Raw genomic sequence first — 101450 nt, forward strand, 5'->3', positions numbered from 1 at the left:
TAAATAATCCCCGTACATTGTCATGGCTCTAGATAAGTGAGCGTCCTTTTGTTCTTTTAACATTTTGCTCGCCCCCACAAAAGCATTTACAGTTAAGTCAGAAGGAAGCGATAAAGCTCCATGAGCAAACTGATTTCGAATCTTAGAAACAATATAAATCCCTTTTCCTTTGAAAGTAATATGATCATAATTAATATTTTTGGAGATTAAAGTTTTAAAAAGAGTTTGTAATTTATTTAGAGATTCTGTGTAGCCAGAAAGTAAAGGAACTTGCTTTTTTCTAAGTATGTAAGAGGTAGCTCTTATTTTTCCATGTGATTCTATATTACAGCCTTCAATTAAAGGCTCTAAGGTTTCCAAAGTAGATTCAAAAGCGCCCCAAACAAAATTAAAAAAGGATAGTTCTTTTGCAAGGGTAGATAACATAGCGCTCCTTTCATTTTCAAAGAAAAGTGCACTAGAACAATAGTTAATGCTTGAATCGAATTTTTCAGTTATTAGGTTAACTTCGTCTAATCCTGATGCCATTTGTAACCAACTAGAAATATGTTCCCATGAATCTTCTCGGCTATCAAAATTTAGAGTTCGAATAATACAATCTATTTTCCAAGCGTGTTCATCGGTGGGTAGTAATTTAACCATAGAATATCTCCCCTAAATTATAATATTTACTTTGAATTATATAACATTTTTTGTGTATTAAGGTTAAACATTCTTTAAAAAACATAACGTCAAAGTTACTGAACACTTTGAGAAAAATAACTACAAAAGGGTCACCATGCTGGGGAGGCAACCCTTAAATCGGAAATGTTAATATTCTCTATGCATGAAAGTAGCGCCGATAATAATTAGAAGTATAAATAGAACTACAATTAAGGCAAATGTTGAACCATTACGATTTCCACCGTAATAGCATCCATTGTTAATGCCACCAACATTTCCACCATAGTATCCCATAAAACACACCTCCTTTCTACAATATATAATATGTTAGCTATAGAGAAGGAGTGGGGTGTTAAACCATTCAGCTATAGGCAAAAAATATATTTTTGTGAGATGAGACAATAAAAAAAGGGTCACCTGGGATAGGAGTGACCCTTAGATACAAGATTCGGAGGTGTAAGGCTAAATTAGCTTTACCTTACTATTATTATGTTGTGATAGCTATGTTTGTATAGTGAATTGCCTGTGAAATAAATTTAAAAATAAAAAAGCCGTAGCATCGTATATAATTCCAACACCTCATCATCTGACAGGTTGGATATTTTATTAATTAAATGAAATTTTGAGGAACACATTCACGAACACCAGAATTTCTCAAGGAGTTAAATAAAGCTGCACTGATTCTTAATAAAACATTGTTATCTGTTCCATTTTCTAAATCATAAATTACGTAGTATGCATTATCAACTGTAAAAATACATTTTCGTTCTAATTTAAATCCAGGTGGTACAGTTGGAAGTTTAATAACTGGTCGAATTACAGGTGTATCTCCTTCATCTCTGATAAAATTGAAAGTTTGTTGGTCAATCTCATAGATATTAACTGGATCAATCTCCACACCTTGAGCTGGAATAGTAATTTCATCTTCAACTAATAGGAAAAAGCGTTCGTTTCGAAAATTGAAAAGACTTCTCGCTCCAATTTCAAATGATGCCATTTTATATTCACCTCCTCTTCTATTCAATATTTTATTCATATCGAATACAGTTGTTTGGACAAAAAGGAAGGTGGAGTAAAGAATAGTTTCTGGACTGAAGTCATTAAATGCTAATAGTAAGTGTGAGATTGGACTACGAATATCAGATATACATGTAACTTTAATGAACAATATGAGTAAATTAGCTTGCATAAAAGAACGTTTGTTCTTATAATTAGGACGAACTAAGGTTCTTTTAGGAGGGCTAATATTGAGAGAATTACTAGACGAAATTGATAAATTTATACGTTTTATTGCTTATGATAAGGATGCTTGTTTCGATGGAGAATTGATAACAGATGAATTAAGAGAATATCTAGTTGAGACATTTGAAATGACTAAAAAAAGCTTGTACTTAATATTGCACAAAAAACGTTACGAAACAAAAAAATATTGCATCAATCAAAATGACATGTTTTATAAGATTAATCAAATTCTCTACTATTTAGATACTTATAATAACCTTTATTTAGATGAAGATTGCTTGAATGATATAGCGCGAAAAAGTTTGAAAAGTAATTTAGAAAAAATATTACAAGCTGTAAAAGTTGATAAAACACTAACAATAGATAGAGATATTTTAGCAACAATACAATAATAGCCTTTACGGAAAATACCGGAGGCACTAACAAACAGGTGAATGGCCTGTTTTGTTGGTGCCTCTTTTTATTTTATTAAAGGAGTGGAGGACATGAGGACGTTACAAACAGAGTTGGTACAAAAGGGATTAAGTAAAGAAGTTGAAGGGCAAGCGTCAAAAAGACGTCAACCTAAAAAGAAGATGAGTCAAAGAGAAATTGAAGAGTTAATGGGAATTAGACGCAGCACTTATAAACGAGTAAATGGATCATTTAGACAGAAAGGGTGATTGTTAATGAAAGTTGTTCAACCAATACGTGATCCAGAAAAGGTAAATGCAATGCTTCAATATTTAAAAAGCATGAATGAGAGAGACTATATGCTGTTCTACATTGGGATAAGCGCTGGACTTCGAATATCAGACATGTTACAGCTTCGCAAAGAGGACGTTCAATACGCTCATATAGACATCGTAGAGAAAAAGACAAATAAATCTAAACGATTTACGTTTCCTCCATATATAAGGAAAGATGTTCAACGATATATACAGGGTTTGAGTGAAGGTGAGTATCTTTTTAGAAGTAGACAAGGGGACAATCGTCCAATTGATAGATCGACAGCATATAGAATCTTACGTAAAGCAGCAGAGGAATGTGGAATTAGAGAAATAGGGACTCATACATTACGAAAAACATTTGGTTACCATTTCTATTTAAAGTCTAAAGACATAGTGGCACTACAAGCTGTATTCAATCACTCTTCACCAGAAACAACATTGAGATATGTAGGAATCAACCAAGATGTATTGGATAAAGCAATGGATAACTTTAAGCCTGATTGGGTGAAATGATAAATTAATTTCTTTCTTATTTATACAGTACAACATAAAAAAAGAGTGGCGTGCACTCATATTAAGAAGTGGGTTAAAGCATTGATAATAAAGGGTTTGTGCTAAATGGTGAGTGCACCAGTCTATTTATTGAAGTGCGGTAGAGGGGGCAAAGACAAAAATGACCATAGATGAAGCAAGAGAGAAGATAAAAAGGTTAGAGGATTATATCGAATTGGTAGAAAGATCTGTTCCAGAAACGTTTGAGCAGCATGCCATAAAGCTATATGTTTTGCATGAGCATGTAGCGAGAGTGGCTAAAATGTTGAACGAGATGGGCTTTCGTATTGGTAAACGAAAAGTAATCGGAACAGATGTATCAGATATATTACGGTCTAAGCCAACAGATGAACTACATGAACTGGCAGTAAAGTTATTTAAACAAAACAAGAAGATGGTTAAGGGGAGAGTGTAAATGGAGATCATGAAGAACTATGCAGATTTATTACGCATTATAGATATTGTAAAGGCTGAAATCGAAATGCTAGAGGTAGATAAAGAATATTGGATTGGTAAGAATGAGCATTTGCCATTCTCCTCAATAGGTGCAGACAAGTATGGTCTTGATGTCGCATCGCAACGTACGGATCGTTTGAATGTGCGTATTGCTTCACTTGAAGAAAAGCTAGAACACTATCAAGCAATTGAAAAAGAGATTCGTGAAAACGTTGAGAAGCTAGAAGGCTTAAAATATAAAATTGCTAAATTGCGTTTTATTGATGGCATGACATATCAAGAAATTGCGGATAAATTGGACTATTCATATGGCTATATTCGTAAGGTGGTATCACATGGTAACAAAGAGGTAACAACTGCGCTTGTCAAAGCGTGATATATTAACAGATGAAGAAACAGGGAATACCAACTAAATAGACGTTTGCTAGAACGTTAACACTCCGAAGTCACATCTAACTAGGTGTGGCTTTTTATTTTGAAATTGGTTACAACTACGGTGAGATAATCGTTGGCAGAAAAATTTATTGGCATTAATGTTATGATCATAGTCCAAATGGATTTATTCCAGTTGAATCGATTATGGAGATTTTGACGGTTTTACTTATACGAGATTAAAGCCCGTGCTTCACATATTATGACTAATATAATGAGATTGACAGTTGATTAAAAAGTATTTGATTTCATTTGCATATTAAATCATAAAGGAGAATGATGAAGTGAATTTTGGTTATTACCCAAATTGGACTGCATATACTCAAAATGCTCTTGCTCAAGTACCTTGTGGAGGTGATTCCCTATGATGCCAAGTAGAATGCCAGGAGGAATGCCAGGAGGATTCCCAGGAGGAATGCCAGGAGGATTCCCAGGAGGAATGCCAGGAAGATTCCCAGGAGGAATGCCAGGAGGATTCCCAGGAGGAATGCCAGGAGGATTCCCAGGAGGAATGCCAGGAAGATTCCCAGGAGGAATGCCAGGAGGAATGCCAGGAAGATTCCCAGGAGGAATGCCAGGAAGATTCCCAGGAGGAATGCCAGGAGGATTCCCAGGAGGAATGCCAGGAAGATTCCCAGGAGGAATGCCAGGAGGATTCCCGGGAGGAATGCCAGGAAGATTCCCATGAAGAATACCGATAGTAATACCAGTACCAGTACCAGGAGGAGGAGGAGTCTATCCAGTACCAACATCACCACCTCCTCAATATACGCCTCAAAAGCCTCAAGGATTTAATTACCTAATAGATTCGGGCGTTATGTCAAATTGCCTTTATAAATATACGTATGTTTGGATGACCGATGGAAGTGAATTTTGGTATTTTCCAACTAATTTAGGAGCTAACACTGTAGGGGGTTATTATTATGATGTATATCAGTGGGTTTATTTTGTCATAGATACACAGTATATTGATGCAGCTGTTTGTAGTTAGAAAATTAAACATGAGTTGTTTAATAATAACCAAAGTAAATGAATGTAGTATGAAGTTTTAATAAAAATTATTATTTTTATTATGCCTTGAGAGGTTGAGTATGAAATTGAAAGAGGAAAATTTAAAAGGATCACCCGGAGGATAGCGACCCTTAGTAAAGTTTTGGAGGTGTAAGGTTAAATTAGTATTCCCTTACAACAGTTATGAGCATTATGGTGGTAATCGGTATTAATAACCTTTCATCATGAAAGTAGCGCCGACAATAATTAGAAGAATGAATAGAACAACAATTAGCGCAAATGCTGAACCAGTTCCACTTCCGTAATATTGAGACATAATATTGCCTCCTTTCTATAATTTATTATATGTACAGCTGTCAAAATGAATTGCGATATTTGTCTTAGTAATACTTAGTAAAAGATTTAATGAAAAATAACATTAGATTTTCAAGCATCTCAAATGAGGTGCTTTTTATTATGCCTTGAAGACTGTATATCCTATCGACCATCAAATAATCGTAGGCGTTAATCGTGGGGTTATGAGTAGGGTGTACAGTCTTGAAGATATAAAGTCGAAAGCTAAACAGACTATAAAAGCTAATGAGCAAATCATTATTAATTGTGGAGGGCTGAACAATGAAATGATAAAGACTGAACGTAAACAAGAACTAATCAAGCACATTAATAATAATGAGTTGATGAAGTTTTATAAGAGCCGTGAGTGGATGTCTTTACGCAAAGAAGCATTAAAGCGTGACAACTATGAATGCCAGTTATGTAAAGCAGCTGGTCGCTATCACAAAGCTGAAAATGTTCATCATATGAAAGAAGTTAAGACGCATCCACATTTGTCATTGACTCTAAGCAACTTACAATGCTTATGCATTAAATGTCACAACGATGTACATGATCGACTAGAGGTAACGAGAGCAACCAAGTATATGAATGATGAGAGGTGGTAACATGCAACTTACTGATGGCACATGGACATATGATACAGATGTTATCAATGCTGCAGTTACAAATGAGTATCGTGATTGGTATGAGCGAGACATGTTGAACGCCTTTACTCGTTACGCTTACTATCGATACAAACAGATAAGAGATTGTGTCAATGCTCGTAAGTGTAAGCATATGACGATTGATAAGGTGCGAGAACAATTGAAAAACAATAACAAACTTGATTTCACATGTAATTTGTTATCGATTTCGGCCGAAGAAATTTTGTACATCATTGACTTCGCTGATTGGCATTTAAAATACGTAAAATAAATACCCCCCGGTCAAAAAATTTCCGATTTATTAAGGGGTTCGTTCAACGAGTAGGGTTCAGGAATGAATATATTTTTTGGATTTCCGCGCGACAACATGCACACTAAATTGTTGGTGTATAAATATGCAATAGGAAAGGTGGGCGGTAAGGGTGCAAAGTCATGAATTAGCATTTGAAGATTGGCTTGAAAGTATGAAGTATAAGGACATCGCGGCGAAATACAACGTCAAGGAAAATACGGTAAAATCCTGGTACAAGCGATACAATTGGAAAGAAAAGAAGGAGCAGTGCACACAAGAAAGTGGGCAAGAAGCGGTAACAATTGCACCCGAAATCGTTGAGTTAGTACCAGGTAATAAAAAGTTGCGTAGAAGAATTGAAAAGGATCTTCGAGAGCAGCTTTTTGAAATGGGAGCAACCCAGGCACACTTTATGGATCTCGTTGATGATTACCTTGCTATGTGGGATGTGAAAAACATGCTCATTGAGGATATTCAAGAGCGAGGTGTTACAGTTCCAGGTGCTCGCGGTGAAAAGAAAAATGATAGCATTGGCGAGCTCAATAAAACGAATGCACAAATGCTTAAAATATTAAGCGAACTAGGACTTAAAACAAGTGAGATTAAAATTGAAGGTGAGGATGATGACTACTAGAAAAAGTAATGTTCATATTGACAACTACATCGATGTGGTATGCAGCGGTGAAATTTTAGTCAGTAAAGATGTAGCTGCATTAATCGAACTAGTAGAGCAGAAATTAACACAAGAAAAATGTGTGGATTGATGAAGATGCTATTAACCAAGCGATTGATTCCATAGAAAAATACTTTCCTTTCAAACTTTTGAAATGGCAAAAGTTCGTGGTTGCGTGTATGTTCGGACTTTTTTACGATGATGATTCACTTGTTTTAATGAATTTCTATTATACATGGGCCGTGGAGCAGGGAAGAATGCATTTTTGCAGCACTTGCATTTCATATGAGTGGTAAACAAGGAATAAGAGGTTACAACATTGATATTGTAGCTACATCCGAAAAACAAGCTAAAACATCGTTTAACGATTTATTTGATGTATTAGAAGATCACTGGAAGACATTCAAAAAACATTTCAAAAAAACAAGGCAAGTGATTCGTCACATCAAAACGAAATCTGAAGTTAGCTATTATACAAATAATGCTAAAACAAAAGATGGATTCCGACCAGGTATTGTTGTTTTCGATGAAATCTATGCCTATGAAACGTTTTTTGTGACTTGACCTTAAAAACAGAAAACTGTAATTAATACCTAATAAATTATTAACTGCTAAATTGTTAGTACGGATAAAAATCAATTTTTGGGTGTGTAACGAGCATCAATCAAACGAACCTCCGTTACACAAAAAAGTCACATTTCCCCCGAAAACCCATGAAATCAGGCAAAAGGCAAGTCTTTGTACATTCGTGAGAAACCTTGCTATAATAACCATTGCGAATACATATGAAAGAGGGTAAAAGCATGAACGCTTACGATGAATATATGAAACAGGTAGTGAAACCGATGCGTGAGGAGTTAGTTGGGGCTGGATTTACGGAGCTTACGACGGCTGATGCGGTGAATGAGTTTATGGCGGAGACGAAGGGGACTTCGTTGGTTGTGATTAACTCGGTTTGTGGTTGTGCGGCTGGGTTGGCGCGTCCGGCTGCTCGTGAGGCAGTGGAGGCGGTTAAGCCTGATAATCTTGTGACTGTTTTTGCGGGTCAGGATCCTGAAGCGACTGCTGCAATGCGTAGCTTTTTTGAGGATGTACCACCAAGTTCACCATCAATGGCAATTTTAAAGGATGGGCAATTGGCATACTTTATTCCACGTGAACAAATTGAAGGATTCCCTGTGGAGCAAATTGTTTCACATTTAACAGGTGTTTTAGAGCAAACATGCGAGAAGTAAAAACCATTGTTACGACAGCGGGCAGACCAGACGATTTATCGTTGGGGCTCGCTGCTTTTGCGTGTAAACAATTAGATGCATCATTTGAGCCAAGAAAAAAGCGTTCTGTTCGGAAGATCTCTCAGGAATTGCATGCGCATGTGATCGTTGCTGGGAAAAATCGTTTTGAGTATTATGCTTTTGGTGCCAATGAGCCGTTTTTCTTCCATCCGAATTCAGCAGCGTTTCGCTTAAAGCGTGTAGCTCGTGGAGAAGTGGAGCCGTTTTTAGAAGCGGCACAGCTTGAAAAAGGAAATTCGGTGCTTGATTGTACATTGGGACTTGCTGCGGATGCCATGTTGGCGGCTTATACAGTTGGGGAAGCGGGGAGAGTCGTTGGGCTAGAAGCGAATCCTAATGTGGCCTTTATTGTTGAGCAAGGAATGCAATCTTACGATACGACTGAGTTGCCATTAACTGTATGTATGCGCCAAATTGAAGTGGTGCAGGCTGAAGCAGTTAACTATTTGAAAACTTTACCGGACAATACTTTTGATGTCGTATATATGGATCCGATGTTTGAAGAGATTATTGAAGAAGCCAATAATTTTGAAGCATTACGCTTAGCTGGTGAACATGTGACATTAACGGATGAATGGGTAAGTGAGGCGAAACGAGTGGCGAGAAAACGGGTAGTGTTAAAGGCTCATTTTCGCTCAGAATGGTTTACCAAATATCAATTTAGACAATTCACAAGAACAACAGCGAAGTTTCATTATGGTGTTCTGGATGTTGAATGAAGTAAATATTGTGTTTTCAAGAGGTTTGTTCATTGTGAACGGGCCTCTATTTTTTTATCTAAAATTCAAAATATGGTAATATGAAGCAGTATTGGATAATTAATTAATTAATTAATTTGAGTGATATCTATTCCTTTTTAAAGAGAAGAATAGAATTGATTCCAAGACAAATGAATTTTCTATAAAAAGGAGAACAACAATGAATCGAAAAGAAATTGCCCAGGAAACATTACGAATTCAGGAGCAAGGCTATTATAAATATGGCAATGAGCAAATAGATTTTGCGGAAGCACAAAAATTTTCTGAGAAGAATAGTGAGTTGATTGACCCGAAACAGGGGAAAGACATTGTCAAAGAATATCTTAATCTTCCTAAACTGCAACAACAACTTGTATATTCCTTGGGAAATGAAGCAACGGTAAAAGCAATTATTGACTTTGCTGCAACAGGAAAAGAGAAAATTAGGGTGTTAAACTTTGCGAGTGCAAAAAATCCTGGTGGTGGATTTTTAAAGGGGGCTATGGCTCAGGAGGAAAGTTTGGCAGCTTCCAGTGGGTTATATAAAACGCAGCTTTGTAACGAGGGCTATTATAAGGCAAATCGTTCGAATCGATCGATGATGTATACGAATTATGCAATTTACTCTCCAGATGTTGTCTTTTTCCGTGATGAGCGCTTTGCTCTGATGAAACAGCCCGTGACAGCCTCGGTGCTAACTTTACCTGCTGTGAACTACGGACAGGCTTTGGCGAAGGGAGAAGATAGTCAGGAAGCAGAACGTGTAATGAAAGATCGAATGCGATTAGCATTAGCGCTATTCGCATATAAAGGAGACAAGCATTTAATTTTAGGAGCATATGGCTGTGGTGTCTTTCGAAATGATCCACAAAAAATTGCTGCATGGTGGCGTGAGCTTATAGAGGATGAAGGCTTTGGACAATTATTCACAGAGATTAGGTTTGCCGTATTAGACACCTCTAAAAATCACAACTGCATTAGTGCGTTTACTAATATAGTAGAATAATTTAATAAGCAAAAGAAAGATGTGGCGATCTGAAAAAGAAATAAGAACATTATTTGAACTTGATTTATTAAAAAAGGCACAGTCAATGGAACTTACGAAACCCTCTAGTCCGTGGGGGCATGAAACAGTAATCCCTGCATCTGGTGTAATTGCGTGTGGATGGGATCAAGATTAAAACGTTGTTCTGATTAGCGGTTCAGGATACAGCATGGCAGAGCCAACTACTGGTTCTCGCATACATAGAGCTTATGATGCTAATACGGCTTATGACAGTATAAGTGAAGATAATTTATTTTATTTTATTTTGCACCTCTATTACATGACTCGGTTATGTTTGAAATGGATATAGAAGAAATTTCTGATTTTTTGGAAAAAAGAAAGCAGAATGTTAATTTAGGAAAGGAGATTTTGCACATGACGGCAGACAAAATTCCTCGTTAAGCTCGTGGTCCTCCGCGGCCAATTATAATCTCATTTAAATAATTAACAAGGAGAGACAAATATGATTGGTCCGAAAAAAGTAACGAGAGAAGAAAGAATGGAAATTGCTTATTCAATTGCTAACCAAGTTTTAGAAAGATATGGTTCACAGGTTCAAGCTATAGGAATTTACGGTTCGTTAGCTCGAAAAAGTGATGGACTATTTTCAGATATAGAAATTAAATGTATTTTAAACTCTTTAGATGAGAGTTTTAACTATGAATGGACAGCTGGTGATTGGAAGGCAGAAGTGAACTTTGAAAGTGCAGAAGATATTATGGAAGAGGCAATTACAGTTGAAGAAGATTGGCCATTGACACATGGGCAATTTTTCGACATTCTACCTGTGTATGACCCGGAAGATTTTTTTCATGAACTAAAAACAAAAGCCAACTCAGTAGCTAGTTCAATATTTAAAGAAGCTATCTGTCGAACGTTAATAGAAGAAATGTACGAGTATATCGGTAAATTGAGAAATATTGAAATGAATGGTCCTCATACATTTTTACCGATTTTGGCGATGAAAATTGCTACTGCTGGTGCAATGATTTTGGGATTACACAATAAACAAGTTTTCACAACTTCTGCACAAGTATTACCTGAAGCATTGTCGTTAACAGATAAGCCTGAAGGGTTTGACGTTCTATGCGAATTGGTGATGTCTGGGAATCTCTCAAACCCACAACATATTATTGCGATCTGCGAGAACTATTGGGATTCATTACTAAAATGGTCTTCTCAACATGGGTATCAAATTGAATGTTCAACTGTTATACCTTTGTAACTTAAAATGAACTGTTTACTTTTTAAAAACTCTATGATATAATATAAATCGTGCTATTTTAGGTGGCATATTTACGTAATCTGGAATTCTGCTTTTTGTTTTTGTAGATACTTATTCACACTGGCGCATGCTATAGGGCTGCAAGGACGCAAAAGAAGGTTGGGTTTGCGTTGCTTAAGTTAGAAAGCACACAGTGGAATTTTACCGCGGTGATGAAACATTTACGTTTCAAGATAATATTCCCCAGATGATTGGGTTGAGACTTTACAATTTACGAAAAATGTTACCTATTAAATACTAAAGGGGTGGTTTCGCAAAAGCGAGGCTGCCCCTTGTCTAATTTGCGGATAGAAAAGCTGAAGCGACGAAAAGAACCATCGAAAAGACATATAGAAGAGCTATCTGATAGTAGACCGAACTTTGTCTACTCTTTTTTATATAATGAATTCCCAACGGTTACATTCTATATAGTTCTTTTTGATTATTTTTTCAGATAAATATTTCAATATATATGAACTTATGTAACAATGTTTATTAATATTTTAACTTAAAAATACCTATATAAAATTTGTGAGTTATTTACAATATTACTATAGTGCAAATGTTGAAAACGAAATCGCTACCGACTGTCGTATTCGTTGGTAACAAGTTAATACCATGTTCAAAAGCGAAGCCGTCTGGATATGGGATGTTATGGGAAGTAGTAAAGTGACATATTGAATTAGAAGATATCAATTGATCAAAGTGCAAAATAGCCCTACTGAACCCTTAGTTTTCTGAATATTTCTACTTTTATTATAGAAATGATACTAGCTAAAAGCTGTCGTGACAAAATTATAGAGGAAAATTGTGGAGGTATAGATATGGCGGTAAAGCAGACATTATTGATTTTAGATGTATTAGATCATCGAAAAGTGGGGGTGACTATGAATGAATAAAGTCGGTTTTTTGACTATCGGACAATCACCTCGTTTAGACATTACACCAACATTTAAAGAAATATTTCATAAAGATATAGAAATTGTTGAAAGAGGAGCATTAGATTCCTTAAATGAAGCACAATTACTATCAGTTATTGTGAGAAACGAAAAGAATATATGTGCTTCGCGATTGCGTGATGGTAGATCGATAATCTTGAGCAGAAGAAAACTGCTACCATTATTACAAAATGAATTATTGAAGTTGGAACAAGCGGTTGATATGGTCGTCGTATTAAGCACAGATGATTTGCCGACTTTAACATGTGGAAAGCCCGTTTTTTATCCAAATCGAATCGTAACCCAAGCTGTTAGTGCAATGGCCGAAAAACCGAAAATAGGTTTAATTATCCCATTAGATGAACAGAGGAGAAGTAAGCTTAAAAAGTGGCAAGAGGTTTCGGATGATATCACAGTTGCTGTTGCCTCACCATATGATTATGGAAACTTTAAAGAAGCAGCTCGTTATCTTAAAGATTACCGGGTGGATTTAATTATTTTAGATTGTATGGGATACAATGATGAGCATAGGCAGTTTGTTAGAACAGAGAGTGGTATTTTTACAATTTTGCCACGTACTTTAGTAGCAAGAATGGTACTTGAATACTTATAACAAGACTAAAAAGAACGTTCCAGACTGTAGATGTTATAGATAAATTTAGTCTACAGTCTTTTTTATTTTGTCGAAACTTAATGATCAGAGAGGAGGTCTGGGGGAAGATTCGCAAGTAGCTCAAAAAGTTCAGGACTGTGAGCGGAAGAATTGGCTATAAAAGTAGAAAAGTCCGCAAGCTCGCGGACTTTCTTTGTAAAAAGGAATTGTATTAGTTCGTGAAGCATAAAGATGATAAGTAACCTAACATTATTAAAAGACCAATACCCATTGCGATTTCCATGTTCTGTACCTCCTTTAAAAAAAACGACACATTTAACCAGCATACTGTTAATAAATGCCCGATTAGTTTGGGGCAACAAGATGATGGTCATACAAACGTTTTCACAGGATGTGAAGTTTTTACTTTATACATAAATATTGTACAATGAATTATAGAAATATGAAACCTTTTATAGGCTTATGCGTATATATAAGTAATAGAATTACCAATTTGTACATAAAGAGAAGGTGTTAATTAATGAAGAAATGGGTTCAAAAAAGTATCGTCATTATGGTTGCGTTTTTAACTTTTGGATTAATTACGCCAACACATGAGATATGGGAAGCATTTGATCAAAATCCATCAAATCGTGCTTCTATCGGACCATCACCTGGGACAAGCACTGCAGAAGCGGCTGCTCTTCCGATAGAAACAGAAATACAAGAAGAACCAGTCGACTATGGCTCATTGCTCGTTGACGCTGCGAAAGAGCAATCCTATAAAAAATTCGGCACAAAAATCGGCCCAAAAATTAGCAATGAATTTGACTCCATTATCTTCCCGAAAATGGAGGAAGCTATTGCGATGACAGTAGCAAGCTTAGACGATTCATCATTAGCATCGTTAACAATTTCTGAAAAGCCAAGTGGCAACTACGGAGAAAAAATTTTCAATATTAGTAGCAATGAAACAGGCATGGATTTAATTCGCTTCCATGTCCGCACAGAAAAAAGACCACAGGAAGGCTATTACTACAACTTCCACTACCACAGTGCCGAGGACGACTTTATGGCACATAATAATTTAGGAGATATCTATTGGGAGAAAAACACACCTCCGAAATGGTTATCCTAAAAAATCACGAAACACTCGTTTAAAATACGAGTGTTTTTTTGTTTGAAAACATTGATATATCAACATTTATACCGATTTGTTGAGTTATTATATTTACAGATTATCTAGGTAGGGGAGGGAGAAGAAAAGCAAGTGCTCCAAATTCCAAGGGCATATCATCATATATGCATGAAGATGATCAATCAGGGAAAATTTCATCCCATGATTTGAGGTTCACATTTGTTGTGAAAATCGTGCTACGTTTCTCATAACGGGCATCAATGAGTTAAAAAATCAGTTTTGATGGGACAATCTTTGTCACTACTGACGAAAATACTTATTCAATATATAATTCACATTTTTTTAATTTTTCCCCGAACGCTAGTACTTTTCCTTAAAGTCAAGGTCTCCCCATTGAGGTCTAAAGCATCACATTTTCGCATTCCAGTATAAGAAAGCAAAAGTAGAAAGGAATAGTACGTCTCATCCTCATATTCTTCCGCATAATGTAACATTGTGCTTTGTTGGATCGAATGAGTACTAATAACTCAGCTTATTTGTTCAAAGAGAAGGTAAGCTTACACCTCTTAATTTTTTTCGATGAAGTATTTCTTCTTCAATAACTGCATTAATGGTGATAAAAAAATAGCGCGTGTGTTAATAAATTCATATTGATAAATAGCTAAGTTTATAGAAACTTAATAACGGTTTAAACAGATAATAATTTCTCGTTGAGTTATGTTTTTAAGGTTCGGTGGGGAATTTCTATACAAAATACACTGTTTAACATGATTGCAACCGTAAGTTGACGAAGTGCAACTGCAACATTGTAGAGGTAAGAGCAATGTTTTTCTAAGATTTAGATAGTATTTAAGAAAGGAGATTCATGTTTAATCGAAATTAAAAAACAGTGCATTATTGAAAGTAATTAGAGAGGAGAAACAATGAAACAAGTATCTATTATCGGGATTGTTTTTACCATCGGTGTATTAATTTGCTTAAAGATTTTTCAGGACTCAATCTCAAGAATTGATGAGCCAATAACAAATATATTCGTATTTGTAGGCTTTGTCTTTGTTGCTATTATATATGGCATGTCTCGATTTAGAAAAAAATAGTGAACACACCTTGGGAAAGTAAAAAGGAATGTTCTTTAAAGAAGGAGAGTATTACATGTTTCGTCAAATGGTACAAGAGTTTGTTGGTCAATTATCTGAATTAGATTTATTTTTACAGTATTTGGGCGTTTTTGTTATATCGTTCATTCCGTTCGTAGAATCTCCTGGTGGGGCTGTAGTCGGTTCTCTCATCGGGATCCCGATTATTTTTGCAGTAATTATTAGTATGATAGGAAACTGGATTTCAATCTTGTTCGTTATTTTACCTTTTAATGCTTTGTTTACAAAAATTCGTAATCGTAATTCAATAAAAAAAGGATTTATTCATAATCGCGCAACGAAAGCGAGAGAAAGGTACGATAAATATGGAGTTCCAGGACTTGCACTTATTGCTCCATTAGTCGCTTCCGCCCATATTGCTGCCTTCACCTCATTAGCTGCAGGAACAAATAAAAGAAGAGTTATCTTTTGGCATTCCGTTAGTATAGGTTTTTGGGGAATTCTTGGTGGAGTATTAGGAGGTTATTTAAACTATGATTTAATGAAATAATATTTTGAGTGTGTTTACTACAATTGAAATAAATCAATGTTATTAAGAGAGGATAATAACAAGATGACTTTAATAAAAAAATGGATAATTAATCTTGGAGGCTTCTTAATTCTTAACCTCATCTTTTCAACTTTGGATGGTACATTTGTAGTCACTAATGTTAATTTTGGTGATTTTGGAAATAGGATATTACAGACTGAATTTTTTACCGAGAGGTTAAGTTTTTATGAAAATCCCTTTTTCAATATAGTTGCAATCTTCGCTGCACTCCAAATAATAATTGCTGCTTTATATGATATATCTAAAGTGGTAACTGGTAAATGATATCTTTCGAAATTCTAATCGAATGAATTGAAACAAAGAGATACCCGTGTTATCGTGATGTATAGGAATAAAATGGAATGTGAAAGTTCGTGAATTGGATAAATATTCATTAGTCACTGCTTTGTTCGCTGTGTAACATTCGTTGAAGTATTTTTACTAACTAAACATATAGCTGTATGAAGGTAGCGGCATTTTTACTTATAAGTAATAACTATTAAAATAAGAGAATATAACAAATGGAAGGAGTTCAAAGCAAGTGACATTTGGTGAAAAACTTTTTAAATTGAGAAAGGAAAATGGGCTTTCTCAAGAAGCTTTAGCTGAAAAATTAAACACGACGAGACAAGCCGTTAGCAAGTGGGAGAATGGTCAAGGGTATCCTGAAACTGAAAGACTTCTTATGATTGGAAATATATTCGGTGTTTCTATGGATTATCTGTTAAAGGACTCTGCCGAACCAAGCAATGATAAAGAGTCAGGATATTATGTTAGCAAAGAAATGGCAGAAGGTTTTTTACTCTCTGTTCGTAAATCAGCTAAATATTTCTCAATGGGTTTATTTTTTATTGCTTTATCCTTTATCCCTTATTTTATTTTTAAACAAGACCCATCAACTTATTTAGTACCAACGATTATTCTTGCAACCATAGGAATAGGCTTACTTGCGTCAACATCTTTTTTTGAAGAAGATAAATATAAAGTGCTTAAACAAGAACCTTTATTGTTTGATGAAAAATATCTCCAAGAGCTAAACATTAGATATAAAAGTATGAAGAGAAAATACTCAATTATTATGATAGTTGGATTCGGTTTATTTGTAGTGGGGTTCTTACCGATTGGATTAGAAAGGAAAAAATTTATTTCCGCTGGTTTTCTGACACCGTATTATCCGATTTGTATTGTGCTGATTGCAGTCGGTATCTACATTTATACTCATATGTCCAATATCCTAGATGCATATAAACTTCTTGCCAGGAATGAAGTATATACTAATCGATTTGGCTTTATGTTTCGAAAGAAAGTGAGAAAAAAGTTTGATAATTTTTAAACTAATACAGATGAAATTGATCAAAACATTTTTCAGCCCATGTTTAAAGTTGTTTTATGCTTTGCATAGTTTGAAATTATGATAGTTATATTTGTGCATTGAATTATCAATGTCTATAGGCAAGATTAGATAGAGTATCTATCACAGCAAATTTATTTGGGAGAAAATACACCATCGAAATGGTTATCCTAGTCGAAACACTCGTTTAAAATACGAGTGTTTTTTTGTTGGAAAACATTGATAAATCACCGTTTGTAGCAGATTGTTCTAAAGGGAACGAAGAAAAAACATGTACCCCAAAATACACCCAACATTAAAATTTCATTATTTTTCGATTTCATCTATTAAAAAGATGCGTGTACTCCATCTTTTTAATAGTTTTGTTTAAATGAATTGAATTGTTTCAATAGGTAAATTTGAGAAGCTAGCTCCCAGCCACTACATTTACAATCAAAAATAAAGTGGAATTCTTTCTACAACCGTCTATACAATTGTTTTTAGATTTTAATAAGATATACAGAAAGTAATATCTTTTTATTAGGAGGTGAATCTTTGTCAAATCAAACATCAACATGTCAAAATAGAAAGTATACAATTACTACAGGACCATTTCTTGTTCCATTGGATGCTGCAGTTGGACAGCCTAATAATCGACTTGTGATTCTTATTAAAAACCCTACAAGCAAACCACTAGAGGCTGATGTTGTGATTGAATATTGCCCTTCTTTACAGCTTTCAATGGAAGGAATATCACTTCCTTTTATAACGAATGAGAATGAAAAACCTTTTCTAGAAGGTCTTCCGTCAACTGTTATACCTCCAAGGAGTTGTACTCGATTGGAGTTTGATATTAGTTCTCTTGTAAATGGAATCCTTCATGTTAAATCTACAGGCGATTATTTAGTAGGAGAACGCCCATTACGTGGAAGACTTGAAATCGAAGTGGTTGGTGGATCAGGCCTTTCTAGTCCTACAAATCCTGGTCTTGCTGTTGCAGATCCTTCCATGGTATTCCATTACGGTGATATGAAGGTTATGCTTCTCGGAAATTAAATTATAAAAACCTTAAAACGAGTACAGGAAGCACAAAAGCGCCGTACTCGTTTTCGTTTTGGATATTGATAGCTATAGAATTTTTTCGTGCACTCGGCATGCGTATCCCGAACAACGAAGACAGATAATACTTACTAGGCTTTAAATGTTTAAATTTACTAACAAAAATAGTAAGTAGATATGCAAAAAAATCCATTGGTATGATATACTATTCTTGTTTTACATAATTGGAAATTAATATAAAGTATGGGGGAGAAAGTGTTTTGGGGTGTGAAAGGACATGAAACAATTTTTTAGAAAATTAAATAAAATCGATACGTTTTCGCCGTATTTCTTTTTACCATTTATTTTACTGCTATATTTCTTTACGAGCATGTTTGATTGGCATAGGTTTGAAATGTTCAATATACATGTTTCCATTTGGCCAGCAGTTATTTTAGCAGTTATTTGTTATTACATAGGTGTTTACGTTATAGACAAGATGAAATGGACAATTCCTTCATTTGGTCTGTCGTTTTTAGGCAAATATGTGATTCATTTTATCGTGTTTCTTACGTTACTTGGTTTATGTTCGTACATATGGATGGTTTTTGGAGGCGGACTTGGTATTTCGGATGAGTCAAATCGCCGAAACCTAAATCCAAAGCTGAACTTCTTTAGTCAATTACTATGGTTTGGAGTTTTATTGCTGCTATCCTATAAAATGATTTTAGAAAAGCATATGACGTGGAAGAAAGGGTTTATCTACGGTTCTATCTATGTATTTATCATTTTTTTATTTGTGTTAGTTGCCTATCGAACGCCATTAATTATTATCCTATTTACAGGGATCATCATTGTCCACTACGTAGTAAAACGAGTGAAATTAACGTGGTTTTTAACAACGCTGTTAGTTATTGGTGTAGCTTTCTCTATGTTTAGTTTTATTCGTGTGTTAACGGAGGATCGGTCATTAGAATTTAATAACCGAGACCAGCCTGATGTGGAGCTAACAGAAGAGGCAAGAGACCAACTGTTAACGGCTGAACAAAAGGTAAATCAAACGCCGTTATGGGTGCGTGCATTAAATGAAGAAAGTGTAACAGGGCATATTGTGTTAAGTACAATTATTGAGTATACGCAGGAAAACGGTTATTTAAACGGTGAAGTCCATAAAGGTATCTTTAGTACGATATTACCTGGTAAGCAAATTTCACCTCGTATGGTGGTAACTGAAGTTGTCAATTCCATAAGTGTGGAGAAGGGTAAGGTTATTACCCGTGGAAATCGTACAACTACACCAACCTTTATTGGTCAATTATTTTTAGATGGAGGCTATTTATTAGTAGCAATTGGCTTCTTTTTATATGGTGCTTTAATTTCGCTTCTTTATAATAAAGTGAAACAGGAGGGCATTCGTAGTTTCCATTCTGTCGCCTATGCATTTACTATTACGGTATTTACGGTGTCTATGCATACAGGTTTACTCGATTTAATCTTTGTTTTAATGCTTGGCTTTGTCATCATTGCTTCGTCGATTATAAAAGTGGATCAAAATCAGCTTCGTTATTAATTAATAAAAACTATTTATAGAGCCTTCCCCGCAATGGAGAAGGCTTCTTTTTATTCCTCTATAACTGTACATAAAGTGCGGTTGGTGAAAAATAAAAATCAGTGGGTAGATGAAAACCCCACTGATTGATGTGTTATTTTATTGAGTGATGCGCTCGAAAAATTCCCTTGTTTTTTCGATATCCGTTACATGTCGATTGCATGTTTGGCTGTCAGCGCAAATGTAATTACTATAATTCGTGAACGTTCCAACGATTTGCCCTTTTACAGATGTAGTAAATAGGCCCACATCGGAATGGCGGTTACATATTGCACATATTCCACGAATAGTATCATTGGAGAATGTGCCTTTAATCGATTTGAACTTTTCATCTTGTTCCAGCAAGACATATTTTCGATGTGTTCCAGGATCATCCCACGCTAAATAACAAATCTCCTGAAAATCCATTTCTTCAAGCTTCGGTAGTTTTAGCTTTTTTTCCTTTTTAAAAAGGCTTTTCAGTGTACTGGCAGTGACTGCTTTGAAAGGGATGACGTATGGTTTTAATCGTTCAATATACTCATCACCCTGTGCACGATTTGTCACTTCGAAAAGCTGTTCAATTAGCTCAGCTTCCTCAGCGGACAACGCTAATTTTGCTGTGATCTCGTTTTCAATGATACCGTGTACGGCAAGGATGACGTCCTTATCTTTCGTCGTTGCAAGTGTTCGTATGATTTTATTCATTTGCTGTTCAAGTAAATGATAGTTTGCCACCGTTAAAAACGGCTGAATTGTTGGTTTTTCCATTTGAATTCACTCCTGTATTGTAGGCTTTTCATAAAATTTATGGCCTAAAGAGATCATTCAATTATGTTATTTGCGTTAACTTTTCTAGACCTCTTTGACCTGTAAAGTGTTTGGTCTAGAGCAAGCATTACAAAAGAATGCGTCCATTTCGATTCCTCCTTGAAAAGAAAACTATCTTTATTATAACATTTTTTAGGGAATAAATAAAGTTACAATATTCAGATTTTTATATTAAAATAAATGGTATAATTGTATTTATTGGGATATTCACCCTAGCGCGGAGGTGAATTCCATTCCAGTTGGGCTCTTTCCTGGGAGCGTCCGATAAGCCTATTTGCCCACAAGAATGTTGGCCACGAAGACATTATCACAGGAAAAGGGGCGGAAACCTTTTTAAAGAGTACTGTTACCACAGAAAATTTTTAAGAAAAGAGGAACGTCTATGATTCAGTTTGAAAAGATGAACACAAAGCATTTTTTGCAAAATTTAACGGTAAGTGATTTTGCGATTAGTCCTGATGAAAAGCAGATGGTACTAAGTACGAATTTTAATGGATATTTTAATCTATGGGGAATGGATTTAGAGAAAAAATTTCCTTATCAAATGACTTTTAATAATCAAACTTCGGATTTTATTAAATATTCGAAAACAGGTGAATTCCTTTTAGCAGGATTTGATAAAGATGGCGATGAAAATAGTCAAATTTATGCAATCTCACCTGAGGGAGGAAGCCTAGTACCAATTCGTTATAAAGAGGGAGAGCGTCATTTCTACTCACATTTGACTGAGGATGGTAGACATCTTTATTACTCAACTACAGCTGGAAATTCGACGTATTTAAATAGTTTAGTTTATGACATTGAGAGTGAAGAGGAAAAGTTACTTGTTGAGGGTAGTGATGCACCTACATTTATTGCTACGGTTAGCCCAGAGGAAAAATCATTTGTTTATATTAAACAGTATGGTAATACGCATTCCTTAGCATATGTACAAATTGATGGTGAGGAAATATTGCTCACGCCATTAACGGCTAAGCAACATACAGTTTCCGATGTTGTGTATACTTCTGAATTGGAAATTTATTTTTTAACAGACTACGATGAAGATTTTAGCTACTTAGCAAAATTTGATATTCAGTCGAAACAATTTACAAAGTTGCTTCAATTAGAAAAAGAAATCTTTACAAGTATTCATTATTCGAAAGAAGAGCATGCACTATATTTAGTTGGTTCCTATGGTGTCGAGGATCGACTTTATCGTTATACAGTTGCTGATGGAAAAAGCGAAAAACTCGAAGCACCTGTTGATATTATTGAGAAAATGGTTATTATGCCAAGCGGACATTTATATTTGCTTGGAAAATCGGCTACGAAGCCAAATAATATTTTTGTTTCAAAGGAAATGGGAAGCTCGTGGTTGGAGTTAACTCACTATAGAGTACCGGGTGTTCGAGACGAGGATTTGGTGGAACCCGAAGTGCTACGTTATCCATCGTTTGATGGTTTGGAAATTGAGGCACTCTTGTTCAAGGCGAAGGAAGAAAATTCGAATGGATATGTTATTTTATGGCCACATGGTGGTCCGCAAGCAATTGAACGCAAATCATTTCGACCGATGTTCCAATTCTTTGTTAACCAGGGATACTCTATTTTTGCACCTAACTTTAGAGGCTCATCGAACTACGGTCTAGATTTTAAGAAAATGGTTGAGGGAGATTGGGGTCATGGCCCGCGTCTTGATAATATTACTGGGGTGGATTGGCTAATTGAGAAGGGCTATGCGGATCGTGATAAAATGCTGCTTTTAGGTGGTAGCTATGGAGGCTATATGGCACTGCTATTACATGGGCGCCATGCAAATTACTTTAAAGCGGTTGTCGATATTTTTGGTCCAAGTAATTTATTTTCATTTATTGAGTCTGTTCCGGATTTTTGGGCGCCATATATGAAGCAATGGATAGGAGATCCAGAGAAGGATAAAGAAAGATTAATAGCCGATTCACCAATTACGTATTTGGATGGTATGACGAAACCTATGTTAGTCATTCAAGGGGCGAATGATCCACGTGTTGTGCAAAAGGAATCTGACCAAATCGTTGCTGCTTTGAAGGAAAAGGGGCGAGAAGTTGGATATGTTGTGCTAGAGGATGAGGGACATGGATTCACGAAAAAGGCGAATGAAATATTCGTTTATGAGAAAATAATCGAATTCTTTAATACACATATCAGTCAAACAAAAACTTCCGAACTCGTAATCGATTAAAAAAATTGGAGGACTTTTATGCTACTAAATCAACAAGGATTTAATTTATGGGCTGATGGCTATGATAAAACGGTTCAGCTTAGTGAAGAAAGCAATCAATATCCATTTGCGGGATATAAAGCAGTTTTAAATACGATATTTAACGAGGTCATGTCCATTCCAAAATCAACTGTATTAGACATTGGATTTGGCACAGGGGTGTTAACGGCAAAGCTTTATGACAATGGCCATTTTATCAATGGGCTCGATTTTTCCTCGAAAATGATCGAAATCGCCAAAGAAAAAATGCCTGATGCAAACTTAATAGAGTGGGATTTATCAAAGGGGCTGCCAGCAGAGCTCCTTCATCAAAAATATGAGGCCATTATTAGTACCTATGCGCTGCATCATTTTACCGATGAAATGAAGGTGCAATACATTACAGCATTATTGCAGCAACTTACGCCTGCAGGCAAAATTTTTATCGGCGATATTGCGTTTGAAACTAGAGCGCAACTTGAAAAATGTCGACAAGACAGTATTGATTATTGGGATGATGATGAATTTTACTTTGTCCATGAGGAAATTAGTGCCTTATTAAAAGGCGTATGCCAATTAGAATTTTATCCAATCTCGCATTGTGGTGGGGTTTTTGTACTTTCGAATTTTGCATAGGAAGATGCCTACATGATTATTTTTCAATAGGGTGTGTTTGTGAAAATTCTTTAAGTCTCTGGGGATTTTTCGACAAAATTAGGAAGGGGCTGTCTACTGACAGGCCCTTCGCTTTATGTAAACATCGACATAATATATTTACCTGATAACATAAAAACTGCATAAACTGCGAGAGAGCTAATTACGGAAATGCTAGGTTTAAACCAGATTGTTAATAAAAATGCGAGAACTGTAAAAAGTAACATACCTACAGCCTCAAACACTGTATTTTGTAACACGCTATGGAAAGTATCTTCCTTCATATTTTTCATTTGCATGCCCATATTAATGAGCGTCAGAATAGGTAATGCCGTAATGATGCCGGATAAAAACAGATATTTTGATTGGCTTAACAGTAATGCTAATACCATAATGGTGCCACCGACTATAAAATATATAATATATGTAACCCTGGATTTTTAATTCGGAATAGTGTGATAATACTTTACGGAATAATTCCTTACAAGCCCCTGATTTGAATATTTAGCAAGAAGCTGAGAAAGATAGATTTTTATCAAAAATAACTAGAATATTTCTGCCTAGTTGAAAGAGTTGATGACTGTGTTTTTTATTTCTTTTATTCTTTTTTATGTAGTCGGTATACCACTTTCAGTACTTATTCATGAAATTGGGCATGCCTTAGGTGTTATTTTATTTTCTAAAGAAAAAGCCTATGTTTATTTAGGAACTAGTGATCCTTCGAATAAAGAAAACTTTCGCATTGGAAGAATGCATTTTCATATTCGGTGGGGATATTATGGCTATTGTTATCCGGAAAAGGAGAGCTCTTTAACACGAGTTCAGACAATATTTTTTTACGTCGGGGGTCCCGTTATATCTCTTTGTCTAGCTGTCCTATCTTATATTGCTATGAATACGTTCACTAACGAAGCACTTCGAAATTTTCTTAATGGATTTTTTTATATGAATGGATCCCTTTTTCTTTTTACAGCTATTCCGATCATCTATCCAAAATGGTTAAAGCCTTATGCTGGATTACCTTCGGATGGTTACCAAATTTTTTATACATTGAAAAAACTGAAAATATAAAATTTTAGACATCTCTTTAAATGTATCGTAAACTACGATATAATCGATTTTGACGATATAATTAAAGGAGCAAAATTATGATTAAAGAATTAAATAACTATTTTACAACAATTTATTACCATCTACATACAACGCATGAAGAGTCAATTTCGCATCAAAGCGTGCGAATTTTACAGATGATTCAAAAGGAAGATGAAGTAACTGTACGTGATATTGCAGAGTTACTGAATATTTCTCAAAATACAGCGTCAGAACATATAAAAAAGTTGGAGCGAAATGGCTGGGTGACAAAGGAGCGATCTATCGAAGATCAACGCAAAGTACATCTACATCTTACAGCAGAAGGGTTTCACGTCTTAAAGAAAAACACTGAATTAGATGATGAAAAACTGCAACATGCGCTAAGCCAGCTTTCAGAAGAACAACAACAAACAATTTTACAGGCATTTCGTCTATTAAGCGAGGTGTCTAAATAATGTACACATTAGTAAAAATCCTTTGCTCGGCGGCCGTTATCGGTATTGTTACAGAGGTTGCTAGAAGATTTCCTTCCTATGGCGGCATTATTGCAGCTCTACCACTTGTCAGTATTTTAAGTATCATCTGGCTTACTGTGCAAAGTGAGCCGAGTGAACATATTCAGCGCTTTACGGTTGGTGTAATTGTTGGATTACCAGCTACAATGTTTATGCTGTTTGTTATTTATATGGCGATGAAATCATCGATCCATATCGTGTTTGCCATTGGACTAGGAATTGCTTCATGGGCAGTTTTTCTAGGTGTTCAAAAAGCCATTGCTAGTGTATTTAATTTTTCAATTTAGGAGAATAGTAGATGACAGTAATTCCAATTCAGCAATTACATCAAAATGATGTGTTACAGTTTTTTAAAGAGCATTGGGGAAGTACAGAAATGGTCATTTCCAGTGGGATATATGACTGTAGTCAATTAGATGGCTTCGCCTATGTAGATAAACAAAACATGATGTTAGGTCTCGTGACGTATATCATTCGTGATAAAGAATGTGAAATTATTTCCCTTGATAGTATTTCGGAGGGAAAGGGGATTGGTTCATTGCTTGTACAAGTTGTTGAACAACATGCATCCGAACAAGGCTGTACAATGATTACCCTCATTACGACAAATGATAATTTACATGCGTTAAAATTTTATCAAAAGCGAGGTTATTGCTTAATCGAAATCTTACAAAACGCAGTAGATCTGGCAAGAGCATATAAACCTGAAATTCCTTTAATCGGCAATGATGGGATTCCGATACGTGATGAAATAAGATTAGCAAAGCAATCTGACTTATAATGAGTCAGGTTGTTTTTATTTGTATTAAAGGGTAGCGTAGCGCAAAGAAGATAATTGACGTAAAAAGCCCTCACTAGAACTTGAAGCAACGGATAGAACGTCCAAAATCGTGGATAGAGTCTTCGGGATGATGGATAGAACGTCCAAAGTCGTGGATAGAGTCTCCGGAATGATGGATAGAACATGCAAAATCGTGGATAGACCCTCCGTAATGATGAATAGAACATCCAAAGTCGTGGATAGACCCTTCGGAATGATGGATAGAACGTCCAAAATCGTGGATAGACCCTCAGGAATGATGGATAGAACATGCAAAATCGTGGATAGACCCTTCGGAATGATGGATAGAACATGCAAAATCGTGGATAGACCCTTAGGAGCGACGGAAAGAATCACTGTTTATTTTCGAGGTTTCATCACCTGCGATTTCTCGCTATACTTATGGGTAGTAAGAAAGTGAGGAATGAAATGAAAAAATTACTATTTGTTTTATTATTTAGTGTTCTAGTGGTGGGAGGAGCCTTCATCATTTATTTAAAAAGCAATCCACCACTTGTCATGAACAGCTATACGAATTCTACAGAAGATTCAACTATAAAAATCGTAGAAATAGAGAATAAAGGACTACGTGACATCAAGCTTCAACAAATACTCATCAATGATAAAGTGCCTGAAAATGTTGAGCTTGTCGTGAGTAAGTCGGAACCGTTTGAAGCAGAAACGAAGCTAGTAGGTAATCCGAATATTACATATCATAAATTAAGACAAGTAAATATTTTTCCAAGTCAATACATAGATCGTAAGGCCATCGGAAAGCAGCCACAGCATTATGCAGTGAAAGTTGAGGCACCTAATATTAAAAAAATAACAATTAAGTACGATTATTTAAATATGCCATTTACTTTAACAGCTGAGTTACAAGCTACTAAATAAAGGGAAGCTATTATCAATGGGGGTTTTCTTTTTCAAAGTTGGTTAGGCTGCATGCATCTTAAATCAGAAAAGCGCGAGAAATCAACGTTTCAAAAATTGATTTCTCGCGCTTTTTAAGGCTTAGACCAGTTTTGTCTCAACCTTATCATTTTCTTTTTTTTATTTGTAAATTGCCCTTATTAAACATAACAAGTCCATTAAATCGCTCATAAAAACCATATAACGGATATAACAGTCCAAGGAATACGATAAAGGAAGGAATTTTTTCGATAACAGGGATTATACCTAATAGTAAAGATCTTAATGTTTCTGTTAAGAAAATAAATAAAGGAATGATTGCAATTGTACCAATTAATAGAAATGGGGTTACTTTTGTCTCTTCTAATTTGACGTGGCAGTGTGGACATTTCATGGTAAATGGTGATGAAAAATCCTCAAAGTCTTCAAGCGTTATTGCTTCTTGACAATCTGGACATGGTATAGATGTTTTCATAAATAAAGCTCCTTAAAACGAATTCTCTTTAGTATAGTTGAGAATTATTCCCAAAGTAAGCGGGAAATATTGGGGTTAAGAAATTGGAAATCAGAAGAAAAAGCGTAAATAAGAAAAGGGTCGGGCTGTTATGTGCAGTTTACCTCCCAACTAACGTCATTACATCCATAAACTTTGATGGGGTAGTCCATTGCCCGTTAAACCTTAGCTATAGACTCGTTTTATGTCTTATCATTTATGCCCGTGTCATTTCATAAGATTGTTTGATGAAAAAATACTATCTCTCCTAAAACATGGTAATCTAATAGTAACATTCGTTGAAATGTTAGGAGGGACTAAATGGGGTTTGTCGTCATCGGCATAGTACTTGTTATCTGTATTTTCACTGTGACTTTAGTGGTTATTCGGAAGCATTCAGAGGGGGATATTAAGCTGGAAGTAACAGCTGTATGTGAAGGGAAAAATGAATTAAATCAAGCTATTATGAAGATATATTTTACATTTTCAATTGGCAAACTGGCACAACGTAAAAAAGAAATAATGGGCAGTATTGATTGGTCAAAAGGATGGATGCCTGTTTGCTATAATTTAAAGGAATATGGAGTCTATCAGGACGAAAGAATACTCCCTGCTACAAATGAGAAAACGTATACAACCTTCGAAATCAACGCTACAAATGCTACAGATCCTCTGGGACGGGGTGAGGGGTATGTTGTACTAGTATTAGAGGATCCTATTTCTATAGATAAATCCAGAGCAGGTGTGATTCTTGCAGTAACCGCCAATATGGTGACCTATCAGCTATCTGATTCAACTAGCTGGAATAATGACTTTTAATCTTAATGAAAATCAACAAGATAATCCACATACAACACGTTAATAACTTCCATCGCCGTTTGAAAGGATGGATGGAACGATTTCAAGGCGTAGGTACGTATTATTCGGATAGTTACCTCTACTGATATCGTTGGCTTGAGTTACATAAAAACTTGGCATTTGAAAATCGGGTAGAGCAAATGCTTATTTCCGCTAGTCAAAAAATCTATATATTTCACAGTTGAAGCATTAAGAAAAGATAAAGCGCACCATTTATCAGATGCTTTTTAAAGGACCCAATGGTTTACTGTTATTCAAATAATGGAGCAAATTAGTTGAACTAGAAAGTTTCAGAACAACACAAAACTGCTAGAGAAGAATTACATTCTCTAGCGTTTCTTGTTTCTATGTTAATTCATTTTAACAAATCATTCCACAAATTACCATTCTGTTTTTCACCTTATTTTCTAGGTAATATAGAGTGATGAAAGGGAATGAAAGGATAATGAAGAAATCATCCTTTAAAGAATTAAACTTTGATGAGGAGGAAATATGATGGATTACCTATATCATATGGTGCCAAAAAAAATGACGGGGGAGGTTCTTATTTCTCTTAACGAGATAAAATTGATACATCCTGAACTTTATAAGGCCTACTCAAAAAAGTATTTTAACCATCCAGAAAGGCCGAGCTTATTATTGAAAAGCATCCCCAAATTAAATTGCTTATGGAATGATGTGATTTTTTTACTACCTCTTCATCCTTACTATGTTTACGAAGCTTTACATTCTCTTGGAGTAAGTATTAAAAAAGATTTGATGTTTTATGAAATACCAACAGAAAGATTGGTCAAAAATAAAAATGCTGTGTATTTCTATAATAAAGAGAATTATATGGGCCCAGCTTCGGATATACCTTGTGAAGAAATACAAATCATTGATATCATTTCATATCCAGAATGTTCGGCTTTACCATCAGACACATTTGCCTACTTCACAGAAGAACATAAAAAAGGTGTTAACTTTGGGATGTTCGCACATATTCCACATATTTTGAGTTTAGGATACATTAATATTAAAGGTGTAAATATGATTAATTGGAGTGTTGCTCCAGTTCAAACAAAATTGATTTAATATCGGCGGTTAGATAAATTAGCGACCTTGTTGAACTCCCATGAAAGAACTTAAGTATCTTTCATTTTCTGTGGTGAAGTGCTGATTTTTGCACTTCATGGATGGCTAACGGGTTCTAAGTTACATTTTGAATCACGAAATATAAAAACCAAAAAGACAGAATTTATTCTACACGTTTTGTAGATTAAATCGAACTTTTTGCTTTAAAAAAGCTATTCGTTAGGAGGAAAGTACCTAATGAATAGCTTTTTTGTTTGCTAGGGAAATAATGGAACCTATTCAATTGGATTTCGTAGAATATTAAAAGGAAGGAGTGTCTTTGTTGTATTCGTTACTATACTATAAGGAAAAACCTTGGGAGATAGACGATGAAGAGGAATTATACAAATATGCTGCTGTGGTTCAAAAGCACATCGCCATCTTAACCTATGGCAATCAGTTAGATGAACAAGCCTTAGATGAACTTATTGCAACATATCTAACAGAGGAAAGCTGCGATGACTCAAATAAATTTAATATAAGGTATGATACATATGATGCAGATGTGAAAAGTCCCCATAGGAATCATTGGATTTTTGGAATTCAGATGGATGATGAGCAGCTTTTAGAGTTTGAAGCGACTATCCAACGCTTAGATGGTACGCATGTCCGAATTCAACATAGGAGTCGAGGACATTATGAAGTTAAAATTGATGGTAAACTATATTCCACAAAGGTATATCGAACTAGAGAGTCCTTGAAGGTTTACAGAGAGCCTGTTGAAGGGGAATATTTACTTTTTATCGACGAGGAGTCAGAAGATAATGTCCTACTAAGAAGTAAAATGCATATGATGCCAGAAAAATTGCAATCGCTCTCTCTATCAGCGACAATTCCTCGTGAAGAATGGGAAGTATATGTACGAGATTGGATCAAACGATTACTAAAAATCATACAAGAGTGACGACCAATCATCAACGGAAAAGAAGGTAATAGATTTTGGATATTTTGACAGATAAATTAATAATGATTGGTTTGTTTATTCTCATCATTCATTCGATAGAGACACTTGCGTATGCAGTTCGATTATCGGGTGCACGTGTAAAATTATTAGCTTCTGCACTATCACTGTTTAATGTCATGGTCATGTTTTCAAGGCTAGCAAATATGATGCAGCAGCCTTTTACAGGAAGTCTAACTGACACAGCACCAAAGGAAAACACATTGCCATTTGTGGAACAGCAATTCCGCATACTTATTGGCGCCGCTTCACTAGGTACATTGGTAGGCATTCTACTATTGCCGACTTTTGTAGCGATATTTTCAAGGGCTATTATTCATTTGTCTGAGGAAAGAGGCTCGATCCCAGCATTATTCAAAAAAGGTTTTAGTATTGAGTATATCAAAAGGGGAATAAAACATATTCATTTGCCAAGCTTTTCATACTTAAAGGGGATTAGCTTGCGTGATATTCCTCTTAAATTATTTATCGTAAATGTCGTTATAACGGCCATCTATACCATTGGTGTACTGTCTGCACTTTACGCCTCTTTATTAGTTCCTGAAAGATCGAATACTGCTGTGATGTCATCAGGGCTTATTAATGGTGTAGCGACGATGTTACTAATTATATTTGTTGACCCTAAAATTTCCATTCTAGCAGATGATGTTATCAATCAAAGAGGCAGCTACTTAAGCCTTAAACGAGCTTCTGTGATGATGATGGGATCAAGACTGCTAGGCACATTTTTGGCACAACTATTATTTATACCAGGAGCAAAATATATTGCATGGTTTACACAATTCATGTAAGGGGGATATACATTGATGATAACTATTCCAGCCAAATAACAGGTTTCTTTAGGAATTAAGAAGGATAGATTGAAGTTGATATTAATATGATAACTTTCAAAGAAAGGAAAATCGATTTCTAATGAAAAAAATATGCTTCCTAATTTTAATGATGTTTGTGTTAGTTGCTTGTAGTACGAATCAACAAGAGGAGGTCCATTACATAGCGAAAAGTGAGCACTGGAAGGCCGTATATCATAGTAATATGGAGGAGGGCTTGCGGCTTTTCTATCTTGGTGAAGGTAAAGACTTGGGTGATTTACAAATAACGATTGAAGGGTCTAAAGAATCACTAACTATTGATGACGCCCGAGTGAATATAGATAAACAATTTGCCTTAAAGAAAAAAGAAAGTGCGAAAATTTTTAAAAAGGATGCTGCCCCAATCATTCAAATTCAATGGCAGTCTCACAATGAGACTTTAGAAGTGCGAAATAGCTGAAATAGATGAAGACATGAGCATAGGAGTGCCCAGACACCTTCGCTCAAAAAATTCAGTGATCGACATCGCTACTTTCCTGCTATGCATTTGCAATAAAAACACCTTAAATTGTTTCATAAAAACGAATTTTCGGACATTGACAAGTATTGGAGCATTCGTTATAGTAGATAACAATTTCACAAAGTAATGAAATTGGCGATGACAAGGACACGAGTTTAAATAAGCGATCCACAGAGAGGGGGGCCATGGCTGAAAGCTTCCTAATGCAGCTATTAAAACTTACTACCTTTGAGCAGTGCTTGGAAACTTGCACCGTACTTGCAACGTTACTGCATTTCAATGAGCCACTAGTGCATCTAGTGGGAATTTGGGTGGAACCACGGGTAATCAACACATGCTCGTCCCTTTATGGGGCGAATATGTGTTTTTTTTATTTTAAAATAAAGGAGTAGAGAACATGTCAAATCAATTAATTAACATTCAATTTCCAGATGGGAAACAACAAGCATTTTCAAAAGGTGTTACACTAACCGACATTGCACAAGCGATTAGTCCCGCTTTACGTAAAAAAGCAATCGTAGGGAGTGTCAACGGAACCATCATTGATTTGACGCGCCCGATTTTGGAGGATACACAAATTTCCCTTTATGATGCTAGCTCAAAAGAAGGAATTCAAGTAATTCGTCATTCAACAGCTCATTTACTAGCTCAAGCAATTAAGCGTTTATACCCTGATGCTCGATTTGGGATTGGCCCAGTAATAGAGAATGGTTTTTATTATGATATCGACATTGAGCATTCCTTTGCGCCAAGTGATTTGCAACAAATTGAAAAAATGATGAAGCAAATTGTGCAAGAAAATATACAAATACAGCGTAAAGAAGTAACAAGAGCAGAGGCACAACAGCTATTTGCTCATGATGCGCTAAAGCTAGAGTTATTAGAAGATATTCCAGAACATGAAGTTGTGACGGTTTATGAACAAGGAGATTTTTATGATCTATGTCGTGGACCTCATGTACCTTCTACAGGTAAATTACAACATTTTAAATTAATGAATGTGTCTGGAGCTTACTGGCGTGGTGATAGCAATAATCAAATGCTTCAGCGTATATACGGTGTAGCGTTTGCCTCAAAAAAAGAGCTTGAGGAACACTTTGTTTTCTTAGAAGAAGCGGAAAAGCGCAATCATCGAAAGCTAGGAAAAGAACTAGATTTATTTATGTTTTCAGAGGAAGCACCAGGGATGCCATTTTATTTAGCAAATGGTCAAATTATTCGTAACGAATTGGAATCTTATTTACGTCATGTACAAGCAAAATTTGATTATCAAGAAGTACGGACACCATTGATGATGAACCAGCGACTATGGGAGCAGTCAGGACATTGGGATCACTATAAAGACAATATGTATTTTACACAAGTAGACGACCAAAGCTTCGCATTAAAGCCGATGAATTGCCCTGGACATATACTAATTTTTAAAAATGATTTACATTCATACAGAGATTTACCGATTCGTATGGCTGAATTTGGTCAAGTTCATCGACATGAATTTAGTGGTGCATTAAATGGACTTTTACGAGTTCGGACTTTTTGTCAGGATGATGCACATATTTTTGTTACGCCACAGCAAATTGAAGATGAAATTGCACTTGCCCTGAAAATAATTGATGAGGTATACAAGGTTTTTGACTTCCAATACGATATTGAATTATCAACACGTCCAGCTAATTATATGGGCGATATTGATCTTTGGAATGAAGCGGAAGCTGCATTAGAAAACGTACTAACTAGTCTAGGCTTTCCATTTACAATTAATGAAGGTGACGGAGCGTTTTATGGACCAAAAATTGATATTCATATTAAAGATGCCATTCACCGCAGTCATCAATGTGCAACGGTCCAGCTTGATTTCCAACTACCTGAGAAATTCGATTTAACATATATCAATGAACAGAATGAAAAAGTAAGACCTGTCGTTATTCATCGAGCGGTATTCGGTTCAATTGATCGCTTCTTAGGCATATTAATTGAGCATTTCGGAGGGGCGTTCCCAACGTGGCTTGCACCTCAACAAGTAAAAGTAATCGGGGTAGCAGATACACATCAAGATTATGTACAACAAGTAGTGGATGCTTTACAAAAGGAACAAATCCGTGTAAGTATTGACGATCGACAAGAAAAGCTTGGTAAAAAAATTCGTGAAGCTCAAATGAAAAAAATACCGTATATTTTAGTGCTTGGTGATAAAGAAATGGATCATCAACATGTCACTGTTCGTAAATATGGTCAGCAAGCATTAATTGAAAAACCATTGCAACAGTTTATAGAGGAACTAAAGCAAGAAATACAGCAAAAAGCCTTATCTTAAAAGGGGATTAAACCATTCCTTATATTAATATAGCTCGACTCCAGAGGTAAGTCACTACTCCCTCGAGTCGAGCTAATAACAGCCATGAAATGTATGTTGTAATATATGTTTTTCTAAATTTACTGGAAAATATTGATTTTTTCATCGATTTTGCTACTATTATCAAATTTTCAAGCATACAATAAACTAAACAACAAACAAAATAGATTTAATTGATGGAATCACTTTGATAATTACTATTTCCTAAAAGGATAGTTTGGGTCTCAGCGTCAATGACCAGGTATTTATAATAAGTCTCCTGATTATTTTGCTTAAAGGATGCTAAAAAATATACTTGTCGATTGGGATGAATAAAAGTATGTTGAGAGAGGTCTATTTTTTCACGTATAAAATTAGTTTTTAGATGAAATGTCTCCTCAGCCTTAGGTACGTCCTTAAAGGCTATTTTTTGACGAATGTTTAAGGAAGCATCGTTATACTCCTCATAGATTGTCTTGTCTATTTGATGATAAAAATCATTCTCAGTACGAAATGTCTGATATTGATTATTAGGATATTTATAAGATGTTGTTCCAGAAGATATGCAAAGAATAGGTGCTGTATTTTCTACTGAATCTTGAGGCTGCTGTAGTAAAAAGCTCGAAACGACCAATGATAAAAAAAATACCTGCATTTTTAGGCCTCCTTTTCCTGTCATAAAGAAGATATCCCATTTTTATGTTATTTATACGTATCTTTACAACATCAATAGGAATTTGCTATCTATTCTATAATCGGAACCTAATACAGGATAAAACTAGTCGAATCATCGAAATCGTTTCAGCTGGCTTTATTGATCGCTTTTGAATATTTATTTAGTAGGACATCTAATTCTTGACTACAATCTACCACGCTAGGATGGGTGAAACCTAAATCCATAGCCTTTTTATACATATCTTTCCTTTTATTTTCAATCTCCATCTTCAAGAATTGTTTAAACGATATCTTAACCAAAATCTTTTCCCCCTAAAATTTTTTCTTCATATTCTTGAAATACATTGACCTCGATTCAACTTTTTCATTGTATCTCACCTAAAACGAAAAATATGTCACATTGTGTATAGGTTGAGAAATTCGTAATTTAGTCATAGAAAAATATAATCATAATTATATAATGGGAAAATAAGAAATTATAACACAGGGTATTTCAGCCTATTTAAATATCCTTTTATTGTATTAATTATGTGTTTTATCACCCTCCACATTAGAATATTAGGGTTTTTTTTTGGCCAAATATAAGAACGGGCAAAGAGTGATATTTAATAGTTTTACTCCTTTTTTACTATAAAAAACTAATGTCGAAATCTACTGTAATTTTAATGGTCTTCGTATCTTGTCACAATTTATCAAATAAACTTCTTTGTTGTTTGTTATTGAGGAGATTTCATGTTGGTTCATAATGTTGAGAATTTTCGAAATAAACGGAATGATGGGTAAATAGAGTTTGCATAATTGATATGATAGGGGGAGGTTATGGTGTTGAAGTTAAGGTTGCCTTTAATAAGCATTATGATCGTTACTAGTTTAATATTATTAGCATGTTCAGAAGTGAAAACAAAAGAAGGAGAATCTTCAGAATCAACAGTGGTTACTAACCATTCCATTCAACACGTGGAAGAATCAAAACAAATGCCTCCAACTATTGATAAGCATTACGATTTTACATATTTAGAGAAATTGTCAGAGGAAAAAAGAGCTTTATATGAAAAATTCTTGAAAAAAGGGAATATTAATAGTCTAAAGACTTTTACACCAGAGGAAATGGTGTTAATTATGATGAATTTAATATTTGAGCATAATTTCGATAAACTCTATGCAATTACCTACAATAACAATGAACTTCCAGATAAAGAAACTTTTATAGCAGAGTATATAGATTATTTATTAGATGAGGATATACAAAATTATCTAATGTACAGATACTACGATAGTATTTCTTTGAATAAAGATTCTAGCACTGAAAGTATAGCAATTGTTCATTTAGAGATAATTTTCGGAAGCTCGCACTACCTCAAGACATATGCCTTATTAAGAGAAGATGGTATGTGGAAGGTTGATCTATACAATTATTTGAAAGAAAAGAAGGCAAAATCTGAAGAAAAATAGAGGGAACTATAATGACTGTCATATATTTTGTAAGACACCGCATTCTCACTATAGCGGTGATGAGTACAATCGCCCACTTTCTAGTAAAGGGTTTGAGGATAGGGATCGTGTTACTAGATTATTTGAAAATAAAAATATCCATACGATATATTCAAGTCCATATAAAAGAGCCGTTCAGACGGTGGAGGGCATCGCACAAGAACATAAATTACAGATAAAAACGATGGATTCCTTTAAAGAAAGAATATTATATCTAATGGAAATATACTTGATTTTGACGCTGCCATTCATCAAGTATGGAGTCACCCGAATTTCGCATTTGATGGTGGAGAATCTAATGAAACCGCAAAGGAACGAGCTATTACCACCTTACAAAAAATTATACTTGCACATCCAAATGACAATATAGTGATGGGTACACATGGCAATATTATGGTCTTGATGATGCAGTATTTTGATGCGCAATATGACTACTCGTTTTGGAAAAAACTTTCAATGCCTGATGTGTATCAATTAACATTTCAGCATTTCGTGTTAAGTGATGTTCGAAGAATTTGGGAAGAATAGGGGAAGGGGCTGTCTATTGACGGCCCCTTGGTTCATTTTATCGAGAAGTCCGAAGTATTCCCACCACCTGCGGAAAATTACTTATCCAATTTGAATCCAGTCTTCTCGTAATAGACCAAATAAAACTACATCATGAAATTGGCCGAAGCGGAAAATCTCATTTCGTAGAGAACCTTCTTTTGTAAAGCCACACTTTTCGTAGGAACGAATAGCGCCTTTATTAAAGCTAAAAACCTGAAGCTTAATTTTATTAATGGAAATATAATTAAAAATAAAATGAATAAGAGTTTTCATGGCATCGGTGCCAAGCCCTTTGCCGTGCCATTGTTCGCCAATTGAGATACCTACAAAGCAAGTACTATTTTTCCAGTTGATTCCATAGACGCCACAGGAGCCGATAAGCTCATTAGACGACTTTTCGAATATACCGAAGATAAATTCCTCTTTTTTTCCACTAATACTTTGAAAGAATGAAGCATGATCCTCAAAGGTGTTTGGAAAGGGAATATCGTCATTGGCAAGTAACAACGTATTCTTTTCACTTTCGATTTTTACAAATGCTTCTAAGTCGGAAGAAGTCATTTGCTGTAAAGTAATAGATTGTCCAGTAAGAAATTCTTTAAAATAATTTTCCATTTGTTTTCTCCCTTGTTCAAGGGCTGCAGTTAGAGTTTACATCCCTCGGATTATTTGTTGTATAAACAAACATCTACTGCAATCTCTGCGCTCATATGCCCAACTCCTTTAGTTTAGATATCATTATAGTAGCATTTTTGGTAATTAGTAGAAACAAATATTTCAAACTCCATAAAGTGAGTTGATTCCCGTTCTGACTGAGCGCTTTCTGAAATTGTTCCGATAAAAGCTAAAATTGTTCCGATAAAACGAGATATTATTCCGATAAAAGCTAAAATTGTTCCGATAAAATGAGATTTTGTTCCGATAAATCTTCAAAGTATTCATACAAAAATGAATTCATCACAATAACGTAGGGTGGTCGCTGACGCTTCGCTCCACGGTCGCATCTGTGACGCTGATCCCCAAGGAGTCGCACAGTCTCCACTTTAATCAACTTATATACAAGAAATACTTTTTAACAAATGTCATCTCTAACTTTTAGTGATGAAACTATATAAATTATAACTTTCTTGAAGGACGCCAATTGGTTTGGCTATCTACATTTTGTTTCTCCATCCAATTTAGAAAATCGTCTATGCGCCGAATATCGTAATCTAACACTGCTTCATATACATAAATCGAAGGAAGTACCATGGATTTCTTTAGCAGTTCTTCTTTTATATTTAAAATATACTTTCGACTCTCTATTGTTAAGGAGTCGTTCATTAACGATACTAAATCCCTTGATAGAGGACCTTTTCGTGTTTCGGAAAACAGCCACATATCAATATTCCAAATTTCTAATGGGGCATGCTCATATTGTATTTTAAAATAGTAGCCATTAAATGGCGTTTCCAAATAATTACGATACTTTAATTCTAAAACCTTCGGATTGCCAGTTAAGTCCGCTAATATCGACATGGCTTCCGCTACATTCGGGAGAACACAAAATGTTTCGATATCGATATCTTGATCCACTAGTAAATCATACGCTGTAGCGCCGACAACATAAGCTTGACCAATTGTATTCCATTTTTCTAGTAGTGCCAATTCTTTTAGAATGAGCGAGGCAGTTTCTTTTCGCTCTTGTGCTCTCTTTAGTAATTCCAAAATTTACACCTACTCCACAATAAATTTCTAAATCATGTTAGAATACATTATATTTGTCATTTATTTAATATATTATCAAGAGATTCAACTGGGCCAAGACCAATCTAGGTAGATTACGAGGACTAAAGTTGAAAAGGAGAGCTTCGATGAGATTAAAATTTTACGAAGAAAATGATGATCACTTAATTGAACGATACACAATCACAGAGGAGCAGCTTCGCTATACGATGTCTCCGAAAGAGAGCATTGAACTTGTGAAGCAGGATAAAAATCGTCATGCCATTCTTGTATTAGATGAAGACAAGCTCGTAACCTTCTTTGTGTTACATGAAAATGATGGTGTCAAGCCATATTCCTCAAATGAACACGCAATTTTAATCCGCGCCTTTTCGACAGACTTTTATGAACAAGGGAAAGGTTATGCGAAAGCGGCATTACAGCTTTTGCCGGACTTTGTTTTGCAGCATTTTCCAAATATCAATGAGCTTGTGTTAGGGGTAAATCTACCGAATACTGCCGCACAGTCACTTTATAAAAAATGCGGTTTTGTCGATGAAGGAAGGCTGGCAAAAGGGTTTAGGGACGAGATTAAAGTGATGAGTTATTACATGGGTAAAATTAAAGGAGAAAAACTAGATTAGAAATGGTGTATTTTAGAAAATCTTTTCTTCGTACAACTAATTTAGCTATAAAAGAATGAGGTGAACAGAATGACACAATTGGTGGAAGCGCGTATGGATCATTTCGATGAAATATGTGGGATTGATCAAGAAGTAATTGGAGATTTTTCGAGAAGGGAATATTTGCGTACTGCAATTAACGAGAAGCGTTGTATCATTCAACAAAGTGGAAAAGCGATTGCTGGCTTTCTTATTTTTACAAATGACTTTTTTGACAATAGCTTCATTTCATTAGTTATTGTTAAGCCATCTGAAAGAAGAAAGGGCATTGCCACAGCATTATTAGATTTTTATGTAGAGATGTCTACCACTCCAAAAATCTTTTCTTCTACTAATCAATCAAATACTAGTATGCATAAAGTATTTGAAACGGCGGGATTTATAAAAAGTGGGTTTATTGAAAACTTAGACGAAGGAGATTCAGAAATTATTTATGTGAAATTAAAGCAGTAGAAAGCAAGTCTCGGGCAGTAGGGTACTGCTACGAGACTTGCAATTATGAAAGGTTATTTTCTTGCGCGTATTAATAAAAAGGAAGGGCGACGATACTCTTTTTCTAAGGAAGGCAGTTTTTGACTGGCTTCTGAATCAGGAAGAGGCTCTAGCATTTTTTCTATTGTTAAGTCATGTTCGATTAATGTATTGATGATTGTAGTGATGCTACGATGATACTTAACAACACCATCTACAAGCCAAGTTTGCTCACGCAGACCCTCATCATGGTAATTGTCAATTGCGTAATGGCTCCTATTCCCGCTGTCATCATAAAGCCAATTATCCTCCAATGTTTTACGGGCTGTAGCAATCGGATGCTCAACAGAAAAAACAAAAACGCTACCCGGGCGAAGCATGCTCGCAATTTTACCAACCACTGCACTAAAATCCTTTATATAATGCAAGGAAAGGGAGCTTGTTATACAGTCAAAGCTATTAGGTTCTGCATGATAATCTTCTATTGCTTGCAAATAATAGTCTATATTCGGATGGGCATGTTCATGTTGAGCAATTGCCAGCATATTTTTTGAAACATCAATAGCCGTTACATGTTGTGCATTGTTCTCTATACAATAGTACGCGAATTCTCCCATTCCACAGCCGATATCAAGCATTTGTAAATTAGTTAAATTAGGAAGTAAGGATTTTAACGCTGGCTGTTCAAGTAAATTATTGAAGTTGTATGGTGCTTGACGTAACTTTTTATATTGACGGAAAAATTCCGCATGGTCATAAATATTTTGTTTCATAGTAAACCTCCACTTGTCTTACATAACGTTATGTAACATTTGCGCATATTTATTGTCACATAGCCACCTTAAAAGAAATAGACTTTTATTTCAATTTTTAGTAAGATGTAGATAGAGGCATGCCAACTTTTGTAAATCCCCATCTATATGAATTGTATAGATGGTTTTTTGACATGAGGACGTTTTTACGCCATAAAATTGTAACAATTCAAAAAAATAAAATTATCTAGAGGTAAATGATGGCACTTATTTTAATGAATGACGTTATTTTTATTGGGAGTAATTATGCGGTTTCCCAAAAAATACATTGGAGGATGTTACATTGAGTAAAGAATCATTATTAAGTTTAAGTAGTAATTCATTGTTCTTGGCATTTATTTTACTACTGATCGCCATTATACCGATTGGGCTTGCCGTGAAATCAAAAGGAAAGATGTTTGGAAAAGTGGGGCTTCTACTTACATATATTGCTTTTGCTTTACAGCTAGTGTATTTCATATTAAGGTGGATTGCTGTTGATCATGCACCTGTAAGTAATATGTATGAGTTTATGACATTCTTTGGCATCATGCTTACTGGTAGCTATTTGATCATTCATTTCTTATATAAGCAAATTGTGGTAGGTTTGTTTACCATCCCTGTGTCATTAATTATTCTCGGTTATGGAAGCGTTTTTACAAAAACGGTTTCACCACTTGTTCCATCACTGCAAAGCAATTGGTTAACGATTCATGTGATGACAGTTGCATTTTCAAGTGCTATTTTATCGATTTCGTTCGCAACGGGTATTATTTATTTATTAAGAACATTAGATGTTTCTAAATTTTCGATGAGTACAGTTGCCTTGGAATTTGTTATGTATTGTTTAATTGTCGTGATTGGCTTTATCGGGGTGGGCACTTATTTTAATTTAGCAGGAGATAAAATCGAGGTTCAATTTGAAAATAAGCTAGAGAAGAAAGAAACTGCCGTTTATACGATGACACCGCTGATTGTCAATAAAGATGCAGTTACAACTAGTGGGGATCAGGTTGGCGCTTTGCAGATTACTAATAAGTTAGATGCGAAGAAATTGAATTCTATTGTATGGTCATTTATCGTTGGAACAATTTTATATGGGGTGATTGTACTTATTACGAGAAGACGATTAATTGTTTTATTAAAGCCATTAACAAATCGTGTACAACCAGCATTAATGGATGAAATTACATATCGAGCAGTTGTTATAGGTTTTCCATTGTTTGCTTTAGGTGGGCTTTTGTTTGCCATGATTTGGGCTCAGATTGCTTGGAGTAGGTATTGGGGTTGGGATCCTAAGGAAGTGTGGGCACTTATCACATTTTTATTTTATGCCGCTTTCCTTCATTTCCGACTTTCTAAAGGCTGGGAAGGGGAAAAGACAGCTTGGTTAGCGATTATTGGATTTGGCATTATCGTCTTTAATCAAGTATTTGTAAATTTAGTCATTGCAGGGTTACATTCTTACGCATAGGGGCTAAGTTGAATATAGTTAACTAAAAAAGAGACATCCATAATTGGATGTCTCTTGAATTTTGCACTCTACATGCTAAAGCTATAAATTAAAGCTTTACAACATTAGTAGCCTGAGGTCCGCGATTACCTTCTTCTACGCCGAACTCAACTTTTTGGCCTTCTTCTAAAGTTTTAAAGCCATCTGATTGAATAGCAGAGAAATGTACAAATACATCATTTCCACCTTCTACCTCGATAAAACCAAAACCTTTTTCTGCGTTAAACCATTTTACTGTACCTTGTGTCATGTGAACAACCTCCCAAAAAAATTAAACAATCATATTGCTTCGATAACTTGCAAAAAAATCACATATTCAAAAGCTCGTATTACTTTTGAATACGTGATTTTAGCGGTTAAGATGAAGTAATGTAATTATTGTTTTGATTATATAACAGTTCCAGACATTTATCCAGTATATTCCGATTTTAGTAATATAAAATTTACATTAACGTAATTTAACGATAATTAGTTGATCCATGCCTTCTCTTTTGCGACGATTACAGCCTCTGCACGAGATTCTACCTTTAGTTTGACAAAAAGTTTGGATAAATAATTTTCTACAGTGCGCTGCGTGACCCCAATGGCTGAAGCAATTGCTTTATTCGTACAACCTTGTGCGACAAGCTGTAATATTTCTTGTTCCTTGTCACTTAGTAAAATCTCTTGCTGCATATTTGGTAAATTGATGCGCTGCTGTACAAAATCTAAAAAATCAGCTGCTAGCAAGATTTCACCTCTTAGTGCGGCTTCAATGGTTTGAATAACTTGCTGTTTCGTGGCAAGCTTTGATAATAGTCCATCGACCTTTTTTTCAATAAGTAATTCGTAATAATCGGAAAGCTCATAGCCAGTGTAGAGTAAAATCAGTGCTTCTGGTTGCTTTTTCTTAATCATTTCTGAAAGCTGGATGCCATTGATTGGCTTCATATTTATATCGATTAAAAATAATTGAAAAGCTTGAGCATCCATTCTAGACAGAACAGCGGAACTATCCTGCTCTGTGTCGATATGAACATTTATTAAATCCTGTAATAATGTTTTTGTACCATCTAAAACGACAGGATGGTCATCTACAATAAGAATATTAATCATATGATTCCACGTCCTCTTGTATTTGAATAAATATTTGCATTCCTTCATTATGACTGGAGGTTATCGTGATGTCTCCATTAAAAGCACGGACTCGTTCTCGAATACCGTTAATACCCATTGAAGCTGAAGATTGCATTAAATCTTCAATATCGCAGCCAATACCATTATCTTCGTATTGTAGGATAAAACCGCAATCGATCACTTGTAGTTTTAGCGAAACTTCAGTGGCTTCGGCATGCTTAATGGCATTATTTAAAAGCTCCTGCACAAGGCGATAGACGGCTAAATGTAAGGTTGCATCCTGAAATTGGACGCGTTCTATTTGGGTGTTTAATAAAAAGTCGGCACGTATTTTCACCTTTTGAATCAGTTTTTTTAAGGCGATTTGAAGCCCAAATGTGTCAAGTAATGGAGGGCTTAGATTCTCACAATACTCACGTAAATCCTTCGATGCATTTAGCAATTGCTCTCGAATATCTAATACCTTATCTTTTTTTATTATAGGTGAGCTAGCAAGTACATCTAACTCTCTCGCTAAATGAAGTTGTTCCTGTAATATAGTGTCATGTAATTCTTGCGCTAAAATACTTTTTTCCTTTTCAATGATATTCCATAATAATTTATCGAGCCAAGGAAGCTGTGTATCATTGTGATCCTTCATAAGCCTTATTTCACATACTAAATCTTCAATGAGCTTTAAATTTTCAATAAACATTGAAACATAGAGGGCAAGTAACTCTAACCAAAGAAGCTCTTCTTTTTGTAATGCATGTCGAATGTTTAACATGATTTTTTCTTCACCTGTATCATGTAATAACAGGTGAGTCATGTTATTCCCGATGTTGACTTCACCGCGAGTGAATGGCGTATCTTCCGTTATTGTTGTAATCGTAAAAGCTGTAGTACCAAGCTTTTCTGTTATCTCATATTTAAATTGATCCAGCAATTCTTGCTGATCTTTTGCTTTACCCATTCGATTAACGGCAGCATATAAATTATGTACATAATTTCCAGAAGATGAAAAAATAATCTTTCGATACTTAAAATCAAGCTGCTCTTTTATATAAAAGCTAGCAATAATAACGAGGAAAATAAGTATAAAGACGCTCGTAATTTGAATAATCGATAATGTATCAATAAATAATATGGTAATACCTGTAGTTAAGATTAATGCACTAAAAAAAGCAAGTGTTGAATAATAGCGCAAACGAGATAATTGATATTCAATATCGAATAATCGTTCGTTCACTTGAATGAAAATAAAAGAAAAAGGAATAAACAATAAAAATAATGCAGCTACCTCACCATGAAAAATAGGGTTCTGACCTAAAATTACGGGTATAACGAAACATAGTAAAAACGGCAAAAAAGGCGTAATAAATGCAATGGTGATCAGACGGATTTTTGCCAGTTTAGTTCGTAAATAACTCGTTAGTAAAATATAGATGGCATAGAGAACAAGTACAGCAAATATGCCTAAATAAATTAATGCTGTTATTACCCTAAAATCAGACTTAACTCTCATTATGAAATTACAGCAAGGTATAAGTAGTAGTAATAAATAAAGCCATTTGGTATTGAGGTACGACCATTTTAGATGGAGGTATCGGAAATAAAATTGTAAAAAGTGAATAAAAAGTAACATGCATAAAACGATACCAATACCTATTACTGCTTCTCCAATTAAATTTCCTCTACTTGAGGCTCCACAACTTATATAAGTCAAAGAACAAGTTAATAAAAATAATGTTAGTAAACTAGTTAGTTGATTATCTTTATTTCTTTGCCATAAATAGATGGCAACTACAAAGGATAGGACAAAATAAAACAGCGGAAAAATAATTTGTAAATAAAATTCTTCCGGAATATCTTTATGCTTAACTTTAACAGTATGAACATCACCATTAGGTTTCATAAACGTCAGTTCTTTAGCACCTCTAACGAAAGAATTGAGTTGGATAGAACGAACATTTTCTGCAGGCTTGCCATCGATTGTCAGTAAAAGATCGCCTTTTTCAATGTTATTTTGCTCGGCCCATATTGAGTAATAGAACTCAGTTATGACCGGTTTTTGGCTAGTTGTGTCCACTAAAATACCAATTAAAGGGATTCGCATTGCCACTACGAGCACATAAATACCGAGGAGTAGGTAGGTTATGAAAATACTATATGTCCATTTACTCATCGCTTTCTCTCAAATATTTGCATGATAATATTGCCCCATTTCAATCTTAATTACCTATTTATTATCCATAATTTTTAGTAATTTTGGAATACCGAAATAAGGTGTTTCGGAAAACCACTATTGCTCTTTCGGAAAAACGAAGTGGTTTTTTCGGTATTGCCTATGATAGTGTAAATCTAGCATATGTGTCGAAAAGGGGGATCGTTGCGTGAAAAAGAAAGGATTGCCACTAATCCTTTTTTTTCTAGTCGTCATAATGTCGTACCCGAGTACAATAATCGCTAAGAACTATGAGAATGATGCGGTGAAAGTTGATATTTGCATTATTGGGGGTGACAATCGTTTTGTCTATAAGATTCCTAAGCATTTACATAATGATACGCCGTATCCTGAAATGAAGAATAATATTGAATCTTCCTTAGAAAGTCATTGGAAGATCGGGGACGCTCGTTATGAAGCTCACCAGACAGATGTTACGTATACTTTTCCCATTAAAGATTTAATTAATGAAAAGCAAAATGGGCAAATGAAGGTAGCGATACCATATACTTTTTTAGTAGGAATGTTTGGTGAAAATGATGCTATTCAACTGCGTATTTTGGCAAGCAAATTAATCGACTGGGAAACCAACTCAAAGGATTGGGCAACGCTCGGCTTTGTGGAACCGCCCACATATTTTAGTAAGCAGGAATATGTTTATGAGGGAGCGGTTAACAAGCTACTACAGCAGCGGGTAGGACATTTTAATGGCACGGTTATGAAAGGGCAAATGGTTTTACATAGTGTTATTTATTTAAGCTTTATTATTGCACAGCTTATCGCCTGTATAGTTTTATCAAGGCGCTTAAAAAAGAGAATTATAGAAGATCCAGAAAACATGCATCAGTTCCGAAAGCTTAACTATATGTACCAAATCATTCCGTTAATGATTATCGGTGTCCAAATTTTATTTTTAGTCATATCAGGGTTACTGACTGCTTTTAGTGTCTATTTTTCCCCAGGGATGGATCTTTTACTGATTATCGTTCCTATTTTATTTAATATTATTTTGTTACCAACGTTTTTTTTCACAATTGAGAGTGAAATCTCAAAAGAGCTAGAAAACAATTTTTTTGGCTCAGAAATGTAAATATTGTTTTTATTTTTGGACGTCCTAGATGTTATAATGGTCAACAGCATACTTGAAGGAGCTGTTGATTAACATGGCGCATCCAGAAATCGCGTACTTAAATTTACTACAACATATACTAGAGAATGGCGTGAAAAGAGAAGATCGTACAGGTACGGGTACATATAGTGTATTTGGCTATCAAATGCGATTTGATTTAAGCAAGGGCTTTCCTCTTTTAACGACTAAACGTGTACCATTTAAACTTGTAGCAAGTGAGCTACTTTGGTTCATTAAAGGGGACACAAATATTCGTTATTTACTGCAAAATAATAATCATATATGGGATGAATGGGCTTTTAAAAAATGGGTCGAGTCTGATGAATATTCAGGTCCTGATATGACAGACTTTGGCCGTCGTTGCTTAGTGGACGAGTCTTTCAATGCTGACTACAAAAAAGAGTTAGCTTCATTTTGTGAGCGTATTTTAACAGACGATGAATTTGCACGTAAATACGGCGAGCTAGGTAATGTTTATGGCAAGCAATGGCGTAATTGGACAACATCAACAGGGGAAAGCATCGATCAATTGCAAGATGTAATCGATCAAATCAAACACAATCCAGATTCACGACGCATTATTGTCAATGCATGGAATCCAGAGGATGTTATCAATGCAGGAGCAAAAGGCAGTAAAGCTGCATTACCTCCTTGTCACGTGATGTTCCAATTTTATGTCGCAAATGGAAAATTAAGCTGTCAGCTAATGCAAAGAAGCCTAGATACATTATTAGGCTGTCCATTTAATATTGCCTCATATGCATTACTGACACATTTAATTGCACATGAATGTGGTTTAGAAGTTGGCGAATTTATTCATAGCATTGGGGATGCTCATATATATTTAAATCACGTGGAGCAAGTAAAAGAACAGCTTTCACGTGAGCCTAAGGACCTACCAACCTTAAAAATTAATCCAAATAAAACGTCAATCTTTGACATAGAACTCGAAGATCTTTCGATTGAGGGCTATGATCCACACCCAACAATTAAAGCTCCAATTGCCGTTTAAACTGAAGCAGCAGCCGTTTTGGTTGCTGTTTTTTTAAAGCGAACTAACTGCGAAGCGTCGAGTAGAAGAGTTGAGACGACGGAAAGAACTGGCGGAGCGAGGGATAGAAGTCAGAGCGATGGAAATTTGAGGCAATGCGAGGGAAGATTTCAGAGCGACGGATAGAAGGTCAATGTGATGGATAGAAGAGTCGAATTCGTGGATAGAACTGGCAGAATCGTGGATAGAAGAGCCGAAGTCGTGGATAGAACCGGCAAAATCGTGGATAGAATGGCAAAAGTGACGGAAAGAATACAGAGCGACGGATAGAAGAGTCGAAGCGACGGAAAGAACCGGCAGAGCGACGGATAGAAGGGTCGAAGCGACGGAAAGAATCGTCAAAGCGACGGAAAGCAGAGGCAAAGTGACGAAAAGAGATCAGAGCGACGGAAAGCGGAGGCAAAAGTGACGGAAAGAACAGTCAGAACGACGGATAGAAGAGTCGAAGTGACGGAAAGAATACAGAGCGACGGATAGAAGAGTCGAAGTGACGGAAAGAACAGTCCAAGCGACGGATAGCGGAGGCAAAGTGACGGAAAGAATACAGAGCGGCAGATAAAAGGCCAATGTGATGGATAGAAGAGTCGAATTTGTGGATAGAACCGGCAGAATCGTGGATAGAAGAGCCGAATTCGTGGATAGAACCGGCAAAATCGTGGATAGAATGGCAAAAGTGACGGAAAGAATACAGAGCGACGGATAGAAGAGTCGAAGCGACGGAAAGAACCGGCAGAGCGACGGATAGAAGGATCGAATCGACGGAAAGAATCGTCGAACCGACGAAAAGAACCGATCAAATAGCCGGATACTACCGCCAAAAGAGAGAGCTTGATTTATTTAGAGCTAAATCCCCTAGCGCTTTATATGAAGGATATTTAAAAACATGAAAATTTTTCCGATATAAGTTTTAATATGGAAGTTCTAATAAAAATTTAGAGGTGAATGATGTGAGGAGATCGTTGATTTTTCAAATAGACGGAAGAGGGTGTGAGCAACGTTTAAGGACGAAATTGCTGACCAGTACTCCTCAACAACAAGAGGAATTTATTCATCAACATGAGCTAGCACACATCTCTACAAAATTAACACAGGAGCAAATACATAAAATGATGCAAGTCGTTGAGGATATTCGTCTGAAACGTTATAAAGAAAGACTATAAATGTAAGCGCCTTCTGAGCTATAATAGCTGAGGAGGTGTTTTATTATGAACGTGATTTTTGTAGATTCGGTTTTGGGTACAGAGCTTTTGCAAATGGTGTCACATGATGTGGCAGGCATATTGGCTGCGGCACAAGGAGAAAGTGTGACATTTCCAGTTGGCCATTTTAAGTATGAATTTCATAACTTAGACTTTTATGAGGAAGATGGGGAACTACGACAAGAATTAGTTATTTATGTAAAGAAATTATAATTATCGTATAATACTTTGATAACGGAATAAAATAAATACAGGTGCAAATAGAGCAATTTGCTTGTTTTTATTTAAACCTGTAACTATAATAGTTACAACAGGTGGTGATACATATGGTGAACAGTCGATATTCGGTAGCGATCCATATACTTTCGCTCATTGCAACAACATCTGATAAAAGCCAGCTGACGTCTGATTTCATCGCAGGTAGTGTGAATACAAATCCAGTTGTCGTGCGACGAATGATTGGGGTACTAAAAAAAGCGGGCTTGCTTACGTCACGACCAGGAATTGCAGGCTATGATCTATTAGTGGAGCCAAAAGATTTAACGCTATTAGCCATTTACCATGCGATTGATGGGCCAGAGCAGCTTTTTGCGATTCATGATGAGCCAAATCCAGCATGTGCGGTTGGTCGAAAAATCCAACGGACATTGGAAGGTGTTTATACATCTGTTTGGCATGCAATGGAAGAACAACTACAAGCACAAACTTTGCAGGATGTGCTAGATCAACTTCGTTAACATCAACGAAGTCGGTCTTTTGTATCTAACCTGTAACTAAAATAGTTACAAATGGAAAATAGGAGGAATTATAAATATGAAAATTGCGGTAATTGGTGCAACAGGGAAAGCGGGACAAAAAATTGTAGAGGAGGCACTACAACGTGGCCATGATGTAACTGCGATTGTGCGTTCAGCCTCGAAAATAACAGCAAATATTCCAGTAATTGAAAAGGCTGTATTTGAATTAGCTCAAGAAGATGTGAAAGGGTTTGACGTAGTCGTAAATGCATTTGGGGCTCCTTTTGGTCAGGAGGAATTACATGTGAAAGCTGGCCGTCATTTAATCGATATTTTCACTGGTATTGATACAAAATTATTTGTTGTCGGTGGTGCGGGTAGTCTGTTTGTAGACCCAGAGAAAACTGTACGCGTAATGGATACACCAGATTTTCCTGAAATGTTTTATGCGACAGCTAAAAACCAAGGTGAAAATCTACATGACTTACAACAATCAACTATTACTTGGACATTTTTAAGCCCATCTGCTTTCTTTGATCCAGAAGGTCCACGTACAGGTAGCTATACTGCTGGAGAAGATCATTTATTAGTAAATGCTGCTGGTGAAAGTTATGTTAGCTATGCAGATTATGCCGTTGCAGTATTAGATGAAATTGAAAATCCAAAGCATGTTAACAGTCGTTTTACAGTTTCTTCAAATAAATAAAAGAATTAACACCAGTGTTCCTGGGATAGTACACATTAAAATAGTTTATATTTAGCTGAACTAACACAAACAATTAGTTCAGCTTTTTTATTGTGCTAAATGAACGAATGGGAATATTTATCTTGCATTGGAATAGCCTGATTGGTGAAGATTAATAATTATGAACCCACTTGTTATGAATCGAAAAAGAGTTCTTTGAGCAAGTAAAAAGCCGAATCCATACGCAATTATGCTGAGGCATAATTGTTTAAAAACGAGAAAAACTGCTAACCAAAGTAAAAAGTGTGTAATCTTATATGTCTTAATAGTTTCAAAGTAGCGCTCGGTTTTTAGGGAATAATAATATCTTTTCATGGGATTTTTCATTTTACAGAAAAATGACTGTTTACAATACTGCATTAATTAGCTACTATCAAGTGTGAGGATTACATAAAAGGAGACGACAATTATGTCCACACAACGTATAGAAAAAGACTTTTTAGGTGAACGTGCATTACCAAGCAATGCTTATTACGGGATTCAAACGCTTCGTGCAACTGAAAACTTCCCGATTACAGGATATACAATTCACTCTGCTCTTATTAAAGCAATGGGTATTGTAAAAAAAGCAGCTGCTATGAGTAATATGGAGGTACACCTACTTTCAACAGAAATCGGAGATGCAATTGTCGAGGCTGCACAGGAAGTTATTGACGGCGAGTGGGATGCTGAATTTATCGTTGACCCAATCCAAGGCGGTGCTGGCACATCTATTAATATGAATGCCAACGAGGTTATTGCTAACCGTGCCTTAGAGATTTTGGGCAAAGAAAAAGGGGACTACAAAACAATTAGCCCAAACAGCCATGTTAATATGTCACAATCAACAAACGATGCTTTCCCAACAGCTATTCATATCGCTGTGTTGAATTTGATAGATGAACTACTTCTTACAATGGAAAACATGCAAGCAGTGTTCCACCAAAAAGCGGAGCAATTTGCGCATGTTATTAAAATGGGTCGTACGCATTTACAAGACGCTGTACCGATTCGATTAGGGCAAGAATTTGAAGCATATTGCCGTGTGATCACTCGTGATATTGCGCGCATTCGCCAAACTCGCCCAAATTTATATGATGTAAATATGGGAGCAACAGCTGTTGGTACAGGATTAAATGCATTCCCTGACTATATTCAATCAGTTGATGTTCATCTTGCTGAAATTTCAGGATTGCCGCTTAAAGGCGCTACACACCTTGTGGATGCAACACAAAATACGGATGCTTATACAGAAGTATCAGGCGCACTAAAAATCTGTATGATTAATATGTCGAAAATCGCTAATGACCTTCGCTTAATGGCATCTGGACCACGTGCTGGATTAGGGGAAATCATTTTACCAGCTCGTCAACCTGGATCTTCTATTATGCCAGGGAAAGTAAATCCTGTTATGCCAGAGGTTCTTAATCAAGTGGCATTCCAAGTAATTGGTAATGACCATACGATTTCTTTAGCATCTGAAGCAGGACAATTAGAATTAAACGTTATGGAGCCTGTGCTTGTCTTTAACTTAATTCAATCGATTAGCATTATGAATAACGTGTTCCGAGCATTTACACAAAATTGCTTGAAGGATATTGAAGCAAACGAAGATCGCATGAAAGAATATGTGGAAAAAAGCGTTGGTGTGTTAACAGCAGTGAACCCGCATATTGGCTATGAGGTAGCTGCACGAATTGCGCGTGAAGCAATTTTATCTGGTCGTTCAATTCGTGAGCTTTGCATTGAAGAAGGCGTCCTAACAAAAGAACAATTAGATTTAATTCTAGATCCATATGAGATGACACATCCTGGTATTGCTGGATCAAGTATTATGAAATTAAAATAATTTATGGTGAAAGCACTTTGTCTAAAGCAAAGTGCTTTTACTTTTAGAGCACATCTCCATGTTTTTTGGATACTACGAAAGTACTTTTTCTTTTATATATCATTCCCCTTACAAAAGTTGGTCTTTTTTCTATGAATTTCAGGAGAATTAAACTATAATAACTACGTTGGAATAATATTATAGTTGGAGGAATTTAGTATGAGCTTACGGAAAAAAAGTATAATTTGCTTTTCTACTTTAAATGTTCTCATGGGTGTTTTATTAATTATAGACCTAGCAAATTTAACTTCATTAAAATGGCTATCCACTTTATTAACAGTAATAGGAATTACGATGACATTATCGTGTATTTTCTATGTAAAATTTAAAATTATTAAGCCTATTAAACAATTATCAGAATCTGCACAAGCAATTGCTGGTGGAAATTTAAGTACTGCTCCGATTGAAATTAATTCCAATGATGAGATATCAGACTTAGCTAAAGCGTTTTTAAAGATGAAGGAACAATTACATACGATGACACAAAATATTGCAAGTAGTTCTTCAGATTTATCTGCGAGCATTGAGGAGCTATCAGCAAGTACAAATGAAATTACAGATGCAGTGAACGAAGTTGATTCACAAATGGAGAATACGACTGATGGCCTTAAGAAAGCAGCACAATCTGCAAATGAAAGTGCTATTGCTATGCAGGAAACTGCTGATGGCATTGAACGTATTACCGTGGCAACGCAAGATGTATTTGATCATGCAAAAGAAGCAAATGACATTGCAGGCAACGGTGTGGAAATTTTACACGTGGCTAAAAATCAGATGGAATTCATTTCAACTTCTACTGAAAAAACAAGTGAATTAATGCAGCAATTATCTGGAAAAATGACAGATATCAAATCTATGACAGACATGATTACGGCTATTACAGATCAAACGAATTTGCTTGCATTAAATGCAGCGATTGAAGCGGCGCGTGCTGGAGAACATGGTAAAGGCTTTGCCGTAGTAGCGGAGGAAGTTCGAAAATTGGCAGAGCAATCTAAGCATTCGGCTATTCAAATTGTCGAGCTGGTAGTTGGCATTGAAAGCGATACAAAACAAGTAGCTACCTCTGTCGAAGAGGACTTGAAAAACGTTCAACAGGGCGTCTATGTTATTGATGAGGCTACAAAGTCATTCGGTACGATTTCTCAGCATGTTAGCAAAATGACGAACCAACTTGAGGATATTTCCGCAACAGCAGAAGAGCTTTCAAGTAGCGCGAATGAGGTTACAAACTTAGTATCGACAATCGCAAGTGGAATGGACAGTTTGTCTAATTATACAGAGGTCATTCTGCAGTCAGTAGATGAGCAAAGTGCCTCCATGCAAGCGGTCAACATGGTAGTATCACAAGATTTATGTGTACAAGCTGAAAATTTACAAAAGCTGACACAGAGATTTAGTGGACAATAATTGCAAGAAATATAGTATTCATTAAAAAAGGCTATTTTACAGGAATAAATTTTCTGCGAAATAGCCTTTTTTATTTTATATCAAGTGTATTAATTAACCGGTTTAAATAGCTTCGAAATTAAATATAAATAAGCCGAAAAAATCGGTTGTTATCGTCAAAAATCCTATGCTAATCATTAACACCATTTCTGCGATAGTAGCAACAAAATCTCTTTTATTTTCCGCGTATTTCCATTCCATAAATGCTCGTAGCATTTCAGATGTTATAAAAAAGACAATTAAGATAAACCATGTTTCAAAATACCAAGGAATTCCAAGTGTATCGTTACCAATCATATAATACGAACTAATTAAAAATAAACTCATAAATATTATTCGTACAGACCAATCTAGTTTTTTATGTCTTTCGTTAATGTGATTATAAGAAAACCATTTCTTTCTTTCAACACCTAACAGCTTTCTAATGGCAAATCCAAAAATACTAATTACTAAAACAAGCGTAATTAGAAAAAGTATAAATGTTCCAAATTCGATATTAATCAATTTTCAATCACCTCGTAGGCAAGCTCTTTTCTTAAATATTGTCGGTCATAAAATACCACCATTCTTATTGCAATAAAATTCTACATTAATTAAATGAGAAGAAGAAACACCACTTTCAGAGTATTTTCCACCAACAGTAATGATATAAGAGCGACCATCATCGTCAATTGTATATTTGTATCCTTTTTGGATCCAGTTACCACTACCATTTTCAATTTTCGAAGATAGAGAGTTCATAGCTGAAAACAACTGCCTACTTTCAGTTGTATTTGAATTTAACTGTGTATCAAAAGAGCCTTCAAAACTAATAATAGCAACCTTTGAACCTGTATGTATTTCCACTGTTTTCGGTACTGAAGTTGGAGCATACGCATCATTATTTTTTAACACGATAAATGAAGCATCTACTCTTTCTTTTAACATCTTTTTAAAATCACTTACCTCAACCCAGTATTCATCAGTAAACTTTGATATAGGTTCTATTTCAAAGTTTTCTTGATATTCTTCGTTCACTTTCTCTACAAGAGAAATATATTCCTTGTAATACTTTTCTTTTTGTTCCTGCGTTAAATTTAAAGGAGTTGGAGCTACGATTTTTTCTTTTTCTACTGTTTGTTCATCGGTCGATGGTTTGGATGATTTTACATTTTCTGTTTTTTCATTTACACACCCTGTTAAAAAGAAAATTCCCAGTAAAGCTCCTGCAAATATATATTTCTTCAATATCTTCACCTCACAAAAATGAATTAAATGACAGAATAATTAGTTATTTATTTAAACTATAACACATTTACAAATACTGGGGCAAAAAATATATGAAGTAACGAGCCTGAGGGAATGAACTTTGAAATTTCAATAGTTAAAAAACAATTTAAGCACAAGTTTCCCTTTTTGGTATAATATTGAAAGAGAGGTGGGGAATTTAATGGGTATAAATTTTAATAGTTTTCTTAAAGAAGAATTGTCAGTAATCGATATTCAAACAGCTATGGTACAAGGTGATATAACATCAAAAGAATTAACTATGTATTATTTACACAGAATTGCTAAGTATGATCAAGGCGGACAGAAAATTAATTCTATGCTTGAAATTAATCCTGAAGCGATATTTATTGCTGAAGCATTAGATGAGGAAAGACTAACAAAAGGGGCTAGAGGGCCTTTACACGGAATTCCAGTAGTTTTAAAAGATAATATCGAAACGAAAGATTTTATGCACACTAGTGCAGGCGTAATAGCATTGGAAAATTATTTAGCTAAGCAGGATGCATTTCTAGTAAAAAAGCTTCGTGAAGCAGGGGCTGTTATTTTAGGGAAAGCAAATATGACTGAATTAGCAAACGCTATGTCGAGTACGATGTGGGCGGGTTATAGTTCTCGAGGTGGCCAAACACTAAATCCTTATGGCGATCCACAACTTTATGTGGGAGGATCCAGTTCGGGGTCAGCAGTAGCGGTGGCATCGAATTTTTCTGTTTTATCAATTGGAACTGAGACAGACGCCTCGATTTTAAGTCCAGCTATTACAAATTCAGTAGTTGGCATAAAACCGACTGTTGGGCTCATTAGTAGACAGGGCATTATTCCGTTTACATACTCTCAAGACACAGCAGGGCCAATGGCTAGAACAGTAACAGATGCAGCTATTTTATTGGGCGTGTTAACAGGAGTAGATCAAGACGACGTCGCTACATATAAAAGTGAAAGAAGGTTATATAAGGATTACACCCCTTTTTTAGAGGCCACAGGATTAAATGGCGCTAGAATTGGTGTTTATAATAATGCCTCAAAAGCTTATTATGACTCAGAGGAATATGATGAAACACTTTTTAATAATGCAATTCAGGTTTTAAGAGCTCAAGGAGCCGATATTATTGAAGGCATCGAAATCCCTTCTTTTCATAGAGACTGGAAATGGGGAGTACCGCAATACGAATTAAAGCATAGTTTAAATAATTTCCTTGTAAATCTACCTTCCCACATGCCTGTGCATTCTATCTCTGAGTTAATTCAATTTAATAAACGTTCAAAAGGAAAGTCGTTAAAATATGGTCAGGATAAATTGGAATTGAGAGAGAAACTATCGAACACATTAAGAGATTCTGACTATTTAAATGCAAAATTAGAGGATTTGTATTTTTCTCAAGAACAAGGAATCGATTATACATTAAAAAAATATGAATTGGATGCGATTATCTTTCCATCATATATAGGTTCGACAATTAGTGCAAAAGCTGGTTATCCGTCTATTGCCGTCCCAGCAGGGTATATGAAAAATGGGAGACCGTTTGGCATAACTTTCGCAGGAACTGCATTTAGTGAAGATGTTCTAATAAAACTCGCATTTTCATTTGAACAAGCAACTAAACTACGAAAAGCACCGAAGTTGAGTGAGTAGTTATAAAATATCTAATTGCCTCAATTGACTTTAAAAATACTGTACTTTACTATTAACGGAAAGAAATCTGGTATTTTCCAGTTTCTTGACAACTGAATAGCTTAGAGTAATAGGTGTAAATTGCGTGCAATTTACTGAAAAGGGAAGTCGGTGCAAATCCGACACTGTCCCGCACCTGTAAATTCATAAAGTATAAAAAACGTTTCATTCTTTTAATAAACTCGATCAACAACGTTTCAATTCGTTTGTTGGTCGTTCTTTTTTTGCGTTGAAAGTGAGTGACCCAAAAGCCAGTGATTCTGAATGGCCTTGGTATGTTATAGAAGAAGTTCAAGTAGAGTTATTCAAACAATAAGCAAAAAATTCAAGTTGGGGGAAATACATAATGATAATTAAACCGACAAAAAAAGTCTTACTGTCATGGATGGAAAGTTATGTCCCTGAAAGAGATTTATTTTTTCTATCAGAAGAACATCTTAATGAAATTGACTTTACAGATGTATTGTTAATGCCCATAGATGAGTTTTATACTCACAGCACATATCAGCATTTAAATTATGTTAATTGTTATGAATACTGGAATATAAAGAACGCACAATACGTAATTATTGCTGAAAAAGGATGGATTGAGAGCAAATCGAAAGAGGACCAACAATTGATTTTAAGTTTTCAAGTGCAATGTGAAAGAGGGCTTGTACTCCCCGTTAAATTTATAAAGGAGATAGAAAAAGTACCTTCGAGTTATGTACAGAATGGGCACGTTATCATACAGCGTTCAATGTGGGAAGGTCTTGACGAATCATTTAAAGAACAGTTACTTACAACAATGGTTTATGAATGGTGGGATAAGGGAGAATGTGAGGAACCTCCAAAATCATTACCTAGTTTTCTACAGCAATTTGCTAATACTTTTGGGCATCGTCAAGGTGCAAATTGTTTAGCAGCGGTTTTGTTTGCAATTTCAAAAGGGAAACAAAAGTGGTTTATTTATGAATGGATATATCAAAAAACATTTCTTGAAAAATTAAGTCAGTATAACTTTGAAGAGGTCCTAGGTGAAGGGATACAACAAGGCGACATTGTAATTTGGAAGGATGAAAATGGTATTATTCAACATGCAGCTTATCATATTGGTGAAGAACTGTATTTTAATAAGCATGGACAAACGATGTTTAATCCTTGGAAGATACTTTCGAAAAAGCAACTATATAAAGAGTGGGAGCACCTAACACCTGTGAAAATGAGAAAGAGGATAACGAAATAATAAAAGAGTATCTACAATCCGAGTTAAAAACTAATAAGAACTGGAATATATTATGTTATTCAGACTTTACAGCAGATGCAAATGTTTGAAGAGACACATGGAAAGTTAGGTAATAAGCGAGGAAATACAGAAAAAAATCACGATAATCTAGTTATTGCAGGAGCATTATCCGTACAGGGAATGAAGGCGAATAAGTGGTATGTATAGCAAAATCCTATTACTGATTAGTTAAGTGTAATGTATTACAATTATTGGAATGTGGGAGGTGACTAGATGGAACATATATTAGTCTATAATAGTAAAGAATATAAATTACCGTATGAAACAATTCAATAAATCATTCAAACAAAGAATATATTTGTAGACGGAAAATCGTTAAATATTACATCAGTGACTGTAGATTTAGATGGTAAGGTATATATTCGCATATAATTATAAATACATAAAGGTCACATCTAACAAGGTGTGGCTTTTTATTATGCCTTAGGCGGTTGAGTATGAAATTGAAAGAGGAAAATTTAAAAGGATCACCCGGAGGATAGTGACCCTTAATAATGATTCGGAGGTGTAGGGTTAAACTAGTATTACCTTACAATAGTTATGAGCATTATATGCGGTAATGGCGGTATTAGGTATTAATAACATCTATTCATAAAACTAGTGCCGACAATAATCAGAAGAATGAATAGAACAACGATTAAAGCGAATGGGTTTCTTTCGCGACGCTCTTCGCGAATTTCTCCGCAGTATCCCATAAAATATCCCTCCTTTCTATAATCTATAATATGTATAGTTTTCAAAAGGGATTGCGATATTTATCTTAGGAGTTCCTTTGAAAAAGATTTAATAATAAAAATAGGATACGTTATCAAGAACATAATGTTAGATGCTAACAAAAGGTCACATCCAATAGGTGTTGCTTTTTATTATGGAAAAAACTAAGAAATTGAGGAGTAGAAATGATGAATCTTGAACAATATGTTAATGCGAAATATAAAGGTAAAAGTACGTGGTTTATTGAAGAAACGACATCGTATGAGAATCAAGAACGTGTATTAAACGTATCGAGTATTAAAGATTATTTGAACGGTGAACACGAAATATTAAAGCGTCCGAATTATATATATAACGGTGAAGTAGTAGAGCCGAGACGTATCGTAATTCAGATGGCTAAAACAATCTTAAACTTTAAGGCACAATATCTACTTAAAAATCCTGTCAATTTGATAGGTGATGAATCAATGGTTAAAGAATTTAATAAGGTAAATAAGTTAGGTCGTTTCGATGATATAAATGTACAGATTTTATTACAGTTACTTAAATTTGGTGAAGTATCGGAGTATTTATATATTGATGGTAATGGTCGTATTCAGTCGAAATTAATTGCTGCTGATAACGGCGTTCCAGTATATAACAATTACAATGAGATGATTGCATTTATTGAGCATTATACTTTTGATGGTATTACTTATTACAACCTTTATACAGATGTAAGTGTGAAGGAATGGTCAAATGAAGGTGGGAAAACAATCACCAAAATAGGTGAACGTCCTTCGTTAAGTGGTCTCCCTATACATTACAAAACTTTGCATGAGTTAAGTGATCGGATCGGTAAATCTGAATTAGATGACTATCAAAATATTTTAGATAATATGGAAGATATGCTTAGTAAATATACAGATAGCATGTATAAGTTTTTAAATCCAATTCCAGTAGTAACAGGTCAGCAACTTACTAATGGCTCGATACCAAAGGAAATTGTAGGTGCGGGTCTCACATTAGATGACGGTAGTGATTTCAAATTAGTAAACGGTCAATTAGATAGTAAGTCATTTGATTTAGTGTATAAGACACTTATGCAGACATTACTTGACGTAAGTTCAACGCCTGCAGTATCAATGAACAAAACGGACATTAGTAACTTGTCAGAGGTCAGTATAAAACTTTTATTCTCATTAGCGGATACACAAGCAGGAGTAAATGAAACTTATCTTAGAGATGGATTTTATCAACGTTGGGAAAAGGTACAGCATTTATTGAAATATAAAGGTATCGTCATTGAAGATGAAGAATTAATTTCACTTGAATTTAATTTTGTGTACAACACTCCGTCAAACCATAAGGAAATTTTAGATAATATGAAAACTCAATTCGATATGAACGCTTTATCATTAGAGACAATTGTCGAACAGTCACCTTATGTCAATAATAAGTTGAGAGAGTTAAGTAGGTTAAATGGTGTAGAGTATGATACTGCAAAAGATGATAGTAAGATACATAATATAATTTAGTACGTTAAAGTATAAACGTGTGGTATAGAAAAATGGGGAATGGTAGTGTACGAGTTGAGTTGAAATGTAATAGTGTCAAAGGTTTATGCCTATAGTGCATATGCTAAAAAACACACGCTCTGTTATATATAATACGCACACGTACACATCAGCCCTCGCTTAGATATAAAAAAACAATAATTAACCTTGAAATAAAGTTAAATAAAAAGCATATCACTTACTTTTAGTAACTGAATGATCTATTGTAGGTATGATCATTGTTGATAAATGTTAAATAATTGATGGAGATAATAATGTATAAAACCACATTATTTTATGCATGATTTCATGTGACTACTTAGTATTTAGTATTCTAAAAACGTTGATATATCAATGATGTATGAAAAATGTATAAAGGTAAAGTTACCTGAAGTAGATAAACGTTGATATATCCACACTTCTTGATTACTTTTAGTTTACATAATCTTATATTATCGGAAGTAAAAACTGTATATTTTATGCATGTGAATATAAACAATTAGAAAGGATGATTGAATGAATATTACTAACTTACAACGATTAAAATACGACATACAAGGCATTGAGTTAGATGATACACAACTTACCGTATACCTAGCAGAGAACGGACTACAAGCAACTGATACATACGATGTTAATGATACGACTAACTTAAAAGGTATCTATGCTACTGCTCTATCAGTGTTAGAAGGACTGGCTAACAACCCTACGATGATGAAGGCTATTAAACTTGATGATATGACAGTGAGTGAGTTCAGTGACAACATAATGAAGCGTATAGACCAACTAGACAATAAGATTAGACAGATTAAAGTAAGCAATAATAGTAGCAGCACATTCCTTTTATACAATTGAGAGGTGATTAGATGAAGTTATTTGATGAAAAGTTAATTCAAGATACGATCAAGACAATCCAAACTCCATATAAATTTAACTTTTATGAGGAAAATCCATTTTCGATTAATGCATTTATTAGCAATTCTACATTTAGCCCTAACAGTAGCTATCATATCCATTCCTTAGAATTATTTAAGAGTGGTGACTATACTAAGATCAATGAGCATAGCGATAATATCTACATGGTTACGTCTGACATTTTTGAAATGCGTGGGGGGAAGTATAAGGGTACATTAGAGTATTGCAATTATTCAATTGAGCAGTGGGAAGAAATTAAAACATTAATAGGATATGACCATTTAGGTAGACCAGTCTATGATTACGTCAATACGAAGGTAGGTGAGATTCCTGCAATTTTAAAATACAAGGATTTTTCAATCTCATCTAATGAAGCGGTTAATCTAAATAAACCTATTTATGAAATTACTGTTAGAGATAATGAAGCAGCAAAGACTTATTTCGGATTAGAAGCGGATACATATGCTAATGTGACTGTTTACGATGTGACTTATCGCATTATTAATGTAGATTATAGCAAACAAGGATTAATTCGAATTAGATTAGAAAAACGTTGACAAGAAGCGGATACCCCTAATTGTTTATTTTGTACGCTACCATATCAATTTTCACACGCCCATAATTTATGTTATATGTAATCATTTGGTGTTGAATGAATGTCTGAAAGAAATTGCGAAACAAAGGAAGGAAAAAACGAACACCGTGAGATGTTCGTTTAAGAGTTATTATTTTTCAGTTGCTGTATTCCCCATTGCAATAGAAATCCTATTCCAACTGTTGATCTGATTGATGATTAGAACAAGGTCGACATACTGTTTCTCGTCATAGTATTCACGGATTCGCTTATATAGGTCATCTGGAACTCTTTTAGTAGGAATTAAAGTTATATGTTCAGATAATTCTAGAGCAACTTTCTCTTCAAGTGTATAAAAAGTACATTCATTCCAAGCATTTAAACAATAAATACGCTGTTCGGTTTCACCCATTTTACGAGCATCGGATGTATGCATGTCAATGCAGAAAGCGCACCCATTAATTTGAGAGACTCTAATTTTGATAAGTTCTCTAGTTACACGATTAATTGTAGATTTTTTAGTGTATTTTTCCATGTCCATCATAATTTTCATACCATCAGGTGCAACATCATAGTAGGCAACTCTTTGACTCATAAGGCAAGACTCCTTTTGTTTTTAAGATAAGTTAATTATAACAACGGACGAACGTTTGTGCTAGTTTTAGCTCTTTGGAACATTTAAATAAAATGGAATTTAGATAAATTTTGAGCAGTAATGAAAGGATGGAGAATATGTATGCTTTTGATGTAAGGTTTTAATAAAAATAATTCACTCTTTTTTATTTGCAAAAATATGAATAAGAGTAAAAATTTACTTTTAAACTGACATCAATTGACTTTTACTCCACACACCTTTACAATTGATTTTAATAATTCAACAGGAATGTGGAGTATTTTAAATATCTCACAACTGAATAGCGTGGAGTAATAGGTGTAAATTGCGTGCAATTTACTTAAAAGGGAAGTCGGTGCAAATCCGACACTGTCCCGCAACTGTAAATGTGAGCGACTTTTCATAGACCACTGTTTAACGACGGGAAGGCGAAAAGCAGCGATGACCATAAGTCAGGATACCTGCCTATTATGAGTACACACCATAGCCCTACGAGGAATAGGAGGTGGCATGTTGACAAAACAGAATGCTCTGTTCGTCACTGTACGTCAAACGCCCAGAAATGAAGGTATTAGATATCGAGCTAATTCTTTCATATTTGGGCATTGTTTGACATTATATGATGAACGAAAAAGATAGAATGAAGGATTTCCTCGCGTTAATGGGAAATCCTTTTTTTACTGATGACTTCCGTTTTGAAAATATGTACGAAAAGAGGATGCACATATGACGAATATTCATGTATGTACAGCACAGGAATCACAATATTTAGATATGAAAATTTGTAAGCAGCCCCGCACTGAATTTACTAAAAAAGCTACAACAAGAATGGTTATAGAATCACTTGTTGATCAATTAATAGCTAGCAAACTAATTAGTAATGAACGATTATTTGAGCAAATTTTATATAACAAAGATATTATTTGGATACAAAATGAAAGTTTTAATGGGCACCTTTTTGCAAAGGTGAATATAACAGATCAGCTTAAAACAAAAACAAATAGTTTTATGATGTATATGCCGACAAATCCAATTGTCTATGAGGTGAATGATGAGCATTATCATTTAATTACACGCATTGACTCGACTCGTGCAAAACCAAATTTAGAGCGACTTTCCAAAGCTCCTAATCCAATATTAAGTGCTGCCCGGGTCAATGATTTATTGTGCTCGATAGTAATGCGCTTTTATGAAACATATTTAGAGGATTTATCACAGGTAGCTCATAAAAACAAACAACTGATTAATTTTGTAGAGCGCGAGTATCATCAATTTTTAAAAGCTGTGAAAGAACTAAATGAATATCATTTAAACTGGCACCCACGTGGTAACGGTCATGAACTATTGCTGGAATTAATTGATAATTTACAACTTTTGAAAAGTCGACCTGGCAAGGTTTTAATTGATTTTTCTAATTCCCATAACTACATTGTTGTGGACCCTTCATATCACATTGTCAAGCCAGCGCAGAAAACAGTACAAGCTTTGTGAATTAAATTCGTGCTGGGTGAAGATGGATACTCGCGGAAGGAGAGCAAATACTCGCGCGGAGCAAGAATACCCACGGAAGGGAGAGAAATACTCGCGAGGAGCAAGAATACTCGCGGAAGGAGAGCAAATACTCGCGGAAGGGAGTAGAATATTCGCGGAAGCAGAGTAAATACTCGCGCGGAGCAAGAATACCCGCGGAAGGAGAGCAAATATTCGCGAAAGAGAGTGGAATACTCGCGGAAGGGAGTAGAATATTCGCGGAAGGGAGTGGAATACTCGCGGAAGCAGAGTAAATACTCGCGCGGAGCAAGAATACCCGCGGAAGGGAGAGAAATACTCGCGAGGAGCAAGAATACTCGCGGAAGGAGAGCAAATACTCGCGGAAGGAGAGCAAATACTCGCGGAAGGGAGTAGAATACTCGCGGAAGGGAGTGGAATACTCGCGGAAGGAGAGTAAATACTCGCGCGGAGCAAGAATACCCGCGGAAGGGAGTAGAATACTCGCGGAAGCAGAGCAAATACCCGCGCGGAGCAAGAATACTCGCGGAAGCCAGAATACCCGCTGAAGGAAGTCAAATACCCGTAATAGCATAGTAAATCCCCAAGAAACATAAAAAAACAGGACAATGATTCTAACAAATCATGTCCTGTTTTTATGATTTCAGTCAATACAATGCATCGCCGCCTCTGCCTCATGCCATGGGACGGAGTAACCCTTGCCTTTTGCACAAAAAATACTAGAAGATGTATATTCGGGGTCGGCGTTTTTATCGTAGCCAATTTGTGCAATAATGTCTTCTGTATTGTGACACACATCATAGCCATCAAATTGTAGAAAAAGTACGCCTTTACCATTCGTGTAGGCGGCAAAGGTTGTGCTGTAGCTCATGAATGTTGCGACAGGGGCACGACCAGTTATAATCGCATCATGTTCAGTTAAGATTGGCGCATCAAATGTACCAGCAGCTTGTTGAATATCGGTCATCATGCGGCCAATAAAATCACTTGGGGCTTTAAGTTTAAAGCGGTAATACGGCTCCAGTAATACATTTTCTGCTTGCTCCAGCCCTTGCCGTAATGCACGGAATGTTGCTTCTCGGAAATCGCCACCATCTGTATGTTTAATATGTGCGCGTCCTGTTAAGAGAGTGAAGCGAATATCTGTCACGGGGAATCCTGTTAATAGCCCATGATGATCGCGCTCGAATAGATGTTTTTCAATGAGTCGTTGATGCCCAACCGATAAATCATCCGCATGACATGCATTAACAAATGTGTTGCCAGTATCGCGGGTATTTGGCTCCATCAATAAATGTACTTCTGCATAATGCTTTAAAGGTTCAAAATGACCATAGCCAGTCACGGTTGTTGCAATCGTTTCCATATATAAAATCTGTGGTTCGCTAAATGAAATGTCTAGCGAGAAGCGTTTGTTAAGCACATCGATAAGAACCTCGAGTTGGATGACACCCATAATATGTACATGAATTTCTTGAAATTTTTCATGCCATAGCACATGTAATGATGGTTCTTCTGCTTCAAGTGTGCGGAAAATTTTTAGAACTTCCTTTATATGCTGATCGCCTTCATATTGTACTTTTGCCTGCAAAGTCGGTACTAACTCATAGGGCTGCGGGTTACCTGAATAACCAATGATATCACCGATGTTTGCTTCGCTAATCCCTTTTACTGCGAAAATCTCTCCAGCCTCGACCTCTTGTGCTGTTACATAACGGCTGCCATTGTTTAGCCGAATCTCAGTCACTTTCTCGGTTTCATCTCCAAAAGAAATTTCATCACGCACATGTAACGTCCCTTGTAATGCCTTAATAAAAGTTAAGCGTTGATGCCCATCATGACGAATTTTAAAAACTTCACCTTGGAACGGAGATTGTTATTAAAATGTGTTTTTGTAAGTAGAGGGAGCTGTGCTAAGAATTCCTTTATTCCAATATCTTTTAAAGCAGAGCCAGAAAAACATAGGAAGGCCTTTTCCTGTTTAACCATCGTTTGTAAATGAGTAAGGCAGTTAGAGCTATCCAAAGTCTCATTAAGAAAAGCATCGAGAAGCTGCTCATCACGTTCAGCAAGCCACTCCATCACGTGAGTTGAAACATAGTCCGAACGGAGCGGTTCATCTACGAATAATACATCCTCAGAACAATCCTTTTGAAGCTGTGTCATAACGGCCTCAACATTTGCCCCTTCACGATCAATTTTGTTAATAAAGAAAAAGGTTGGGACGTGATATTGGCGTAAAAGTTGCCACACTGTTTCCGTATGACCTTGGAGTCCTTCAACCGCACTAACAATAATTATGGCATAATCCATAACCCGAATGGCACGTTCCATCTCTGGAGAGAAATCTACGTGTCCGGGTGTATCGATTAACGTATATGTATCATTCCCAATCGTCATGCGACCTTGCTCTGCAAAAATCGTAATGCCTCGCTGACGCTCCAGCTCATGATTATCTAGAAATGTATCCTGGTGATCCACTCGTCCACGTGCTTGAATACTGTTTGTATGAAAAAGTAACTGCTCAGAAAATGTTGTTTTTCCTGCATCCACGTGAGCGAGTACCCCGATTGTTACATGCATAAAAAAATCCTCGTTTCTATTAATTCGTATATCAATATTGTAACAGAATTGGGTAGAAAAATATTTCGAATAAAGTGTTTATGTACTAGGCTATCAATATTATTTGCAACAAAATTAAATACGACGTATGGGTGCAAATTCGATGCTGTGCAGCAACTGTAAATGGGGAGTCCATAAAGATGCCACTGAAACTATAATTTTCTGATTTTTCTGAAAAAGTAATGACAATAAATCTATGCCGTGATATGGTAATTAAGAAAACGTTTTCGTAAAACGTTTTCTTAAAGTGTGATCTTATAGTAATAGTAGGTGAAGGTTATGAAACGATGGACTATTAAAGATATTGCGAAACAAGCGGGTGTTTCCATTACCACTGTTTCGCGAGTGTTGAATGAAAAAGAGGAGGGAATGTCCCTAAAGACACGTGAAAAGGTACTTAAGGTAATGGAAGAGGTAGATTTCCAGCCAAACCAATTTGCTCGTGGTCTAGTTACGAAGCGATCGAAGATATTCGGATTAATCATTCCGAATATTTCTAATCCATATTTTCCTGAATTATGTCGGGGGGTGGAAGATGAAGCGAATGAAAGAGAATATAGCTTAATCATCTGTAATTCTGATGATCAATCTGATAAAGAAAAGCGATACTTACGATTATTAGAGGAACAGCAGGTAGATGGTATCATTTTTTCGGCAAAAGATTATTTGGAGCCATCGGATGAAGAGCAATTATCACGTGCAAAGATTCCTTTCGTTCTCGTTGATAGAGGAAAGAATGAAAAAAAACATTCCAGTGTCTATATAGATAATGATAAAGGTGGATATTTAGCAGGAATACATTTAGTAGAACTCGGTCATAGGAAGATAGCATGCATGATTGGACCAAGCTCTCTTTCTTTGTCTAATGAACGTTTAGCAGGTTTCAAAAGAGCGCTGTCTGAATCAGGCGTTGAACTTTTACCATCACATATTATTGAAGGGGATTTTCAGATGGAAAAGGCATACCAAAAGTCCAAAGATCTCCTGAGGAAAAAAGAAGTGACGGCTATATTTGCCTTTAATGATGTAATGGCATTCGGTATTTACCGAATGGCTCACGAGCTTGGAATTCATATACCAAAGGATTTATCCATCATAGGCTTTGACGACATTCCGTTAGTATCCGCATTAATGCCTAAGCTTACTACAATTCGTCAGGATACTTATCTTATGGGGAGGGAGGCAGTAAAGCTATTAATACAAAAACTTGAAAATAACGAAACGCAATCTGTTATGTTTAACCCGACTCTGGTAGTACGTGAAAGCACTACAGCACCATAAAACATCAAGAAATGTAGATGAACTAGAGGAGTGAAATTGATGAAAAAAATACCAGTGATTATTGATTGTGACCCAGGAATTGACGATGTTATGGCGTTATTATTAGCCTTTTCCCGAGAGGATCTGGATATAAAGTTAATTACAACGGAACCAGGAAATCAAACGCAAGATAAAACGGTCTACAATGCTAGAGCATTCACAAGCTACATGAAACAAAATATTGAAATCGCAAGGGGGTTGGATCATCCTTTCTTCCGTGAATTGGAGGTTGCTGATGATGTTCATGGGGAAAGTGGGTTAGGAGAAGTCATTTTACCGAAGCCGGATTTACTCGAAAGTGATAGAACAGCCATAAATGCTTTAATAGATGTTTTAACTGAAAGTGAGGAACCGATTGTTTTAATCGCAACTGGACCACTTACAAATATCGGAGCATTGCTGCTTGCTCATCCAGAAGTAAAAGAAAAAATCAGCTATATTTCGTATATGGGTGGTGCAGCTATAGCTGGCAATATGAGTCCTTTTGCAGAATTTAATGTATATGTTGATCCACATGCAGCCGATATCGTTTATCGTTCAGGAATTCCTATTATCATGAGCGGACTTGATGTTACTCATAAAGCGTATGTCAATATGGAAGAGTTACATCAAATTGAAAGTATGGGGACAGATTTATCACAAAAAATTGGCGCAATGCTTCGCTTCTATATACAAAATGCAAAAAATAATGATTTCCAAGAAACTGATTTCGAAAATGGGTTTCGTTTGCATGATCTATGTGCTGTGTCATATGTTGTCACGCCAGAACTTTTTGAAGGAGAAGATTGCTTTGTAGCGGTTGAGACAGAAGGGCGCCACACTGCTGGTGCGACCGTTGTAGATTATATGCACCGTTCCGGAAAATCTCATAATGTAAAAGTATTGCACTCGGTCAATCGTGAAGCCTTTGTTAATCAATTTATGGAAGCGGTTGCAAAAATGGGCCGTCAAATCAGTCAATAATTAAAAAAGGTGGGAAACCAAGATGAAACGTAGTTTTAAAGATGACTTTAATATGATGTCTATGCTTCTTATTCCTATTGGTGTAGCAGTGAATATTGTCGGTTTTCAAATTGCTAACGTTTTAAGGCTCCCTATTTTTCTTGATACGATTGGAACCATATTAATCGGGGTCGTTGCTGGTCCTTGGGTTGCATTACTTGCTGGATTAATTACAAACCTTATAAATGGTATTTTTAATCCTACGTATTTTCCATATGCCATTACATCTGTGGCGATTGGAATAGGGGTAGGATACTTGTCTAAAGGAGGAATGTTTAAAAATATTCCTAAAACGATTATTTCCGGTATTGTGATTACTTTTATTGCTGTTATTGTATCTGCTCCAATTACGGTGTTAGTTTTTGGAGGAGCTACTGGAGGTACAGGATCTATTCTTACAGCTACATTCCTTGCTTCAGGACAAAAAATTTGGAGTGCCGTATTCGCTTCATCCTTTATCTTTGAAATTGCGGACAAAGTTGTATCGGCTCTAATCGTTTACTTTATTGTAAGAAAAATGTCTGATCGTTATTTATCAAAAATGAATTATGGGACTCTGTATATGAAACGTGAAGGCCGATAATTGAACTCTTTCCGTTCTGCCTGAGCGGAAAGATCTACTTTTTCTGAGGAGGGTTCGTCGTGCAGAAAAATTTCATTCAGCGGTTGCATCCAATGACTAAATTCTTCTTTGCATTACTTGTATCAGCTGCCGTTCTTATTATTCCCGAGTTTATATTCTCATTTCTAGTTTTCCCAATTTTACTTCTTATAGCTGCCGCTGCAGGCATTGTGAAAGAATTTTTGGGTACTGTCATGAAGGCTTTGTTATTTTTACTAATCATCATTTTCTTCATGCAGCTCTTGTTCTATCCAGGTGATCATGTGATGGGACAATGGGGAATATTTAAGTGGACTGAGGAAGGCTTGGATTATGGATTAACGCTTACGTCTCGCATTCTGGCGATGGGTTCTGCCTTTATATTATTTTTCCGTTTGACAGATGTTCGTGACTTCGTAAAATCGCTAGAAGATGCAGGCCTCCCTCCAATGGGAGCTTATGTAGTTTTATCAACATTGCAAATTATTCCTGAAATGCGACGCCATGCGAACACAATTATGGATGCCCAAAAAACACGTGGGGTAGAAACGGAAGGATCATTGTTAACGAGAGCGAAAGCATTTATCCCAACCTTAACTCCTCTCATATTATCATCTATATCAAGTACTGAAGAACGAGCAATTACTTTAGAGTCGAGAGCTTTTTCTGCTCCAACAAAGAAGACTAGCTTGCATAAGCTAACAAAAAGTACAGCTGATCGAATTTTGCCATTCGTCTACATGATCATTTTAGTAGGTTTGGTGTTCTGGAGGGTCCTCACATGAATTCTATCATTGAAATGAAAAATGTCTCATATCGATATCCAGTTAGTGATGATTGGAACATAAAAAATGCGTCTTTTACAATTGAAAAGGGGAAATTTACAGCCATTATTGGCAATAATGGCTCCGGTAAAACGACCCTATGTAATATCATACGAGGATTCATTCCACACTTTTATAAAGGAGACCTTGAAGGGGACGTTATTGTCGATGATAAAAGAATAGTAGAATATCAATTAGGACAATTAGGAGGAAAAATTGGATATGTCTTTCAAAACCCTTTCATCCAAGTATCTGGTGTAAAAGATACTGTCTTTGACGAAGTAGCGTTTGGCCTCGAAAATTTAGGTGTAGAAGAAAATGAAATTATTGACAGAGTAAATGAAATATTAAAGCTTATTAAAATCGAACATTTACGAGAAAGACATCCAATGGGACTTTCAGGTGGTCAACGTCAACGTGTTGCACTTGCTTCGATCATCGTCATGAATCCCGATATTCTTGTCATTGACGAGCCAACATCTCAGTTAGATCCAATTGGAACAGAACATGTATTTGATATCATTCGTCTCATGAAAGAACAGGGAAAAACTATTATCCTAGTAGAACATAAAATGGACTTAATTGCTGAATATGCGGACAATCTAATTGTCCTCAATAATGGAGAAATAGTATTACAAGGTCCGACTCGAGGAGTTTTTGCGGACCCACGATATGGGGAATATAACATTCAATATCCTCATGTAACCGAGGTCGCTCTAAATTTACAAAAAGACGGAGTTCATTTAAAATATGTGCCAATTCGCGATGAGGAATTACCTGAAAGCATAAGTTGGGCAAGTGTAGGGGAGAGTGCTTATGACTGAACTTCAACTGAAAAACGTTAGTTTCGCTTATCCCGATGGAACAAAAGCATTAGAAAATTTGACACTTACGGTTCCGGCTGGTCAACGTCTAGCGATTATTGGACAAAATGGGGCCGGAAAAACAACCGCAGTAAAATTGATGAACGGCCTCTTAAAGCCAACTGATGGTGAGGTATATGTTGCGGATTGGAATACAAAAGATTATACGACAGCTCAAGTTTCTCGAAAGGTTGGTTATGTATTTCAAAACCCGGACGATCAAATTTTCCACAATAATGTGGAATTAGAAGTACAGTTCGGACCTAAAAATATGGGCTTTGATCCAGAACGTGTAGCAATGCTAACGGATTGGGCTATGGAATTATGCGGAATTAGTAATGTTTCGCAAGAAAATCCTTATAATCTCCCATATTCTGTACGTAAATTTGTTACAATTGCTTCGGTTTTGGCAATGGATTCCGATGTGAATATTTTAGATGAGCCGACAGCTGGACAGGATCGTGTTGGATTAGATTTATTAAGTGTGCTCTTAGACGAATTGGAGAGAAAGGGAAAGACTGTTATTGCGATTACACACGATATGGAATTTGTCACGAATTATTTCTCTCGAATTGTAGTAATGGCAAATCGTAGGATTATTGCAGATGATGTTTCGGAACATATTTTTTATAATCATGCGATATTAGAAGAAAGTATGCTAAAGCCACCTGCAGTTGCTAAAATGGCCAACATATTGGGTTTGGAGAAAGGAATCATGACAAAAGGTCAATTATTATCCGTATTAAAGAAAAAGAGATTTTAAGAAAGGATGATAGCTGGCATGGATATTTCATTAGTCGGAAGCATTAATATAGATCTTGTCTATCGTGTTCCCTACATTGTAAATAAAGGTGAAACACTTCACAGTGCGTCTCATAGTGTTCATTTCGGTGGAAAAGGTGCAAACCAAGCAGTAACAGCAAGCCAGCTAGGAGCAAATGTTCATTTTATTGGGAAAGTAGGAAAAGATGATTTCGGGGAACAAGCGATAAACAATTTAAAAGATAGAGGCGTTTATATTGATTCCGTTCAAAAGGAAGGAGCTACTGGGCAAGCGATGATCCAAGTGACAGATGCCGGTGGTAATGCGATTGTTTTGTTTCCTGGTGCAAACTTTTTAGTTACTCCTAAACAAATTGAACAGGAAGCTGCTATCATTTCTTCAAGTAAGGTACTCCTTCTTCAGCTTGAAATACCGCTTGATGCAGTTGAAAAGGCAGTGAAAATCGCATCTCAACATGGAAAAATCGTCATCCTTAATCCAGCACCATCTCAAAAATTACCAGATTCTTTATTGAAGAACATAACAATTTTAACACCGAATGAAACTGAACTTGCGCAGTTGACGGGTATTGAAACGACAACGGAAGAAGATATTCGCTCTGCATGTAAGTTATTGCTAGATAAAGGAGTCGGAACAGTAATCGTTACACTTGGATCTAAAGGTTCTTTTTATATAAACCATGTAGAAAGTGGCTGGGTTCAAGCGTTGAGCGTTGACACGATCGATACAACTGGTGCGGGAGATGCATTTAATGGAGCTTTAGCAGTAGGACTATGCAGGGGTGATTCGCTTCGAAGTTCGATCGATTTTGCCACGAAAGTTGCAGCATATGTCGTTACTCAAATGGGCGCACAGCCTCTTATCCTACAATCAGTCTTGAAATAAATTCTATCCGTAGCTCTTCGTAATTATTGCGAAGCAGCTACGTTTTTTTAGATGTATTCTTGCTATTGTAAAATCTTCGCTAGGTAAAAAAAACAAATTCTTCTTAAAAGGAGGAATAATACTTAGGGTGTCGAAATATTGTACTAAGGTAATGAAATTTCAACACAAAGGGGATTTAAATATGACTTTGAAAAAAGGGATTCAACCAGAAGATCTATATCAATTAAAATCAGTGGCAGATCCACAAGTATCACCTGACGGAACAGAAGTTGTGTTTGTAGAAACGCATATTGATGAGAAGAAAAAGGACTACGTATCTAATTTATTTTACATAAACTTGCATGAAAAAAAGCCACAACAATGGACATTTGGAGAAGATAAAACGAATTCACCTGTATGGTCTCCTGATGGCAGTAAAATCACATTTGTATCAACGAGACATGGCAAGCCACAAATTTTTATGCTTTCAAAAGCAGGTGGGGAAGCGAAACAACTTACTAATTGCAAAAATGGTGCGACATCACCTGTATGGTCTCCGTGCGGAAAGAACATCGCATTCTCAGTAAAGTTAGGTAAAAATGAAAGCATTTATGATAAAGCTGATAATGATAAGAAAGATGACAAAGAACTAAAACCACTTGAAATAGAAAACATGAAATATAAATCAGATTCAGCCGGTTTTATTGATATGGAACAATTTTCTCAAATTGCCATCGTCAATCTTGAATCTGGAGAATTAGAGCTAGTTACGGAAGGTAAACATAATTTACAACTTGGTACATGGTCTCCAAACGGAAAATATCTTTCTTACACAGCAGACTTATCAGAGGATCTAGATTTTTCATTCTTAAGTGATATTTACTTATTGGATTTAGAGACAAAACATGGTCGCAAGCTAACGGAAGGAACAGGGATGTTTTACCAAACTTCATGGTCTCCAAATAGCCGCTACGTAGCTTATGTTGGCAGCGAACGAGAATTTGAAAATGCGACACAAGCAAAATTATGGATTCATGATTTAGAAAATAACAATACGACATGTGTAACGAGTGAATTTGACGCGCCAGTTGGTGATTTTGTAGTCGGTGATTTCCTACAAGGTGTCGTTGCTCCACGTGTACAATGGTTGGAGGATAATAAAAGCTTTTACTTCCAAGTGACAGATCACGGAAATACTGCTATTTATTTTGGCAATCTATCTGGAGAATTATATCCAGCGATTAATGATGATCAATATGTATATGGTTTTTCACTTGATCAAAAAAATGATAAAGCGGTAGTCTCAATCAGCAATACTACAAATCCTGGCGATCTATTTTACGTGAATTTAAATACTGGTGAAAAGGAACAGCTTACTAACGTTAATGAAGACTTTTTAAAGTCGAGAGAATTATCTGTTCCAGAAGCAGTTGAATATGAAGGGGCAGATGGCTGGAAAGTAAACGGTTGGATGATGAAGCCTATTGGCTATGAAGAAGGGGAGAAATATCCACTTATTCTTGAAATCCATGGTGGACCACACGCTATGTATGCCAACTCATATTTTAACGAATTCCAAATCCTTGCCGCACAAGGTTATGCGGTTCTCTTTACGAATCCTCGCGGAAGCCATGGATATGGTCAAAAATTTGTTGATGCAGTCCGTGGTGATTATGGAGGCAATGATTATAATGATCTTATGGCTGCTGTTGATTATGCATTGGAGCATTATGATTTCATTGACAAAAACCGTCTCGGTGTTACAGGTGGGAGCTATGGGGGCTTCATGACAAACTGGATTGTCGGACATACAAATCGCTTTAAAGCAGCTGTTACGCAACGTTGTATTTCTAACTGGATTAGCTTTTACGGTGTAAGTGATATCGGCTATTACTTTAATGACTGGCAAATCCAAGCGGGACTAGACGATATAGAGAAGCTATGGAACCATTCGCCACTTAAATATGTGGACAATGTGGAGACGCCACTGTTAATTTTACACAGCGAAAAAGACTATCGCTGTCCGATTGAACAAGCAGAGCAATTATTTATTGCCTTGAAACATCGTAAAAAAGAAACTAAATTTGTTCGCTTCCCAGAATCCAATCACGAACTTTCTAGGAGCGGAAAACCAACGTTAAGAATCAATAGACTAGAATATATTAGGGATTGGTTTGGGGAATATCTATAAGAGAAATATCGGTGGCTGAAGAAGTGAAAATACTTCTTAGGTCACTTTTATTTTATAGTAATTTAGAGAGAGAAAATGCTTTGTAATAATCAACATAGATGTAAAGTGATAATAAAGTTATTTAATTTTGCAATAAAAAATAGGAGAACCTTGCTACATTTTATTGTAGTAAGGTTCTTTAAGGTTGTTTAATTCTTATGCAATTAACGCATCAGTTACTTTAAAAACTAATCTTATGCATAGCTCACTCGTAAAAGCAGAAAATATGGTGAGGTGATTAGAATATGTTAAAAACAAAGATTGGTTATATTATTTGTTTTTTGATTATTTCAAGCTTATTTGTTTACAGTAAGTCCATAAATGCAAAATCTTTGGAGTTATCCTTCTCGCAATCGAATAGTGACAAAAGTGAACATAAACGAATTCAGGAATTGGAACAACGTTTAGATAGACTCGAACCACCTGAACCTACCACTATTCTTGACTCACCTTTCCCTTTTGAAAAAGTTACAGAGGTGCAATTTCCTACCGATGTCATCCCCATTTCAGAAGTGGAAAAAGAAGGAACAAAAATTCCGTTCAAAGTAATAAAAAGCGAACCGAACTATATTAGACCACTATTTAAAGAACAATGGCATAGCACATATGCGGGTGGGAGATGGAGTTATATTCCTTCTCGAATACACTATGCTCTCCACCGTATATTCCCTTTTTATGCCATTGGGTTATCTGCTGAATTTAATTTTCAACAGGAAGTAGGTATTATTTTTCCAACTGATGCAAATGAAACAGACCTTGACCTGTATATAGTTGTGTTTCAAACAAATATTACAGATGTTTATACAAAAGGAAATCAAGTTGTTGTTGTTGGAACACCTAAACGAACAGGAGTAGAGGTTATAAGTATTAAAACAGCAGATATACACCCGAGTAATAAGGAGAAGTTTTTGTTAATTCAGTTAGCAACGAATGGGGCTGAACTTGATTATTCTTTAATTAGTTATCAACCACCCGATTTTTGGTTAAAACAAAAACAAAAATTAAATGAACGTGAAAAATCTAAAAAAGAGTGAACCTTTGCCTTATTAAGTAAGTTGAAAAGCTGTTATTTTATATAATCATTCTTCTTCAACTAACCAGCACTGTCAGCACAAAAAGTGATTGCTCTAATTGAACAATAACCCCATTAGCTTGAAAACTCTTTTACGAACAAAGTACACATTAAAAAGGAGGTGCAAGTATGAGAAAAATTATTCTAGTTCCTTGTTTTTTACTGTTATTTCTATTTTCAACAACATTAACTTATGCTGAATCAGATTATTATCAGCCAGCTAAAGGGTCAAAAGAAGAAATAGTAATGGACTCGTTTTTTTCACTACTATTACCCAAAATCCAAGAAGCAGTTTCTAATTACTATTCGGATTATCTTACAGAGAGTCCTTTGGTGTATCCATATCAAATAAAAATTTTGGATTTGGAAAGAATAGGAACAAGTTTTATGTTTTCAGTAACCCTTGAAGTCACTCCAGTTTTGGGTGCACATAACCCAGTTGGAAGAGACCAGCTAACGTTTTCTATAACTCCAAATGAAGCCAAGCTTAAAGAATTTAAACACATGGAAACTTTTGAACTTCCACCGCATTTGCAAAATATCATAAAGAAAAAATTAATGATTGTAAAGTTTAAAATTTGAATTTGGTCCCTAATTTCGGAATTTTTTTATACTTAACCTTAAAATAATCTAGTCAATATCTTCGGCTTTTTTGGCAGCTAGTCCAATAAGAGTTACTTTATTGTCACTAAGGAACTACAAGGTCGAAAACACCTTTTGAGAAACTGGTCTAATCATTAATTATTCCATAATACACCAAATCCTCATATTTTCCATCTTTCATGATATGATCCTTTAAAATTCCTTCTTGTTTCATGCCAATCTTGTCCATTACTTTCCCTGAAGCAGGGTTCGTAAAAAAATATCGGGCAAACACTTTATGCAGTTTCTTTTCTTCAAAAGCAAATTGTACAATCGATTGTGCTGCCTCCGTTGCATAGCCTTTTCCCCAATATTCCTCGCCAATCCAATAGGCTATTTCACCTTGATTAAAATGTTTATTATTCGATAATGCAATGGCTCCAAATAATTCACCAGTTTCCTTATCTGTAACAGCAAACTCGTACGAAATATCCTCCATAAAATGATCGTAATGATGTTCCATCCATGATAATGCATCATTTAAACTATATGGATAAGGTAGGTACATGGTACTTTTATAAATATTATAGTTATTGCAAAGCTTTGCAACCGTTTCTGCATCGGATGTTTGAAATAATCTAAGAACGAGTCTTTCTGTAGTAATCATTAATTTTTCATGAACATATCCCATTCAATCATCTCCTCTATCGATATTTTATAAATTACGTGACATATCACCAAAGCGTGGGGTTGATTTCCGTTCCGACTGGGCGCTTTGTAGCTGCCGCTTTGCTTTCGCTACAGAAAACATTTGTAGCTGCCGCTACGCTTTCGCACAGGGAAAAGCTTCCTGGGGCGTCAGATGAGCGGCTGCGCTTCATTCAACTCATTTACATGGCAAAGGCAAACAATAAAAAATGTCATCCTAAATTTTGGAATGAGATGAATCTATTATATAGTAAACGGAAAATTCTAACAATATAAAAAGGGGGAATCTAAATATTTCTCCCAAACAAAAAGACAGAATCACTTGGAAGTGATTCTGTCTAGGTTCATTAGTTAAGTTTTTTAATAAAAACAACCTTTAAGTAATTAAATTCTGGATATTCACGTGAGGCACGGAAATCCTTTGGTAAGTTGTATTCTTCAACAATTTTATAGGCTGTTTTAGTTGTTTTAAATGCTTGGTCAATAAAGCTCTTGAACTTTTTCATCCCAAAGCTAGCATTGTTCGTGGAAGCAACAATAACACCGTTTTTCTCCGTAATGGCGATTGTATCTACGAGTAATTTAGGATAGTCCTTCGCAGTTGAGAACGTTCTTTCCTTCGTACGTGCAAAGCTAGGTGGATCTAAAACGACAAGGTCAAATTTTAAATTATGGCGCTGAGCATATTTAAAGTAGTTGAAGACGTCCATTACTTTAATATCTTGTGATTCGTAGTCGATGCTATTAACACTAAATTGCTCAATTGTTTTGGCTAAACTACGCTTCGCAACATCTACACTTGTTGTTTTTACTGCTCCTCCAAGTGCCGCTGCAACAGAAAATGCCCCTGTATAGGAGAACGTATTTAGCATATTTTTACCATCTGCATAACGTTCACGAATGGCAAGTCTTACTTCTCGTTGATCGAGGAAAATACCTGTCATGGCTCCATCGTTTAAATTGACAGCGTATTTCATACTATTTTCCGTTACGATAATCGGAAATTCGCCAGGTGTTCCCATGACGAAATCGTCCTGTTCCATATACTGTCCTTTAGTATCGAAACGTTTTTTCTCATAAATGGCTTTGTAATCTACTGTCTCTGCAAGTGCTTCATATACCATTTCTTTAAATGAATAAATGCCTGCGCTATACCAGCTCACCATATAATAAGATTCGAAAAAGTCGATTGTTAAACCGCCGATGCCATCACCTTCACCATTAAAGATTCGAAAGGCTGTTGTGTGAGGATTGTTGAAAAAGGCTTCTCGATTTTGAATGGCCTTTTTAAATTTTTTCATAAAAAAGGCTTTGTCTATTTTTTCGTTAGCATCGTTTGTTAATACCCAACCAATACCTTTGTTTTGTAAGCCATAGTATCCTGTGCCAATAAAACGGTTATGAATATCCGTTAGTCTTAGAAGTGCACCTTCTTCTTTAGGAAGGTGGCGTGCATCAACTGCATCTTTTGAAATGAGCGGATAGCCTTTTTTTAATTGATTAGAAAAGGGATTGTTAATTTGTAAAGCAATAGTTTGTGTCATGTTGTCATCCTTTAAAAAAACATTTTGCTCTATTATCGCACTAATGTATGCTGATAGACAAACTTATTTCACGAAATTAGCAATTTTTTCAGCTGTTTCAATCGTGGCTTGTTCAAAAAAATCCATTTTACTAAAGTAGCTATGGATTAAACCAGGCATGTTTACATGTCCAACAGTCACTCCGGCATCTGTAAGCTTTTGTGCGTATACAAGACCTTCATCGTAAAGGACATCCGCCTCTGCAGCTATAATGATCGTTTTCGGTAAAACACTTAAGTCGTCAATCTGAAGTGGGGATACAAGTGGATCCATATAGTTTTCTTTATCTGTATAATGACCTGCAAACCACTGCATTCCTTGTTTGTCTAAGCCAAAGTGTTCGCCGTAAGCATTGTAAGAAGCTGTTGTAAAATCTACATTAACTACAGGGTAAATAAGTGCTTGCGCTTTAATCGCCGGTCCATTTAATGTTGCAGCTAAGTAGGCGACAACTGTTGCTAAGTTTCCGCCTGCGCTATCACCAGCAACTGTAAGATTTACTCGATCTCCACCGAAACTTTCGATGTTTTCGTAAACCCAAATGAAACTGTCATAGGCATCGTAGAGCGGTGTAGGGAATGGATATTCTGGTGCTAGACGATAATCAACCGATACAACGATTGCTTGCGCTTTTGCTGCTAATAGCTGACAGCCTGCATCCGTAGAGTCACAATTTCCAAATACCCAACCTCCTCCATGATAATAAACAATGACTGGAAGTTTTTCGTCTAAAACAGGTCTATAAATGCGCACATTAATTTGTGCGCTATCTCGAACTGTTATTTTTCTATTTTCAATTTCCGCAAGCAGAGGGCTATTTGGTGACGTCCATTTTGGCACTATTCGAACGGCTCTCGCTTCTTGTGGTGTTAAATCATAGTATTGTTTAGAAGATTCACTTGCTTTTATATAACGGATCGCTTCATCTCTTAATTTTGTCATCATCATCAATCCTTTAAATTTCTTTTGTACACCTTATTATAAACTATTCATATAAAATTACTAGGATTTAATATCGAAAAAGAAAATAATTTACTTTCTAAGCAGAAATAATCTGATTGTAAAGTAAAATTATGTTTATAATATAATGGACGAAAGTATTTGGAGGTACGTGACAATATGATTTCTTTAATTGTGGCACATGATAATAATTATGTAATTGGTTATGAAAATGGCATGCCATGGCATTTGCCTGGTGATTTAAAATATTTTAAGGAGAAAACGATGGGGAAGCCAATGATTATGGGGCGTAAAACATTCGAATCCATCGGTAGACCGCTTCCTGGTCGACGTAATATTGTAATTACGCGTGATGAAAACTATCAAGCGGATGGGATTGAAGTGGTGACAAGCTTTGAGGATGCCCTCGCCCTTGCTGGGGATGTCCAAGAAATTATGATTATTGGCGGCGAGCAAATTTTCCGCTTATCCATGGATATCGCAGACCGCTTGTACATTACAAAAATCAATCATTCGTTTAATGGGGATACATACTTCCCGAATTATGAGCAGGATTTTGTACAAGTATCCTCAGTGGAGCCAGAAACAGCACCAGAGGGTTACACATTCCAATATGAGATTTTTGAACGTAAGAACTAAATAAAATAGCAACTAATAAGCACGGTGATGAATGACCGTGCTTATTTGGCGTTATTAAAAACATTGTTAAAGGTATTTGGGAATATTTGTAGAATTAATAAATGCTAGATCCATCATAATGCCTGATGAGCGCAGACATTATTAATTTTTTTGAAGGGAGTCATTAACAATGTGGAAACAATACTTGATCGAAACAAGCAGAGGACGATTTGAATACTTTGTACGTGGAGAAGGTGAACCATTAGCTATTACACATCTTTACATGGGCTTTGATGAACGAGGTCATTTATTTGCGAATCCTTTTACCGAACAATACAAAGTGTACTTAATCAATGTTAGAGGTGCTGGGAATTCAGCAGATATAGAGGTTGATGAGCAATTAAGCTTCACAGAAATTGTAAAAGATTTAGAGGCGATTCGAGAAGCATTAAAGCTTAAAGAATGGGCTTTTGCAGGTCATTCAACGGGTGGAATGCTTGCACTTCAATATGCAATAGATTCACCACACTCTTTAACAAAAATAGTAGCTGGATGTACAGCAGCAAGCAAAGAATACGGAAGTCACCCAAATAGTATCTATTGCGCTGAAAATAAACATTTCAATCGCATAATTGAAATAATGGATTTACTGAATAATCCGGATACAGTTCGAGAAGAGCGTCAGAAGTTAAGCTATGAATGGGCTTTAATGTCATACCATTCTGAGGAAAAATTAAAAGTAGCAATAACTCGTCCAAATAGTGGTCGCACAATAGGAAAAAATCTTGATTATTTTAGAAAAGTAGAAGTAAAAAGCTTTGATATTCGAGAACAATTGAAATCAATACATATACCAACCTATGTGTTTGCAGGTAGACATGACGCACAATGCCCTATTGAATTCGGTATTGAAATTGCCGATTTAATTCCTAATGCAATATTAACGATTTTTGAACAATCTAATCATAACCCGTTTATCGAGGAAGAGGAAGAATTTAAAGAATTTGTCCAATTAACCTTATAATGGGGGCTGTTAATTCGCAATATTAGAATCAAACAAAAGGGGAACATCTATGAGAAAAATAACCTTATCAAATGGAGAAACAGTAGAAGTTGAATGTTTGAGCTGTGCAATAACGAGTGGGCTCATTAAACCTGATGGAGGTGTGGTCATTGAAACAGACTATTTTCATGCCCATCAAGATGTTGCTTATCCGATAAAGGGACTAATCATCCTAGCTTCCAAGCGCCATATAAAAAGCTTTGATGAGCTAAACGATGAGGAAAAAATAGATTATATAAACCTCTTATCAAAAATCAGAAAGGCTCAAAGGGATGTATTAGGTATAGAGTACGTTTATTATTTTTATAATGAAGATACGACACATCATTTTCATATGTGGATGGTGCCTCGCTATGAATGGATGCACGAATTTGGACGTTCCGTAGAATCGATTAGACCGGTTCTACTTCATGCGAGAAATAAAATGAATAATGAAGAAAATAAACTAGAAGTGATGCGTGCAATAAAGGCATTAACGAGGCAATTAAAAGTTGGGACCCTATAAACAAAAAAATCGCTCCTTTGCATAAGAGAGCGATTTTTTGTATTTATAAGTAAAAATAAACACAAGCATACATCGAGGCACAACCAGCTAACACAAATAGATGCCAAATCGTATGGTTGTATGGAAGTGAACGCCAGGCGTAAAAGATAGCGCCAATCGTATAGAAAAGCCCACCTGCTAACAGTAAAGCAAAACCATGAAAACCTAAGAAAAGATAAATAGGCTTGATGGCAAAAATAATTAGCCAGCCCATAGCGATGTAAAAAATTAAAGAAAGCTTCTCAAATCGATTAATAAAAAAACATTTAAAAATAACGCCTAGTATGGCCAGTGACCAAATTATACATAATAAAGTAATACCTAGCGTGCCACCAATTGAAATTAAAAGGAAAGGTGTATACGTTCCTGCAATTAAAATATAAATAGAAGAATGGTCAAGAATAGCGAAAAAGTGTTTGTATTTTTCTGGCATACTATGTAACAGTGTTGACATTAAAAATAAAACAATCACAGAGACACCAAAAATAGCAAACGTTGTAATTTGGAGTGCACTACCGGTTTGTACAGCTGCTAAAATAAGAACAACTAGTGCTGGAATACTTGCGATAAATCCAATGCCATGTGTAATGGCATTCCACAATTCTTCCTTCCATGTTTTATAGTCAAAAGAATCAATCATTTCGAACACTCCTTTCGTGTATACATTTACTATACCCCGATAATTTTCATCCTGGTATTTACATTTGTCATGTTTTCGACATCAAAAGTGTCATATAAATGTTTCTGTGCTAGAGGGACTTTGTTAGACAAGGATGCAACAAAGCGCTATAGTATCCAAGGTATCGGTTTAAAAATGGACTGAAATGAATGAAACCTAATGACAAATGTCATGTTTACATAATGATTCATTAGTCTATATAATAAATTTTAATGAAGTAAAAGGATGTGTCGAAGTGGGACGAATTCATATAGTAACGGACTCAACTTGTGATTTAACAAAAGAAGAAATAGCGCAGCACGGTATACATATTGTGCCTTTAACGATTCAAATTGATGATAAAACTTATATAGATGGTATTGATTTAGAGCCACAACCTTTTTTAAGTTTAATGAAAAATGCTAAAAACTTACCGAAAAGCTCTCAGCCTGCGCCGGGAAAATTTAAAGAATTATACGATGAGCTTGGTAAAGACGGAGATCAAATTATTTCCATTCATATGACAGGTAGTATGAGCGGAACTGTGGAATCAGCTCGTCAGGCAGCGCAAATGTCAGACTCCGATGTAACTGTGATCGATTCACGTTTTATTACCACAGGTCTAGCTATTCAAATTCGAGAGGCTATTAAAATGCGCGATGCAGGTGCTACTGTCGAGGAAATTATTAAACGTCTTGAGAAAGTGCGCGAAAATACGTATTTATATGTTATTGTCGATACACTTGAAAATTTAATTAAAGGCGGACGAATTGGGAAAGGAACTGGTTTTATCGGTTCTTTGCTGAACATAAAAGTAATTGCTAACTTAGAAGGTGGCGCATACAATCCCGTATCCAAAGTACGTAGCCATAAACAGGTTGTGAACTACTTATTTAAACAATTCCAAGCTGACACTGCTGGTAAAACAGTAAAAACAGTTGGGATTTCTCACGCTGAGGGTATGACAACAATGGGTGGACCTTTAAAAGAATTAATCGAGGGAACAGGTTTTAATGAAGTAGAAATTAACTTTACTTCACCAATCATCTCGACACATACTGGCCCAGGTGCCATCGGTTTTATTTATTTTGCAGAATAATTTAAGAGGGCTACTACATAAATAATTGTAGTGGCTTTTTATTGTTGAAAAGTGTCATGCCATTTATACGAAAAACCGTTGTAAACACACATTTTTACTCAATACCTAGGTATAGTCACTTTTCATTGCAGCATGAACTATTCTATAATAGAAGTAAGCAAATGATGGAAGGTGGTCAAATGAGCATTTGGCGAATGATAGTTTTGTCATGTTTGACCGTCTTAGTACTAAGTGGTTGTGCAATATCAATAGATGAACCGAATCCGCAAGCAGAACCAGAAGGGGAGCACGCAGGGACGGAGCAAGATATGAAACAGGATGAGCAACAAACAGAAAATGAGGAAAAAACCTCAAAGAATGTATTGACGCAAATTTTTGAACATTTTTTTGAACCATCACCAGAGGATTTACGGAAAATTGATGATAAAAGCGCAAAGCAACTACAGTACCTAGCACTCGGCGATTCTTTAACGGCCGGTGTTGGTGATGAGTATAATAAAGACGGTTTTGTTGGAAGATTAGCAGATTCATTGGTAGCTTGGCCTTCGATTTCTGATGTTGAAGTCGATAATCGAGGAAAAAGAGGAAGACGTAGTGATCAGCTATTAAAATTAGTGGAAAAAGGGCATTATGATGAAGAGTTGCAAAAAGCACAGCTCATTTCAATTACAATGGGTGGAAATGATGTCATGAAGATTGTCAGGCAAGATCTGTTTAATTTGAAACGAGATGCTTTTGATAAGGAATTGAAGGCATATAAGAAACGTTATAGTAAAATTGTTGAAGGCATACGAGAAAAAAATCCAACTGTGCCTTTATTACTTATCGGTTCTTATAATCCATTCTCAATCGTCACAAATGAAGCGAATGAATTTGATACGATTATTACAGAGTGGAATAAAGTCATTGAAGACATAGCAAAGAAAGATACTAATGCGTGCTATATATCAGTGGAGGACTTGTTTGATTCAAATAAAGAGCTCGTGTATCATACGGATTTCTTCCACCCAAATGCAAAAGGCTATGACAAAATGACAGAGCGAATTAAAAAAGCAATGGAGAAATGTAACATGGAACAAAAGATTAACAAGGAAATAGGCTTCGAGGAGTGACGAAATGAATAAATGGAAATTCGCATTTTTTGCTTTAGCGGGCACAGTGCTTTTTGCAATCCTCCTCGTCGTTTTTTTAGCAACTAGACCAGTAGACGGAGTAAATTTAGCAGAGAGTTCAAAAGGTGAAAGTGAAGTAAAAGGAAATGTACTCGTTGTCCAAACAACAACGAAGGAATTAGAATCTATATCGAAGAAGTATTTAAAAGATGCGGGGTCACCATTACCGTTGGACTTTACGATTGGTGATGATATTCAATTAAAAAGTACATTAAAGGTGTTCTACACTGAAATTCCTATTTCAATGAACTTTGATCCGATAGTGGATGAGAAAGGGAATATCATTTTAAAACAGACAGGAATGAATGTGGGGCTGTTAAATATTCCACCTGAGACAACGATGAAAATGATGCGAGACACGGTGGAATTCCCTTCTTGGATTTCAATCGATCCTAATAAGGCAGAAATCTATATTGATTTATCGCGCATTAACATTGCTTCTGGATCTCGTATTAAAGCAAAGGAATTAGACTTACCAAAGGATAAGATTCTACTGGAAATTATTGTACCTGGTGAATAAGGAGTGAGATAAATGGCAAAGCAATTTGCAACGTTTGCAGGTGGTTGTTTTTGGTGTATGGTCAAGCCCTTTGACGAAACACCTGGCATTGAATCGGTAATTTCCGGCTATACGGGTGGACATGTTGTCAATCCAACATATGAACAAGTATGCTCTGAAACGACAGGGCATGTTGAAGCGGTTCAAATAACGTTTGACGATGAGTTATATTCTTACGAGCAATTACTCGCGACATTTTGGACACTAATTGATCCAACAGATGCTGGAGGACAATTTTATGATCGTGGGGAGTCCTATACAACGGCGATTTTTTACCACAATGATGAGCAGCGTGATTTAGCTGAACGTGCTAAGGCAGATTTACAGGCATCTGGTAAATTCGATAAGCCAATTGCAGTGAAAATTTTACCGGCAAGTTCGTTTTATCCAGCTGAAGACTATCATCAATATTATTATAAGAAAAATCCAATGCACTACGAGCGCTATGCTGTCGGGTCTGGTCGTAAAGCATTTCAGGAGACAAACTGGGGGCTGAAAAATGAATAAAGAACAACGTTTAAAAGAGTTAACGGACATGCAATATTATGTGACACAGGAAAATGGAACAGAGCCACCGTTCCGCAATGAATTTGATAAGCACTTTGAAGAGGGTATTTATGTAGATATCGTTTCAGGGAAGCCGTTATTTAGCTCATTAGATAAATTCGATTCAGGCTGTGGTTGGCCAGCATTTGCAAAGCCAATTGAAAAGGAAGAAGTAGCAGAGCATTTCGATACATCTCATGGGATGCGTCGCGTAGAGGTTCGTAGCAAAGAAGCTGATTCCCACTTAGGACATGTCTTCCCAGATGGACCAAGTGAACTTGGAGGCTTACGCTATTGTATTAACTCCGCAGCACTCCGCTTTGTACCAAAAGAAGATTTAGAAAAAGAAGGCTACGCAGAGTATCTTTCATTATTTAAATAACAGCAACTCCTAGCAGGATAGATCGTGCTAGGAGTTTTTTATGGTTTTAAAATGTTTTTGAATCGGTAGCGACGGAAAGAACCATCGAAGAGACAGAAAGAAACGTCGAAGAGACGGAAAGAGCCATCGAAACGACGGAAGAACAATCAAGCGACGGAAAGAGCCTTCGAGACGACGGAAAGAGCCATCGAAGTGACGGAAAGAAACGTCGAAACGACGGAAGGAGTCATCGGAACGACGGAAGAACAATCAAGCGACGGAAATAGCCATCGAAGTGACGGAAAGAAACGTCGAAGCGACGGAAGGAGTCATCGGAACGACGGAAAGAAACGTCGAAGCGACGGAAAGAGTCATCGGAACGACGGAAGAACAATCAAGCGACGGAAATAGCCATCGAAACGACGGAAAGAAACGTCGAAGCGACGGAAAGAGCCATCGAAACGACGGAAAGAAACGTCGAAGCGACGGAAATAGTCATCGGAACGACGGAAGAGCAATCAAGCGACGGAAAGAGCCATCGAAACGACGGAAAAAAACGTCGAAGCGACGGAAAGAGTCATCGGAACGACGGAAGAACAATCAAGCGACGGAAATAGCCATCGAAGTGACGGAAAGAAACGTCGAAGCGACGGAAAGAGTCATCGGAACGACGGAAGAGCAATCAAGCGACGGAAAGAGTCATCGGAACGACGGAAGAGCAATCAAGCGACGGAAAGAGCCATCGAAACGACGGAAGACCAATCAAGTGACGGAAAGCCCCTTCGAAGTGACGGAAAAAGCCATCGAATCGCCGTTAGAACCGACAAAGCGACGGAGAGCCCGTCGAATCGCCGGATAGAACGTCATAATTGTTTAGAGCTATTAAATGATGGAACGAGCAATTCTAAATCCGATATCATCAAAAAAGAAATCAGGCATACTCTTACGGCGACAGGTAGCTCCACAACCACGTTCTTCTTCAGCCCAACTACCGCCTCGGATTATTCTGTAATGGCCAAATGTCTCTTCAACGTATATGTTAATGGCTGTATCTCAACGTCCCAATTAACTTCCTTTAAATTTTTCCTTTTCCCCGGCATTCCAAATTTATAGTTTGAACTAATCCATTTTTGTTCGTTTCGAAAATCTCGTAGGCGAATTTCTCCTTCAGGAATATACACCATTAATTCTTTTAAGTAATGATTTAAATTCGTTAACATTGTCCTCTCCAAATTTTAACCTACTGTTTTTAGACACTACGATCTCCATTAATATTCGGCGCTAGATCATGTATCTGCTTCATTAAAAATGAACATCTTTCAAACGATTTTTTAAAACTATAATAATAGCGATTCTGAGATATTTTAAACTTTAAATTCACTAACAAGATTACGCAGACTATCTGCTTGTTGAGCAAGCTCTGTGGCAGAGGCATTGATTTCCTGCATGGAAGCAGATCCTTGAGTGGCTGCAGCGGCAGAAGTGACTGTGTTGGCAGCTGATTGTTCTGCATAGGCATTCACATGGACAAAATCATTCGCTACAGCATTGCTATAATCAAGTGTTAAGGCAATTTTCTCTACCATAGTCGCGATAATTGTCGTCGTTTCTTGAGTGTGCGTCAAAATATTGGCTAAAGATTGATTTGTTTCATTCGTTACTTCAACGCCGCGAATAACGGAAGATACACCCTCGTGGTTTTGAGAGATGATGGATGTTACTTCGTCTTGAATGGACGTTACAATGGATGTTACTTCTTTTGCGGCATTTTGTGATTGCACGGCTAGCTTTCGAACTTCATCAGCGACTACCGCAAAGCCTCGTCCGTGCTCACCGGCGCGAGCTGCCTCAATCGCTGCATTTAAGGCGAGTAAATTCGTTTGCTCAGAAATAGCAGTAATCGTCCCGATAATTGATGTTATGTCGGCGGATTTTCGACCGAGTGCTTCGACTGTGGTAGTCGTTGTGGCCATCGTTTCTTCTATAGCTTGCATGACTAATGAAGATTGTTGAACGGAGCGACTACCTTCATCAGCGGCTTGCTGCATAGCTAAGGATGCACGCTGAACAGCATTTGCTTGCTCATTTAAATGGTGCACAGAATGCTCAAGATCACTCATTTTTTGTTGTGCACTAGTCATACTAAAAATGGTATTCTCACTATCACTTGCGATATCAGCTGTAGCATCAGCAATATTCTGTATAGTGCGGGCATTTTCATCGGCTAAAGACATTAGCTCTTGGCTACTGCTTGAAACATGGTCCGCCAGATTACTGACACGTTTAATCAAATTAGATATCGATTCAATAAGAGTATTGGTTGAAGCAGCAATAGTTGAGAATTCGTCATGATTACGAACTTTAACACGCCTTGTTAAATCGCCACCAGCCTGTGCAATATCGAGAATGGAATGGTTAATGGCCTGTGTATTGTTTCTTAATGATTTAAATAACATATAACCAAAAATAATAATTGCAATAAATCCAAGTATTGAAATGAAGAAGAAAGAAGTAATAGATAGTGTAACTTGCTTATTAAGCTTATCTAATTTTGCTTTATTAGCATCATCCATAACCGCATTAATGGATTCGATATTTTTATCAATATAATTCTTCATCGTTTCTCCAGTACCGCCCATCATAAGTTTACGAGCTTGTTCGAGACCAAGTTCATCACGCATTGTCATGACCTTTTTAGAATATTCAAGGTAATTTTCATAATATTGATCGATCGCCTGTATATGACTTAACTCTAACTCTCTTGCTGTAAACTGCTCCTCTAAGGCTTTCATTTTTTTATCGATCGTATCAATTTTCATTTTATAAGATGTAGCAAAATTCCCGTCCCCGGTAATTAAATAGGCTTGTTCTAAGTTGGTGAGCCTCGAAATTTCATAAGCAAGTTGGTTGACAGTTAATTGTTCCTGGACGTTCTTCTCAGTAAAGTCCTTCATTTGTCTTTGCAGATTCTGAATATTAAAATACGATAATAAACCCATTGTGCCATTTATAACAATAAGGAGAGAAAAAATAATAAGGACTTTTCCTCGTATTAAATGGTAAAAACGTTGTCGTTTTTCTTTAGTAGGAGGGAGATTACGACTATCTTCTTCCAAATTACTTACTTTCTTTTTTAAAAAGCTAGTTTTAAAGAGAGACGGGCGTTTCTGTACGGAAATTCTGGATTTATGAGAGTTTTTCATCGCCATCACCTTCCTATTTTTGAATATTTGGTTTAAATTTTACCTTATTTTACTAGGTATTTCTATCCTTTTTTCTAAAAATTTTCATTTTTCAGATAAAAAACCATATTATTTTTCTGTGATGAAAGTCCAATATTTTGAGAGAATAGTACTGTTAGTGTGAATAGGAGAAAATGCTTAATAGATATTTTTGTGACGAAGAAGGTATTTTTTGATAAACTAGCGGAAAGCAGAAGAGTAAAGAGGGGATTTCTAGTATGAAAAAGAGCTTTTATTTATATGTACTGACATTTAGAGGTGGGGATTGGTCAGATCCGAAGGTGCGATTTGCAGAGGAAGTGTTCCATGAGCATAATTTTCCGAAGCAGAGCTCAGAATTTGATGAACTTTCTTCGTACATTGAATCCTACGCCACGGACAACTTAAAAACAGAAGTATTTGATGAGTTGTGGGCATTATACGTAGATCATGCATGATATAAGTTAAAATAATATAATTTAATTTAAGTTGCTAGACGTCTAGCGTTGCGAAAATACGAGAAACACAGTATTATTTATAGTGATAACTGACAGAAAAGAGGGATTGCAGTATGAGTATTCATATTAATGCAAAAAAAGGCGAAATCGCTGACACAATTTTACTTCCAGGAGATCCATTACGTGCAAAGTATATTGCTGAAACGTTTTTAGAAGATGTTACTTGTTATAACGAAGTTCGTAATATGTTTGGTTATACAGGTACGTATAAAGGTAAACGTATTTCTGTACAAGGTACTGGTATGGGTGTGCCTTCAATCTCGATTTACGCTACAGAATTAATGCAAGAATATGATGTACAAAAATTAATCCGCGTAGGTACTTGTGGTGCAATTCAAAAAGATGTAAAAGTTCGTGACGTAATTTTAGCGCAAGCAGCAACATCTGATACACGTATGAACCAAATCATTTGGAACGGAGCTATCGACTTCGCACCGATTTCAGACTTTGATTTACTATTAAAAGCATACAATGCAGGTAAAGAAGCTGGTTTAAACTTACAAGTGGGTAATATCTTTACAGCGGATATGTTCTATTCTGATGAAAATCAAAACGAAAAATTAGCTCAATATGGCGTCCTTGCTGTAGAAATGGAATCAGCAGCACTTTACACATTAGCTGCAAAACACGGCCGTAAAGCACTTTCTATCTTAACGGTAAGTGACCACATTTTAACTGGCGAAGTAACAACATCTGAAGAACGTCAAACTACATTCAACGATATGATCGTTGTAGCTTTAGAGGCAGCGATTCAAGAGTAGTCTGATCTAGGTTTTGAAGTTTAGAATAAATTTCAAAGGGACTAACATTTAAAGTTATAAATAAATTGCCTGTTAGGTGACTGAATAACTCAGAGCCTAATGGGCTTTTTAATTTTATAAAGAATCTTCTAAAAGTACACTTACTTGAATCTATTGGTCATCAGAGTGATGAAGGAGGGCTTAAAAGTGGTTGAGGAAGCATAACAAAAGGGCTTGTGTGTAATTTTATGCACAAGCACAGATTGATGGTTAGCTTTTTGTTTTGGATAACGAAATGTTGCCCGCCGTATCTAATCAGTTGAAATATAACCAACCTTTTCTAGTAATTTTAATGTTGTATAATTTAAATTTGGAAGCTTTTCTAAAGGGAAATATTTTAAATCTTTACTCTCCTCATTTTGCTTAATAATGCCTTTAACCGCAGTTGCTTTAAAAATTGCCGTCGCGTTATAAATTTCATCCCCATGTGGAAATTTGTAATATAACTCTTTCCCTGAAGCTAATCCAACCAATTTCAATTCTTGTGCAATTAATCCTGTTTCCTCATACAACTCCTTTTGTGCAGTTTCTTCAAAACTATCTCCTATTTCCATTCCGCCGCCTGGAAGCCCCCAATCATCTGTATCTGAACGTAATTGCAATAGTATTTCATTCTTTCCGTTTAAAACAATGATTGCTGATCCTGGTGCAATAATAGGACTTGTTCCAACATATTGGCGTAAAGATTTTATATAATTCATGTTTCCACCTACATTTAACCATATTTTTGTTCTTTTAAATGGAAAATTTTATCTGTAAAGTATCATAACATAGCAAAGTTATAGTTGGAAGAGAAATGGTAACATACATGTTCATCCAATGTTCATCCAACGTTCAGTAAATTGTTCAAAAGTTATTTTCTCTAAACTGACTATTCAAAATCACAATTGATATAAAAGATGGTGTACTAACAGTTACAAGCACATTAAGAGTTGTATTTGTATGGGCATATAGTAAAGCTGTAGAGCGTTTGAGTAATAAATCGAATAAATCATCATATATAGAAGAGAAGAAACAGTGAGTAGAGAACTACCAGTACCGTTTTATAACTGGCTTAATAAACGTGATGATCGTACACAAATAAATAGCAGACCAAACTTAGAAAATTGACTGGAATAGTAGAGAGGGGAATATAAGATATGGAAGAACAAAAACAAATGAATATGTATGATTTTATAAAACAACCAATTAAAACACCTTCCAAAGATGTTAATAAAACTGTTGATAAGAAGAACGCCGTAATAGTGCCTCGTGTAATAGGGTATATTGTCCGGAGATAAGAAAGGGGTTAATCCCTAAAACATTGTTTAATAATTTTTAGGATAACCCCGAATTTTTACTGGTTAATGTTGTGAAAGATAGTCTTGGCCGTTTATCGTTATTTTAGAAGCAGAGATAAGAATTTCTTCATTTGCTTTAATATATGGGGCTAAAATATTGTAAATAACTTCCCATGTTTCTTCGCTTTTTTCTTGTTCTAATTTTTTATCAAGTGCTTGGTATTCTTCATAAAGTTGTTTTAATTTCTGGCTATCTGCTTCACTAACTTTGAATTCAAAGTTAGCCATGTATTCTTCAAATGTTTGAGGCTTTTCGAACTGATTAAGGAGTTCATTGAATTCTTCGTGTAACTTATCATACAACTCATCATTTTTTTCTTCTAATGCTTTTTGTAAGTCCCCATGAAGAGTTTTTAGTTTGGCTAAAGTTTCAGCGGGGATATCAAAAAATTCCGTGACTTTCTTTAAGCTATCCATAAATTCTTCAAATGTTTCTGGTGCATTTAGCGCATCAAAATAAGGTTCAAGGATTTTATCAAACTCTTCATATTTTTTGTTAGCTTTTTCCTCATCACCACTTTTTTTAAGCTTTATCCATTCTTCATAAATAGCTTTAAGTTGTACGTTATCGTTTTCTTTAATAATAATATTTCTCCTATTAAATCCGTAATCTTCCATATATTCTTCAAATGACTGAGGTTGCCAATTAGCTAATATATACGGCTTTGTGATTTGATGCATTTCTTCGTGAATTTTTTGTAGTTCCTCACGTTTCTTTTCTATCTCTTCATCTGTTAGTTTTTCCACTCCTTTTTTTATTTCATTTTGTACGTGTTTCATTTCATTAAACAATTTTTCTAATTTTGTTAGATCTTCTTTTGTTATCTCTTCAGGCAAGCCTTTTTTAAATACTTCAAACGTGAAGAAGTCGGCATAACTCTCTGCAGTGTAACCTTCTATAGAGACCTCTTGTCCTTCTACTAATTTCATTTTTTCTATTTGTTCATCAGAAAATTTGTGGAAACTGATAAAGTAATTTTTACCATCTTTTGCTTTGAGTTTCATTCCATCATCGTAGATGTTTTTAATAGTTCCTGTAATTTTTTGTTCAAGTTGAACATTAATACTACTATTATCTGTTGTTTCTACAGATGCAGCTCCTGCTTGAAGTGGTGTCAGAACAGCCATTCCTATTGTAAGTGCTGAAGCAATCATCCAAGTTTTTTTAATCGTATTTTTCATTTGTATTTCTCCTTGTATTTTTAAAATTAGTTTTTACTAATAATTGGACGATTTACCATATAAAAAAGTTCGTTGTTTTAAAAAATAAAATGGGGAATGGATGAAAAGATCACTCCTTGACGGGTGTTTTTTGTTAGATAATATAGTGAACGTCCTGTGCCTTTCTATAATTGGTTAAACGAGCATGATGGCCTTCCGCAACCAATAAGTAGTTCTGAGCTAACAGAGGATACACGAGTGTAACTTAGTCTAATAGAAGGATACGTTCTAGCTGATGATAACAGAAGGTATTCAAAGGAAAGTGCTTTTACATCGCTAGGAACTGATCTATATGTAAAGAATGAATCGGATTCGAAAGTTAGCTATTTTACAGTAAATTTATTAAAGTCTGTTGGAGATAGGTGAAAGACTATGCATTATATAAAGCCCTCTTATTTATTTGATAAGGGGGCTTATTATACGGTTATTGACATGCGGATAGGTTTTGTCGATGTCTTGAGCTTATCTGAATAAACTATAAAAAACTACTTTGTGATGGGTGGTCTTAATTAATTAAAATATAGCGGAATTATATAAAATTCTGAAGATGCTTTTAAAAAATCTATAATGTGCTGTGCTTAAAGATAAAAATAATCTGAATTGAAGTGGTAGTCTAGGTAAACAATCCGAATGTACTAATGTAAACACCCGGCTGTTAGGCTTGCTTAAAAAGAGCTGACATCGGGATCAGCGGTATGATATTGTTTGGAGAATAGAAATCCTGTGGTGTATGGTGAAAATTGACCTTTTAATCGGAAAGCTTTTTCGATTTCGGTTGCAGCATGACGAGCGTCTTCTACGGACCGCTTTCCGGTAACGATGTCGTTCATTAAGTTTAAAGCCATAAAATTCGCTGCTTCTTGATCGCATTTTGCCGTAGCTTCACCAGCCGTTCTGTCCGGATATAAGCTGCCATCGAACCGTGCTAAATCATCAAAAAAATGAACAGGTACTTTATAATCTATTGTTTGTTCCAAATAATCGAGATGGGGAGTAGGAGTGTTATGAGGTACTGTATCAAGATGAACAATCGTACGTTTCCAAGGACCATTGTTATACCAGATGATTCTTCTAGAACTTGCTTCATTTGGTAAACCATATTTATTTATTAACAAATAAACAGTATTTTTTGGTTCTCCAGTCCAGCCCTCCAAAATTTGATATAAATTTGGATGATAACCGCTTAATCCATAATACATTAAAATACCTCCAAATAGTTTTTTTATTATATGCCTAGCATTTGTACATAGTTACAGGTGTAAATTGGAGGGTAACAAATAAAAAAGTATGTTTAAAGTTATTTAGAATTAGTAAAAAAGAACACTCTAAGATGGAGGGATCTTTATTGCTAAACAAACGACCAATTTAACTGGCTAAAAGTTTGTAGACAATTAAATACTGATATATCAAGCTTTTGTCTACCAGTGATTTTCTATGTTAGTTCGGATAATTCAACGATATGAGTCAGCAATTCAATAAGGGTATCAATGGTTTATGAACTTCCAAATGGGGGAGGGACCAAAAGAGACCAAAGTGTTTTTCACAGGTCATCGAAAAGGGGTCACTCGCCTTTTTTTTCACTCTATCTTGTGATTTGCAAGCTGTTTTCATCATTTCTTCAGTGAGCAAATACTGACATAAACAACTCATTTTAATCCTTTCTTGACTTTGGTTTTAACGGAGCATTTTGCATAATAGGATATGATAATAATAATGCTCCAACACTACATAAGCCTAATAAAGTAATCAATGTCATTCCCGAAACATCTAATCCTAAAAGCCATTCTATGCTATCGCTTAAATAACCACCATAGTATAAAACCATGAAAATAATTGACAACAACATAAGAGTAATGATGCTTTTTTGCATCCCTAAACGAAAATTAATACTATATAGTAGAAAAGGCACCCCTAACAAAAAGAGTCCAAACATAAGATCAATCCATAAATAAGCAAAGAAATGATAGCCATCTATTAAAAATAATCCAGGATGTAAAATGTTCGCTCCGATTTCCCAATGAAGATATAAAGTTTTTAAAATATATTGCAATACATTTAGCAATGTAATGCATATAACAACTGCTAAAACACCTACGCCATAATAGACTTTGAGTAATTGTACCCTCGTGCTTCCCATCCCAATCGCAACTGGATACATTGTTCTATAGCCATTTACTCCAAATAATGCAATAAAGCAATAAGCGGGACCTGAAATTGCGGCAACTACATCATCTCCAAGTCCAAATATATAGCCAATCAGGATCCACAACAAGGTCAACGGAATAGTAATGTAGAAAAACATTAATTTACCTAAATAAAATAAGGCTTCCTCTGAGACTAAACGAAATGTTCCATATAAAGAATTCATTTTTATTCTGCCTCCTCGGTCTTATTTAACAAATAATCTTGTAGTTTTACTTTTTCTATTGATAACCCATGTAAAGATGCGATTTCTTTCCATTCATCATTAAAAGCTACATCAACCATCACTTTTAACCTAGATCCTAATTCACTTGCTTCTAAAATATATTGTCCATCCGTCACTTTTTCTATCTTATTTTTGTCTCCTACCAACCAGATTCCACACTCTCTAATGTCATCTATTGGTTCATGTATGAATACTTCTTTTTCATAAATAACAAGAATTGAATCACATATCTGTTGGATTTCTTCAATATGATGAGTCGATATTAAAAATAATCTTGGTTGCTGCTCCTGACTTTCTCGTATAATTTTATACATTTTCTTACGCATATTTGCGTCTAATCCATTACTAGGTTCATCTAGAATCGTGATTTTCGCATTGCTAGAAATTCCGATGATAAACTGCAAAGCGGATTTCATCCCTTTTGATAACTTTGAAATCTTCTTCTTTTCATCCAGCCTAAAGATCTTTAAGAGTCGATTAGCTAGATCCATATCCCAATTGGAATAATAATACTGTCCAAATCGCAAAGAATCCTTAACAGTCCAGATGGAACTAAATGGATGATCCTCTTGCATATAACAAACATATTGAGCAGCTTCTGCACGATTATAGGGAGCCGTTCCCATGATCTCAACAATTCCTTTGTTTGGCTTGTCATGCCCAGCAAGCAGTTTCATCAGTGTCGTTTTTCCAGCCCCATTTCGTCCCCATACTGCGGTAATACCATTTTCATTTTCTTTGAAAGAAAAATTTTTAAGTATTGGTTCCTCACCGTATCCATAGGTAACATTCTCAACCTGAATCATTTTTTCTCCTCCTCTTTTATTAATTTCATTACTGTCTCAACACTCATTCCCAATCGCTTTGCTTCTTCTAGCAGTGGCACTATATATTCATTTCGATACTGTTTTTTCCTTTCGTCTAACAATTTTGTTTTCGCTCCTTCCATTACAAACATCCCAATTCCACGTTTTTTATAAATGATTTCTTCATCAACCAAAGTCTGTAGTCCTTTTCTTACAGTTGCTCTGTTGATGTTATAAAAATTTGATAGTTCATTTTCAGATGGAACTTGTTCGCCTTCTTTTAAGTGTCCTTCAACAATGTCGTTTATTACGATTTGTGCAATTTGCTGAAAGATGGGTAATGATTCATCTAATATAGGTTTCAACAAGAACACTCCTTTCTTTGCCTCAGTTTTGCTCATGTTGATTGTATGGTTGTATACTTGTGTAACCAACTGTACAATGATTGTTTAATTTTGTAAATAGGTTTTTGTTCAATACATGGTTTTTTTTAGAAATTTTCCTTAAAAATGTGATGTGTCGATTACGCAAAAAAACACTGCTCCATCCAATATTTTGAATGAAGTCAGTGTTTTACTTTCTGGTACCTTTTTGCAATCAACAAAGTAGGGAAAAGCTTTTCAAAACGGGAGAGGAAGAGAAATCAAAATAAGTAAAAGTATTGCTTTACAAAGTTTGATTTTAGGAAACATTCATCAACCTTGAAATATCAAGCATTCTCCATCCTAACAGTAAGTAGGGGCTATTGTAAGAAAACATGAGGCGGTGAATGGATAGTAAACATTGATCGACCTCACTTCGAAGTTAAATCAACTTTGAAGTTGCCAACGGGTTATTATAAAAGCAAAGCATTTAACAGTGCTGTGAAACTAAGAACTTACTACAGATCGTGTTCTAGGCTTAGTAGTGAATCACGATTGATTGCTTAAATAAAGACAAGTTAAATGGTATTATAATGAAAGATTGGTATATTGATAATAAGCTAAATATGAGATTGAGAAACGAGGTATTATAAATGGAAATTAGAAAGCCGAACAACTTAGAACTAGAAGAAATAATAGCTCTTTCACCACAAGCTTTATTTGATGGTACACTGGGCGGAGTAAGAGCAACAAATGAAAAAGTTTTAAACTTAATAGAACCTCTTCTTAAAAAAGGATGCTACTATTTGATAGCAACCGAGAATAATGAGTTAATGGGATGGATCTTAATTGGGGAAAATAAAGACCAATTTACGGAACAATTAAACGGGTTTATTTATGAGCTATTTGTAAAAGAGACATATAGAGGTAGAGGTATTTCCAAAGAATTAATGAATATTGCCATTGAACAATTGAGGAGGGAAGGATACTCTGAAGTTAGACTTAGTGCTTACGCAGGGAATAATGCTATTAAGCTATACGAAAAAATGGGATTTAGTTTAAGAACAATAAGTATGAAATTACAGTTATAAAAGTAGTTTGGCTTATTTAAAACTAAAAGACAATGACTAAGCGCTCATTAAAACGTGATATGCGCCCTGTTATTTACAAATTGAAAATTAACTAGTGCTTGTAGTGTATAGAAAAGAATTCTACCATTGCGCAAAAGAAACCCAGGTACTCATTAATTTTAAGCTTGGGCTTTTAGAGGAAGGTTATGGAAAAACCTTTTTACAAACTTGATAGGCGATGATACTATATATTAGGCGATGATTTCAAGAGGAGAGAATTCCTTCCTAGCCACAGGATATTCTCCTTAGATATTTCGTTAATTAAAGAACGACAGAAGGTATAGTAAATAAAGTGACAAATCTAATGTATGTATTTTGTTTAATAGTGTGGGGGCTTAATTTTATTGCAGTGAAAATTCAAGGAACGCCAGTAAGCTTAGAATTATCTTTGACTTATCGGCTAGTTATTACTGCATTTTTATTTATTGCCCTAGTATTGTTTCTTAAGCCGAAAGGGGTACCTACAAAGAAAGATATACCCTTTATCATTGTGTTTGGCATTTGTAATTTTGCTTTAAGTTATTTATGCCTATATTACGCAACAATATTAAGCTCAGCAGCAATTGTAACATTAATCTTTTCATTAAAAGTGATATTGACGCCGCTAGCTCTTCGTATTTTCTTAAAAGAGCAACTACATCCTCGTGTATTATTGGGAGGGCTACTAGGGGTGTTTGGTGTTTGTGTTCTCATTTATCCTTCTTTAAGTAATTTTTCTAGCTTATCTGTTTTAAAAGGCATAATGATTGCACTTTTAGGTACAGTGCTTACAGCAATTGGTGATGTAAGTTCTGCAAGGAATGCCAGAGTAAAGATTGATCCTATTTATTCGAATGCTATTGGTTTCGCTGTAGGAAGTATTTTAATGTCTATAATTGTATTGTCACAGGGACAAAAGATCATCATTCCTACATCAATAACATACATATCTGCTTTACTGTACTTAACATTGATCGCATCTTTCCTAGCATGGCTATTTTATTTAAAACTTGTTGAAAGAATTGGTGCTGCCAAAAGCGGGTACATGGTAGCTTTATTTCCGGTAATTGGAGGGATAGCTTCTGTTCTAATTGGTGAATCACCGCTTTCAATATATTTGATAATAGGATGTCTATCTAGCTGTATAGGTGCAGCTATAGCTTTAGGATTTAGAATTCCCCTTAAAATTAAACAAACGTAAATCAAGACATTGGGGAATGGTAATAGAAATATGATGACAGTAGACCGCTCAGAAATGGGTGGTTTTTTGTATTTGTTACTTCATTTTCTGTGGAGAAAAAAGCTAACAGGCACACGTCCAGATCCTTTTCATTAGCTCTATATGCCATGCGTCGAAAATAAACATAACACAGACATTTTTTTATTTGAATCCGGAAAAAATGCGGGATTTCAATAGTGGATGGAAACATTTGCTTGAAATGAGGTATTATTAATCAAAAGGACAAACGTAAGATTTAGGGGGAATATATGTTGAAAAAGGCATTTAGTTTGCTAGTTATAGTTCTGCTATGCTGCAGTTTGTTGTTTATGTGTAAAAGTGAAGTTAAAGCAACCTTTATAGGGGTGATTGAAGAGATGATAAACGATCGGAAAGCCGTAGTATATGTAACTGAATCAGAAAATAATGCGGTTTATGGAATTGTTTATGTATATCTTGCAAAGAATCCCGACGAAACATTTAAGGTTGGTGATAAAGTAAAAGTCGGTTATGACGGAAAAGTACAAGGTACAGCACCAATGGCCGTTACTACACTTACTGTTGAATTAGTTGAGTAATATAATAGTACAATGTAGCTAAAGAAAAAAGCGATCAAAGAATGATATATAAAGAAATTACATAAGGCTATGGAGGAGCTATCTGGGAGCAAGGGCTAGAATTTGACTAGCTTTTATGTTGTATAATTAATTGACCTATTAGGTGACTGAACAAATCAGAGCCTAGTAGTTTTTTTATTTATGTAAAATATCGTTACTTAAGTGTCGAAGCCAGCTTTAGATATTTATACTATCTTAGTGGCTATGGTTGTTTTATTTAAAATATAAAACCTCTTACACACATATTTTTACCACTTATTAGGTGGAAAGAGGATATTATGAAATTAAATGTTACAGTATAAACAGGAAAGAAAAAACTATAAAAAATAAAATATGCTCAAATCAAACAGCATAAAGTAGTGAGGAAATTCTTTTATGGAAGAAGAAGGGGAATTGAGAAAAAACTAAATAAAATTTTAGGAGGTAGAAAGATGCATAAAAAAACTTGGCTTATATTTATTTGTTTAGCTATTTTAATATCTTGTTATTCCGCTGTTCAATATCTCTTCATGGATGCGCATCAAGCAGGGTTTGTTAAACTGAAGCTTATGTTAAATTCTACATTGAGTTCATATTGGTACATAATGCTTTATTTGCATATCGTATTTGCTATAGTGGCTTTAGTCATTGGTCCCTTTACATTATTTTCAAGGTTTAGAGATAAAAATATTAAACGTCATCGTACGATGGGTAAAATTTATATGATAGGCATATTATTTGGCAGTGTTTCGGGGCTTTATTTAGCCTTTTATGCTACTGGGGGGTTAATGTCTCAGCTGGGGTTTGGTTTCTTAGCTATATTTTGGCTGATAACAGCATTTCAAGCTCTGGCTAAAATTAAACATAAAAAAGTTCTTAATCATCAAAAGTGGATGATCAGAAATTATTCTTTAACCTTTGCAGCTGTCACTTTAAGAATTTGGCTAGTCTTGTTTACTGTACTATTTGGATTTGAACATTTTAATCTTAGCTACTCTATAATCGCTTGGTTATGTTGGGTGCCCAATTTATTCGTTGCAGAATGGTTTATACGACGAAAACTCAATACGATGAAGCATCAGGGAAATGCGGATTTACAATTTTAAATAACAAATAAAAATGACTACTTTTGTGATGAGTAGTCATTTTTGTTTGTTATATGCTCTCACTATCATAAACTGAATTACAACAGTCGTTTTAATATTAAGGCCGTTTTCGTATAGATTGTTGCTATCTTGAAAATATTGAATTGAATATAATGCATTTTCAGGAGGCGTTCAATAATGTGGAGATATGTATATGAAGCAGTTGGAGAATTAGGGAAAGCAGACCAATTAGCCTTATTTAAGGCAATGAAACAAGATCTATATCCAAAAGAGGAAAATAAAATGGAAGAATTACTTCCTAAGATCAAGGAGTCTCGCTTTTCGTCTAGTTTAGGTTGTCTTCATTGTGGTGGTACTGCCGTAAAACGTAACGGTAAATATCGTTCTAGACAAAGATATTTATGTAAGGATTGTGGAAAAACATTTAATGATATGACAAATACGCCTTTTTCAGGTTCGCGTTATCCGGAAAAATGGATTAAATACATTAAAATGATGATAAACGGTGTTACATTACCGAAGATTTCAGACTCTTTAGAAATTCATATATCTACCGCATTTTATTGGAGACATAAGATTTTAAATGCTTTAGGAAGTCACAGCTTCAATCAATTATCTGGCATTATTGAAAGTGATGAGACTTTCTTTCGTGAATCTTTAAAAGGTCGTAGATTTACACATCGTAAACCAAAAAAAAGAGCAGAAAAGGATGAAAAACGAGGAATTTCAAATCAGAAAGTTGCTGTAGTTGTAGCCCAAGATCGAAATAACAATATTATTGCGAGGATGGCGGGTAGAGGTCGTGTGAAAGCAGAAGAAATTGATATGGTTGTC

General features: G+C 35.6%; 121 protein-coding genes, 5 pseudogenes and 2 riboswitches. Of the genes and pseudogenes, 85 read left to right on the top strand and 41 right to left on the bottom strand.

Features of this window, described 5'->3' with window-relative positions:
* The 3 genes from ACMZ42_RS17250 to ACMZ42_RS17260 all read right to left on the bottom strand — a co-directional run.
* On the bottom strand, nt 1–642 hold a 642-nt coding region (locus tag ACMZ42_RS17250; RefSeq protein WP_415732158.1), incomplete at its 3' end, for a hypothetical protein.
* Nucleotides 643–810: 168 nt separating this feature from the next.
* On the bottom strand, nt 811–957 hold the full coding sequence (locus ACMZ42_RS17255; protein ID WP_415732159.1) for a YjcZ family sporulation protein: 147 nt from the start codon (nt 955–957) through the stop codon (nt 811–813).
* A 316-nt stretch (nt 958–1273) separates the two neighbouring features.
* Nucleotides 1274–1660, bottom strand: coding sequence for a spore coat protein (locus ACMZ42_RS17260; protein ID WP_415732160.1), 387 nt, complete (start codon nt 1658–1660; stop codon nt 1274–1276).
* Between the two features lie 250 nt (nt 1661–1910).
* On the opposite strand from ACMZ42_RS17260, the gene ACMZ42_RS17265 reads away from it, so the two are divergent.
* The 5 genes from ACMZ42_RS17265 to ACMZ42_RS17285 all read left to right on the top strand — a co-directional run bounded on the left by ACMZ42_RS17265 (nt 1911) and on the right by ACMZ42_RS17285 (nt 3999).
* A complete protein-coding gene (locus ACMZ42_RS17265) occupies nt 1911–2297 on the top strand; it encodes a hypothetical protein (RefSeq protein WP_415732161.1) in 387 nt (128 codons plus the stop codon).
* 93 nt (nt 2298–2390) lie between these two features.
* On the top strand, nt 2391–2567 hold the full coding sequence (locus ACMZ42_RS17270; RefSeq protein ID WP_415732162.1) for a hypothetical protein: 177 nt from the start codon (nt 2391–2393) through the stop codon (nt 2565–2567).
* A gap of 6 nt (nt 2568–2573) precedes the next feature.
* A complete protein-coding gene (locus ACMZ42_RS17275) occupies nt 2574–3128 on the top strand; it encodes a site-specific integrase (protein WP_415732164.1) in 555 nt (184 codons plus the stop codon).
* A 160-nt stretch (nt 3129–3288) separates the two neighbouring features.
* Complete coding sequence (locus ACMZ42_RS17280; protein WP_415732165.1) at nt 3289–3582, top strand: hypothetical protein; 294 nt, start codon at nt 3289–3291, stop codon at nt 3580–3582.
* The gene (locus ACMZ42_RS17285; protein WP_415732166.1) at nt 3583–3999 is read left to right on the top strand and encodes a hypothetical protein; all 417 of its coding nucleotides are present in this window, start codon (nt 3583–3585) and stop codon (nt 3997–3999) included.
* A gap of 418 nt (nt 4000–4417) precedes the next feature.
* On the opposite strand, the gene ACMZ42_RS17290 is transcribed toward ACMZ42_RS17285, so the two are convergent.
* Together ACMZ42_RS17290 and ACMZ42_RS17295 are read right to left on the bottom strand one after the other, a co-directional pair.
* Nucleotides 4418–4807 (bottom strand): hypothetical protein, encoded by a 390-nt coding sequence (locus tag ACMZ42_RS17290; protein WP_415732167.1) that lies wholly within the window; start codon nt 4805–4807, stop codon nt 4418–4420.
* A gap of 467 nt (nt 4808–5274) precedes the next feature.
* Nucleotides 5275–5382 carry a YjcZ family sporulation protein gene (locus ACMZ42_RS17295; protein ID WP_415732168.1) on the bottom strand — a complete coding sequence of 36 codons (108 nt, stop codon included), beginning with the start codon at nt 5380–5382 and terminating at the stop codon, nt 5275–5277.
* Between the two features lie 361 nt (nt 5383–5743).
* Here ACMZ42_RS17295 and ACMZ42_RS17300 point away from each other — a divergent pair, with 361 nt between their 5' ends.
* From ACMZ42_RS17300 to ACMZ42_RS17355, 12 genes are all read left to right on the top strand, one after another.
* On the top strand, nt 5744–6007 hold the full coding sequence (locus ACMZ42_RS17300) for an HNH endonuclease (RefSeq protein ID WP_415732252.1): 264 nt from the start codon (nt 5744–5746) through the stop codon (nt 6005–6007).
* Nucleotide 6008: 1 nt separating this feature from the next.
* Nucleotides 6009–6317, top strand: a complete 309-nt coding sequence (locus tag ACMZ42_RS17305; RefSeq protein ID WP_415732169.1) for a hypothetical protein — start codon at nt 6009–6011, stop codon at nt 6315–6317.
* 151 nt (nt 6318–6468) lie between these two features.
* Entirely contained in the window at nt 6469–6972 is a 504-nt protein-coding gene (locus ACMZ42_RS17310; RefSeq protein WP_415732170.1) for a P27 family phage terminase small subunit, read from the top strand.
* Nucleotides 6962–7102, top strand: a complete 141-nt coding sequence (locus ACMZ42_RS17315) for a hypothetical protein (RefSeq protein WP_415732171.1) — start codon at nt 6962–6964, stop codon at nt 7100–7102. The genes ACMZ42_RS17310 and ACMZ42_RS17315 overlap by 11 nt, the downstream gene beginning before the upstream one ends.
* A gap of 194 nt (nt 7103–7296) precedes the next feature.
* A complete protein-coding gene (locus tag ACMZ42_RS17320; RefSeq protein WP_415732172.1) occupies nt 7297–7575 on the top strand; it encodes a terminase large subunit domain-containing protein in 279 nt (92 codons plus the stop codon).
* Between the two features lie 239 nt (nt 7576–7814).
* Nucleotides 7815–8246 (top strand): BrxA/BrxB family bacilliredoxin, encoded by a 432-nt coding sequence (locus ACMZ42_RS17325; RefSeq protein WP_370079017.1) that lies wholly within the window; start codon nt 7815–7817, stop codon nt 8244–8246.
* Nucleotides 8234–9025 (top strand): class I SAM-dependent methyltransferase, encoded by a 792-nt coding sequence (locus ACMZ42_RS17330; protein WP_415732173.1) that lies wholly within the window; start codon nt 8234–8236, stop codon nt 9023–9025. The genes ACMZ42_RS17325 and ACMZ42_RS17330 overlap by 13 nt, the downstream gene beginning before the upstream one ends.
* Before the next feature lie 199 nt (nt 9026–9224).
* A complete protein-coding gene (locus ACMZ42_RS17335; protein ID WP_415732174.1) occupies nt 9225–10049 on the top strand; it encodes a TIGR02452 family protein in 825 nt (274 codons plus the stop codon).
* Between the two features lie 19 nt (nt 10050–10068).
* Complete coding sequence (locus ACMZ42_RS17340) at nt 10069–10224, top strand: hypothetical protein (protein WP_415732175.1); 156 nt, start codon at nt 10069–10071, stop codon at nt 10222–10224.
* A 327-nt stretch (nt 10225–10551) separates the two neighbouring features.
* A complete protein-coding gene (locus ACMZ42_RS17345) occupies nt 10552–11313 on the top strand; it encodes an ANT(4')-I family aminoglycoside nucleotidyltransferase (protein ID WP_402873648.1) in 762 nt (253 codons plus the stop codon).
* 930 nt (nt 11314–12243) lie between these two features.
* Nucleotides 12244–12903, top strand: a complete 660-nt coding sequence (locus ACMZ42_RS17350) for an AroM family protein (protein ID WP_415732176.1) — start codon at nt 12244–12246, stop codon at nt 12901–12903.
* 520 nt (nt 12904–13423) lie between these two features.
* Nucleotides 13424–14020 (top strand): YpjP family protein, encoded by a 597-nt coding sequence (locus ACMZ42_RS17355; protein WP_370079005.1) that lies wholly within the window; start codon nt 13424–13426, stop codon nt 14018–14020.
* A 181-nt stretch (nt 14021–14201) separates the two neighbouring features.
* On the opposite strand, the pseudogene ACMZ42_RS17360 reads toward ACMZ42_RS17355, so the two are convergent.
* A pseudogene (locus ACMZ42_RS17360) lies at nt 14202–14285 on the bottom strand (ATP-binding protein); the annotation flags it as partial.
* A gap of 658 nt (nt 14286–14943) precedes the next feature.
* Between ACMZ42_RS17360 and ACMZ42_RS17365 the strand changes: the two are divergent.
* The 6 genes from ACMZ42_RS17365 (at nt 14944) to ACMZ42_RS17390 (ending at nt 19644) form a co-directional block, all read left to right on the top strand.
* Nucleotides 14944–15117, top strand: a complete 174-nt coding sequence (locus ACMZ42_RS17365) for a hypothetical protein (RefSeq protein ID WP_415732177.1) — start codon at nt 14944–14946, stop codon at nt 15115–15117.
* 55 nt (nt 15118–15172) lie between these two features.
* Nucleotides 15173–15667, top strand: a complete 495-nt coding sequence (locus ACMZ42_RS17370) for a small multi-drug export protein (protein WP_415732178.1) — start codon at nt 15173–15175, stop codon at nt 15665–15667.
* 63 nt (nt 15668–15730) lie between these two features.
* The gene (locus tag ACMZ42_RS17375) at nt 15731–15991 is read left to right on the top strand and encodes a YfzA family protein (protein WP_415732179.1); all 261 of its coding nucleotides are present in this window, start codon (nt 15731–15733) and stop codon (nt 15989–15991) included.
* Nucleotides 15992–16247: 256 nt separating this feature from the next.
* Nucleotides 16248–17039, top strand: coding sequence for a helix-turn-helix domain-containing protein (locus tag ACMZ42_RS17380; protein WP_415732180.1), 792 nt, complete (start codon nt 16248–16250; stop codon nt 17037–17039).
* Between the two features lie 552 nt (nt 17040–17591).
* Complete coding sequence (locus ACMZ42_RS17385; protein ID WP_370078997.1) at nt 17592–18092, top strand: hypothetical protein; 501 nt, start codon at nt 17592–17594, stop codon at nt 18090–18092.
* 280 nt (nt 18093–18372) lie between these two features.
* Nucleotides 18373–19644 carry an oligosaccharide repeat unit polymerase gene (locus ACMZ42_RS17390; protein WP_415732181.1) on the top strand — a complete coding sequence of 424 codons (1272 nt, stop codon included), beginning with the start codon at nt 18373–18375 and terminating at the stop codon, nt 19642–19644.
* 138 nt (nt 19645–19782) lie between these two features.
* Here the strand turns inward: ACMZ42_RS17390 and ACMZ42_RS17395 are convergent, their stop codons facing one another.
* Entirely contained in the window at nt 19783–20433 is a 651-nt protein-coding gene (locus ACMZ42_RS17395) for a FusB/FusC family EF-G-binding protein (RefSeq protein ID WP_415732182.1), read from the bottom strand.
* Nucleotides 20434–20875: 442 nt separating this feature from the next.
* On the opposite strand from ACMZ42_RS17395, the gene ACMZ42_RS17400 reads away from it, so the two are divergent.
* The gene (locus ACMZ42_RS17400; protein ID WP_415732183.1) at nt 20876–22696 is read left to right on the top strand and encodes a S9 family peptidase; all 1821 of its coding nucleotides are present in this window, start codon (nt 20876–20878) and stop codon (nt 22694–22696) included.
* Between the two features lie 18 nt (nt 22697–22714).
* Complete coding sequence (locus tag ACMZ42_RS17405; RefSeq protein WP_415732184.1) at nt 22715–23350, top strand: class I SAM-dependent methyltransferase; 636 nt, start codon at nt 22715–22717, stop codon at nt 23348–23350.
* Nucleotides 23351–23463: 113 nt separating this feature from the next.
* Here ACMZ42_RS17405 and ACMZ42_RS17410 read toward each other — a convergent pair whose 3' ends face one another.
* Nucleotides 23464–23760, bottom strand: coding sequence for a hypothetical protein (locus ACMZ42_RS17410; RefSeq protein WP_415732185.1), 297 nt, complete (start codon nt 23758–23760; stop codon nt 23464–23466).
* Between the two features lie 190 nt (nt 23761–23950).
* On the opposite strand from ACMZ42_RS17410, the gene ACMZ42_RS17415 reads away from it, so the two are divergent.
* From ACMZ42_RS17415 to ACMZ42_RS17430, 4 genes are all read left to right on the top strand, one after another.
* Nucleotides 23951–24439, top strand: coding sequence for a hypothetical protein (locus ACMZ42_RS17415; protein WP_415732186.1), 489 nt, complete (start codon nt 23951–23953; stop codon nt 24437–24439).
* Nucleotides 24440–24516: 77 nt separating this feature from the next.
* Nucleotides 24517–24915 carry a MarR family winged helix-turn-helix transcriptional regulator gene (locus ACMZ42_RS17420; protein WP_415732187.1) on the top strand — a complete coding sequence of 133 codons (399 nt, stop codon included), beginning with the start codon at nt 24517–24519 and terminating at the stop codon, nt 24913–24915.
* Entirely contained in the window at nt 24915–25262 is a 348-nt protein-coding gene (locus ACMZ42_RS17425; RefSeq protein ID WP_323657388.1) for a DUF3147 family protein, read from the top strand. Before ACMZ42_RS17420 ends, ACMZ42_RS17425 begins: the two co-directional genes overlap by 1 nt.
* 11 nt (nt 25263–25273) lie before the next feature.
* On the top strand, nt 25274–25756 hold the full coding sequence (locus ACMZ42_RS17430; protein ID WP_415732188.1) for a GNAT family N-acetyltransferase: 483 nt from the start codon (nt 25274–25276) through the stop codon (nt 25754–25756).
* Nucleotides 25757–25780: 24 nt separating this feature from the next.
* Here the strand turns inward: ACMZ42_RS17430 and ACMZ42_RS17435 are convergent, their stop codons facing one another.
* Entirely contained in the window at nt 25781–26152 is a 372-nt protein-coding gene (locus tag ACMZ42_RS17435) for a hypothetical protein (RefSeq protein WP_415732189.1), read from the bottom strand.
* Nucleotides 26153–26224: 72 nt separating this feature from the next.
* On the opposite strand from ACMZ42_RS17435, the gene ACMZ42_RS17440 reads away from it, so the two are divergent.
* Complete coding sequence (locus ACMZ42_RS17440; RefSeq protein ID WP_370078981.1) at nt 26225–26689, top strand: hypothetical protein; 465 nt, start codon at nt 26225–26227, stop codon at nt 26687–26689.
* A 145-nt stretch (nt 26690–26834) separates the two neighbouring features.
* Here ACMZ42_RS17440 and ACMZ42_RS17445 read toward each other — a convergent pair whose 3' ends face one another.
* On the bottom strand, nt 26835–27182 hold the full coding sequence (locus ACMZ42_RS17445) for a hypothetical protein (protein WP_415732190.1): 348 nt from the start codon (nt 27180–27182) through the stop codon (nt 26835–26837).
* Between the two features lie 339 nt (nt 27183–27521).
* Here ACMZ42_RS17445 and ACMZ42_RS17450 point away from each other — a divergent pair, with 339 nt between their 5' ends.
* From ACMZ42_RS17450 to thrS, 7 genes and pseudogenes are all read left to right on the top strand, one after another.
* The gene (locus ACMZ42_RS17450; RefSeq protein WP_415732191.1) at nt 27522–28019 is read left to right on the top strand and encodes a hypothetical protein; all 498 of its coding nucleotides are present in this window, start codon (nt 27522–27524) and stop codon (nt 28017–28019) included.
* 23 nt (nt 28020–28042) lie between these two features.
* Nucleotides 28043–28289: pseudogene (locus ACMZ42_RS17455) on the top strand (hypothetical protein); the annotation flags it as partial.
* 264 nt (nt 28290–28553) lie between these two features.
* Nucleotides 28554–29132 carry a group-specific protein gene (locus tag ACMZ42_RS17460; RefSeq protein WP_415732192.1) on the top strand — a complete coding sequence of 193 codons (579 nt, stop codon included), beginning with the start codon at nt 28554–28556 and terminating at the stop codon, nt 29130–29132.
* Nucleotides 29133–29454: 322 nt separating this feature from the next.
* Nucleotides 29455–30075, top strand: a complete 621-nt coding sequence (locus ACMZ42_RS17465; protein WP_415732193.1) for a hypothetical protein — start codon at nt 29455–29457, stop codon at nt 30073–30075.
* A 62-nt stretch (nt 30076–30137) separates the two neighbouring features.
* Nucleotides 30138–30923: a lipid II flippase Amj family protein gene (locus tag ACMZ42_RS17470; protein ID WP_415732253.1), complete on the top strand. Its 786-nt coding sequence runs from the start codon at nt 30138–30140 to the stop codon at nt 30921–30923.
* A gap of 121 nt (nt 30924–31044) precedes the next feature.
* On the top strand, nt 31045–31404 hold the full coding sequence (locus ACMZ42_RS17475) for a hypothetical protein (RefSeq protein ID WP_402873875.1): 360 nt from the start codon (nt 31045–31047) through the stop codon (nt 31402–31404).
* Nucleotides 31405–31861: 457 nt separating this feature from the next.
* A complete protein-coding gene (gene thrS / locus ACMZ42_RS17480) occupies nt 31862–33778 on the top strand; it encodes a threonine--tRNA ligase (RefSeq protein WP_415732194.1) in 1917 nt (638 codons plus the stop codon).
* A 208-nt stretch (nt 33779–33986) separates the two neighbouring features.
* On the opposite strand, the gene ACMZ42_RS17485 is transcribed toward thrS, so the two are convergent.
* The gene (locus ACMZ42_RS17485; protein ID WP_415732195.1) at nt 33987–34451 is read right to left on the bottom strand and encodes a hypothetical protein; all 465 of its coding nucleotides are present in this window, start codon (nt 34449–34451) and stop codon (nt 33987–33989) included.
* Between the two features lie 146 nt (nt 34452–34597).
* Nucleotides 34598–34738 carry an aspartyl-phosphate phosphatase Spo0E family protein gene (locus tag ACMZ42_RS17490; protein ID WP_198516187.1) on the bottom strand — a complete coding sequence of 47 codons (141 nt, stop codon included), beginning with the start codon at nt 34736–34738 and terminating at the stop codon, nt 34598–34600.
* A 552-nt stretch (nt 34739–35290) separates the two neighbouring features.
* Between ACMZ42_RS17490 and ACMZ42_RS17495 the strand changes: the two genes are divergently transcribed.
* The 3 genes and pseudogenes from ACMZ42_RS17495 to ACMZ42_RS17505 all read left to right on the top strand — a co-directional run bounded on the left by ACMZ42_RS17495 (nt 35291) and on the right by ACMZ42_RS17505 (nt 36490).
* Entirely contained in the window at nt 35291–35923 is a 633-nt protein-coding gene (locus ACMZ42_RS17495; RefSeq protein ID WP_415732196.1) for a hypothetical protein, read from the top strand.
* Between the two features lie 22 nt (nt 35924–35945).
* Nucleotides 35946–36107 (top strand): annotated as a pseudogene (locus ACMZ42_RS17500) (histidine phosphatase family protein); the annotation flags it as partial.
* Between the two features lie 101 nt (nt 36108–36208).
* Entirely contained in the window at nt 36209–36490 is a 282-nt protein-coding gene (locus tag ACMZ42_RS17505; RefSeq protein ID WP_415732254.1) for a histidine phosphatase family protein, read from the top strand.
* An 81-nt stretch (nt 36491–36571) separates the two neighbouring features.
* On the opposite strand, the gene ACMZ42_RS17510 is transcribed toward ACMZ42_RS17505, so the two are convergent.
* Nucleotides 36572–37126, bottom strand: coding sequence for a GNAT family N-acetyltransferase (locus tag ACMZ42_RS17510; protein ID WP_415732197.1), 555 nt, complete (start codon nt 37124–37126; stop codon nt 36572–36574).
* 501 nt (nt 37127–37627) lie between these two features.
* Nucleotides 37628–38218: a hypothetical protein gene (locus ACMZ42_RS17515; RefSeq protein ID WP_415732198.1), complete on the bottom strand. Its 591-nt coding sequence runs from the start codon at nt 38216–38218 to the stop codon at nt 37628–37630.
* A 146-nt stretch (nt 38219–38364) separates the two neighbouring features.
* Here ACMZ42_RS17515 and ACMZ42_RS17520 point away from each other — a divergent pair, with 146 nt between their 5' ends.
* Both ACMZ42_RS17520 and ACMZ42_RS17525 read left to right on the top strand, forming a co-directional pair.
* Complete coding sequence (locus tag ACMZ42_RS17520; protein WP_415732199.1) at nt 38365–38859, top strand: GNAT family N-acetyltransferase; 495 nt, start codon at nt 38365–38367, stop codon at nt 38857–38859.
* A 69-nt stretch (nt 38860–38928) separates the two neighbouring features.
* The gene (locus ACMZ42_RS17525; protein ID WP_415732200.1) at nt 38929–39351 is read left to right on the top strand and encodes a GNAT family N-acetyltransferase; all 423 of its coding nucleotides are present in this window, start codon (nt 38929–38931) and stop codon (nt 39349–39351) included.
* Between the two features lie 53 nt (nt 39352–39404).
* Here the strand turns inward: ACMZ42_RS17525 and ACMZ42_RS17530 are convergent, their stop codons facing one another.
* A complete protein-coding gene (locus ACMZ42_RS17530) occupies nt 39405–40142 on the bottom strand; it encodes a class I SAM-dependent methyltransferase (protein ID WP_415732201.1) in 738 nt (245 codons plus the stop codon).
* Between the two features lie 322 nt (nt 40143–40464).
* Here ACMZ42_RS17530 and ccsB point away from each other — a divergent pair, with 322 nt between their 5' ends.
* Complete coding sequence (ccsB, locus tag ACMZ42_RS17535; RefSeq protein ID WP_402873860.1) at nt 40465–41634, top strand: c-type cytochrome biogenesis protein CcsB; 1170 nt, start codon at nt 40465–40467, stop codon at nt 41632–41634.
* An 88-nt stretch (nt 41635–41722) separates the two neighbouring features.
* Here the strand turns inward: ccsB and ACMZ42_RS17540 are convergent, their stop codons facing one another.
* The 3 genes from ACMZ42_RS17540 to ACMZ42_RS17550 all read right to left on the bottom strand — a co-directional run bounded on the left by ACMZ42_RS17540 (nt 41723) and on the right by ACMZ42_RS17550 (nt 44953).
* Nucleotides 41723–41923 carry a cold-shock protein gene (locus tag ACMZ42_RS17540; protein ID WP_053592785.1) on the bottom strand — a complete coding sequence of 67 codons (201 nt, stop codon included), beginning with the start codon at nt 41921–41923 and terminating at the stop codon, nt 41723–41725.
* Nucleotides 41924–42141: 218 nt separating this feature from the next.
* The gene (locus ACMZ42_RS17545; RefSeq protein ID WP_415732202.1) at nt 42142–42768 is read right to left on the bottom strand and encodes a response regulator; all 627 of its coding nucleotides are present in this window, start codon (nt 42766–42768) and stop codon (nt 42142–42144) included.
* Nucleotides 42761–44953 (bottom strand): ATP-binding protein, encoded by a 2193-nt coding sequence (locus tag ACMZ42_RS17550; protein WP_415732203.1) that lies wholly within the window; start codon nt 44951–44953, stop codon nt 42761–42763. The genes ACMZ42_RS17545 and ACMZ42_RS17550 overlap by 8 nt, the downstream gene beginning before the upstream one ends.
* Nucleotides 44954–45161: 208 nt before the next feature.
* On the opposite strand from ACMZ42_RS17550, the gene ACMZ42_RS17555 reads away from it, so the two are divergent.
* A complete protein-coding gene (locus ACMZ42_RS17555; protein WP_415732204.1) occupies nt 45162–46082 on the top strand; it encodes a hypothetical protein in 921 nt (306 codons plus the stop codon).
* Nucleotides 46083–46155: 73 nt separating this feature from the next.
* Entirely contained in the window at nt 46156–47133 is a 978-nt protein-coding gene (locus tag ACMZ42_RS17560; RefSeq protein WP_370078943.1) for a thymidylate synthase, read from the top strand.
* Nucleotides 47134–47166: 33 nt separating this feature from the next.
* On the opposite strand, the gene ACMZ42_RS17565 is transcribed toward ACMZ42_RS17560, so the two are convergent.
* Both ACMZ42_RS17565 and ACMZ42_RS17570 read right to left on the bottom strand, forming a co-directional pair.
* A complete protein-coding gene (locus ACMZ42_RS17565) occupies nt 47167–47514 on the bottom strand; it encodes a hypothetical protein (RefSeq protein WP_415732205.1) in 348 nt (115 codons plus the stop codon).
* A complete protein-coding gene (locus tag ACMZ42_RS17570) occupies nt 47511–47969 on the bottom strand; it encodes a hypothetical protein (RefSeq protein ID WP_415732206.1) in 459 nt (152 codons plus the stop codon). Before ACMZ42_RS17570 ends, ACMZ42_RS17565 begins: the two co-directional genes overlap by 4 nt.
* Before the next feature lie 150 nt (nt 47970–48119).
* Here ACMZ42_RS17570 and ACMZ42_RS17575 point away from each other — a divergent pair, with 150 nt between their 5' ends.
* The 6 genes from ACMZ42_RS17575 to ACMZ42_RS17600 all read left to right on the top strand — a co-directional run bounded on the left by ACMZ42_RS17575 (nt 48120) and on the right by ACMZ42_RS17600 (nt 53130).
* Nucleotides 48120–48332, top strand: a complete 213-nt coding sequence (locus ACMZ42_RS17575) for a hypothetical protein (protein WP_370078934.1) — start codon at nt 48120–48122, stop codon at nt 48330–48332.
* Nucleotides 48333–48377: 45 nt separating this feature from the next.
* Nucleotides 48378–48584: a thymidylate synthase gene (locus tag ACMZ42_RS17580; protein ID WP_370078932.1), complete on the top strand. Its 207-nt coding sequence runs from the start codon at nt 48378–48380 to the stop codon at nt 48582–48584.
* Between the two features lie 113 nt (nt 48585–48697).
* On the top strand, nt 48698–49108 hold the full coding sequence (locus tag ACMZ42_RS17585) for an Rrf2 family transcriptional regulator (protein WP_402873852.1): 411 nt from the start codon (nt 48698–48700) through the stop codon (nt 49106–49108).
* A 76-nt stretch (nt 49109–49184) separates the two neighbouring features.
* The gene (locus ACMZ42_RS17590) at nt 49185–49814 is read left to right on the top strand and encodes an NAD(P)-dependent oxidoreductase (protein ID WP_415732207.1); all 630 of its coding nucleotides are present in this window, start codon (nt 49185–49187) and stop codon (nt 49812–49814) included.
* Between the two features lie 448 nt (nt 49815–50262).
* Nucleotides 50263–51681, top strand: coding sequence for an aspartate ammonia-lyase (aspA, locus tag ACMZ42_RS17595; RefSeq protein ID WP_370078926.1), 1419 nt, complete (start codon nt 50263–50265; stop codon nt 51679–51681).
* Nucleotides 51682–51879: 198 nt separating this feature from the next.
* On the top strand, nt 51880–53130 hold the full coding sequence (locus ACMZ42_RS17600) for a methyl-accepting chemotaxis protein (RefSeq protein WP_415732208.1): 1251 nt from the start codon (nt 51880–51882) through the stop codon (nt 53128–53130).
* 102 nt (nt 53131–53232) lie between these two features.
* Here ACMZ42_RS17600 and ACMZ42_RS17605 read toward each other — a convergent pair whose 3' ends face one another.
* Together ACMZ42_RS17605 and ACMZ42_RS17610 are read right to left on the bottom strand one after the other, a co-directional pair.
* Nucleotides 53233–53673 carry a DUF4181 domain-containing protein gene (locus ACMZ42_RS17605; RefSeq protein ID WP_415732209.1) on the bottom strand — a complete coding sequence of 147 codons (441 nt, stop codon included), beginning with the start codon at nt 53671–53673 and terminating at the stop codon, nt 53233–53235.
* A 45-nt stretch (nt 53674–53718) separates the two neighbouring features.
* Entirely contained in the window at nt 53719–54396 is a 678-nt protein-coding gene (locus tag ACMZ42_RS17610) for a hypothetical protein (RefSeq protein ID WP_415732210.1), read from the bottom strand.
* Between the two features lie 202 nt (nt 54397–54598).
* On the opposite strand from ACMZ42_RS17610, the gene ACMZ42_RS17615 reads away from it, so the two are divergent.
* The 3 genes from ACMZ42_RS17615 to ACMZ42_RS17625 all read left to right on the top strand — a co-directional run bounded on the left by ACMZ42_RS17615 (nt 54599) and on the right by ACMZ42_RS17625 (nt 57542).
* The gene (locus ACMZ42_RS17615; RefSeq protein WP_415732211.1) at nt 54599–56071 is read left to right on the top strand and encodes an amidase family protein; all 1473 of its coding nucleotides are present in this window, start codon (nt 54599–54601) and stop codon (nt 56069–56071) included.
* A gap of 103 nt (nt 56072–56174) precedes the next feature.
* Nucleotides 56175–56385: riboswitch (cobalamin riboswitch) on the top strand.
* Nucleotides 56386–56456: 71 nt separating this feature from the next.
* On the top strand, nt 56457–57335 hold the full coding sequence (locus tag ACMZ42_RS17620) for a hypothetical protein (RefSeq protein ID WP_415732212.1): 879 nt from the start codon (nt 56457–56459) through the stop codon (nt 57333–57335).
* Between the two features lie 81 nt (nt 57336–57416).
* Nucleotides 57417–57542, top strand: a complete 126-nt coding sequence (locus ACMZ42_RS17625) for a hypothetical protein (protein WP_415732213.1) — start codon at nt 57417–57419, stop codon at nt 57540–57542.
* 428 nt (nt 57543–57970) lie between these two features.
* Here ACMZ42_RS17625 and ACMZ42_RS17630 read toward each other — a convergent pair whose 3' ends face one another.
* On the bottom strand, nt 57971–58090 hold the full coding sequence (locus ACMZ42_RS17630) for a YjcZ family sporulation protein (protein WP_400910943.1): 120 nt from the start codon (nt 58088–58090) through the stop codon (nt 57971–57973).
* A 207-nt stretch (nt 58091–58297) separates the two neighbouring features.
* Here ACMZ42_RS17630 and ACMZ42_RS17635 point away from each other — a divergent pair, with 207 nt between their 5' ends.
* The 3 genes from ACMZ42_RS17635 to ACMZ42_RS17645 all read left to right on the top strand — a co-directional run bounded on the left by ACMZ42_RS17635 (nt 58298) and on the right by ACMZ42_RS17645 (nt 61116).
* A complete protein-coding gene (locus tag ACMZ42_RS17635; protein WP_415732214.1) occupies nt 58298–59626 on the top strand; it encodes a phage portal protein in 1329 nt (442 codons plus the stop codon).
* 534 nt (nt 59627–60160) lie between these two features.
* Nucleotides 60161–60499, top strand: coding sequence for a hypothetical protein (locus ACMZ42_RS17640; protein WP_415732215.1), 339 nt, complete (start codon nt 60161–60163; stop codon nt 60497–60499).
* A gap of 11 nt (nt 60500–60510) precedes the next feature.
* Nucleotides 60511–61116, top strand: a complete 606-nt coding sequence (locus ACMZ42_RS17645; RefSeq protein WP_415732216.1) for a hypothetical protein — start codon at nt 60511–60513, stop codon at nt 61114–61116.
* Nucleotides 61117–61284: 168 nt separating this feature from the next.
* On the opposite strand, the gene ACMZ42_RS17650 is transcribed toward ACMZ42_RS17645, so the two are convergent.
* Nucleotides 61285–61728: a carboxymuconolactone decarboxylase family protein gene (locus ACMZ42_RS17650; RefSeq protein WP_415732217.1), complete on the bottom strand. Its 444-nt coding sequence runs from the start codon at nt 61726–61728 to the stop codon at nt 61285–61287.
* Nucleotides 61729–62045: 317 nt separating this feature from the next.
* A riboswitch (cobalamin riboswitch) is annotated at nt 62046–62230 on the top strand.
* A 29-nt stretch (nt 62231–62259) separates the two neighbouring features.
* On the opposite strand from ACMZ42_RS17650, the gene ACMZ42_RS17655 reads away from it, so the two are divergent.
* Entirely contained in the window at nt 62260–62385 is a 126-nt protein-coding gene (locus ACMZ42_RS17655) for a hypothetical protein (protein WP_415732218.1), read from the top strand.
* Nucleotides 62386–62472: 87 nt separating this feature from the next.
* On the top strand, nt 62473–63237 hold the full coding sequence (locus tag ACMZ42_RS17660; protein ID WP_415732219.1) for a hypothetical protein: 765 nt from the start codon (nt 62473–62475) through the stop codon (nt 63235–63237).
* 661 nt (nt 63238–63898) lie between these two features.
* Here the strand turns inward: ACMZ42_RS17660 and ACMZ42_RS17665 are convergent.
* Nucleotides 63899–65838 (bottom strand): annotated as a pseudogene (locus ACMZ42_RS17665) (GTP-binding protein).
* 318 nt (nt 65839–66156) lie between these two features.
* On the opposite strand from ACMZ42_RS17665, the gene ACMZ42_RS17670 reads away from it, so the two are divergent.
* The 10 genes from ACMZ42_RS17670 (at nt 66157) to ACMZ42_RS17715 (ending at nt 76019) form a co-directional block, all read left to right on the top strand.
* Complete coding sequence (locus ACMZ42_RS17670; RefSeq protein ID WP_415732220.1) at nt 66157–67158, top strand: LacI family DNA-binding transcriptional regulator; 1002 nt, start codon at nt 66157–66159, stop codon at nt 67156–67158.
* Between the two features lie 39 nt (nt 67159–67197).
* The gene (locus ACMZ42_RS17675) at nt 67198–68160 is read left to right on the top strand and encodes a nucleoside hydrolase (RefSeq protein ID WP_415732221.1); all 963 of its coding nucleotides are present in this window, start codon (nt 67198–67200) and stop codon (nt 68158–68160) included.
* A 22-nt stretch (nt 68161–68182) separates the two neighbouring features.
* A complete protein-coding gene (locus ACMZ42_RS17680; protein WP_415732222.1) occupies nt 68183–68782 on the top strand; it encodes an ECF transporter S component in 600 nt (199 codons plus the stop codon).
* Between the two features lie 59 nt (nt 68783–68841).
* The gene (locus ACMZ42_RS17685) at nt 68842–69585 is read left to right on the top strand and encodes an energy-coupling factor transporter transmembrane component T family protein (RefSeq protein ID WP_370078879.1); all 744 of its coding nucleotides are present in this window, start codon (nt 68842–68844) and stop codon (nt 69583–69585) included.
* The gene (locus tag ACMZ42_RS17690) at nt 69582–70448 is read left to right on the top strand and encodes an energy-coupling factor ABC transporter ATP-binding protein (protein ID WP_415732223.1); all 867 of its coding nucleotides are present in this window, start codon (nt 69582–69584) and stop codon (nt 70446–70448) included. Before ACMZ42_RS17685 ends, ACMZ42_RS17690 begins: the two co-directional genes overlap by 4 nt.
* On the top strand, nt 70441–71250 hold the full coding sequence (locus ACMZ42_RS17695) for an energy-coupling factor ABC transporter ATP-binding protein (protein WP_415732224.1): 810 nt from the start codon (nt 70441–70443) through the stop codon (nt 71248–71250). The genes ACMZ42_RS17690 and ACMZ42_RS17695 overlap by 8 nt, the downstream gene beginning before the upstream one ends.
* Before the next feature lie 18 nt (nt 71251–71268).
* Entirely contained in the window at nt 71269–72156 is an 888-nt protein-coding gene (rbsK, locus tag ACMZ42_RS17700) for a ribokinase (RefSeq protein ID WP_415732225.1), read from the top strand.
* Between the two features lie 181 nt (nt 72157–72337).
* Nucleotides 72338–74326, top strand: a complete 1989-nt coding sequence (locus ACMZ42_RS17705) for a S9 family peptidase (protein ID WP_415732226.1) — start codon at nt 72338–72340, stop codon at nt 74324–74326.
* Nucleotides 74327–74610: 284 nt separating this feature from the next.
* Entirely contained in the window at nt 74611–75399 is a 789-nt protein-coding gene (locus ACMZ42_RS17710; RefSeq protein WP_415732227.1) for a hypothetical protein, read from the top strand.
* 167 nt (nt 75400–75566) lie between these two features.
* Nucleotides 75567–76019 carry a DUF3888 domain-containing protein gene (locus ACMZ42_RS17715; protein WP_415732228.1) on the top strand — a complete coding sequence of 151 codons (453 nt, stop codon included), beginning with the start codon at nt 75567–75569 and terminating at the stop codon, nt 76017–76019.
* 148 nt (nt 76020–76167) lie between these two features.
* Here the strand turns inward: ACMZ42_RS17715 and ACMZ42_RS17720 are convergent, their stop codons facing one another.
* The 3 genes from ACMZ42_RS17720 to ACMZ42_RS17730 form a co-directional block, all read right to left on the bottom strand.
* On the bottom strand, nt 76168–76710 hold the full coding sequence (locus ACMZ42_RS17720) for a GNAT family N-acetyltransferase (RefSeq protein ID WP_415732229.1): 543 nt from the start codon (nt 76708–76710) through the stop codon (nt 76168–76170).
* 364 nt (nt 76711–77074) lie between these two features.
* A complete protein-coding gene (locus tag ACMZ42_RS17725; protein ID WP_415732230.1) occupies nt 77075–78271 on the bottom strand; it encodes a class I SAM-dependent rRNA methyltransferase in 1197 nt (398 codons plus the stop codon).
* Nucleotides 78272–78334: 63 nt separating this feature from the next.
* Nucleotides 78335–79252 (bottom strand): alpha/beta hydrolase, encoded by a 918-nt coding sequence (locus tag ACMZ42_RS17730; RefSeq protein WP_415732231.1) that lies wholly within the window; start codon nt 79250–79252, stop codon nt 78335–78337.
* 177 nt (nt 79253–79429) lie between these two features.
* On the opposite strand from ACMZ42_RS17730, the gene ACMZ42_RS17735 reads away from it, so the two are divergent.
* The 3 genes from ACMZ42_RS17735 to ACMZ42_RS17745 all read left to right on the top strand — a co-directional run bounded on the left by ACMZ42_RS17735 (nt 79430) and on the right by ACMZ42_RS17745 (nt 81456).
* Nucleotides 79430–79909, top strand: coding sequence for a dihydrofolate reductase (locus ACMZ42_RS17735; RefSeq protein WP_415732232.1), 480 nt, complete (start codon nt 79430–79432; stop codon nt 79907–79909).
* Between the two features lie 169 nt (nt 79910–80078).
* Nucleotides 80079–80912, top strand: coding sequence for an alpha/beta fold hydrolase (locus tag ACMZ42_RS17740; RefSeq protein WP_415732233.1), 834 nt, complete (start codon nt 80079–80081; stop codon nt 80910–80912).
* Between the two features lie 49 nt (nt 80913–80961).
* The gene (locus ACMZ42_RS17745) at nt 80962–81456 is read left to right on the top strand and encodes an HIT family protein (RefSeq protein ID WP_415732234.1); all 495 of its coding nucleotides are present in this window, start codon (nt 80962–80964) and stop codon (nt 81454–81456) included.
* Nucleotides 81457–81499: 43 nt separating this feature from the next.
* Here ACMZ42_RS17745 and trhA read toward each other — a convergent pair whose 3' ends face one another.
* Nucleotides 81500–82135 (bottom strand): PAQR family membrane homeostasis protein TrhA, encoded by a 636-nt coding sequence (trhA, locus tag ACMZ42_RS17750; protein ID WP_370078853.1) that lies wholly within the window; start codon nt 82133–82135, stop codon nt 81500–81502.
* Between the two features lie 274 nt (nt 82136–82409).
* Between trhA and ACMZ42_RS17755 the strand changes: the two genes are divergently transcribed.
* The 5 genes from ACMZ42_RS17755 (at nt 82410) to msrB (ending at nt 85911) form a co-directional block, all read left to right on the top strand.
* On the top strand, nt 82410–83252 hold the full coding sequence (locus ACMZ42_RS17755) for a DegV family protein (protein ID WP_370078851.1): 843 nt from the start codon (nt 82410–82412) through the stop codon (nt 83250–83252).
* Between the two features lie 161 nt (nt 83253–83413).
* Nucleotides 83414–84364 carry a GDSL-type esterase/lipase family protein gene (locus ACMZ42_RS17760; protein ID WP_415732235.1) on the top strand — a complete coding sequence of 317 codons (951 nt, stop codon included), beginning with the start codon at nt 83414–83416 and terminating at the stop codon, nt 84362–84364.
* Between the two features lie 4 nt (nt 84365–84368).
* Complete coding sequence (locus ACMZ42_RS17765) at nt 84369–84944, top strand: YpmS family protein (protein ID WP_370078847.1); 576 nt, start codon at nt 84369–84371, stop codon at nt 84942–84944.
* 12 nt (nt 84945–84956) lie between these two features.
* Complete coding sequence (msrA, locus tag ACMZ42_RS17770; protein ID WP_415732236.1) at nt 84957–85490, top strand: peptide-methionine (S)-S-oxide reductase MsrA; 534 nt, start codon at nt 84957–84959, stop codon at nt 85488–85490.
* Complete coding sequence (gene msrB / locus ACMZ42_RS17775; RefSeq protein WP_370078843.1) at nt 85483–85911, top strand: peptide-methionine (R)-S-oxide reductase MsrB; 429 nt, start codon at nt 85483–85485, stop codon at nt 85909–85911. The genes msrA and msrB overlap by 8 nt, the downstream gene beginning before the upstream one ends.
* 27 nt (nt 85912–85938) lie before the next feature.
* On the opposite strand, the gene ACMZ42_RS17780 is transcribed toward msrB, so the two are convergent.
* The 6 genes and pseudogenes from ACMZ42_RS17780 to ACMZ42_RS17805 all read right to left on the bottom strand — a co-directional run bounded on the left by ACMZ42_RS17780 (nt 85939) and on the right by ACMZ42_RS17805 (nt 89093).
* A complete protein-coding gene (locus tag ACMZ42_RS17780; RefSeq protein ID WP_415732237.1) occupies nt 85939–86160 on the bottom strand; it encodes a hypothetical protein in 222 nt (73 codons plus the stop codon).
* Nucleotides 86138–86284, bottom strand: a complete 147-nt coding sequence (locus tag ACMZ42_RS17785; protein WP_415732238.1) for a hypothetical protein — start codon at nt 86282–86284, stop codon at nt 86138–86140. The genes ACMZ42_RS17780 and ACMZ42_RS17785 overlap by 23 nt, the downstream gene beginning before the upstream one ends.
* Nucleotides 86262–86408, bottom strand: coding sequence for a hypothetical protein (locus tag ACMZ42_RS17790; protein ID WP_415732239.1), 147 nt, complete (start codon nt 86406–86408; stop codon nt 86262–86264). Before ACMZ42_RS17790 ends, ACMZ42_RS17785 begins: the two co-directional genes overlap by 23 nt.
* A 364-nt stretch (nt 86409–86772) precedes the next feature.
* A pseudogene (locus ACMZ42_RS17795) lies at nt 86773–86910 on the bottom strand (formylglycine-generating enzyme family protein); the annotation flags it as partial.
* Nucleotides 86892–87110 carry a hypothetical protein gene (locus tag ACMZ42_RS17800; RefSeq protein WP_415732240.1) on the bottom strand — a complete coding sequence of 73 codons (219 nt, stop codon included), beginning with the start codon at nt 87108–87110 and terminating at the stop codon, nt 86892–86894. The pseudogene ACMZ42_RS17795 and the gene ACMZ42_RS17800, both read right to left, overlap by 19 nt.
* Nucleotides 87111–87254: 144 nt before the next feature.
* Nucleotides 87255–89093, bottom strand: a complete 1839-nt coding sequence (locus tag ACMZ42_RS17805) for a methyl-accepting chemotaxis protein (protein WP_415732241.1) — start codon at nt 89091–89093, stop codon at nt 87255–87257.
* 257 nt (nt 89094–89350) lie between these two features.
* Here ACMZ42_RS17805 and ACMZ42_RS17810 point away from each other — a divergent pair, with 257 nt between their 5' ends.
* Both ACMZ42_RS17810 and deoD read left to right on the top strand, forming a co-directional pair.
* Complete coding sequence (locus ACMZ42_RS17810; protein ID WP_415732242.1) at nt 89351–89569, top strand: YozE family protein; 219 nt, start codon at nt 89351–89353, stop codon at nt 89567–89569.
* Nucleotides 89570–89682: 113 nt separating this feature from the next.
* Entirely contained in the window at nt 89683–90390 is a 708-nt protein-coding gene (gene deoD, locus ACMZ42_RS17815; RefSeq protein ID WP_370078833.1) for a purine-nucleoside phosphorylase, read from the top strand.
* 290 nt (nt 90391–90680) lie between these two features.
* On the opposite strand, the gene ACMZ42_RS17820 is transcribed toward deoD, so the two are convergent.
* On the bottom strand, nt 90681–91130 hold the full coding sequence (locus tag ACMZ42_RS17820) for an NUDIX hydrolase (protein WP_370078831.1): 450 nt from the start codon (nt 91128–91130) through the stop codon (nt 90681–90683).
* Nucleotides 91131–91568: 438 nt separating this feature from the next.
* Here ACMZ42_RS17820 and ACMZ42_RS17825 point away from each other — a divergent pair, with 438 nt between their 5' ends.
* Nucleotides 91569–91709: a hypothetical protein gene (locus ACMZ42_RS17825; RefSeq protein WP_370078829.1), complete on the top strand. Its 141-nt coding sequence runs from the start codon at nt 91569–91571 to the stop codon at nt 91707–91709.
* Nucleotides 91710–91772: 63 nt separating this feature from the next.
* On the opposite strand, the gene ACMZ42_RS17830 is transcribed toward ACMZ42_RS17825, so the two are convergent.
* The 5 genes from ACMZ42_RS17830 to ACMZ42_RS17850 all read right to left on the bottom strand — a co-directional run bounded on the left by ACMZ42_RS17830 (nt 91773) and on the right by ACMZ42_RS17850 (nt 96589).
* The gene (locus ACMZ42_RS17830) at nt 91773–92951 is read right to left on the bottom strand and encodes a hypothetical protein (RefSeq protein WP_415732243.1); all 1179 of its coding nucleotides are present in this window, start codon (nt 92949–92951) and stop codon (nt 91773–91775) included.
* Between the two features lie 704 nt (nt 92952–93655).
* Nucleotides 93656–94189, bottom strand: coding sequence for a hypothetical protein (locus tag ACMZ42_RS17835; RefSeq protein WP_415732244.1), 534 nt, complete (start codon nt 94187–94189; stop codon nt 93656–93658).
* Between the two features lie 452 nt (nt 94190–94641).
* Nucleotides 94642–95358, bottom strand: a complete 717-nt coding sequence (locus ACMZ42_RS17840; RefSeq protein ID WP_415732245.1) for a hypothetical protein — start codon at nt 95356–95358, stop codon at nt 94642–94644.
* A 2-nt stretch (nt 95359–95360) separates the two neighbouring features.
* Nucleotides 95361–96224: an ATP-binding cassette domain-containing protein gene (locus ACMZ42_RS17845; protein WP_415732246.1), complete on the bottom strand. Its 864-nt coding sequence runs from the start codon at nt 96222–96224 to the stop codon at nt 95361–95363.
* Nucleotides 96221–96589, bottom strand: coding sequence for a GntR family transcriptional regulator (locus ACMZ42_RS17850; protein WP_415732247.1), 369 nt, complete (start codon nt 96587–96589; stop codon nt 96221–96223). The genes ACMZ42_RS17845 and ACMZ42_RS17850 overlap by 4 nt, the downstream gene beginning before the upstream one ends.
* A 650-nt stretch (nt 96590–97239) precedes the next feature.
* Between ACMZ42_RS17850 and ACMZ42_RS17855 the strand changes: the two genes are divergently transcribed.
* The 5 genes from ACMZ42_RS17855 to ACMZ42_RS17875 form a co-directional block, all read left to right on the top strand.
* Nucleotides 97240–97677 carry a GNAT family N-acetyltransferase gene (locus ACMZ42_RS17855; protein WP_370083777.1) on the top strand — a complete coding sequence of 146 codons (438 nt, stop codon included), beginning with the start codon at nt 97240–97242 and terminating at the stop codon, nt 97675–97677.
* Between the two features lie 331 nt (nt 97678–98008).
* On the top strand, nt 98009–98896 hold the full coding sequence (locus ACMZ42_RS17860) for a DMT family transporter (RefSeq protein WP_415732248.1): 888 nt from the start codon (nt 98009–98011) through the stop codon (nt 98894–98896).
* A gap of 290 nt (nt 98897–99186) precedes the next feature.
* Nucleotides 99187–99492 (top strand): hypothetical protein, encoded by a 306-nt coding sequence (locus ACMZ42_RS17865; protein ID WP_415732249.1) that lies wholly within the window; start codon nt 99187–99189, stop codon nt 99490–99492.
* A 470-nt stretch (nt 99493–99962) separates the two neighbouring features.
* Entirely contained in the window at nt 99963–100616 is a 654-nt protein-coding gene (locus ACMZ42_RS17870) for a DUF420 domain-containing protein (protein ID WP_415732250.1), read from the top strand.
* A gap of 177 nt (nt 100617–100793) precedes the next feature.
* Nucleotides 100794–101450 (top strand): IS1595 family transposase (locus tag ACMZ42_RS17875; RefSeq protein ID WP_415732251.1); only part of this gene is annotated, 657 nt, incomplete at its 3' end.

This window comes from Lysinibacillus sp. NPDC056185, assembly GCF_047737915.1.
Taxonomy (GTDB): Bacteria; Bacillota; Bacilli; order Bacillales_A; family Planococcaceae; genus Lysinibacillus.

Bases quoted from the DNA above. Each gene is read 5' to 3' on its own strand.
- ACMZ42_RS17255 (WP_415732159.1), bottom strand. From the start codon at position 957: ATGGGATACTATGGTGGAAATGTTGGTGGCATTAACAATGGATGCTAT.
- ACMZ42_RS17260 (WP_415732160.1), bottom strand. From the start codon at position 1,660: ATGGCATCATTTGAAATTGGAGCGAGAAGTCTTTTCAATTTTCGAAAC.
- ACMZ42_RS17270 (WP_415732162.1), top strand. From the start codon at position 2,391: ATGAGGACGTTACAAACAGAGTTGGTACAAAAGGGATTAAGTAAAGAA.
- ACMZ42_RS17275 (WP_415732164.1), top strand. From the start codon at position 2,574: ATGAAAGTTGTTCAACCAATACGTGATCCAGAAAAGGTAAATGCAATG.
- ACMZ42_RS17280 (WP_415732165.1), top strand. From the start codon at position 3,289: ATGACCATAGATGAAGCAAGAGAGAAGATAAAAAGGTTAGAGGATTAT.
- ACMZ42_RS17285 (WP_415732166.1), top strand. From the start codon at position 3,583: ATGGAGATCATGAAGAACTATGCAGATTTATTACGCATTATAGATATT.
- ACMZ42_RS17290 (WP_415732167.1), bottom strand. From the start codon at position 4,807: ATGTTGGTACTGGATAGACTCCTCCTCCTCCTGGTACTGGTACTGGTA.
- ACMZ42_RS17295 (WP_415732168.1), bottom strand. From the start codon at position 5,382: ATGTCTCAATATTACGGAAGTGGAACTGGTTCAGCATTTGCGCTAATT.
- ACMZ42_RS17300 (WP_415732252.1), top strand. From the start codon at position 5,744: ATGAAGTTTTATAAGAGCCGTGAGTGGATGTCTTTACGCAAAGAAGCA.
- ACMZ42_RS17305 (WP_415732169.1), top strand. From the start codon at position 6,009: ATGCAACTTACTGATGGCACATGGACATATGATACAGATGTTATCAAT.
- ACMZ42_RS17315 (WP_415732171.1), top strand. From the start codon at position 6,962: ATGACTACTAGAAAAAGTAATGTTCATATTGACAACTACATCGATGTG.
- ACMZ42_RS17320 (WP_415732172.1), top strand. From the start codon at position 7,297: ATGAGTGGTAAACAAGGAATAAGAGGTTACAACATTGATATTGTAGCT.
- ACMZ42_RS17325 (WP_370079017.1), top strand. From the start codon at position 7,815: ATGAACGCTTACGATGAATATATGAAACAGGTAGTGAAACCGATGCGT.
- ACMZ42_RS17330 (WP_415732173.1), top strand. From the start codon at position 8,234: ATGCGAGAAGTAAAAACCATTGTTACGACAGCGGGCAGACCAGACGAT.
- ACMZ42_RS17335 (WP_415732174.1), top strand. From the start codon at position 9,225: ATGAATCGAAAAGAAATTGCCCAGGAAACATTACGAATTCAGGAGCAA.
- ACMZ42_RS17340 (WP_415732175.1), top strand. From the start codon at position 10,069: ATGTGGCGATCTGAAAAAGAAATAAGAACATTATTTGAACTTGATTTA.
- ACMZ42_RS17345 (WP_402873648.1), top strand. From the start codon at position 10,552: ATGATTGGTCCGAAAAAAGTAACGAGAGAAGAAAGAATGGAAATTGCT.
- ACMZ42_RS17350 (WP_415732176.1), top strand. From the start codon at position 12,244: ATGAATAAAGTCGGTTTTTTGACTATCGGACAATCACCTCGTTTAGAC.
- ACMZ42_RS17355 (WP_370079005.1), top strand. From the start codon at position 13,424: ATGAAGAAATGGGTTCAAAAAAGTATCGTCATTATGGTTGCGTTTTTA.
- ACMZ42_RS17365 (WP_415732177.1), top strand. From the start codon at position 14,944: ATGAAACAAGTATCTATTATCGGGATTGTTTTTACCATCGGTGTATTA.
- ACMZ42_RS17370 (WP_415732178.1), top strand. From the start codon at position 15,173: ATGTTTCGTCAAATGGTACAAGAGTTTGTTGGTCAATTATCTGAATTA.
- ACMZ42_RS17375 (WP_415732179.1), top strand. From the start codon at position 15,731: ATGACTTTAATAAAAAAATGGATAATTAATCTTGGAGGCTTCTTAATT.
- ACMZ42_RS17390 (WP_415732181.1), top strand. From the start codon at position 18,373: ATGAAACAATTTTTTAGAAAATTAAATAAAATCGATACGTTTTCGCCG.
- ACMZ42_RS17395 (WP_415732182.1), bottom strand. From the start codon at position 20,433: ATGGAAAAACCAACAATTCAGCCGTTTTTAACGGTGGCAAACTATCAT.
- ACMZ42_RS17400 (WP_415732183.1), top strand. From the start codon at position 20,876: ATGATTCAGTTTGAAAAGATGAACACAAAGCATTTTTTGCAAAATTTA.
- ACMZ42_RS17405 (WP_415732184.1), top strand. From the start codon at position 22,715: ATGCTACTAAATCAACAAGGATTTAATTTATGGGCTGATGGCTATGAT.
- ACMZ42_RS17410 (WP_415732185.1), bottom strand. From the start codon at position 23,760: ATGGTATTAGCATTACTGTTAAGCCAATCAAAATATCTGTTTTTATCC.
- ACMZ42_RS17420 (WP_415732187.1), top strand. From the start codon at position 24,517: ATGATTAAAGAATTAAATAACTATTTTACAACAATTTATTACCATCTA.
- ACMZ42_RS17425 (WP_323657388.1), top strand. From the start codon at position 24,915: ATGTACACATTAGTAAAAATCCTTTGCTCGGCGGCCGTTATCGGTATT.
- ACMZ42_RS17430 (WP_415732188.1), top strand. From the start codon at position 25,274: ATGACAGTAATTCCAATTCAGCAATTACATCAAAATGATGTGTTACAG.
- ACMZ42_RS17440 (WP_370078981.1), top strand. From the start codon at position 26,225: ATGAAAAAATTACTATTTGTTTTATTATTTAGTGTTCTAGTGGTGGGA.
- ACMZ42_RS17445 (WP_415732190.1), bottom strand. From the start codon at position 27,182: ATGAAAACATCTATACCATGTCCAGATTGTCAAGAAGCAATAACGCTT.
- ACMZ42_RS17450 (WP_415732191.1), top strand. From the start codon at position 27,522: ATGGGGTTTGTCGTCATCGGCATAGTACTTGTTATCTGTATTTTCACT.
- ACMZ42_RS17460 (WP_415732192.1), top strand. From the start codon at position 28,554: ATGGATTACCTATATCATATGGTGCCAAAAAAAATGACGGGGGAGGTT.
- ACMZ42_RS17470 (WP_415732253.1), top strand. From the start codon at position 30,138: ATGATTGGTTTGTTTATTCTCATCATTCATTCGATAGAGACACTTGCG.
- ACMZ42_RS17475 (WP_402873875.1), top strand. From the start codon at position 31,045: ATGAAAAAAATATGCTTCCTAATTTTAATGATGTTTGTGTTAGTTGCT.
- thrS (WP_415732194.1), top strand. From the start codon at position 31,862: ATGTCAAATCAATTAATTAACATTCAATTTCCAGATGGGAAACAACAA.
- ACMZ42_RS17485 (WP_415732195.1), bottom strand. From the start codon at position 34,451: ATGCAGGTATTTTTTTTATCATTGGTCGTTTCGAGCTTTTTACTACAG.
- ACMZ42_RS17490 (WP_198516187.1), bottom strand. From the start codon at position 34,738: ATGGAGATTGAAAATAAAAGGAAAGATATGTATAAAAAGGCTATGGAT.
- ACMZ42_RS17495 (WP_415732196.1), top strand. From the start codon at position 35,291: ATGGTGTTGAAGTTAAGGTTGCCTTTAATAAGCATTATGATCGTTACT.
- ACMZ42_RS17510 (WP_415732197.1), bottom strand. From the start codon at position 37,126: ATGGAAAATTATTTTAAAGAATTTCTTACTGGACAATCTATTACTTTA.
- ACMZ42_RS17520 (WP_415732199.1), top strand. From the start codon at position 38,365: ATGAGATTAAAATTTTACGAAGAAAATGATGATCACTTAATTGAACGA.
- ACMZ42_RS17525 (WP_415732200.1), top strand. From the start codon at position 38,929: ATGACACAATTGGTGGAAGCGCGTATGGATCATTTCGATGAAATATGT.
- ACMZ42_RS17530 (WP_415732201.1), bottom strand. From the start codon at position 40,142: ATGAAACAAAATATTTATGACCATGCGGAATTTTTCCGTCAATATAAA.
- ACMZ42_RS17540 (WP_053592785.1), bottom strand. From the start codon at position 41,923: ATGACACAAGGTACAGTAAAATGGTTTAACGCAGAAAAAGGTTTTGGT.
- ACMZ42_RS17545 (WP_415732202.1), bottom strand. From the start codon at position 42,768: ATGATTAATATTCTTATTGTAGATGACCATCCTGTCGTTTTAGATGGT.
- ACMZ42_RS17550 (WP_415732203.1), bottom strand. From the start codon at position 44,953: ATGAGTAAATGGACATATAGTATTTTCATAACCTACCTACTCCTCGGT.
- ACMZ42_RS17560 (WP_370078943.1), top strand. From the start codon at position 46,156: ATGGCGCATCCAGAAATCGCGTACTTAAATTTACTACAACATATACTA.
- ACMZ42_RS17580 (WP_370078932.1), top strand. From the start codon at position 48,378: ATGAACGTGATTTTTGTAGATTCGGTTTTGGGTACAGAGCTTTTGCAA.
- ACMZ42_RS17585 (WP_402873852.1), top strand. From the start codon at position 48,698: ATGGTGAACAGTCGATATTCGGTAGCGATCCATATACTTTCGCTCATT.
- ACMZ42_RS17590 (WP_415732207.1), top strand. From the start codon at position 49,185: ATGAAAATTGCGGTAATTGGTGCAACAGGGAAAGCGGGACAAAAAATT.
- aspA (WP_370078926.1), top strand. From the start codon at position 50,263: ATGTCCACACAACGTATAGAAAAAGACTTTTTAGGTGAACGTGCATTA.
- ACMZ42_RS17600 (WP_415732208.1), top strand. From the start codon at position 51,880: ATGAGCTTACGGAAAAAAAGTATAATTTGCTTTTCTACTTTAAATGTT.
- ACMZ42_RS17615 (WP_415732211.1), top strand. From the start codon at position 54,599: ATGGGTATAAATTTTAATAGTTTTCTTAAAGAAGAATTGTCAGTAATC.
- ACMZ42_RS17620 (WP_415732212.1), top strand. From the start codon at position 56,457: ATGATAATTAAACCGACAAAAAAAGTCTTACTGTCATGGATGGAAAGT.
- ACMZ42_RS17625 (WP_415732213.1), top strand. From the start codon at position 57,417: ATGTTTGAAGAGACACATGGAAAGTTAGGTAATAAGCGAGGAAATACA.
- ACMZ42_RS17630 (WP_400910943.1), bottom strand. From the start codon at position 58,090: ATGGGATACTGCGGAGAAATTCGCGAAGAGCGTCGCGAAAGAAACCCA.
- ACMZ42_RS17635 (WP_415732214.1), top strand. From the start codon at position 58,298: ATGAATCTTGAACAATATGTTAATGCGAAATATAAAGGTAAAAGTACG.
- ACMZ42_RS17640 (WP_415732215.1), top strand. From the start codon at position 60,161: ATGAATATTACTAACTTACAACGATTAAAATACGACATACAAGGCATT.
- ACMZ42_RS17645 (WP_415732216.1), top strand. From the start codon at position 60,511: ATGAAGTTATTTGATGAAAAGTTAATTCAAGATACGATCAAGACAATC.
- ACMZ42_RS17650 (WP_415732217.1), bottom strand. From the start codon at position 61,728: ATGAGTCAAAGAGTTGCCTACTATGATGTTGCACCTGATGGTATGAAA.
- ACMZ42_RS17660 (WP_415732219.1), top strand. From the start codon at position 62,473: ATGACGAATATTCATGTATGTACAGCACAGGAATCACAATATTTAGAT.
- ACMZ42_RS17670 (WP_415732220.1), top strand. From the start codon at position 66,157: ATGAAACGATGGACTATTAAAGATATTGCGAAACAAGCGGGTGTTTCC.
- ACMZ42_RS17675 (WP_415732221.1), top strand. From the start codon at position 67,198: ATGAAAAAAATACCAGTGATTATTGATTGTGACCCAGGAATTGACGAT.
- ACMZ42_RS17680 (WP_415732222.1), top strand. From the start codon at position 68,183: ATGAAACGTAGTTTTAAAGATGACTTTAATATGATGTCTATGCTTCTT.
- ACMZ42_RS17690 (WP_415732223.1), top strand. From the start codon at position 69,582: ATGAATTCTATCATTGAAATGAAAAATGTCTCATATCGATATCCAGTT.
- ACMZ42_RS17695 (WP_415732224.1), top strand. From the start codon at position 70,441: ATGACTGAACTTCAACTGAAAAACGTTAGTTTCGCTTATCCCGATGGA.
- rbsK (WP_415732225.1), top strand. From the start codon at position 71,269: ATGGATATTTCATTAGTCGGAAGCATTAATATAGATCTTGTCTATCGT.
- ACMZ42_RS17705 (WP_415732226.1), top strand. From the start codon at position 72,338: ATGACTTTGAAAAAAGGGATTCAACCAGAAGATCTATATCAATTAAAA.
- ACMZ42_RS17710 (WP_415732227.1), top strand. From the start codon at position 74,611: ATGTTAAAAACAAAGATTGGTTATATTATTTGTTTTTTGATTATTTCA.
- ACMZ42_RS17715 (WP_415732228.1), top strand. From the start codon at position 75,567: ATGAGAAAAATTATTCTAGTTCCTTGTTTTTTACTGTTATTTCTATTT.
- ACMZ42_RS17720 (WP_415732229.1), bottom strand. From the start codon at position 76,710: ATGGGATATGTTCATGAAAAATTAATGATTACTACAGAAAGACTCGTT.
- ACMZ42_RS17725 (WP_415732230.1), bottom strand. From the start codon at position 78,271: ATGACACAAACTATTGCTTTACAAATTAACAATCCCTTTTCTAATCAA.
- ACMZ42_RS17730 (WP_415732231.1), bottom strand. From the start codon at position 79,252: ATGACAAAATTAAGAGATGAAGCGATCCGTTATATAAAAGCAAGTGAA.
- ACMZ42_RS17735 (WP_415732232.1), top strand. From the start codon at position 79,430: ATGATTTCTTTAATTGTGGCACATGATAATAATTATGTAATTGGTTAT.
- ACMZ42_RS17740 (WP_415732233.1), top strand. From the start codon at position 80,079: ATGTGGAAACAATACTTGATCGAAACAAGCAGAGGACGATTTGAATAC.
- ACMZ42_RS17745 (WP_415732234.1), top strand. From the start codon at position 80,962: ATGAGAAAAATAACCTTATCAAATGGAGAAACAGTAGAAGTTGAATGT.
- trhA (WP_370078853.1), bottom strand. From the start codon at position 82,135: ATGATTGATTCTTTTGACTATAAAACATGGAAGGAAGAATTGTGGAAT.
- ACMZ42_RS17760 (WP_415732235.1), top strand. From the start codon at position 83,414: ATGATGGAAGGTGGTCAAATGAGCATTTGGCGAATGATAGTTTTGTCA.
- ACMZ42_RS17765 (WP_370078847.1), top strand. From the start codon at position 84,369: ATGAATAAATGGAAATTCGCATTTTTTGCTTTAGCGGGCACAGTGCTT.
- msrA (WP_415732236.1), top strand. From the start codon at position 84,957: ATGGCAAAGCAATTTGCAACGTTTGCAGGTGGTTGTTTTTGGTGTATG.
- msrB (WP_370078843.1), top strand. From the start codon at position 85,483: ATGAATAAAGAACAACGTTTAAAAGAGTTAACGGACATGCAATATTAT.
- ACMZ42_RS17800 (WP_415732240.1), bottom strand. From the start codon at position 87,110: ATGTTAACGAATTTAAATCATTACTTAAAAGAATTAATGGTGTATATT.
- ACMZ42_RS17805 (WP_415732241.1), bottom strand. From the start codon at position 89,093: ATGAAAAACTCTCATAAATCCAGAATTTCCGTACAGAAACGCCCGTCT.
- ACMZ42_RS17810 (WP_415732242.1), top strand. From the start codon at position 89,351: ATGAAAAAGAGCTTTTATTTATATGTACTGACATTTAGAGGTGGGGAT.
- deoD (WP_370078833.1), top strand. From the start codon at position 89,683: ATGAGTATTCATATTAATGCAAAAAAAGGCGAAATCGCTGACACAATT.
- ACMZ42_RS17820 (WP_370078831.1), bottom strand. From the start codon at position 91,130: ATGAATTATATAAAATCTTTACGCCAATATGTTGGAACAAGTCCTATT.
- ACMZ42_RS17825 (WP_370078829.1), top strand. From the start codon at position 91,569: ATGGAAGAACAAAAACAAATGAATATGTATGATTTTATAAAACAACCA.
- ACMZ42_RS17830 (WP_415732243.1), bottom strand. From the start codon at position 92,951: ATGAAAAATACGATTAAAAAAACTTGGATGATTGCTTCAGCACTTACA.
- ACMZ42_RS17835 (WP_415732244.1), bottom strand. From the start codon at position 94,189: ATGTATTATGGATTAAGCGGTTATCATCCAAATTTATATCAAATTTTG.
- ACMZ42_RS17840 (WP_415732245.1), bottom strand. From the start codon at position 95,358: ATGAATTCTTTATATGGAACATTTCGTTTAGTCTCAGAGGAAGCCTTA.
- ACMZ42_RS17845 (WP_415732246.1), bottom strand. From the start codon at position 96,224: ATGATTCAGGTTGAGAATGTTACCTATGGATACGGTGAGGAACCAATA.
- ACMZ42_RS17855 (WP_370083777.1), top strand. From the start codon at position 97,240: ATGGAAATTAGAAAGCCGAACAACTTAGAACTAGAAGAAATAATAGCT.
- ACMZ42_RS17870 (WP_415732250.1), top strand. From the start codon at position 99,963: ATGCATAAAAAAACTTGGCTTATATTTATTTGTTTAGCTATTTTAATA.